The sequence below is a fragment of the Halobacillus sp. ABA4_118 genome, from assembly GCF_056160205.1.
Window position 1 is genome coordinate 2,734,182 of the sequence record NZ_JBSWWS010000001.1, and the last position, 114,312, is coordinate 2,848,493.

Below are 114,312 nucleotides of genomic sequence, written 5' to 3' on the forward strand. Positions count from 1 at the left end.
CGTTCCTTCATCCCTTTGATGATTATGAAGTGATGGCTGGTCAGGCTACGGTGGCTGTGGAAATGCTTCAGCAGCAGCCGGATCTTGAACGCCTTTTCGTACCAATTGGAGGCGGCGGTTTGATCAGCGGTGTTGCTTTTGCTGCGAAACAACTGAAACCGGATATTACGGTGATCGGCGTTCAGTCAGCCAAAGCACCGTCCACCTACAATGCACTTTATAAGAAAGGACCGGCAAAACTGACGTCTGTTTCCACAATCGCAGATGGCATTGCCGTGAAAGAGCATGGAAGGTTAACGTATACGTGTATCCAGAAATACGTGGACCAGGTCATCACCGTGGAAGAACATGAAATCGCCCAGGCGATGCTTCTGCTGCTTGAACGAGAGAAAACCCTTGTAGAGGGGGCTGGTGCCACAGCACTGGCAGGCCTTCTAAAGACATGTCACTCCTTTGAACAGCAGCAGTGCGGCGTTGTTTTGAGCGGCGGGAACATGGATCTCTCCCGGCTGCCACTGGTCCGAAAGTTGGCCAACCCAAAAAAGGTTGTCATCGCATAAGATGACAGGATTAAACCAGAAGAAAACCGGCAGCGGTTTCTTCTGGTTTTTGTATGTTGAGTAAAGAAGCAGAGGCGGATGGTTCGTGTGAGGGGGGAGGGGATGGTACAATACTCGTGAATCCATTACATAAGAGGTGAAAATGATGAATCAATTTTTACAATATAACCCGACGCGTCTGTACTTCGGGAAGGGGCAGATTGAGCAGATGGCTCAGGAAATCACAAAAGGTTCGAAAGTGCTTGTCGTTTACGGCGGTGGGAGCATTAAGCGGAACGGTGTGTACGATGAAGCTGTCGGCATGCTCAAATCTCTTGATGCGGACATGTATGAACTGTCCGGTGTGGAGCCCAATCCGCGTTTAACGACAGTGAAGAAAGGTGTAGAGATCTGTAAGCAGGAAGGCATCGATTTCCTTCTCGCTGTCGGCGGTGGCAGTGTGATTGACTGTACAAAAGCGATTGCCGCGGGTGCGGAATACGAAGGAGACGCCTGGGATCTCATTACCGGCAGTGCTGCTGTCGAAAAGGCCCTTCCGTTTGGTACCGTCCTTACGCTGGCAGCAACTGGATCGGAGATGAATGCGGTATCTGTCATCACAAACTGGGAGACGAGAGACAAGCTTGGCTGGGGCTCCCCGCACGTGTTCCCGACATTCTCGATCCTTGATCCTTCCTATACGTTTTCTGTACCGGAACACCAGACTGTGTACGGCATCGTCGATAGTATGTCGCATGCGCTGGAGCATTATTTCCACCGCACTCCCAATACACCGATGATCGACGGGTTTATCGAATCGCTGCTCCGAACAGCTGTTGAATATGGACCTAAACTGATGGAAAATCAGCAGTCCTATGAGTACCGCGAAACAATGATGTATATAAGTACGACAGCTTTCAATGGTACGCTGTCCAATGGAACCGACGGCGGCGACTGGGCCACACACCGCATCGAGCACGCGCTCTCTGCGGTATATGATATTCCCCATGGCGGCGGTCTCGCCATCCTGTTCCCGAACTGGCTGGAACACGTCCTCGAAGAAGATCCAAGCCGCGTGAAGCAGCTGGCCGTCAACGTTTTTGGTATTGATCCTGAAGGTAAAGACGATAAGCAGACAGCCCAAGAAGGAGCGGCTGCCTTAAGAGGTTTCTGGAACTCTCTAGGCGCCCCGTCCACCTTGAAAGATTACGATATTGATGGTCAGGATTTCGACTCCATTGTTGAAAAAACGTTCATCAAGCCGGGTGTTGGCACGTATAAGGAATTGGACAAGGAAAGTGTCCGCGACATCTTGAACCGATCCCTGTAAATAGAAAAGCCCTGAGAGGAATGCAAACCTCTCAGGGCTTTTTTTGATAGAGGGAGAAACCGTTGTCAGTTTTTACCTCATATTCATAGATTAGTTAGAAAATTTACATGCCGGTTACATTTCAATTAAATCTACGTATTTTGTCTGGGTATTCAATGATTTCAAGATATAATTGTAAGCAATTGCAGAAAAATGTCGAAATTAATCAACTGAACAAGGAGACATTCGATTGAAAAAGCTTACAATTATACTGACACTTATCCTTCTAGCTGCCATTTTCTCTAGTACCCCCGTGTATGGGGAGGCTAAACCCGATTCTCCTGATATTCTTAGTGAATCAGCCATTGTTATGGAAGCAAACACCGGGAAGGTCATTTACGAGAAGGACGCTGACCGTAAGATGTATCCCGCTAGTCTGACTAAAATCGCCACTGCGATTTATGCGTTGGAAAACGGAGACCCGGAAGATCTGGTGACGGTAAGTGAAGAAGCGGGAAACACAGGCGGATCGAGTGTTTTCCTGATGGAAGGGGAGCAGGTTTCTCTGAAAAAGCTTGTACAAGGACTGCTGATCAACTCAGGGAATGATGCCGGGACGGCTATAGCTGAGCATATGAGCGGCAGTGTAGACAGCTTTTCTGAAGATTTGAGTGTCTTCCTACAAGAAAAAGTCGGAACGGAGAAAACCCATTTCACCAATCCGCACGGTCTTTATGATGGACAGCATATGACAACAGCAAGAGATCTCGCTTTAATCACTCAGTATGCGATGCAGAATGAAACGTTCATGGAGATTTTCGGTACAAAAACCATGGACTGGACGGGAGAATCATGGGAGACCACCTTGTATACCCATCACAAATTGTTCCGGGAAGATCCTTACGAAGGCATCACGGGTGGGAAAACCGGTTTTGTTCCACAGGCCGGATTTACGCTGGCAACCACGGCGGCCCGTGAGGATACGAACCTCATTGCCATAACCATGAAAACGCCGAACCAGGACCAGGTCTATACCGATACTAAAGAACTACTGGACTACGGATTCGAAAACTATGAAACGTCCTTCGTCCAAAAAAAGGATCTCCTTGGCAGCAAGGGAGATGCGTATATTCTACCTGAAGAGATTCCTTATACTCATTTAAAAGAAGAGGAAGCAGAAGTCTCTGTAAATGATAACGGGAAAGTGACGATCAACGGTGAGGATGGGACTCCACTGACTTCCTATCAGCTGGAAGAGAAGGCAGAAGTAACGAACGTTCCGAAACCTGTCGCTGTTGAGGAAGAAGAGGATTCATGGACAGATTACCTGAACTATTTGATTATCCCTCCGAAATTCTGGGCGTTGGAAGTCCTTCATTTCTAAGGCTGATGAATACGAAGGATATCCTATTTCAGGGAAACTAAAAAGAAGGGTGACAGGAACATTCCTGTCACCCTTCTTTTTAGTTTTTATAGCGGTCGATGGTTTCCTGAAGCCGGCGGACGATGGTCTGCGTGGAGCCCGTTAACTCTTCTTTTGTAAGGGTCAGCGAAGCCCGGCTTTCATCCATTTCGAGCGCTTCTGCGAATAATCCCCCAAGTCCGCGGGCGCGGCGGTCCACTTCAAGCATCACCTCGACATGGGTTTCCTGAAGAAAGAAAACGGCCTCCAGTTCATCTAAGTAGGAGCGGTAGTTTCCACCAGGTGCGAATTCGAACTCCTGGACATATCCGTGCCGCTTGGAATACTCCATTTCGACTTTTCTTAAGCGGAAGCCGAGCTGGTTTTCCAATGCATCCAGAATGGTTCCGATGTAAGGGTGTGGAGCGATAGTGACTGGATCACGGTCTTCCGGATCAAGTGCTCTTGGAATATCCAGTCCGGTTTCAAACCATATCGGAAGCCGTCGTCCCAGAGAAGCCGGTACATGAAAAGGGATGGTGATGGAAAAAGGAATTTCCTTTGTCTCTCCCTCTTGAATCGTGATGGGTCCGGATACTGCGTATTTCTGCAGGGACACGTTTTCTTTCACTTTACGGTCATCCACCTCGCGGACAGCCTCCGTCATTAAAAAGATATGAATGGCATCAATGGACTGTTCCACGTCTCCGCCTTGGATAACAACCTTCCCGTGAACGTCTTCACCCGGGATGAATTGATCCTTTTCCAACTGGGTATCCACTTTGGCGGCTCCGACACCGACACTTGCTAAAAACTTCTTGAACATACGATCTCCTCCTTTTTTAATGTATACGGATGAAAAGAAGAAATGGGTTCAAAAAATATGAATCCTTTTTTATAGGTATAAAGGCTCCTTTATGAGGGGAGGATGAACGCTTTACCAGGATAATAGTTTCAGGTTGGTGCCGGGGGGGAATGATGTTCTTTCAGAGGCTTTTATTCTTCATCAGGGTAAAATGTTTTTGTGCAAAAAGGTGAAGAATTTCTATATTTGGCCGATAGTAGAGAATAAGGACCAGGTAGAAAGGGAGAGGTTAGTGTTACATAAAAAAAATCGAACGATGTTGTTGTTTTCAGCAGTAGGCTTGGCTTTGATGTTTTTGATTCATCTCATTCACAGAAACAGGATGCACCATTGGTCAGCTGCGGATTTCAGTGCCTATACGCCGTATTTGTATATGTACATGGTGGTGCCGTTGCTGCTGTTTATATTATCTTCCGTATTCTATTACAAAAATAAAACCCATCAGGCGCTGCCGTGGATAAACGCGCTGCTTTTCACGTTTATCAGCATCGGCATGATCACGAATGGGGAAGGTATGGTCGTCTACCATTTTTCCATTTTTTTAGTTGTTGCTCTTGCTGCTTTTTATGACCGGGTGGAGCTGCTTGGATTGATGACGATCATTTTTGCTTTGTTTCACTTCGGGGCTATGTTTACAGGGACGGAGTTTTTCTATGGAACATCGGATTATACGTGGTTTATGTTTGCGCTGCATGGGGTTTACCTCCTGCTGACAAGCGCAGGGACAAGCTATCAGATTGTGTTGAAAAACCGGCATGTCAAGGAATTGAAAACATTGTCGGATGACAAACAGGAAGAAACCAAACGATTAATGGAACAGCTTCAAACCGTTGGCGCCGCCCTCCAGGAAACCGTTCAGCTGTTAAATCGTTCTTCAGAAAGCTCCACCCATTCGTATCAAGAGTTGGAAGATTTGATGGAACGACGCCATGAGAACACCGATCTTCAGGTCAAAGAAGCAGTGAAGAATGCTGACGACCTTTCGCATATGCATAAGGCGGTAGAAAATATGAACAAGAACCTCCTTATGGTTCTCGACCAGGCAGGACAGACGGCCCGGGTTACCGAAGTAGGTGAACAGTCGCTGGAGCAGATTGTTGGTCAATTGCATCAGACCGAATCAAGCATTCATCAAACGAATGAGACCGTCCAGTTATTAAGCACATCGTCAGAGAATATTTCACAGGTTACGAAAGACATCGCATCCATTACAGAAAATACAAGGATGCTTGCCTTGAATGCTTCCATTGAAGCTGCGCGGGCCGGCGAACATGGGAAGGGCTTCAGTGTAGTGGCAGCCGAGGTACAACGCTTGTCTCAACAGTCGGAAGCATCGACAAGGAAGATCTTTGCAATCGTGGAAACGATCCAGCATTACGTTGATCAGGCTGATCAGCATTCCAGTGAAGGTATGGATCGCATGGCTGCGAGCAGAAAGCATCTGGAAGAGATGGAGACGAACTTCAAAGATATTCTGAATCAGTCGCAGCACGTAAAGAGTGAAGCAGAGGAAATACAAGTTTTTGGTGAAAACCTGACCAAAACCGCGGATGGTTTATCCCATTCGTTTGAAGATCTCTTATCCTTTATAAAAGAAGGGAAAGTTCAGAATGATCATATCAGAGAGGTTTCAAAAGGACAGCTGAAAACCATCCAAACCATGGGACAGGAAGTCCAGCAGCTTTCAGGTATGATCATGGACATTCAGCAGATTACCGAAGAGATGGATGTCAGCCGGTTGGCAGGTTACAAAAAACGTCAGCCTGTGTTGAAAGATGTCAGCTGACTGGTTTGCTCGGACCCGGCACATGGATGCCGGGTTTTTTCGTCGATCGTCATGGGTCAGCGGTTAGTTTACCGTGCTCTGCTTTTGATTTGTAAGCCGGTCGAGAGAAAGAGGGGCAGCAGAAAGCCATGGGTAACCGTATAAGGCAGCAGCCGGATTATGATTTCTTCTTTATCATAGGACCGTCATGAATAACGCGGTGTTTTTTCTGAAAGGTGAGAGAGGATTTCCGGTAGCGGGCGTGGAAATAAAGGAAGCAGAAGAGAGGAGTGAAAATCCATGGGATATGAATTGAAAACAAAGCAGAATGACCGCAGTGTGATTGAATTTATTGAAGAGGTGGAGTCAGAGAAGAAGAAAGAAGATGCCTATCGTCTCCTCGATATCTTCACAGAAACCAGCGGATATGAAGCAAAGATGTGGGGGACAAGCATCATTGGTTTCGGGTCTTACCATTATAAGTACCCCACCGGCCATGAAGGAGATGCGCCGCTCGTCGGTTTTTCTCCCAGAAAAGCGCGGCACAGTCTATATTTCGCTACAGGGGATGAAAAAAGAGCTGAACTGCTTGAACAGTTGGGAAAGCATAAGTCAGGAAAAGCCTGTGTGTACGTCAATAAACTGGATGATATCGACACGGATGTGCTGAAGGAGCTCATCCGGCAATCGATCACGTTCCTGAAACAGACGTATCCGGATGAATAAAAAATGCCTCTCCCATGAAAAGGGAGAGGCATTTTTTTATTGGTGCTTATTATTGAACAGTTCCAAGAAGGCGTGATACATCTCCGTTCCTTGAACCGTTAAGAGTGACACGGCTGTTAAGGAAAACATGCCGATCATAATCATTCTAAACCAGAACATCATTGGTTCCCCCTTTACTTTTTTGAAGTTGGTGCCTCAAAAAGTAAAGGATGATAAGTAGTTGGATTGATAAAAAACCGTGGTCAGCCATGTGGACCTGCTCGTATCCCACGCAGAAACCATAACGGAAGTCGGGTAAATCTTGAGATCCGGCCGGGCAGCTCCGGAGGGAAGGACCCCGTCATTGGCAGCAGGGTCCTCTTCAAACGAAGGGCCTTCCGCCGTTACCGTCTGGCTTTCCTGAATATCTGCTTTTACCGGCATGTGGGACATGTCCGGATGGGAAAGCAGGAGACACAGGCCCGCCATCCATAACAGTGTGAACAACGACTGTTTCTTCATCAAGAAAGCCCTCCTTTCCGTTTCAGGATAATCCTATTATACAAAAGGCGTTTTTATGTGCAACTGTTTTGTTTAATCATAAAGCTGGTCGAGGCTTTCGTTCATATCTTCGGCTTCATTTCGATAATAAAAGTAGAACCCTGTCCAGATGCCGGCATAGATGATGAGGAACACAGCTGTGAATATAAGAAAGCTTCCTAAGTTCAAGGACAGCCAGCCGGCGTAAATCGCCAGTGGGAAATAGCCGATGGTCACTGTGATAAAGTGAAGAATCGTCTGTTGGAGCAGAGTGAGCGGCTCGATTTCAAAGTACAGGGGACTGACAGCAAACAACCATCCGGCAGCCATGGCGGCCAGGGAATTTTTTACGAAGGCAGCGCTGTCGAGCGTCGGGGTGTTACCAAAAAAGATCAGGGTATAAACGATAATCGTGGATAAGAAAGCTCCGAAGAAAATACCACCTGCACTTCTGATAAGAAATGTTTTCATCTGCTGTCCCTCCTGTTCATATTCAGCATCTCCTTGATTCTCCCCACATAGTGCCTGGATGCGTATTCCTTTTCTCCTGATTTGAAATACACGCAGAGGGTGCCGTTAAAAGAAGGCTCAAAGCGGCTCATTTCATAGATATTGGCGAGAACAGACTTGGAGATCCTTACAAACCGCTGGGAAGGGAGGGAGCGTTCCAGTTCATAGAGTTTGTCCTTAACCTTGAAGGAGGCGTCTTTGGTATAAGCGAACACGGCCTCATCCTCAGACCGGAAAAATTGAATATGTTCCGGCTTTAAAATGTGCTGGCTTTCCCCGCTTTTCCCGACAACAAACGCCTGCTTTTTTTCGTGGAGGAAATCAAGGATCTCCTTCACGGTGTCATCAACGTGACTGCAGTGAATCGTAATGCTCGTTTCCGGATGGTTTTCATCGACATCAATGTTCACTTTCATGGCTCACCAATCCCTCCTGACGTTTTGGATCTGTTTCTAGTATACGCGTGGTTTCCCAGTTCTGTAATCATCATACGGTCCAGCCGCTGTTTTGGAAAGGTGAGGGGTGGATAGGAAAAGGTGACATGCAAAAAGGTCCGCTCTCAGGAGCGGACCGGGCTTTGTATGTACTGCCACCCGAGAAGAGCCATTTCCAGGGCGATTCGTTGATCGGATCGAAGGAAGTGGGAACCAAGGATTTCTTCGAGTTTCTGAATTCTGTGGTAGAGCGTCTGCCGCACGATGAAAAGACGTTCAGCGGTATCCTTCTTTGATCCATAGCTTTCCAGATAGGCACGGAGTGTCTCAAGAAGATCGGTATCATGCGCCTCGTCATAGGCAAGCACATCCCCCAGTGTATCTTGAATGAATGATTCAAGGCGGCCTCGTTTATCGTCCTCTATGACCAGCCGCCACGGGTGGAGTTTCTCATAGAAGGGAATCTCAAGCTGAAAAGCGGCCTGGATGTGGGCGGCTTCCTGTGCACAGCGCATGGCAGGAGTGATTTCTGATAGATTTGTAAACAAAGGCCCGCAGCTGATGGTATGATACATACTGCGCACTTTTTCCTTCATTGCCTGCAAGGACTTGAACAGACGTTCCGGAACTTGTTCCTTTCGTTCATCCAGAAGCAGGAGGACGAGTTCATCACGATTCTGCACGGTCAGAGGGTGAAAGCCTTCTTGTTGAAAAAAGGATTGGAAAATGTCCCGCTGGTAGGGGATGCTGTCATCATATCCGGTCAACAAACACGGAATGCCCCAGGCCCCGCGGCTTCCCATGGTTTTCTTAAGATAGGGCAGCGCCTCTTTTTCAGTCATGGAGCCTTCGAGCCAGCGGCTGACCCAGTTTTCCTGGCGGGGCATGAGCCTTGAGGACTGAAGGATCAGCTGGTTGATATCTTTGGAGATATCGATAAACCGGACCTCCTGATTAAACACGAGAACGGGAAGGTCATGGTCGTCTGCCAGCTGCAGGAGTGGGGATGGAAGATGGGTGATGTAATCGCCGAGTTCTATGCAGAGACAGGTCACTTTTTTTTCGATAAGCTGTTCAAGGAAGGAACGGGCATGCTGCAATTCCTTTCCCCATCCGATTCCTGTCGTCATGACACATTCGCTGCCATGCAGCAGGTGTTTCACTTTCGTCAATTCAAGAATGTGCGCCCAGGAAACGGCCTTCTGGAGCCCGCCGCGGCCGGCCAGGATGGACGCATGCTTGAACTGGGGGCGCTTCAGCATATCGTGAACCGTAAACATCATCGTGGACATAGAAAGAATCAGCCTCCTGTATGTTTTTACATCATGTACATGGGTTGATGCTGAGAATTGCCCTGATGTCTAATGTGTTCCTTACTATTCCATGCTAGGATTAATAATAATCTCCCAATTCAAATATATCTGAAAATTATGGATCGGAAAAGGGTTATATGGCGAAATAGGTTGTAGGTAATAGATAAAGGAGGATCTATATGAAACAAAAAAAACCGTTTGAGGATGACCCTCGGTACCGGGTGGCGGACAGGGAAGCGCTGATCGGCGTTGGTCTTGTCATCCTCAACTTTCTCATGTGGTTCGGCTCAGCGTACGGACTGGGATCAAAGCCGGTATCCGAGTACAATTACATTTTCGGTCTTCCGGACTGGTTCTTTTACAGCTGTGTTGTAACCACTGTGGTTATCACTCTTCTCGTTATTCTGGCTGTGAAATATTTTTATAAGGAAGTTCCGCTGGATGAGGAGGATGAATCATGAACTGGGCTGTTGTCGTACCTCTTTTAGTTTTTCTCGTTATTATTTTCTGTATCGGTTTTTACGCTTCGAATCATTTGAAGACGACATCCAATTTCCTGCAGGAATATTTCCTTGGCAGCCGGCAGCTGGGCGGTTTTATCCTTGCGATGACAATGATTGCTACATACGGCAGCGCGAGCAGCTTTATCGGCGGACCTGGAGTTGCCTATACGATGGGACTCGGCTGGGTGCTTCTGTCCATGACACAGCTTGCTACAGGATATTTCGTCTTATCGGTGCTTGGTAAGAAATTCGCCATTATGGCAAGGAAGATCAAAGCTGTCACCCTGATCGATTTCCTGAAGGAACGCTATCAGAATAAGTGGGTCGTCATTTTGTCAGCGATCAGCATCATCCTGTTTCTGTTTTCAGCTATGGCGGCCCAGTGGGTGGGCGGTGCCCGGCTGATTGAATCGCTGACGGGGCTTTCCTATACAGCAGCCTTATTCATTTTTGCGGTATCGGTCCTTGTCTACGTCATTATCGGAGGCTTCCGCGCCGTAGCGATTACCGATACCGTCCAGGGCGTTGTCATGTTTTTCGGGACGCTGGTCATTTTGATAGGGACCATCATTGCAGGAGGCGGAATCGGTCCGATTATATCTGACCTGGCAGCAGAGAATCCGAATCTGATTTCGCCGTATGGTGCTGATCAGTCTCTCACACCGCTCTATGTATCATCCTTCTGGATTTTAGTAGGTGTTGGTGTCGTCGGTCTGCCCCAGGTGGCTGTCCGTGCCATGTCTTATAAAAGTTCAAAAGGGATGCACAGGGCCCTGTTGATCGGAACCGTTGTCGTAGGGTTCATTATGCTCGGCATGCACTTGACGGGGGTATTTGCCCGGTCCGTGCTTCCAGGCATAGAAGTTGGAGATACGGTCATGCCGAGAATTGCGATGGAAGTGCTGCCGGCCTGGCTTGCCGGAATCGTTCTGGCCGCACCGATGGCCGCGATCATGTCAACGGTCGACTCCCTGCTGCTGCTGGTCAGCTCCGCTGTCGTTAAGGATGTGTACTTGAATTATGTGAAGCCGGAGGCAGACGACCGCACGATTAAGAAAATCAGTATCGGTGTCACGACCGTCATCGGTCTGCTCGTATTTGCCATGGCCGTTAACCCGCCCGAACTGCTGATCTGGTTGAATTTATTCTCCTTCGGTGGATTGGAGGCGGCCTTTATCTGGCCGGTGATTATGGGCCTGTATTGGAAAAAAGGCAATGCAGGCGGAGCGATGGCCTCGATTATTACCGGGGTCGGAAGCTATATTATATTCCATTCATTCATGCCGAATGCTTTTGGAATGCATACGGTTGCTATGCCGGTGCTGTTGTCGTTCGCTGCCTATGTCCTTGTCAGTCTCATCACGATGAAACATCATGCCAAGGTTCAGTATGAAGTCATTACCAAACTATGGAGTGCATAGAGGAGTGGATGAAATGATCTTGATTGATGAAAAAGCACGTGTGGAGCGCGATACAAAAGAAGTGGTCGATTTGACGCAGGCGCTTGTAAGGATACCAAGTGTCTACCGTCCGGGGGTAAAGGATGGGAACGAAGAAAAAACCGCTCACTTTGCTGCTGCGTATCTGGAGCGGATGGGACTTGAAGTCCATGTAGAGGAGGCAGCGCCGGGACGTCCGAATGTCATCGGAATTTATGATACCGGAAAGCCGGGGAAAACCTTGTTGTTTGAGGGTCATACCGACGTCGTTACAGAAGGGGATCCTGCTCGCTGGTCATATGATCCGTTCGGGGCTGAAATCGTCGAAGGCCGGATGTATGGCAGAGGCACCAATGACACGAAAGGCAACCTGGCCTGCGCCATCACCGCAGTTCACTCTTTGATTAAGGACAAAGAAGCGCTGACTGGAAAAATCATTCTCTGTATTCCATGTGATGAAGAAGGCATGATGATCGGCATCAAGCATTTTATTGAAAATGGGTGGGCGAGCGGTGTGGATGGCGCTGTCATTTGTGAACCGGAGGAAAACCAGCTTTGTACCGCTCAAAAAGGAGCGATGAGGATCCAGATTGATGCTTACGGCCGGCAGGCGCATGGAGCGATGCCGCTCTCAGGCTTAAACCCGAATACAAGAATGGCACAAATCATTGTCGCTCTGGACCAGCTTGAGCAGAGAGAAAAGGAGAGAACCGGCAGACATGAACTGCTGGGATGGCCGAGCATTACGCCGACGATCCTGCAGGCACCGGTATCCGGGGAGCCTCAGATCAATGTTGTGCCTGAACAGTGCAGAACAACGCTGGATATCCGCACGATTCCAGGACAGGATCATGAGGCGTTAAAGCAGGATATTCAGCAGATTCTCGACCGGACGATGGAAGGGGATGCCGGGTTTCATGCAGAAATGGAAGTACTGGAGGAACGTCCGTGGACGAAGACCGACCGGCAGGATCCTGTCGTGACCGCAGTGGCGGAAGCTTACAAAAAAGTAACAGGAAAAGAGCCGGTGTACAACGGCGTGCCCGGGGCCACCGACGGAACGTTTCTACACCTTGCCGGCATCCCGATTTTGACCACGGGTGGAGGAGACCGGGAAGTTCCACACCAAGTGGATGAATACATTGACATCTGTGACCTTGTTGAAACGACCCAGTTGTACCGTCAGACGGCGCTTGAATTTCTTGAGGAGCCGAAAGAGTCATGAAGCTTGCAGTCATGGCGGGGGACGGCATAGGTCCTGAAGTGATGAATGAAGCGCTTAAAGTGTTGAATACCCTGTCTTCTCTGGATTCGGGGTTTCAACTGGAAATGGAAGAGCTGCCATGGAGCAGTGCCTACTATATGGAAACCGGTCGGATGATGCCTGAAGGGGCCCTTGATTATTTACAGCATTTCGATGCGATCTTATTTGGAGCCATCGGAGACGCCCGGGTACCAGATGAAGTGACCATCTGGGATTTGATCATGCCGATCCGTAAGCAGTTTCAGCAGTACGTCAACGTACGGCCGGTGAAACAATTGAAAGGGGTTGCTTCTCCGCTGTACACGAGAGACCCGATTGATTTCGTCGTCTTCCGCGAGAATGCAGAAGGAGAATACTCCCACATGGGCGGCCGTATGTATGATCGGACGGAACAGGAGATGGCGGTACAGACGACGGTCATGACGAAGGCCGGGATTCGGAGACTGAGCGACTATGGTTTTGCCTACGCGAGAAAGCATGGAAAGAAGACCGTTACAAGCGCCACGAAATCCAATGCCATCATTCATACGATGAAGCTGTGGGACGATGTCGTCCGCGAAGTTGGACAGCAGTACCCGGATATTCAGCTCTCCTCTGTTTATATTGATGCGCTGGCGGCCTACTTTATTAACCGTCCGGAATCTTTTGAAGTCGTTATTGCATCCAATCTATTCGGGGATATATTAACAGATCTCGGGGCAGGACTTGTGGGCGGCCTCGGCTTATCACCTTCAGCAAACTTGAATCCGGAAGGCCGTTTCCCATCCATGTTTGAACCCATCCACGGGTCAGCCCCGGATATATCAGGAAAAGGCATGGCCAACCCAGTTGCCCAGATCTGGTCGGCGGCATTAATGCTGGAACATAACGGACGGCCTGATTTAAGCGACATGGTGATGAATGGGATGGAGTCTGTTCTTGCGGAACAGGACATACGTACACCCGACCTTGGTGGAAAATCAAGTACGGCAGATATGGGGGATGCCATCATTCGTGCCATCCATGCCCAGACCTAAAGGAGGAATGTTGAGGTGAGAGTCAAAGATAGACATTTCATTGTAACCGGTGCTTCCGGAGGAATGGGACAGGCGGTCATTTCCAGATTGATGGACGAAGGGGCGTCTGTAACCGCTGTGGACCTCCGCTGTCGGGACATGGAAGATTTGAAGGATAGGGCCTTTCAGTTTGTTGAGGCGGATTTGACGAAGGAAGAAGACGTGAAGCGTGTGGTGGATTCGGCAGCTGCATATTCTGAGCGGATCGATGGCGTCGTCAACGCTGCCGGGATGGCCCAGGCTGCAGCTCCTCTTGAGGAAGTTACGACGGAATTCTGGGATGCCATTATGAATGTCAATGCCAAAGCGGCCTTTCTCATGTGCCGGGCCGCTGTTCCTTATCTGAAAAAACAGCAAGGCGGAGTTATTGTGAATGTTGCCTCCATTGCCGTTGAACGGGTGAGACCCGGCCTCAGTGCCTACATTGCTTCCAAAGGAGCTGTGACGGCTTTTTCGAAAGCCCTTGCTATTGAGCTTGCTCCTCACAGCATCCGGGTCAACGTCATTCACCCCGGTCCGTCTGATACCGGTATGCTCGGGGAATTTGTCCAGCCCGGAGAGAATATGGATGATACAAAGAGGGAGGTGTTTCAGCAGTCTGTCCCACTCGGGAAGCTGATCGACCCTGATGATATTGCCCATGCCGTCGTATACCTCGTTTCTGATGAAGCACGTATGACGACCGGCGGTGTTTTTTCCATTGATGGCGGCCGCGGATTATAAAGGGGGAAATGAATGTGCGCATACTTAAGAACTTAATCAATGGTGTCTGGTCAGAACCTTCTGCCGGTGCACGGATGGATATACATAATCCTTCGACTGGAGAAGTGATCGCCGATGCTCCCGCAAGCAGCAAAGAGGATATTGATCTGACCGTATCGTCAGCAAGAAATGCTTTTAGTGCAGGAGACTGGCCGTTGGTCAAGCCCTATGAACGTGGACAGATGCTTATGAGAGTGGCTGAAGTAATCAGGGAGAATAAAGAGTCGCTTGCCCGTCTAGAGACGATTGATACGGGAAAGCCGATTTCACAGGGAAGGGCGGATGTGGAGGCAGCGGCCCGTTATTTTGAGTTTTATGGGGGAGCCGCCGACAAAATCCACGGGGAAACGATTCCGATTGAACCGGGGGTGCTTGACTACACCCTTCGTGAGCCTGTGGGCGTTACGGCTCACATCATTCCTTGGAACTATCCGCTTCAAGTGGCCTCGAGAAGCTGCGCAGCCGCTTTAGCTGCAGGCAATACGGTCGTCATGAAGCCGGCGGAACAGACGCCTCTGACTGCTGTAGAGCTTGGGATGATTCTCCAGCAGGCAGGCTTTCCTGAAGGAGTCGTGAATATCGTCCTTGGAGAAGGACACACCGCAGGGGCGTCCCTTGCTTCTCATAATGATATCAACCACGTCACTTTCACAGGATCGGTGCCGACCGGGACGAAGGTGATGAAAGCTGCCGCAGAAAATATCGTCCCTGTGACCCTTGAGCTTGGAGGGAAATCTCCGAACATCGTATTTCCGGATGCCCCGCTGGACGAAGCGGTCGAATGGGTGGTCAAATCGATCATTCAAAATGCCGGCCAGACATGCTCCGCAGGTTCCCGCCTGCTCATTCATGCGGACTGCAGAGCTTCGTTCGTAGAGAAGGTGATCCATCGAATGAACCATTTGAGCTTGGGACCTGGAGAAAGCGACCCGGATATCGGTCCGATTTTATCCGAGCAGCAGTGCCGGCGGATTGAGGATTTTATGAAGAAGGTGGAGGCAGATGGGGGGACGTTTCTGCTTGGTGGTACACGTGCGCACGTCTCAGAGGCACCTGGAGGCTGTTATTTCAAGCCGACGATTATCGACGGTCTGCGGCCTGAAAGTGAGATAGCCCAAGAGGAAGTGTTCGGCCCGGTCCTCTCTGTGTTCACCTTTGAAACGGATGAGGAAGCGGCTGATCTTGCCAACAGCACCGAGTATGGACTTGTCACGGGTATTTGGACGAAGGATGTATCCCGTGCCCATAAGCTGGCGGAAAAAGTGAAGGCTGGGCAGATTTTCATTAATAATTACGGTGCCGGCGGTGGGATACAGATGCCTTTTGGCGGTTACGGCAAGAGTGGTTTTGGCAGAGAGAAGGGGCTGGAAGCTTTAAGAAACTATACACAACTGAAAAACATCGCCTTGAAAATGTAAGGGCTCTGTATAGCCCGCTCTTCAAGCACGCATGCTAACAGAAATGCAGAGGAGGCGTGCCGCATGAAGGATACACCTTATCATTACGATGGAAGTGTTCAATCAAAGGAAAAGTATGAGCAGCCGGAGGAAGTTGTGATTCCAAAGGACGTCAGCCGTCATCTCTCCGGTAATCCATATGTGAATCAAGAGGACGAATCGTTGTAAGAAGAAACTTCATAAAGTTGGCCCCAGCCTGTAGAAAGCTTCTGTTTTCCTACAGGCTGTTTTTTTATGCCTTGGAGTGATCATTCCGCTCTTCTTTCCATAATTTATTGCTTCTCGGTTGTAGTAAGTTTCCTTCTTTGCTGCACACTAATGAGCATCAGAGAATGGAAAGGAACGATGAACCATGGCTGAAGTGCTGTATATCACCGCCCACCCTCATGATGAAACTGCTTCTTACAGCATGAGTGTCGGCAAGGCATTTATCGAGCAGTATAAAACCGCAAACCCAGAAGATACGGTTACGCCGATTGATTTGTACAAGGAGTCCATCCCTCACATCGATGCGGATATTTTCAGTGGCTGGGGGAAGCTGCAGTCCGGAGGTGAACTCACCCCGGATGAGGAGAGAAAAGTGTTCCGCTTGAAGGAATTAAGTGATCAGTTTACGAGCGCTGATAAATATGTCTTTGTAACACCGATGTGGAATTTCTTTTTTCCACCGGTTATGAAAGCTTATATTGATTCCGTAGCAGTGGCAGGGAAAGCTTTCCAATACACAGAGGAAGGTCCTGTTGGTCTGCTGACGGATAAGAAAGCCTTCCATATCCAGGCGTGTGGTGGTATTTATTCTGAAGGCCCGGCTGCAGGAATGGAAATGGGGCATCGGTACCTCAAGACTGTCATGCAGTTTTTCGGTATTCCCTCGATTGAAGGGTTGTTCGTTGAAGGGCATGCGGCTATGCCTGACAAAGCCGGGGAAATAAAGTCGACAGCTGAAGCGAAAGCCAAGGATGCCGCAGAAACGTTCTAAACCTTCAAGATCCGCTTGACAGGCGGGTCTTTTTTTGTGAAAAAATGACAGAATATTGTTTTAATTATGGGTGAAATGGGAAAATAATACATGTTATATCTTTAAATCATGTCACGAAGCTCAGCAGTCGACGCTTAAGGGAGTTTATTATTTTGAGGAGGAACGCAATGGCTACAAACAACCGGGCGGTAGCGTACACAGGAAATGGCGGCGTAACGGTCAAGGAAATCGAATTCCCCGAACTTGTCCTGAAAGATGGACCGGGTGTGAATCCGAAGAATGTCGGGCGCAAGTGTGAACATGGAGTCATTTTAAAAGTCGTCTCCACCAACATCTGTGGAAGTGACCAGCATATGGTCCGCGGACGGACGACGGCACCGGAAGGACTCGTGCTCGGCCACGAGATTACAGGTGAAGTCATTGAAACAGGAAGAGATGTCGAGTTTGTCAAAAAAGGGGATTTGGTATCTGTACCTTTTAACATTGCGTGCGGAAGGTGCCGCAATTGTATTGAAGGGAAAACCCACATCTGCCTGCATGTGAATCCCGACCGACCTGGTTCGGCGTACGGTTATGTCGACATGGGGGGATGGGTAGGCGGCCAGGCGGAATATGTGATGGTGCCTTACGCAGATTTTCAGGTTCTCAAGTTTCCGGATAAAGACGAAGCGATGGAGAAAATCCTTGATTTAACGATGCTCTCGGACATTTTTCCGACGGGATTTCACGGCGCCTATAAAGCGGGTGTGAAAATGGGTTCCACTGTATATATCGCCGGCGCGGGTCCTGTCGGCCTGGCTGCTGCTCACTCCGCCCAGCTTCTCGGTGCGTCCGTTGTCATCGTCGGTGACTTGATTGACGAACGGCTGGCGCAGGCGGAGAGCTTCGGCTGTGAAACGATCAACGTTGGTAATCATGACAATATCTCTGAACAAATCGAACAGATCCTCGGTGTCCCTGAAGTGGATGCGGCTGTAGACTGTGTCGGTTTTGAAGCTCACGGCCACAACCATCAGGAAGCACCGGCAGCGGTCTTGAACTCCATTATGGACGCAACAAAAGCAGGGGGCGGACTCGGGATTCCCGGTCTTTATGTAACAGAGGATCCCGGGGCCTCTGAGGAAGATGCACGGCGTGGACTGCTTAAGCTCGATTTCGGGCTAGGCTGGGCCAAAGCGCAGTCGTTTGCGACCGGACAGACGCCTGTCATGCAGTATCATCACGGATTGATGATGTCGATATTGAAAGGAAAAGCCGACATTGCGAAAGCGGTTAATGCCACCGTCATTGGTCTGGATGAAGCCCCGCGCGGCTATGAGGAGTTTGATGGGGGAGCTGCTAAGAAATTCGTACTGGATCCCCATAATCTGATCCGTACGTAAAAATGAAAACGCATCCCTCAGTGGAGAGGGATGCGTTTTTTATGAGAGAAAAAAGCTGGACATCTGTTCTGCAGCTGTCAGGATCCGACTTTGCGGTACTCTTCCGCCATCGGAAGCTCCTTTCCTTGTGTGAATCCGCTGATGATGACGACAAGACCGATGTTGCAGATCAGGCCGAGGATGCCTGGGTTAATATCCAGCGGTGTAGTCGGTGCGACGAGCTGGAAATAATAGTTCACGACTGTACCGGTGATCAACCCTGTAATGACCGCGGGTTCTGTGACTTTTTTCGAATAGAGCGCTCCGTATACGCCCGGGGCGAACTGGACGATCGATCCGTATGCACCGAGCAGGAGGGCAATCAATCCCTGGCCTCCAAAAACAGTAATCACATAGGCGAGTCCACCAATGACAAACACACCGATCCGCATGATTAAAAGGGTGGTTTTGGAGGAAAGATCACGCTTGATATTCTTTACAAACCCGTCGGTAAATTCGAGGGAAGCGCTGTGAGTGATGGCATCGGCTGTACTCATGGCTGCTGCCAGGGCACCGGCTCCGACAAGGCCGTACACCCAGCCTGGCAGGGTAAGGACCGTCGTGATCAAATAAGGGAGAATTTCGTCGGGTGATCCGATTTGGGACGGATCAATGACATTGACAGCTGAAAATCCGACAAACAACAAAGGAATCAAGAACAGGGCGAATACAGGATAGACGAGTACCGTCTTCTTTATCGTCCGCGCTTTTGTGGCATAGGATTTAGAAAATAAATGCGGCCACATAAGAAAGCCGATGGTGGAAACGAGAATCGTCGTCGTATAAGCCATCGCACTCATCGTCGATCCTTCGGCACCGATCTGAAGGAAGCCCGGAGCGGTCTCTGTTAAATTCCTGAACATATCAGGAACACTGCTGTGCAGCTGATTCACAATCGTCAATCCGACCGTCCAGGAAATGACGATCATGAGCATGCCCTGGAAAACATCTGACCAGGCGGCAGCCCGCAGACCGCCGGTCGCCACATAGACGACGACAATGCCGTAGGACAGCAAGGCACCGAGCCAGAAAGGAATACGGCCCTCAGTCATAATGCTGAAGATATAGGCCATGCCTTTCATCTGAGTCGCCAGATACTGGATCGAAGCGAGCAGAGCGATGATTCCGATCATCATGGCCAGCACACGGCTGGAATAACGCAGCTGCATGAAGCCGGCGACGGTATAAATGTTATGTTTCCGTCCGATCCGGCCGATTTTCGGACCGATAATATACCACGGTAAAATAGCAAAAGCGGTGTAGGTGATGATATAAAGCGCTGGAGCCCCCCGGGAGAAAGCCCACCCTGGAGCCCCGAGAAAGGAGAAGGCACTGAAGACGGCTCCTCCCATTAAGAACCACATGACGAAAAGACCGAGATTTCCTTTAGCTGTCGTGAATTCTTCCAGAGACTGCTTATCCTGATTGCGGCCGGCAAGCACACCGATCAATAAAGCGATCACGAGATAAGCAATCATCATAATCATTGCAATCTGCCACTGAGCCATTTACTGGACCCCCTTTTCGTCTTTGTCCGGATCCAGACGGTAAAGGAATAGTACAATGACAAAGGTGATCAAGATCCAGAAAATCACCCAGAATACCGAGAAGGGGAGGCCCATAATGAAGGGGGTCTCCCGGTTCCCGATGGTGAAAAGCGGGAAAACCATCAACAGGAAAGGAATGCTTAATGAAAGGCAGTAAATTTTTATAAAACGTTGTTTACTCAATAGACGTCCTCCTTTTGCAATGTATATACGGTTTTTCCATTCAGGGTGGTGTTTTCCACCTGTATGCCGGGAAGCTCGTAAACAGGACAATTCATAATGGAACGATCGAGGATAATAAGGTCGGCCGCTTTGCCTGGTTCCAACGTTCCTTTCCTGTGTTCTTCATGCGAGGCGTAAGCGCCGCCCCACGTATAAGCCCGGATCACTTCCTCAAGTGGAGAGGCCTGGTTTTCTCCTATGATCCGGCCGCTTTTACTGCGCCTGGTAACCGCTGCATACAGACCGTAAAAAGGATTTGGAGTGGTAATCGGACTGTCGGAACCAACGGCGTATGGAATGTGCTGATCCGTATAGCTTTTTAATGGGAACATATGGTTGATGCGTTCTCCGTAATCATGCTCATAGCCGTCGCCGAATTCATAGAGGAACGAAGGATTCGGAATTGGAACCGCTCTGGTATTTCGAATCCGTCCGACAAGGTCGGAAGGTGCAATTCCTGCATGCTCAATCCGGTGGCGCGGGGAGGATGCTGGTGCATGATCGAGCGCTCGCTCAATGGTGTGCAGCATCATATCCACGGCTTCATCGCCCATCGCATGAGCGGTGATCTGCCAGCCACGATGGTGGGCCTCCAGAAGTGGTCCGTCCAGTTGATCCTGGGAGAGGTATAACATTCCTCTGTCTTCGGGGTCGCTGTTATAGGGGTCTCTTGTTCGGCAGGTAGGACCGCTGCTGCTCCCATCGATAAACAGTTTCGCGGGTCCAATTTTGAACCATTCATCCCCAAGGCCTGTTGAAATGCCGCTTTCCAGTCCTGCGCGGACCATTTCCGGAGCGTTGGACAGGGAACCGTACAGTGCATAGATGCGCTGCTTCACGATGCCTTTCTGGACAGCCTGCTGTAAATAGCGGATATGCTTCGTCCCATAACCGCCGGCGTCATGAACACTTGTAATGCCGTAGGATAAAAAGTCCTGAGAAGCAAGCGCCAGTCCGTGAAGTACCTCTTCTTCGCTGTAATCGGCGTGCTGAAAGACAGTCATATGAGCGGCTTCCAGCAGCAGGCCGCTCAACTGTCCGTCGATTTTGTGGTAAGACCCGCCCGCCGGATCTGGAGTGGAATCCTCGATTCCTGCCATCTCCAGGGCTTTGCTGTTTACGCAGGAGATATGCCCGCACGTCCGCACGACTATGATCGGATGGGAGGTGGACACTTTGTCCAAGTCCCACCTCGTTAGATGCCGGTTCTCAGCCAGTTCGTTTTGATTGTAGCCCCATCCCCGCACCCAGTGACCATCCGGGGTGTTTCCAGCCCTTTCTTTCAGTGCCTTCAGAACGTCAGGAATCGTCGGGGGTTTTTTACAATTGACACCGAGGGCATTTGTTCCGTAAAGCTCGAGGTGGGCATGAGCGTCAATGAATCCGGGCATGAGCGTTCTGCCCTTGAGGTCGACAACCTCTGTATGGGCGCCGGCGGTTTTCATGATTTCGTCGTTCGTTCCCGTTGTGAGGATGCTATCCCCCTGGACGGCCAGGGCCTCATACACATGGAAATGTTCGTCCGCTGTGACAATTTCTCCGTTCATAAAAATTTTGTCTGCCTGCATACGTGCCACCTTTCTAAGCTCCGGAAATTTCCACCGCTGTATGATAAAGCAGCTCCACACCTTTTTGTAAATCTTCCATTTCTGCGTATTCCAGCGGGTTGTGGCTGATCCCTTTTTCACAGCGGACGAAGATCATGCCGTAATCACTGATATAGGACATAAACAAGGCGTCGTGAAACGGACCGCTCATGAGGGTTGGAGATTGATAACCAAGCTCATCATCGTGTTTTTTCATAATCTCTTTAATCCAGTCCGCGCAGTAACGGGGATCACTCTTGGTATCTTCTGTAATGGAGTACTCGAGGTTGTGTTCTTTACTCGTTTTCTCAATTAATTGATAGAGTTTTTCTTCCAGGCGGTTTCTCGCGTCCAGGTCGATGTCCCTCAAATCAATGGTGAACTCGACCTTTTCGGCAATGATGTTTCTTGAATTCGGGAAATTCTGGATGCTTCCGACCGTTCCTACGGTATTTGGTGTTCCTTCCCTGCGGACAAGTTCATTGAATTCTTTTGTAATGATGGCAGCCCCGAGCATGGCATCCTGTCGTAAATGCATCGGTACAGATCCGGCATGGCCGGCGAAGCCTTCCAGAGTCACCGTAAGCCAGATCGGCCCGGAGATGGCTGACACGATGCCTACAGGCTTATCCTTTGATTCAAGGACAGGCCCCTGTTCAATATGAAGCTCTAAAAAGGCTTCAATATCGCCCGGCTTGTAGACGGGACTTTCCGATACATCCGGTTCGACACCAAATTCCCTTAAAGCTTCGAGCCGGGTCATCCCGGTTTTATCTTTCCGGAGTATCTCCCCTTCCTCGAGCTGGCCGATGAGGCCGCGTACACCAAATACACCTTTGTTGAATCGGGAACCTTCTTCATCAGCAAAGCAGATCACTTCTATCGTGCGAATCGGCTTTATGTTTTGCTCTTTCATTGTATGTACAACTTCAATGGCCCCAAGAGCTCCGGCGGTCCCGTCAAAACGGCCCCCGTACGGCTGGGAATCAATGTGGGACCCCATCATGAGAATAGGCTGATCAGGCTCGGTGCCCTCCATACGACCGATCAGATTGCCGAAACCATCAATCCTTGTCGTCAGCCCGGCTTCTTCCATCCATCCTTGTACGACATCAACCGCTTTCCGGTCATCCTTGGAATGGGCGAGCCGGTTGACGCCCGTTTCTCCAATTTTTCCGATCTCCGCAAGTGTCATGAGATGGTCTTTATACCTGTCCTGATTGATCTGCAACAATCATCGCCTCCTTTGTTTTTATCACTATATCAACATCTGAATTGTCTGACAATTAACATAACGTAAAACGATGTTGGATAATGGTGGAAGTTGTGGCTGTTCTTTTTGTCAGGCATAAAAAAACCCTCCGGCAGGTCCGGAGGGGAAAGGATCAAAAGGTGAGCGTCTCGCCATCCTCAGGGATGTGAATAGACGGATAACCGCTCGTATAAGACTTCAACTCTTCTCTCGTTAACAGGCAGTGGTTCAGGGATTCCATGTGCACAGCGAGAATCTCAGACTCCGGTGCCGCCTGGGCGGCAGCTGTGACATCTTCTTTCGTCATCGTTATCGGCCCGCCCTCTAAAAATTGAGCGGCACCCGCGTTCACGACGATCACATCAGGACGGCGGGAGGACAGCGTCTGTTCGACTTCTTCATACCAGACCGTGTCCCCGGCAATATAAAGACTTTTTTCACCTTCTGCTTCAAAAAGGAGACCGGACACCTTTCCTGTCATAGCTGTCATTTCTTCCGACCCGTGCCGTCCCGGGGTACGGGTAATGCGGATCCCTTCCATATCCACGCCATTTTGGAAGGAGTGGACGTGGGTGAATCCGGCGTCCTGCACCGCACTCACATCTTCTTCATTTTGAGCGAACAGGGGCGTTTGCTTGGGGAGAACGTCCTTTGCTTCCTCATCAAAATGATCAGGATGAAGATGAGTGATGAAGACAGCGTCCACATCGGTCAGACTTTGGGCATCGACAGGCAGGGGGGCGGTCGGGTTCCTTAAATCCTGATGGGGCGTATCCGGGAAAGCCGGCATGGCTCCCTGTGAGGAAAGGAATGGATCGATTAAAAAGGTTTTTCCTCCATAGCTCACCAGTAATGTTGCATTTCGAATCAGCTTGATTTTCATAAAGGCTTCCTCCTTTTATCTCTGTTGACAATAGCGTACTATGAAGGGAAATAGGAGTACACCATATTAATCAAGTGTTTGGCTGAAAAGAGTTGAAATATGAAAGGAAGGCAGAAGTCATGGACAAAACGGATGAGAAAATTATAGAAGAGCTGAAGAAAGATGGCCGGATGACGATGAAGGAGCTGGGCGCACATGTCCATCTCACAGGACAGGCCGCAGCATCAAGAGTCTTGAAATTAGAAGACGAAGGGCTGATTGAATCCTATACCGTCCGCGTGAACGAAAAGAAGATGGGCTATCCTGTCCACTGCTTTTTGAATATCTACACAGACAGCCTGAATCATCAGCCTTATTTTACATTTCTCGAGAACCATCCATCATTCGTAAGGAATAATTATAAAATCAGCGGGGAGGGGTGCTATTTATTGGAATGCCGTTTTCCTTCCAATGAGGTCCTGGATGAATGGCTGGTAGAACTCAATCAACGGGTGAGCTATAAATTATCCATTGTCATCCGTAGCTAGAGGAGCATTCAATGGAGAATCCCCTGTCTTTCAACTCCCTGCAGATAAGGGAAAGGAAGTCTTGATCCAGTCCCATCTCAGCAGCCTGACGGTAGGTCAGAAGGAGAAGGGGGTCCGACAAGGTCTTGATCGACGAAGCGTTCAGGTGAACGAAGTGGTTTTTGTTATCGTCGCTGCTTTCCATAGGACGCGGGGGTGTTTTACTCATGGTTATGCCTCCTGAGCGGAGCCGGTTGCACTACTCACTCCCTGTGATTCAAGTGCCCACATTAGAAATCACAGTTCATCGTGTCTCGTTTATTTTATTTTGATACGTATACCCTTCCTTTCACAAAAGGAAACGACCTGAACCGCAGAATCTGTTTCTTATAATCGTCGTTGTTTATACTCTATTATTACCACAAAATGACTGATTTTGTAATAGGAAGAAAGACCATAATGTACAGGTTTGTACATGTTTTGTACATCTTCTTTTACATAGGGGTGACAATTTTCATAGACAAATCTGTTAGGAAATGTCGATAATAGAACAAAGGGATGCAAAAAGGAAAAGAGGGATAAGAGTGTTTGTGATCATTCAGGAATTTTTTATTAATATCTGCATCGTCATTGCCCTCGTTTTTATGTATCTGCAGTTTCGATGGACGAAGCTGCTGCCTGCGGTTTCAAAACAGAACAGTCAGTGGATCGACGGGGTGGCAGGCGGATTGCTTGGCATGCTGCTGATGTACTTTTCCATACAAGTGACTGAGCAGACGATTATCGATCTTCGTCACCTCCCGGTCATCCTTCTGATTTTATACATAGGCATCCGCCCGGCTTTGTTGAGTGCTGTCATTATTGCTTCCGGACGTTTGTTATACGGGGTCAATCTTTCTTCAATGGCCGCTGTCATCTTAATGATTTTCTTGTTCATCGGTTATATGTGGCTGTACCGGAAGCTTCATCACAGGGAGAGTCCGCTCAAATCCTCCTTTCAAATGCTGCTCTGGTCGAACATCGTCTTTTCGATTGTCATTTCCTTGGTGGTCAGAGACTGGGGCACACTGCAGTTTCTCATTCCCATCTACTGGCTGATTTCATTTATCGGTGGGATGCTGGCTTCCTACCTCGTCCATTACCTGCGGAGGTCTCATTATCTTTTTAAAACGTATGAAGAGCAGTCATCCGTCGATTATTTGACGGGATTATATAATGTAAGGGAGTTTGACCGCCTCTGGAACGATAGTGTGAGGAACGCCGTGGAAAAAGAGGAAGCGTTGACCCTGCTTGCCATCGACATTGATTTCTTTAAGCGCGTGAACGACACCTATGGGCACGCGGCGGGTGATGAAGTGCTGCGCCAGCTCGGGAGCACCTTGAATGAAATAACCCGATCCTTTGATATCGTATCCAGAAACGGTGGAGAAGAGTTCACCGTTATCCTTTTGGACTGCAGCAACGAAGCCGGCAGGGCGAAAGCAGAGAAAATTCGGCGGACGGTGGAACATCAAGCGTTTCTCCTGCCTGATGGAGAAAAGATTTCCATTACGGTCTCTATTGGGGTGAGTACATATCCTGACCATGTGTCGACAGCGAAGGAACTATTGGAAAAAGCGGATGAGTCGTTATATGAGGCGAAACACTCGGGGAGAAATAAAGTCATATCTGCATGAAAAAGGATGCCTGTGAGTCAGGCATCCTTTGGCTGTAGAAAAAGCCTGTGTCAACCTGTTAGAGTTGACCATTTGTCATGTAAAGGGTCACATTCCGCTTATCGGTGGATGAATGCCGCGGGCACGCCCTCAGCTGACTTGGTCAGGAAGGTCGCCTCCCCAAGTGGATCTTCGGCCCGTGCTGTTCCCGCAGGCATCACCACTGAACGCTCCTCGTTCCGACGCTAGAATATAGAGAAGAGAGACTGTGCCCTATGCAGGTTCGCAGATTCAAAAGAACGGCATGGGCTGCGCTATGGCCGCTTGCGTGGAAAACAAAAAGGGAAAGAACAGGCGCCGATGATGGCTGCCTGCTGGAATATGAAAAAGATTGTCCTCCATCCAACAAGGGTGAGCGGGGTAAAGGAGAGTCTTTATCGATGTTAAAGAACTCCCAAGGAGCGGTGCCCCTTCCACTCCTGCGGAAGAACGAGTGGTCCGAGATCGCCGAGCGTGGGTTTTGCGAGGAAGCTCGGGCCCTCGTCCGCGGAAAGGGAAGGGGCTTTCGCTCCTGGCGGTAAGAAAGAAAAAAGCTTGTAAAGAAACAGGAGTTTCTCTACAAGCTGAGGATGCCTGTGAGTCAGGCATCCTTTTTATTTTGTTATTTGTTCTAAACGATTTAACAGGTCATCAAGCTCCTGGGAGATTTTGAGGAGTTCTTCATAGCTGCGTCCATCTTCATAGGCTTCATACATTTCAGCCCGGGCGCCTTCGATCTTTTCATTCAGGTTTGACAAAAACGTTGTATTCAGCATAAGACACCTGCCCAAAGAGACCTTCCACTATAGTGGAAGGTCTGATTCATAGTGATAGATTATACAGAAGGTTACAAACTTCTACAAATTTTATGTCCCTTTGATCGGTTTTTTATCGGCTTTATACATCAGCCAAAGGGCGGCGGTTAGAAGGGCGAATGCTGTGATACGCTCTCCGTCCAGGGGAATTCGAAGCCCGCCGAACCATCCGAAGTGATCGATCAGCATCCCGGTGCCGAGCTGTCCGATGATGGTGGCAATGTTGGTGGCCATGACACCGATCTGTGGAACAGCGAGGACGGTCAGAAACATGTAACCGACACCGAACCACACGGCGCTCAGCTGCCAGGCGGGAGCCTCCAGAATTTTCATAACGTCGCCGCCGCCAAAGAAAAGGACGAGCAGAGCAAGCATGAGAGCCCCTGTTATAAAAGTGAAAAAGGTCGTTTCATACGTGCCGGATTTTCTGCTTAATGCTCCATTGATGGAGCTTTGTGAACTGAGTAGTGTGCCTCCCGCCACGGAGGCTGCGAGAATGAACAGGCCCATAAGAACCCTCCTTTAATAAATGAGAAACAGTGAAATGGTCATCAGGACGACAGCAAAGATTTTTTCTTTAGGAACAGGAGCAGCCCGGCTTCCGAGCCATCCTCTCGATTCAATCAGCAGACTCATAAGCAGCTGTCCGACAATGACGCTGATCATGGCCGCGCCGACACCTACAACGGGGATGGCAAAAATTAAAACCGTCAGATAGATGATACCCAGCAGTCCACCGGTCATCTGCCACCGGGGTGCTTCGGCTGCGGCAGAAAGTCTTCCTTTACCAAAAAAGAGTACAATAAGTCCAAGAATGATGGAGCCGGCGGCGAAATTATAAAAGCTGCTTTCCAGCTTTCCGATGGTTTGTCCCAGTTCTCCATAAACAGCTCCTTCGATACTGAGGAAAATGCCTGCCATCAGAGCAATGAAATAAATCCAGATTTTCATAGGAAAAGTTCCTCCTTTGAACTCATATCTACATATCTAAAATTATCGATATATCGGTGGTAAAAAAAGAGCTTACAGCTCTCTTTTTATAAATTCCGCGACTTCCTCAATTTTTTCCTCACGTCTCCGGTAATAGGTCCATTTGCCATGACGTTCGGATTCCAGCAGGCCGGCATGCTGCATCATCGCCAGGTAGTGGGAGACGGTTGACTGCGAAAGGGCGGCTTTTTCCTGAATATCTCCGACGCAGACGCCGCCTTTTTCATTGATGTTCTTAGATAGATGAGCGGTCGGCTTATCAAAGTGTTTTTCAGGATTTTTCAACCACATAAGCATATCCAATCTTGTCTGGTTGGCTAATACTTTGAAGATATCGATGTAATTTTTCATAGGCCTATATTAATCGAGGATTATCGATATGTCAACGACCGTGCCTTTCAACAGATCTCTTATCATAGAGAAGTGGCATGTTTCTATTTCTTCTACATACCCTACTAGTAACAAGACTAGACGAGGAGTGATCACAAATGGGTTTCACATATGGGAAAACAGAACTGATCCACGAGCTGCAGGAGCTTTTTGCAAGGCATAACGTTCGTTCCGTTGAGGTGAAAGAACCGGGAACCTTATTTTTAGTAGAGGCCGATGGCTCCCTTTCCATCGGTGTGAGGGCCGCCATCACGTCATTTGAAGAGAAACCAGGCGCCAAAGGCAGTCGATTTAAAGTGATCCAGGGGAAGAAAAAAACCTGAACCCAGTTATGAAAGGGGTTCAGGTTTCTTTTTATTTGGCTTTTTTCCAATAGGCTGCTTCCTTACTTGAACGGAGAGGTGGGAATGTATCACCGCTGCTGAGTTCGATATGTTTTTCATCTTCTGTAACGTTATTGTTCTTGCGGCCATCGGCTAAACCATCAAATTCATACGTACCTGATTCCGGAGCTTTTTCGCCTGTCTTATAACGATCTGCCATGTGTATACATCCTTTCCATTTAATGATTTCCTGTGCGCACATTAGCTCTATAGCCGGGTTTTCTTCCTGTTAAACCAACTTGGATAAAAATGGGTATTATGTCGTATGTGCATCATTGAGTGCGTGATGATTGACATATTCAACGAAGACGATTAGTATGATGATTGTTATATAGTATGTATAGCAACATTATGAATTCAAATTAAATAGGCAGAAGGCCTGAATAGATGCTGGAGGGATTTTAATGACAAAAGTATTGTTTGTTAAAGCGAATTCTAGACCAATTGAACAATCCGTGAGTGTGAAGCTTTATCACACGTTCCTGGACCATTATAAAGAGAATCATCCGGATCACGAAATTGAAGAGCTGGATCTGTTTGAAGAAAATCTCGGGTACTACAATACCGATAAAATCAACGGTATGTTCAAACTGTCTCAAGGGATGGAACTGACTCCGAACGAAGAAGCCGCCACGAAGACGGTCAATGGGTATTTAAACCAGTTCCTGGAAGCGGACAAAGTCGTTTTCGCTTTCCCATTGTGGAACTTTACGATACCGGCTGTTCTTCACACGTACTTTGATTATCTGGCTCAGGCAGGTAAAACGTTCCGTTATACAGCGGAAGGACCTGTTGGGCTGCTTCCTGATAAAAAAGTGGCTGTGTTGAACGCCCGCGGCGGTGTTTATTCCGAAGGACCCGCTCAATCCGCTGAGATGGCCGTTAACTACGTGGAAAACATTCTTGGTTTCTGGGGCATTTCAGACATTACGACGCTCGTCATTGAAGGGCATAACCAATTCCCGGACAAGGCGGAAAGCATCATTGAAGAAGGGCTGGAGAAAGCAGAAAAAGTGGCTGTCTCCTTTTAATTCTCCCACGCATCCCATAAATTGGGGTGCGTTTTTTCAAGCATAATGGTTGCTAAAGATGAGGATAACCTCTAATCTTAGCGTAGACTTTTTAAAAGGGAGGGTACACCATGAATATCCAGAAAGGAATTCATATCAGCGGCATTCTTCAGTTGAATGAATTTAAGCAGTGCCACGCTTTTCATTTTAAACGGATGAAGATATGGACGCTGTTCAGCACATTGGTACTGTTTACCGTTTTGTTTTATGGATCCGTAGAAGGAGCCTGGTGGCAGAAGGGACTGGTCTCTATGGGATATGCTTTGATCCCGGCTGCTTTTGTCTTTCTGATCATGATGTTTGTCCTCCATCTCCGCTCTACAGGTGTTTACAAAGCTGATTATTATGCCAAAAATGCATGGACCTATACCATTGATGATAGAGGGATTACCGAAAAGATTAAAAAACAGAGTCACTGCTATTTATGGAAAGAAATTGCGACGTTGAATGAAGTGTCCACAATGTTTGTTCTTTATACAAAGGATAAGCAGACCATCATTCTGCCGAAGCGCTATTTCGCTTCCGAAGAACAGCAGCAGGAATTTAAGGAACTCGCAGCTCATCATCTCAGCAAACAGCCCTATAAACGCTGGATTCCAGCTTCTACGTAAACGCAGAGCCTTTGCTCTGCGTTTTTTTATAGTAATGGATGGCCTGTTTGTTGAAAAACGTGTAGAGGGTGGAACATCTGTATACATTCGAGGGATATTCCGTAAGCTCCTGGTTCCTGTGCTAAACTGGAGAAAGCAGGAAAACAGGGAGGAGTTGAAAGAGATGGAGGAAATCCGCAACATTTATTGTGTAGGGCGCAATTATAAAAAGCATGCAGAAGAGCTTGGCAATCAGGTGCCGTCCGTGCCGCTCATTTTCATGAAGCCGACCCACGCGTTACATACAACGGAGGGAGAAATTCACCTTCCATTTGAGCAGGGGGAGATCCACTTTGAAGGAGAGCTGGTCGTAAAAATGAGAGAGGACTACCATCCGGATAAACCGCTCGATGCTATGCTCGACGGCATCGCCCTCGGTATTGATTTCACAGCGAGGGATGTACAGTCGAAACTGAAGGAAAAAGGGCATCCGTGGACAATGGCGAAAGGCTTTCCTGGATCAGCTGTAGTCAGCCGGTTTCAGCCTTTCCCAGGGGAAGAGGCGTTTCGTAAGGCGGCCTTCTCCCTTTTTAAAAACGGAAGAATCGTTCAGAATGGGGAGCCGGAACGAATGATTTTTTCCCTGCGGGAGCTTATTGACGTGATCGGAGGTCGTCTCGGGCTCGGCAGGGGAGATATCATTTTCACGGGTACACCGGAAGGAGTGGGGCCTGCTGCGCGTGGGGATGTTTTCACATTTGAGATGGAGTCCGGCAGTCAATCGTATGCCTTTGGACCTCTTCATATCCAGTAAAGAACAGAGAAAAGTATAGGTCTTTTCTGGGAGCGACCCCCTTTTATATGAAAAGAATCTCTTGGTCATGTTCTTACATACATGGGAAACAAGAAGAAAAAGAAACGATCAAAAAAGCTGCCGATCAATGACCCGGCAGCTTGGAAAGCGGAGCCATCAGGCTCCGCTTATTTTTATTCATTCTTTGAAGCTGCTTTCCTGTCCAATCCCTCAGTCGCATTGGATTTGGTTTAGTTTTTCCGTCAACTTCATATTTTCACCGTAATCGACAGGACAGTCAATCAGTACAGGCCTGTTTAAAGAAATGGCCTGCTGAAGGGTTACTGTAAGAGCATCACCTTTCTCTACTGTTAGAGACTCAAAACCGAATGCTTCTGCCAGTTTGGAGAAATCCGGGTTTCCGAAACCGATATGGGAAGAGCGGTCGAATTTCTTCTTCTGATGCCATTCAATCAATCCGTAGCCTTCATCACGCCATAACAGAATGATGATAGGGAGCTGGAGTCTTACTGCCGTTTCCATTTCTGCTTCTGTCATCAAAAGAGAGCCATCCCCGCACACGGCCACTACTGTTTTGTCCGGGTGAGCCAGCTTCGCACCGACAGCACCGGGAACAGCTACCCCCATGGAAGCAAGTCCGTTGGAGATGAGACACGTGTTCGGAAGGGCGGCCGGATAGAGGCGGGACATCCACATTTTATGGGCGCCCACGTCGGAAATAACGATGTCCTCATCGTTCAAAGTCCGGCGCAGATCGGAGATGATTTTCTGCGGTTTCAAGGGATAGGAGTCATCATCTTTATGAGCGTTCATATCTTCAAGCATCTGACTGCGCACATGTTCGGCCCATGAAAGGTCCCGTTCCTGACTTGAGAGGGATGTATTCAGCTGAGCCAGGTTTTTACGGATGTCCCCAACGACATTCACCTTGACCGGATAATGGGAATCGATTTCAGCCGTTGCCGTATCGATATGGAGGACGGGAGTACGGCCGGAAGGGTTCCAGCTTTCCGGAGGAGTCTCTGCCATATCAAAGCCGATCGTGATGATTAAATCAGCTTTGCTGAATCCGCACGTAATGTAATCTGTTCCGCTACCTGCTGCAAAGAGGTTGTGTTCATGTTTCCAAGAGAGTGCTCCTTTGCCCATAAAGGAATGGACAACAGGAATGGACGCTTTTTCGGCCAACTCTTGGAGTTCTTCAGATGCTCCTGCCCTGGTCACTCCATTTCCGGCTAAGATGATTGGAAACCGTGCTTCTTTTATGATTTCCGCTGCTTCCTGGATCACGGACGTTTCTGCTACCGGCAGAGTGGAGCGGCTGATTGACAGGGGAGCTCCCTCTACTTCGGTTTCGGCAATATCTTCGGGAAGATCGATGTGGGTCGCGCCCGGTTTTTCCTCCGCTGCCACTTTGTACGCTTTCCGTACGGCCTCCGGAATCATTTCACCTGTTTTGATCTGGGCATTCCATTTGGTCACAGGTTCATAAATATCGACAAGGTCATAGTACTGATGGGACTCTTTATGCTGACGATCAAGGCCCGCCTGACCGGTAATCGCAATCAGTGGGCAGCGGTCCATGTTTGCGTTGGCCACTCCTGTTAATAGATTGGCAGCACCTGGCCCGAGTGTGGCGAGGCAGACACCAGGTTTTCCAGTCAAACGTCCATACGTACTTGCCATAAAAGCGGCACTCGTTTCGTGTCTTGCTGTGACAAATTGGATGGATGAGTCTAAAACAGCATCCATCACATCAATATTTTCTTCCCCCGGGACGCCGAACATGTACTCGACGCCTTCCTTTTCCAAGCATTGAATCAGTAGTTGAGCTGCATTCATCGTCCTATTCCTCCTGTCCTTATTATCTTGTGTAAACGTTCCCTGTGAGCAGAAACTCAAACAAGAACTGGGATCACATTCCAGTTTTGATGAATGTGGAGGGCTGGTAAACCGCGCCATGACAGGTTTTTTAATCCTGTCATGACATCTGTGACAAACATGCGTTTAGATTGTCTTGAGATATGGGTTGTAACCGCTTTATCATAAGGTTACAGAAGAAACACACGAAAGAGACGAGGAGGAAACAAAATGAGTGAAAAGCAGCAAGCTGGTTTCCGTGCCCGGGTACAGAAATTTGGCAGCTTTCTAAGTAGTATGATCATGCCGAACATCGGCGCATTTATTGCATGGGGACTTATTACCGCTTTATTTATACCAGATGGATGGTTTCCAAACGAAGATTTAGCCGAAATGGTCGGCCCGATGATTACGTATCTCCTTCCATTATTGATCGGTTTCACAGGTGGACGTCTTGTCCACGGTCTGCGCGGAGGAGTGGTCGGTGCGACAGCGACGATGGGGGTTATCGTCGGAGCAGACATTCCGATGTTCCTTGGTGCCATGGTGATTGGTCCATTCAGTGGCCTTGTCATCAAATATGTAGACAAACTGTTTGAAGGAAAAGTGAAATCCGGTTTTGAAATGTTGATCAACAACTTTACGGCCGGTATTGCCGCAGGTATTCTTGCTATCATTGGTTATTATGTGGTCGGTCCGGTAATGGCAGGACTGACAAATATTCTCGGAAGTGCGGTAGAGTTCCTGATTGGTGCCGGACTGCTTCCACTGGTCAACGTCTTTATTGAACCAGCGAAGATTTTGTTCCTGAACAACGCCATCAACCACGGCATCCTGAGTCCGATTGCAGTGGATCAAACGCAGGATCTTGGAAAATCGATTCTCTTCCTGCTTGAGTCCAACCCAGGACCTGGACTTGGTGTCTTGTTAGCCTTTACGATCTTTGGAAAAGGGGTTTCCCGCCAGACAGCACCTGGTGCTGCGATCATCCACTTCTTCGGTGGGATCCATGAAATCTACTTCCCGTACATTCTGTCCAAGCCGGCTCTGCTTCTAGCCGTTATTGCTGGTGGTGTATCAGGTACAGCAACCTTTGCCGCTCTTGGTGTCGGACTGACAGCTACACCGTCCCCGGGTAGTATCATCGCCATCGGGACGTTGACAGCACGTGGAGATCTGCTGGGAGTAATCGCTGGTGTGTTGATTGCCGCTCTTGCTTCCTTCCTTGTCGCTTCCTTGATTCTGAAGCTGAGCAAGAAAGAGGAGGAAGACGATTTGAACCAGGCGACTGCGCAGATGGAACAGATGAAAGGGAAGAAGAGTTCCGTTTCCGGTCAGTTGACGAAGGACGAAGAAGCAAAAGAAGCTTCTACAGAGCAGGCTCCTTCTGGAAATACAGAAGAAGTTCCATCTGTACGTGAAGGGGATATTGACCGGATCATCTTTGCCTGTGACGCCGGCATGGGATCCAGTGCAATGGGAGCTTCCCTTCTTAAGAACAAATTCAAAAAAGCAGGGATTAACATTGATGTGACAAACATGGCGATCAATGACCTTCCATCGGATGTGGATATCGTCATCACACACAAAGATTTGACGGAGCGTGCGATGCAGCGTGTACCAGGAGCTCACCACATTTCCGTGGACAACTTCCTGAACAGCCCGCGCTATGATGAGCTTGTCAATGAACTGCAAAATGATGAGAAGCCTGAAGAATCCCAGGGAAAAGCGCAGCCTGCGCCATCTGGAAATACCGGAGAAGTCCCAGCAGTGGATGAAAAGGAAATTGACCGGATCATCTTTGCCTGTGACGCCGGTATGGGTTCCAGTGCAATGGGAGCTTCCCTTCTTAAGAACAAATTCAAAAAAGCAGGGATTAACATTGATGTGACAAACATGGCGATCAATGACCTGCCATCTGATGTGGATATCGTCATCACACACAAAGATTTGACGGAGCGTGCGATGCAGCGTGTACCAGGAGCCCACCACATTTCCGTGGACAACTTCCTGAACAGCCCGCGCTATGATGAATTGGTCAATGAATTGAAAGAAGACGAATAAGCACGAAAAAAAGGAAGCCCGTGAGGCTTCCTTTTTTGTTTGGTCAAAATATATTATATCTCGTGCCTTCACGTGATAAGACCATTTCCGTTCTACCGCAAGCATTCACCGATAAGCGGCACGCGCCTGAACCAACTGTCGGAGTTCTGTTGGAGAATGTTTTCTTTTTTAATTTTGTCACAGCCATCGTGACGAGAGTGGGTTTACTTTCTGTTGAAAACCCTTACGAACCGGGCTAAGATGGAAATATAGCAAATAAACTAATTAAATGTTGTCAATGAGGGAGGTGAGGCAGATGTATGTGACAGCCCGCGAAAGAAAGATTTTAGAGCAGCTTTTTTCAGAGCAAGAGACCGTGACGATCAAACAGGTGGCTGAGGATCTCGGTATAAGCACCAGAACCGTCCACCGTGACTTAAAGGGAATTGAAAGTGTTCTTGAGGAGTACGGGCTCCGTTTATCCAAACAATCTGGAGGATTACTTATTCTTGAAGGCCCATTTGAAAACAGACAGCAGTTTAAACGGGAACTGCATCAGCAGGAAACGGTCGACTATACGCCTGAAGAACGTCAGGTGCTCATTTTATCCAAACTGCTGGAATCAAGAGAGCCTGTAAAATTGTCCGCGCTGGCCACTGACCTTGGAGTGACGGTGGCAACCGCCAGTCATGATTTAGATAAGGTGGAAAGCTATTTAGCGGATTTTGAATTGACGCTCGTCCGCAGGCGGGGCTATGGAGTGGAAGTGAGCGGCCCTGAATCGGGTATCCGTAAAGCCATCAGTTCGCTGCTTATGAAGCATTTGAATGAACTGGATTTGTTTTCGCTCCTTCAGCAGAATATGCAGGCCGATAAAAAGCCGGTATCCTCTATATCCGGTCAGCTGCTGGATTTTGTGCAGCCGGACAAGCTGACTCGAATTGAAACCCATGTGGAACAATTGAGGAGTAACCTGCATTACCCGCTGGCAGACAGCGCCTATATCGCTCTCGTTATCCACCTTGGTCTTGCGATCGAGCGGATTCAATACGGGGAAATGATTCATATGGAAGAAGAACAGCTGGATAAGCTTCGTCATTCCAAAGAGTTCGAATTTGCGAGGGAGCTGACACGGTTGCTGGCGGATGCGTTTCAACTGGACATCCCGGAAGCGGAGACAGGTTTCATTACGATGCACTTGATGGGAGCCAAAGCGCGTTACGACCGTCATTCTGTACTTGAGGAGTCAAGTATGAGTATTGCTGTACAAACGAAACAGCTGATTACAGAAGTAACAAATCGAACCGGCATCCATTTTCACGAGTCCGACCGCCTGCTGCATGACCTTGTAGCTCACTTGAAGCCGAGCTTATACAGGCTGAAGCACCAAATGGGGATTGAGAATACGTTTACCGAACAGATGGTGGAAGATTACCCGGAGCTTTTCGTCCATATCGAAGAAAGTCTTGCTGAAGTTTTTCCTGATCTTTTCTTTCCGAAAGAAGAAGTGGCCTTTGTTGTCATGCATTTCGCCTCCGCTCTCTTAAAGCTGGAAGGCAGAAGGGGACTGGATGTCCTTGTTGTCTGCTCAAGCGGAATCGGGACGGCTAAGATCCTCGCCGCTAAGCTTCAAAAGCGGTTCAATGAAATCGAATCCGTTGAGCATCGCTCGCTTTTTGAATTGAAGGATATGATGAAGGAAGATTATGACCTGATCGTTTCTACGATTGAGCTTCCGGATATAGACGATTATGTAAGGGTAAGTCCTGTTCTGCCGCAGAAGGATGTTCATAAGCTGGAGCACACCATCCGCCGTATCCAGGTGTTTCGTCATTTGAAAGAAGCGAAAAAGGATTCGAAACCTTCGGTGACCCGGGTGGACTTCCGACAGGTGAAAGACAGGCTGAAAAGCTGGAGGAGCTTTGCCGATGTGATTGATCATCTGCTGAACAGGCTCCGCGTCCTGGAGGCAGATGGTTATGATATGCCCCGTGTGTTGACAGCGATGACGGAACGCCTGGCCGCAGACGGTTTCATTCCAAACGGTCCTGCTGTTCTTGAAGCCTTGCTGGATCGGGAGCAGAAAGGCGGGCTCGCCATCCCCGGCACAGCTCTTGCGTTGTACCATACACGCAGTGAGTCGGTGAAAGAGCCTTCCTTTACAGTCCACTTCACTCATGAGCCGGTGAAGGCTGTCGATATGGGTGGGGAACCCGCTGACGTACACACCATTCTGCTTATGCTCGCACCGGCGGATATGAGCAGAGAGGGTCTCGAAACATTGAGTTACTTAAGTTCGCTGATTGTTGAGGAGGAAGAATGTGTGGCTGTTCTGGAATCCAGAGAGGAAGACACCATCGTCAATTACCTCAGCACAAAGCTTTATGAATATTTACAAACTAAACAATAAGAGGAGAATGAATCATGTCTAACAACATTTTGACAAAAGAAAACATTGAACTGAACCAAACACTGGCGACAAAGGAAGAAGCGATCCGTTATGTAGGCGGTATTTTAAATGGCCAGGGGTATGTAGAGGAGTCCTATATTGATGAAATGCTGAAACGTGAAGAGCTGACTTCCACTTACATGGGTAACTTTGTAGCGATCCCCCATGGTACGGAGGATGCGAAGAAAGTGGTACTTGAAACAGGCATCAGTGTGGTGACGGTACCAGAAGGGGTGGATTTCGGAGGCGGAAACATCGTGAAGCTGTTGATCGGTATTGCTGGTAAAGGCGATGAGCACCTTGAAATTCTTTCTCAAATTGCGATTGTATGTTCGGAAGAAGAAAACGTACAAAAGTTAATTGAAGCGGAAAGCAAGGAAGAAGTCATTCAAATGTTCAGCGAGGTGGAATAACATGAAGGCCGTTCATTTTGGAGCAGGAAACATCGGCAGAGGATTTATCGGAGCTCTGCTGGACCAGTCAGGATTTGAAACGATTTTCGTCGATGTCAATGAAACGCTGATCAATCAGTTGAATGAACGCCGGAGTTACACGGTGGAGCTTGCCGGATCAGCTGAATCCCTGGAAGTGCAACACGTTTCCGGTTTGAACAGTATCCAGCAGGAAGCGGCCGTTATTGAAGCGATTGCTGAAGCGGATCTGGTTACGACAGCGGTCGGCCCCCACATTCTCTCTGTCATCGCAGGCCTCTTAGCTAAAGGCTTGAAGCAGCGCAGCCAGAACAACGGTGGTCCCGTAAATGTGATCGCCTGTGAGAACATGATTGGTGGTAGTGAATCATTGAAAGCCTCGGTTCTGGAGCATTTAGAGGGGGATGAAGCGGACGCTGTTCTTGCAGAAACAGGTTTCCCGAACGCAGCGGTCGACCGTATCGTTCCTGATCAGGCCAACGAAGATCCGCTTGCCGTCAAAGTAGAACCCTACTATGAGTGGGTTGTGGAAACGCCGGCAATCAAAGGGGAGCGCCCGGCTGTCGAAGGCATTACGTATGTGAGTGATCTAACGCCGTATATTGAACGGAAATTGTTCACCGTTAACACAGGGCATGCGGTTCCTGCTTATCTCGGCTATTATTATGGTCATAAGACGATTATGGAAGCGATGAATGATCCAAAAGTGAAGGATGTTCTTCGTGGTACGCTCGCTGAAACAGGGGCCGTTCTCATAGAGAAGTACGGTTTTGACAAAGAAACACATCAAGCATATGCCGATAAAATCATCAAGCGCTTCGAAAACCCGGATCTATCTGATGAAGTGACCCGTGTCGGGCGTGCGCCGAAAAGGAAGCTTGGACCGAAAGACCGTTTGATTCGTCCTGCCTTTGAGTATGCTGAACGTATGAACGAAGAGCCGTCCCACCTGGCAGAAGTCATTGCTGCTGCCCTCTTGTATGATTATAAGGAGGATCCGGAAGCAGCTGAAATCCAGGAAGAATTGAAAAACGAAGGACTTCAAGCCACATTGGTCCGCGTTTCAGGTCTGGACGCCGGTCATCCGCTCGTCCAGCTCGTAGAAGAGAAATACAATCAAATGAAAGCATAAAACCAACCCCCGTCCAGTACGTAAGCCTGGCGGGGGTTTTCCTTATATCCGGTCCCTGCGCTCCTCATCAGTAATGAGCGGGCAGGTCGGACAGCATTTGCTTTTATCCGCATCATGGAGCATATATTTCATGCAGCAGTGACGGCGGACATAGGTTTGTTTTCCCTCTTCAGAGGTGTACCAGCGGAATTTGAAGTAGAGCGGATTGCGCTCATTTTCATGGAATAGCTCGTTTGATGTGAACCAACGGAAGACCTTTTCCAACTGGTCCGGATCCACCCCTTCTTTTTCAAGCGCACACATGCGTTGATGCAGGTTGTGGGAAACGATGGAACGCATATGGGCCGCCTTGCACTTGGAAACGTGGGCGGCTGTCTGGAACAACGGCTGCAGATGATGTACGATGAACGTACGAATCTGTGCTTTCACATACGCCTCGGATACATCTGCGACTTTATGGACGCAGTCTTCCGCAAGGATGTAATTCATGACGTTCTTTTCTTTCTGTTGAATCCCATAATGCTCCGGGTGTCCATCAAACAAAATGCCATGACGGACGATGGATTCAAACAGGCCCATCGTAAGAACCGAGTACATTTTTCCAAATAACAGCCCGGCAACAGACAGATTCGGGGCTTCAAGATTGTCCGCCTGAGCGGTCAACAGACGCTCAAGGTTTTCTTTATTTTCAATCAGGTCGGTGACGTTATGTGAGACATGTCCGGCATGCCGGCTCCCGATATAGATGCGATGGTTTTTTTGAATATTTTGGAATGCAGTCTTCATAAATATGACTCCTACATGTGATTTTATAGTGATAATCATTATCAAGTATAAAATATTTTCTGTCTTTGGACAACAGGTAGAGCATAACCAGAGGGGGGAGAAGAGTATTCTAACGTTACAGGCAGTATGGGGAGATTATTCCCTATTGTTTGAGGGAATAGACCCCGGTACATAAAATGAACCCCGGCAAGAGGTGACAGAAATGAAAGAAATGCGTAAACTTCAACATCAAGAAAAAGCGTCGTTGTCTGTGCTCCATCAGCTTCTTCAAGCCATCATACGTGAGCATGTTTTTGCTTATGAATGGAAGAATGGGGACAGAGAAATCGGCTTGAAAGCCAACAGAGGAATGATCCATGTGATCGTGGAAAAAACATACATGCTCGGCCAAATAGACATCAGCCGTGTCTTTCATTTAGACGATAAGGGGGCGGAGTCTGCGGTCACAACGCCGGAACAGCTGCTGGATTTCCTGTATGCCCCTGATGAAAAAGAGTCCGTCCAGCGGTTTTATGATGAAATGGTCAACAGTGCTTCCAACTATGCCCTGGCCCTTGAGGCGGCATCCATCAGGAAAGCGACAGCCGTTAAAGAAGCCCGCAGAAGGGGAGCGGAAACGATGCTTTCCTATGTGGAACATAAAAAACGGGCGGTTGCTTCTTTCAGTCCACTCGTCTACTTTGAACAGTGGGTCATTCAGGGGCATACGATCCATCCCGGATCACGCACACGAATGGGTTTGAGTACGGAGGACATCCGCACGTTTGCGCCGGAATGGGCGGGGAAGCCAGGTGTCATTCCGGCAGCGGTACATAAAGACGTCGTGCGGCAGACGACGATGGGAGGGGAAACAGCTTCATCCATTTTATTCAAAGAATATCAAGGACTGGAGCATGCTTTTGAAGCGGCCTGCAGACAGAAGGAAGTCAACAGGGGGGACTATGAACTTCTTCCTGTCCATCCGTGGCAGTGGGAGCATACGATAGAACCGGACTATAAGGAAGAACTGGACAGCGGTCTGGTGTTTCCGGTCCCGGCGTACACCCTGCCTATGACAGCCTTGATTTCTTTTCGCACCCTTGCTCCCGAAGGAAGCGTCACCCGTCATCATATAAAAACGGCTGTGAACGTACAAATGACGAGTGCAGTCAGGACCGTGTCCGCCGCTTCAACAAAGAACGGTCCTGCCTTATCCCGTCTTTTTGAAACCCTGTTAAGTCAGGACCGCGATTTGGCCGGACGGCTGTCTGCGATGAAGGAATCCGCCGGTCTACACTACGAACCCAAAGGTCCGTTATCTGATGATGTCAGACATGAAAAGCAGAAGAATCTGGCAGCCATTCTACGTGAAAATCCAGAACAGGATCTGAATGAAGACGAAGTCGCTGTCCCGGCGGCTGCTCTTGTAGCTGACTCCCCAATCAGCGGTATGTTAATTGCCCGGGAAATGATGGAGTCGATGGAACATTCAACGGCAGCGTCGTTTATCAAAGCCTATGCAGAGGCTGTCCTCCCTCCCATTCTGACGCTTTTGACGAAATATGGTATTGGAATGGAAGCCCATCTGCAGAATTGTGTGGTCGTCTTCTCAAAAGGACGGCCTGAGCGTATCATTTTGAGAGATTATGGCGGCATCCGGATAATGAGCGGGCGGCTCGGACGCTTCTTTGATCAACTGCCGATTGATCCGGCTACGAACCTGCTGACCGAGCAGCCGGATGATCTCCTGCATGTCTTTTCTCATGCACTGCTTCATAATCACTTCGGCGAAATCATTACGGCTCTCGCAAGATCTCTTGGCTGTGGAGAGGAGGAGATGTGGGAGGAAGTCCGAAGGGTTATTCATGATCAATATGAAGAGTTGAGGAAGCTTCCTTCCATTCAACAAGATGCAGAAGAAGACGAGAGGGCCTTATGTTCCGGCCCGTCTAAGATGAAAGCCCTCGTTCAAATGAGACTCACAGATCAATATACAGACTATCGTTATGTGGATGCTCCCAATCCACTGACAAAGGAGGTGACGAAGAAATGATTCCTACAGAACTTCACACGATGCCCCGACCGATTTTTGAAGAGGAGAAGTGTCTGGAGTTCCTGACCACCTCGTATCCGGAACTCGTACCCTATTTCCATAAACATAGAGACAACGGGAGAAAGGGAATTCTGCATAAACTGGCCGATTCGATTCTTCGCGAGAACATTCAGGGGATGTATCAAACCGCCCGGAAGATTGAAGTGGAGCGTGGGACGCTGCTGGCAGATGGAGTCCCCGTCTCGGAAGAGCCTCTGTATAAGGGGCTGAAAAACCAGCCTCTCGAAGAAGGCAGGGACTATCTTATCATCTGCCGGGGTGACTATGGTGTCTTATTTCCGATCCGCCGGGTTTCGGCCTTCCAAATGATTGAAACAGCAGAGGGGATCCTGTTTGTCTCCAGCGAAGGCTGCCGGCGTGTGGAATCAGCGGCTGACCTTCTTCATCTATTATTTTCCGTGGAGGATTTTCCGAACCTCTTCCCATTTACACGGGAACTGAATAATGGAACGGCGAATTTAACAATGGCTCTTGCTTTTGATGAGGTATGGAAAGATGGAGTGAAGAAGGAAGCCCATAATCTTGCAGCGGATACACTGTTTTCTTATCTGGCCTTTAAAAAAAGAGGGTCCGGATTTTCACCAGGGTTGTTTTTCGAACAACTTGTCGTCGAGGGGCATCATTTACATCCGGGAGCTAAGACGAAACTCGGTCTTTCCTATCAGGATGTGCTCCGGTTTTCACCTGAATTTCATCAGCCGTTTATCATCCGGTTTGCAGCTGTGAAGCGGAGTGCGCTTGTTATGACAGAGACCGGTTTGGAGAAGTATTTTACGGATCAGACATCGGCTGCCCGCCGGGAGCTTTCAGATAAAGGGTATGACGCGGAGGAGTATGAGATGATCCCTGTCCATCCGTGGCAGATGGAAAACGCTCTACCTGTTATTTATGAAGAGGAGATAAAAAGCGGGGTGGTTGTTCTATTAGATCAGCCATACTTGGATGCAGAAGCTACCTCATCCTTTCGAACTGTGGCCCCGAAAGGGAATCAACCGGTCATAAAATTGGCGGTCAACAGTCAGATGACATCCACAATCCGGTCGATTTCAATGCAGACGGCTATGAATTCCACGGTTTTCTCCCGTCTGATCAAGGACATTTACGAAAAAGAATCAGATATGGAGAGCTTCGTTCCTCTGATGGAGCTTTCCGGTGCGGCCTTCCAATCGGACGACCGCCTTAAAAGCAGGAATTTAACAATGCTGCTGCGGGAAGACATCGACCATCATTTGGAGGATGGGGAATGGGCGGTGGCTGGAATGGCCCTCTATGCCGAATCTCCGATCAGCGGCCGGACCGTTTTGAGAGATATAATCGAAGAACTGAGCCGCTGTGAAAACCTTACGATAGAAGAAGCATCGGAAAGCTTTTTCAAGACCTATGTTGAGAAAGTTCTTCCTGGATATTTGAAACTGATGGTGAAATATGGCATCGCCCTGGAGGGGCATTTGCAGAACAGTATTCCCGTCTTTAAAAACGGCCGTCTTTCCCGTTTCTTCTTTCGTGACTGGGGCGGATCGCGTATTTATACAGACCGTCTCCGCAGCCGCGGTCATACCCCGGCGTTTGCCGCTGATTCTGTCAGTGTAACGAACAACTTGTCCGACATGCACCATAAGCTGTATTACACGGTCTTCCAAAATCACCTCGGGGAAATCATCCGCCAGCTGAGTGAGTGGACAAATGCCGGAGAGCCGTGGTTCTGGGACGTTGTGAAACAGCAGTGTGAACAGATATTGGACGATTTGGCAGTTGATGAAGCATCGGAGAAGGCTGTGAAGGAAGATCGTGATTTCCTCTATCAGCCTGTGGTCATGCACAAATCGTTGACAAAAATGCGTCTTACGAACAGTCAAGGGTATGGATACAATGAAGTGCCGAATCCGTTGGGGCGTCAGGTTGTGGAGGAATAAGGAATGGATATCGAGAAGATCATCAATGAAAAGCATCAAGGAAAAGATCCCATCTGTGCGTATGTCTATGACTTACAGCAGCTGAAAAGCCATGCGGAATCACTGAAGTCGAGCCTGCCGGATTTTTGTGACCTGTATTATGCTGTAAAAGCCAACCCGGACCCTCATATTTTAGCAGCGCTTACTCCTATCGTAGACGGTTTTGACACGGCATCAGAGGAGGAGATGAATAAAGCAGGGGGAGAAAGGCCGCTTCTTTTCGGTGCGCCTGCTAAAAAAGACAGGGAAATCGCAGCCGCTGTAGAAAAAGAGGTGCGTTACATCAATGTAGAAAGTCTCTATGATCTATACCGGATCAATGAAGCGGCTGGGAAATCTGGAAAAGTCATGCCTGTCCTGCTGCGTGTCAACCTTCGGAAGGATGTGCCGGAAAGTCATCATATGATGTCTGGAACACCCACCCAGTTCGGTATCGATGAATATCAAATGCCGGATATCCTGAATGCCGCAGCCGGACTGGATCATATTCATGTGAAGGGGTTTCATTTTCATGCTATGTCCAACAACCTCGATGCGGACAAGCACGTCGCTTTTACCGGTCTCTGCATCCAGAAAGCTAAGGACTGGGCCAGTGCGTTCCACCTGGATCTGGAAACTGTCGATGTCGGGGGAGGCATCGGTATCAATTACTGGGACCCGGACACACCTTTTGACTGGATGACGTTCGTTGAAGGTATCCAACAATTGGAGAAAGAAGTCGGGGACATGACAGTGATTTTGGAACTGGGACGCTATATGACAGCCGGATGTGGTTATTATGTAACAGAGGTTCTGGATGTGAAGGAAAACCATGAGCAAGCCTTTGCCCTTGTCCGCGGCGGCTCCCACCACCTTCGTCTGCCGGCGGCCTGGAAAATGAGTCATCCATTCCAGATCATTCCTGTAGATAGGTGGGAGAAAAACTGGCCGCGTCCGGGTGTTTTAAATCAGGATGTAACAATTACTGGAGAACTATGTACGCCGAATGACGTCCTCGTCCGCGGGGAGCAGGTGGATAAGCTTCGTGCCGGAGACCTCGTTGTTTTTGAATATGCCGGAGCTTATGCCTGGACGATTTCACACCATGACTTTTTAAGTCATCCTAAACCTCAGATGATTTATTTGAATGAATAATGTAAGCCGTCCATAATAGGAGGCTTCAAGGCTGTCGAGAAAGCTTTCGACAGCTTTTTTAAGTTTGGATACTATTAAAGCTTGTTGATGATATCCGAAGAATGCGAATGAGCGTTCTATTATATTAACTTTAGATTTTCTACTTTCATGATGTAACCATTGTATCTTGTTCCCTGATTTGGATATATACCTTGAAACTGAGTCTTCAAGAAACGGGCAGGTTTGTGGAAGACTCAGTTTCGAGGTATTAGCCACATTTGAAACGATATCTGTACTCATTCGTATATAAAATTAAAGCGCTTTTTAGGAGTTGTAGTTTTACTATTATCATCATGTTTTTGGAGAGGCAAAACACCTAAAGTAGTAACCTCAGCGTTTTATTAAGATTATGCCCTTTTTGAAGTGCAAAATGCTACTCTTCTAGTTCATAAACATCATATATATAGTAAAATATTCAGTAGATTACAAGTTATTTAGTGTGATTATCTGGGGGTAATATAGTGGAAAAGGCATATAAAGATTCGGTATATCAGTATCACTTAGAAAAGTTCAGAATATATCAAGATCAAAGCGGGGAAGACCTCGAAGGAATTGATGAAGAAGACATTATTAACAAACTGATGCAGGGCGAGTTTGAGGATTTAGGCGGATTAACTGCAATCAGGGGATTTGTGTATCAATATTACGTCGCAATTTATTATATCCTCAAGATGGTACAAGATCCCAAAAATAGTTGGTGGGACAAAGTTGTATTTGAATATTTTGATGACGTCGCACTATTGAGTAACGATAATATTCGCTTTATTCAAGTAAAGACAGTGAGACAGAACAGTTCAAATAAAGTGCAACCTAATGACATCTACTCACGAAGCAAAAAGAAACGCGTAGATAGTGACTATGATTATTTTAATTCATGGATAGAGAAACTATTTAAAAACTATGAAGTCTTTATTGATAAAAGCTCCATATCTCTAATCCAAGAGTACATGGATGATAAATCCTTCGTTGAACCTCAGTTTGAACTTGTAAGTAACACTCCTCAGAACAGTCTGGAAGATTTGGAATTATTCACACTCAATCCTTCATTTAATGCGGATATTTCAAAAGACACTATCCTTAAGTCAAAAATAGAAAGCCCAGTAGAACTAAAGGATAGAAATATACAATTCAGTGAAGTATTTACTAATTCAGTGGAGTTTTATTTAGAGAAACTGTACATTAACAAATTGGGCTCTTTCGATTCATTAAAGAAAACAATCGAAGGTTTAATTACTGATATTATTGGGATTTTACATCCAATCAAGAAAACAATTGTTGAAGGGATTTTTAGTAATTTGTTGTCTGAAGTTGTACAACGTACTTACAGAGACGATCAGGAAATGGATAAGTCTGATTTAGTCTTTAAAAGAGAAGACGTAAATGCACTAATCTACACATGGAGTGAATCTTTAAAAGACGATGCATCGAGTTATTTAGAAGACAATTCCCTGTTAAGAACAATTAAATATCTGCTAGGAGCTCTTCGAAGCGAATTTCAAGAAGAATTTAAATCTAATCAAAAATTACTTTCGGAGTTACTCGATACATTAGATTGGTTTAGAACAGAGTTTGAGCAGCAGTTTAGGAAAGACACCAAATACTGCTTAGTGTTTTTAAACAAACTGTTTAACTTACAAAGCATAATTAAAGTTGAACAGTTCAATAGTGATAAGAACAAGCAACATATTAAGAAGTCTTTATCCTATATCATACGTTGTTTAGTTTTCTATCCTTCTAAAAAAGTAGAATTCCAAAATTCTCAGTTATTGTTTCACACAGGTGAAATAGAAAATGAGAAGCTTTTATTTACTATTCATAATGCTAGAAATAAGTCAAATGCTTTAATGGTGAAAAACACGGTGATTTCTGCATTGCAACAATGTGATTACGGTTCTAACATTAATCAAGAGCTTTTCAGTTTAATAATTGACGAGAAGGAAGAACAGGAAACTACAAGGTCCAAGACTAGTGAGAGGCTAGCAGCAAGATTTACTGTTGCTAAAATTGAAAAAGATGACATATCGATAATTGATCCACCTGAAAATTTAAAGTTCATTAACAAAGACGAAGTGGATGGTTTCTTTGAATTTTTCAGTACCACAAATGAAGAGGCCTTTCCGACATTTCAGAATAAAGAGATGGAGTCTCAGTGGAAAATTAGTCTATCAGAAGAGTAGGTGCTTTCTTTGCAAATTGAAGAGTTGATTATAAAGTTTAAGCAGATGGGTTACGAATTAATGGAGTTTGAGCCTTTTAATGCTGAGTTGTCCGATAATGGAATACAGATGTGGGTGAAGGACTCAAGATTAATCTTTGCCAAAGAATACGAGGCAAAATCATTATTTCTTGACTGGTACATTTCCGAACAACCATTTATAGCGAGCATATATAATTATCTGCCTGTAAAATACAAGAAAAATATTTATTTTTTCATGATTCTAAATTTTGATTTAGATAGTGATGATGATTTAGCACTTTCAATAAATAAGGTTGTTAAAGATGAATACGTGTGTAAGAAATATGTTTTCAGATCAGTAGAAGAAATTACGGATGTTCCTTTTCTAAGCAATCAATTTATTAAAAGATCACAATTTGATTATGACCAGGAGTTCAAATCTGGGATGTTAAATTCTTCCGTTATAAATGAGAATGCTGGTGAAGAAAAGCAAGACCTTAATAGTTTTTACTCATTAGCGAACAACTTGTTAGATTACTATTTCACTTCGTACTCTGCCTCAGAAGAAAATAGTGAACTTGAACAAGATATCTTAAACATAGGAAGGGGGAGTGTAAGTGATGAAAATTAATCGACTTAAATTAGAGAATTTTAGAATATTTAGAGGTGTCCATGAGTTTAACTTGGCTGATAAGAAAGTAATATTGATCGAGGGTTCAAATGGACATGGTAAAAGTACAATCTTTGATGCTATAAGTTGGGTGTTTACTGGCGAATTCAATCGCTTTTCTGGTAGTAGCGAACAAACTAAATTTAATTATCTTGTTAATAATCATGAGTACCAAAAGGAAACTTATAGAGTCAGTGTAGAAGTAGATATAGTTAATAGAGATGGGAATATAAGTACAATCAAAAGAGAAGTTAGAAAGCTATTATCAGGGAATGTAGTCAAAAAGCTTTATGTTGATGGGCAGCCATACTCTATTAGAGAGGGATTAAAAGTAATAATCAATCTAATTACAACAGGGAGTTTCTTAAATCAAGAACAAAAGTTAAACAGCTTTACTTCAATATTTGCTGCTACTCAGATTTTATCTCAAGAAACCTTAGAAGAATTTGTGAAGGTTGATAAACCAACTGATAGATATGCAAAACTGGAAAACATACTTGGGCTCGATAAGTATGGGAAAGAATTAAAAAATTACATTAATAAGAGTAAAACTGCTTTTGAGAATGAATTAAATCGTATAGATACAGAACTCAAGGATGTTGAAAGCGAAATAAAGCGCCTTGACACACGATACAAAGATAATGAATATATTCTAGACTACACTGGCGAAGTCAGTGAATCGAGTTTGATTGATATATTAAATACATATTTTTATTCTTTACCAGAACATCTGGTGAATTATAATACTGTGAAAATCAAAAGCTTGGAAGAGGAAGATATTCAAAGAATTAGAAACCAAAGAAAGGATCTAGAGAATAAAAGTAGAAAGTTAAAAAATTTAATTGCTAGGATACATAGATTCGAGTTATCTAATTCTGAACTTATCGATGAAAAAAGAAAACTTGATTTTTCATATAAAAACTTTGAAGATGCCAATAATGAATTGGAAAGAAGAGAACGCGGAAAGGTATTAGCTGAAAGTAGAAAGAATCAATTGTTATTACGCGGAGAGGATCTTCAGGAAATAAAATTATTACAAGAGGAACTAAATGATCTCAAAGGTAAAGAAAGAGAAATAAAGAATTTTATATCTTATGTGAATAGTAATATAGAGATGAAAAAAATTATTGAACAATACAATAACTACAATGACTTTATACATGTATTTGAAAGTGAAAAAGAGAGAAAAGAGAACACCTTAAAAAGGTTGAAGTTAAAGGATAATAATCAAGAACTAGAGAAAATAAACATGAAGATAGACAGCATAGAGAGCGAAGTTAAAGTCAATAAAGAACAACTTGAGCAAGCATACAGAGATAAGGAGAAAAAAAACCAAGTAATTGAACAGTTGGAATCTAAGAAGAAGGACATTCGTGCAGATAACTTTCAACAGATTACTTTCTCTTTGCAAAGGAGTCTTTTAGATAGAGAGTCTGAAACGGAGTGCCCTGTGTGTGGCAGTGATTTTGAAAATGTAAACACTCTCTTAAGTCATGTTGAATTTAAGCTGAGAGAAGGCCAAGAAAAGTACGATGAAGTCGATATAAAGCTCAGCGAAGAGAATTCAATAATATCCAAAATAGAGAATGATATAAAGTCCCTACAAGAGCACACTAAATCTTTAGAAGAAAAATTCAATGTACTGCTTAAAAATAAAAGTTCTCTTGAAGGTAAGATAATATATCTTGAGTCTATTGTTGGTGATGTGTCAGAATTTGATAGGGTTATCATAGAAAGTTTACTTGATAAAATAGAAAACTTTTTAAATGAACATGAACATCATTATAACTTAGCTAAGGATGTTATTAAAAGGTCAAATGAGTTAAATTCCTTAAACGAGAAAATCAATTTAAAAGAAAAAAAGAATAAGAATTTAAAATTACATTTCAAAGGAAAATTTTTAAATATTTCCAATGAAGATGATATTAATGCAAGAGTAAAGAAATTAGACGAATACTTAGATGAAAATGAAAAATCATGTAAACAGTTGAAGATAAGAAAAGTTGAACTTGAATCTAGTATAGATAGTCTTGAAAACAAGATTGATCAGATCCACTATATCGCAAAGACTTTAGAGTCAGGTTACCCAGTATCCTTCGAAAGGTATAGCATAAATGAGTTTCTCAATTTCATGAATCAACAATTAAAAATGATATCAGGTATAGATGCTGAAATTGCAGCTAGATTAAAGAACGTTTCTGCTTTTAAAGAAAAAGATAAGTTGACGGAAATACAAAAACAAAAGGAAAAAATAGTTAATGTAAAACAAAACATGAATTCTGAGCGTTCTTTAGCAAAAGAAAATATAAATAATATTGAAATTCTTAAAAAAATACACACAAACGTTCAGAGTGATTTGATAAACAAGTATCTTAGGGACAATAGCAGTATTATTGATCAATTCTTTAGACAAATCTCGCCTCATGCATATTATAAACATGTCAAACTCGTAACGAGAGCGAATGACTTGTATGTTTTACTCTCTGAAGAAGGAGATTGGGGGCAGCTAGATGATTTAACTAGAGAACAGCTAAAACAAGAAGTAAATGCAAATTTAAATTTCAGCGCAGCACAGTCCACAATCCTTGCACTAAGTATCTTCTTAGCTTTAAACATTACGCAAAATTGGAGCAAGCTTAACATAGTTGGAATTGATGACCCTTTCCAACATTTAGACGATGTTAACACATACTCCTTCATTGATGTGCTGACATCACTTATTAATAACGAAGAAAAACAAATTATTATTAGTACACACAATAAGAACTTCTCTGATCTACTCATGTCAAAATTGTCTTTACCTGATGAAAATGTGCAAAAAATATCAATTAATTCTTACAGTAAGAAACATATCGATATTACAGCAGCAAATTACAAATTACACCAATAGTACCGGCAACTATCGGTCCTTTTAATCTGGAACAATGCTTATTAATCTATTAAATGACCTCGGATTTGATTCCAAATAAGGGAAGTGGACAAAGGAAGCGATGGAGGGTTCTAACGCTTCCGACAAAGCATTAAAATCACCCCTGGCTTCGATTATCTTGAAGTCGAGTCTTATAAAAACGGGGGCGTTTCTTCAATTGAAGGATCGCCTTTTTTACATTGGTATAGTTTGGAAATGTACTCCGTTGGTAATAGAGGTCAGTAAGGACAGTAAGGACAGAGATTAAATATAGGTAGTAGGAGAAGAATTGCAATATGAATAAAAGAATTAAAGATCGCATTATCTCTGCACTCGCTTATGCAGTCGCTGCTATTCTCTTCGGATACTTCATATTCGGTGAAATGAACTGGTCACTTGTATTAGGATTAACGCTAGGCGGTTTCACTTTTCCTATAACAGGCAAGTTTTGGCGTAGTAACACATCGTAAAAACCTCTCGAATTCAAGTCTTAAAGACATGGGGGCAATTGTTCAATAAAAGTAATCGCTTTTATGCTAACGAGCAGATTGATACAAGGTATTATTGGAGGAGATAACAATTAAAGATAAATTAAAATATATTTCCTACTACATAGTTAGTCTTTACATTATCCAATTTGTCTTAAGTTTATGGACGGAGAAAGAGATAGATTGGGCAACTTTTACTGGATTGAGCATTGGCGGGGTAATTGGGATAGTAATTATAGATAAAATCAAGAAAGTCTTTGGAAAAGACAAAAATTAACATCATACCATTATTAAACTAACTGGGTGTTAGTTTAAGGTCTGCTTAAACATACCTCGATATCAAGTCTTCCTTTATAGGGGGCGGTTGCTCAATAGAGTACTTGCCCTAATGTAAATAAAGTATAGACAAACGTAAATATTGGAGGAATATAATGAAAAGAAAGTCACCAATGGTAATTGCTATTGCTGCGGTTTCAGGCGGAGGATAAACGACAATTGCTTCTTGCTTAAAAGGGAAGTTACCAAATAGTAAAACGATATATTTTGACGATTATGATTTTGATGGTCCTAAAGACATAATTAAATGGATTGATAATGGCTGTAATCCTGATGATTGGGACTTATCACCGCTTATTAGAGATATAAAACAGTTACTTGCTGAACCTCAGGATTACATAATATTAGATTTTCCATTTGCATATTTACATAGTAAAACAAGTAATCTTATTGATTTTGCAGTGTTTATTGATACTCCATTGGATATTGCAATGGCACGTAGAATAAATAGAGATTTTAAAAGTGGATCTGCTAAAGATATAATACTGGATTTAGATAACTACTTAGCTAGAGGGAGGCGTGGTTATCTTAATATGTTAGATACGACAAAACCAAATTCTGACCTAATTGTAGACGGTGCACTACCTAAATTTGAGGTTGCTGGTATTATCACTCAAAAGGTGATGAACATAGGATGAGATGAAATCAATCATAGAGTCAATTAAGGATAATTATAAAAAACTGTTAAAATAATAGCTATTTATTTCGTTGTAGCAGATAAGCTTAAGTAGATTATCTTGAAATCGAGTCTTCCGCAATAGGGGCAATTCTTTAACAGAAGAATTGCCCTCTTCTTATTGTTTTGGGCAGGTTTGTGGGAGACTCAGTTTCGAAGTAATTGATTCAATTCATAATTGGAAAAGGTTGGATTGTTAATGGTATGGTTGTAATATCTACAAAGTTAAAGGAGGTAGGTTAGGTGTTTTCATGACTTTATTTTATGAAGTCATTCTAAGTTACTGAAATGATATTAGTGTGGTGATTTTGACGAATAGGAGGATTGATGGTGAGGTCATTTTTCTTAGGGATAGCATTATTAGTTAATCTGTTTTATATTGCAATCACTCTTTTTGGTCTAGACAATTATTTAGGTATTAGGGTAGGTAATTATAATGCTGCATTGGGAGTTTTGCTATCTATCAGTTTAATTTTTTCTTTGTTTATCTTTTTTTATGAAAAACGAAATCACAAAGATTCTTTTAAAACCTTCTCTTTGATAGCGGTTTTTCTTAGTATTGGAACGTTTAGTTGGTTTATCTTTCTTAATATTTTAGGTTTATTTATAGGTACGGCTTAGAAAATAATTACTTTCTTTCTTATTTATTGAATTATATGTTGTGTTAGTTGATCATTAACTTCAATATCTTGAAATTGAGTCTTACTGAAACGGGGCAATTCTTTAATAGAAGAATCGCCCTATTCTTGTTTTGGGCAGGTTAGTTAAAGGCTTGATTTCGAGATTTCAGGCGATTTGAAACTCAATTGGGATGGTACCGTATATGTATTAAGAACGTCCTTTTGTTAAATTCATCGGCAGCACCTAACCTAGCTTGTAGTGTCATAGCTTAGCTTGTTATACGGGATCCAGGTCCCAACCAGCCTCAAACGTGTTTCTACAAGTAGGGGGTGGACAGTATTCTGGACGGAATCAGAGTCCCACGGGGGCGAACGTCCTACCCGGCTACTTAAAGAATAACCTATAAAAATAGGTCAACCAGATAAACTGTTTAACCTTATAATACGAACGGGGGCGACTGTTTAAAAAGGGGGGAAAGGAAGATTGAAGAACTTCATGAAATATCTGATTATATTTGTATGGTCTGTTAGTTTTTATTTTAATCCAAAACTGCCCTCGAATATTTAATGTATAATACAACGTCAACGTTATTTAATCCTTTTATCTAATGGATGACTTAGTTAGAAATCTGCTTCAAGATATCCGGAATCACATCTTAACGTAAAAAGGATTTAGTTGAATAAGTCAAATACAAAAAGGACCTTTCATTAAATTGGAAGTTCCTTTTTGTAATAAAATCAACAGTGAACGTTAACAGTTCCTTCGTTTAAAAGTTAGAGAACATTCTGTTGGTCTGTATGGCTGTATAGGGGAGTAGAACAGGACTTTTGGAATACTTTATAAGCTCTTCAGTGTACGGTTTCATGAGCATTTATTCTATCAATCTCTTCATCCTATTGTATGATAAAGAGAGAAGAAAAGGAGGAAAGGCAATGGCATCCAGTAAACGTAACGCATCCGGCCCGTGGAGACCTTTTCTTTTTCTCCTTTTAGCGGCCGGTCTTGTTTATCTCATCGTACAGGAAGCTGGTGGTGGTGGAGTGATGAGCAGTATCGTCGAAGAGGAGACGGACCCGCTCTCAGACAGTGTCCGGCAGTATGAAGAGGAAGTGGAGAACTACGCAGCGGAAGAGGGGATTGCAGACCAGTCGGATGTGCTGCTTGCCCTTATGATGCAGGAATCCGGCGGCCGAGGAGATGATCCGATGCAGGCGTCTGAGTCCTACTGCGGGGAAGTCGGGTGTATTGAGGATCCGGAAGTATCGATCCGGCAGGGCGTTTCCTACTTTGCCACAACGTTGGAAAAGGCAGATGGCGATGTCAAGCTTGCCCTGCAGGCCTACAACTTCGGGGCTGGCTTCATCGATTATGTCATGAACCGTGGCGGTGAATATACACAGGAACTGGCCATTTCTTTTTCAGCGGAAAAATATGAAGAGTTGAAGGATACGGGGGAATACAGCTGTATCCGGGAAGAAGCGGAGCAGTATGATGCCTGTTATGGGGATATCTATTATGTAGATGCTGTTCTCGATTATTATGAAGAAGAAGGTGGCGTATCATGAGTGCTTTTACAGCGATCACCTATGATGTCTGTCCGCACGAATCATTATTTGAAGCTATGAACCGTTATGAAATTGAAAAGGAAGAGGATATAGAGGCTGCTACAGCCAGAGCGGCCGCGCAGGATGTGGCTCCTCTTGTCGAAGTCTATCAGACGCCGGCGGAAAAGGGAGCCGTTCCGCTGCTTTATCAGACATATACCTTCGAAGCCTACACATGCCGCTGTGGAGAACCCCGGGAATGAGAACGCATCCCGGGGTTTTTTGTGTGGAATATGATTGAAAATATTCAATTATTTTGAAATAATAAACGAAGTTTCATAGAAAGGGTGACGGTGGATGAAGGCAGCCGGATTGAACCATCTTCTTTATTCAGTCTCCGACCTGGAGCGCTCCATCCATTTTTATCAGGACATTTTCGGAGCGCGTCTTCTTGCGAAGGGGAGAACGACCGCTTACTTTGATCTTGCAGGGATATGGGTGGCCCTTAACGAAGAAAAGGATATACCGAGGCCTGAGCAGGCGTTCTACACGCATACCGCTTTTTCCATAGAGGAAAACGAACTCCCATCAATGGTCTTGAAGCTGGAGGACCGGGGTGTAAACATTTTGAGCGGAAGGGAAAGGGAAGCCGGCGATCGGTCATCGGTCTATTTTACAGATCCTGATGGGCATAAATTCGAGTTTCATACCGGGACATTGGCGGACAGGATGGATCATTACAAAAAGACGAAGCCGCATATGGAATTTTATGATGACTGATCAGGAGGGGCAGGATGGGATACAACGGTTCATCTATTTATGACGAAAATGAATTTTTTGATGCTTTTTTACACCGTCGCAACCGCCATGATAGTCCGAATAATGCGATGGAAAAGCCGGCTTTTCTAAACATGGTGGGAGAGGTTCATGACCAGCGGGTGCTGGACCTCGGCTGTGGGGATGGCTCCTTTGGATTGGACCTTTGCAGGGCCGGCTGCCGGATCTATGAGGGAGTAGAAGGATCAGCAAACATGTTTAAGGCCGCACAGGAAAACTTGAAAGCCGCCCGTGCCCGTCTTCACCATACAATGGTGGAAGACTTTAGAATGGGACCGGAAGCCTATGATCTGATTACTTCAAGGATGGTGCTCCATTATATAGAAGAGGTGTCCGTTGTCTTCCGAAGCGTCTATCAAGGCCTGAAGCCCGGCGGCCGCTTTGTATTCAGTGTGCAGCATCCGCTTCTAACATCGACTACAGCGCCGTCTGATCAGCCTGGGGGGCGTACGAACTGGGTGGTGGATGATTATTTTCATAGAGGAGAGCGGAAGGAACATTGGATCGATCATGAGGTCATCAAATATCACCGTCCTGTAGAAGCATACGTTCAGGAACTTCTGCAGGCGGGGTTCCGGATAACAGGACTGAAAGAAGGCTGCCCGGAGCCGGACGCTTTTCTTGAGAAAAAGGAATATGAACGGCGCATGAGGATTCCTCTGTTTCTTATTTTAGGTGGTGAAAAAGGGTGGATGTGACCTTTGTCCGACATGCGGAAGCTTGGCATACGGTGAATCCGCCGGAAAGTCTGCACCGCCGGCATCCCGCTTTAACTGGAGAAGGAAAGCAGCAGGCAGCAGAACTGCATAAGACACTTCCCCTCAGGAGCGGGGACTTTGTCTACATCAGTCCGACGGTCCGTACACTTGAGACGTTTCATTACTGGAATCACTCAGGAGAGGCAGAGGGAATGGTCACTCCTTGGGCAGGGCCACGGATTTTTCCGCAGAGACCGGGATGTAAAACGCTCCCTTGTGACGAAATAATATCTATCGAAGAAGTATCCGCTTCCTGTCTCCATGTGGATGAGATATGTGAGCCTGAATTATGGGACCACGGCATCAATCATATGAATGATGAGGTATTCTTCGATCATGGTCGGCGGTTTCTCCATCGGTGCCGAAAATGGAAAAAAGGGAGAGTGTTTTTATTGTCCCATGATGGAACTATCACCTCATACAGGGAGATCCTGGAATCCCGTTCCCTTACAAGGAAAGATTTTTTGTTGGATGCTGGCTGGGTACATGTGCATGGATAAGGAGAATCTGCATGCTGATCAAATTAATCAAATGTAAAGTGAGTCCTGAAAAGAAACAGGCCTTTTCCGAAGCGCAGGCTTCATGGAGCCGGCTCAGGGATATACCCGGATTTTTAGGGCAGGCCGGCGGCTGGAGCAAAAAGCATCCCTGCCGTGCTTTTATTCTTGCTTTCTGGGAGGACCGTCACTTTTACGACACCTTTATGAAGAACAACCATGATGAGATATTTCATCAGTCAGGGCAGGATCAGATGTACGAGAAGCTGGACGTACAATTGTATGAACCGCTGTTTAACATCAAGGGCTCTGAGCCTGCCGGAATTTTTGGAGAGGGAGCCTTTCTGCGTCTGGCATTCACTCATGTGAAAAAGGAAAGAGTTCAAAGTTTCCTTGAGGTGCAGGAAAATGTTTGGAATCCTGGAATGGCTTCATCTCCGGGAATGACCGGCGGATTTTTCGCCGGGCATACAGAGAGTGAGAGCTGTTACCTTATTTTATCGAGCTGGGCAGATGAATCGTTTCATAGACGTTATCAATCGGATGTGTTTCCGAAACTTCTGACAAACGCTAAACCTGGAGATCTTGTGTCTACACTGACAGGAGACGGATGTGTCATCGAGGAAAGCTGGCGGGTGATGCCGGCTTTAATGGGGCGGCATTCTTGAATGGAGGAGAATGAGGATGATTGATAGAAAAGGAAAAGTCGTAGGGTTTGAACTAAGCAGTCAACAGCCGGAAAAAGCGGCAGCCTTTTATAAGGGAGTGTTCGGCTGGGACGTCGGAGAGCCTTCCTGGGGGTATGCCCCGGTGTCAACCGGTCAGGAAAACGGGCTCTATGGCGGCATTTCAAAAGGAGGCGCTGATTTCCCGCACGGCGCCCGCATCCAGGTCGAAGTGGCCTCCATTGATGAAACGATGGCCGAGGCGGAGCAGAGAGGCGCTCTCGTCGTAAAGGAGAAAATGGAATACGAGGATTTTTACCTCGCCTATCTCGTCGATCCGACTGGTATCGGCTTCGGACTTATTGAACAAAAGGTGCGCTCATCATGAGCGTGCATGCCCATCTATATCAGCAGGAAACAGAGCTGTTGACGGCCGGGGTGAGGTCTTCGAGAGAAGAACTCGACCGGCGGCTCGCCGATGACTTCCAGGAAATCTCCAGCACCGGTGCTGTCTTTGGAAAAGACCATGTGCTCGAACGTCTGCCTCTGGAAGAGGACCGCGGTCTGTCATGTGAGCAGTTTCAAGTACAGCAGCTCGCCGAAGATGCTGCACTGACCACTTTCCTGCTTCATATCAAAGAGACAGGGAAAACGTCATGGCGGAGCTCCATTTGGAAAAAGTACGGAGACTCGTGGAAGATGGTTCATCACCAAGGGACCCCGACTCCGAAATGAACGCACGCACAGGACTTGTTCCTGTGCTTTTTTTGTGCGTTTTTCCATGAACATATGGTTTGATCAATGATTTTCTGGAGGCAGCCAATCGTTTAGGAGTATCTCAACGAAATGGCAGATCTATCAACGAACAGGCTGATCCAGACATTTTCAGTTGTTTGCGCAGGGTGTGGGGAGGGGTAAGAGAAGAGTAGTTGAACTTGGGTGAAAGGAGATCATCATTATGCTATTCCGTGGTATTCATCCTTCCGAGCCCTCCAAAGCCTCTGTCGTTACAGTCATCATCGGCTTCTTTTTGATGGGTGCGGCGTTTTACGGCTTTATTGAGCTGGCGGAAGATGTGATGGAAGACGAAAAATTTGCGGTCGATCAGGCCGTGTCGAATATAACAGCATCGCTGTCCACCCCTGGACTTGATCAGTTCATGGGAACGGTGACGGAGCTTGGATCTGTCTGGTGGATCACGGCTGCTTCTGCTGTGACGCTGATTTATCTGGCTTTCTTTTCTAAAACGAGCCGGTGGCTGTGGGTGTTCTTCCTCGTCAATATGATCGGCATCAGTGCGTTAACAAAGGGCCTCAAACTGCTGTTTGAACGGCAGCGTCCGGAAGTGCTGGAGCAGTATGACGGTGTGGGCTACAGTTTTCCGAGTGGTCATTCGTCAGGAGCGATGGCTTTTTATGGGTTTTTGATTTATCTGGTCGTCATCAGCCCCCTTCATAAAAAATGGAAATGGACGATCAATGTTTTTTTATCAGCGGTCATCGTTCTTATCGCTGTAAGCCGGACGTTTATCGGGGTGCACTATTTCACTGATATCGCTGCAGGTCTCGCGCTTGGTCTCGGCTGGCTGCTGATCTGTATGGCCGCGCTGGAAATGATGATGTGGCGCCGGCGCAGAAACCATCAAGCCTCTGAAAAACAAACGATGTCGTCCTGATGGAAACGTCCGGCTCTTCAAAAGAAGGGGCGGACGTTTTTTTATTCGCGACCCAAATATTGCCATCCTGGTGTTACAATGGATGGGATAGGAGGGAGAGCGATGGGGAAATATGCCGATCAGCTGAAAGATGAATACTTCCACGAGAGGCTGAATCGATTGCGAAGCGAAGGCTACATCGATGAAGCGACTTATACATATGTGAAAAAACAAGATCAACACTATAAGGAAGCCGTGGCCGCAAGGATCGAGCGTCAGGAAGCTTCCGAACCCGTTAATAAGGAAAGTCCTATGCCGGCTGAACCGGTAAAGAAGGTGAAAAAGCAGAAGTCACCGGAAGAGGTAAGGGAGCGGAACATTACGTGGTCCTTGATCCTCGGAGTAGCCCTGCTGCTTATGACAGGGGTGATTCTTGCAACGAGTCAATGGGATCAGATGGGGCCCGGGGCGAAGCTCACGGCCATCATTGGAGTATCCCTCTTCTTCTTTGCGCTCAGTTACGGGACGAAAAGGGTGCTTGGCATTGAAAAAACGGCTTTCGCCTTTTTGACACTCGGCAGTTTATTGATTCCGGTAGCCATTCTTGCAGCCGGTTATTTTGAACTGTTTGGCAGCTATTTTTCGTTGGACGGAGAAGGGTGCTACATCCTGGGGGTGTCAGGAACGCTGGTCCCACTGCCTTTGTATATCCGCCATGCCATGGTTTACCGCTCGCGGCTGTATGTATGGATATCGCTGGTTTTCATGAGCATGACCACGGCGTTTGCGGCCGGGGCGCTGCCTGTCGGTACAGATGGGTTTTACCTCATCGTTATGGTCTACAACGCTGCTCTGCTTGGAGGGTATATCCGTTTTAGAAAACAAAAGCGCTGGCAGCTGTTTACGAAAGAACTGCCGTTATATACCCAGCTGCATCTCGTCTTATCGACTCTGTTCATGCTCTTCTTTTTTGAAGAGGAGGTCTTTTACAGCTTTAACCTGCTGCTTACAGCGGCCATGTATATGGCGATGGTATTTATCTACGGGACGAAGGAATATCAATTCGTCTTTTCCGCAATGCTCGCCTATGCTGTCTATCAGCTCGTTGAACACTCGCCGCTGCAGCACATTGAAGAGGTGATATTTCCCGCGGCAGGTCTGCTTTATGTAGGTTTTGCCTATGCCGTGAAGCAGCAGAGCTTTGTCAAAAAGATGTTCCACTATACGAGTGGTGTCGTTTCCATTTGTGCTTTTATCTATATTACGTTCCAGAGTCTGCAGCTCCGTGCTGAACAGGATTCCTGGCTGCTTCTGGCTGCGTATCTGATCATCATGATCAACTACCTGCTGCTTGCTGTTGTTTCAGGACGTGCCATTTTCAAGTATATGGCTCCGGTTTTTTATATAATCAGTGCCGCTCAGCTCTGGTCACTGATTGGCAGTGGACCGATGTATCTGTTTGTCTATACTGCCGCTGCGCTTCTCTGCCTGTACCCGGGCGTTTGGGGAGAAGGACGCTGGCTGCAGCCGGTTAAGTTCAGCAGCTTTTACATAAGCCTGCTGGCCATGGCTGCTTGTATTACGCTGACTTGGACGATGGAGGCCTATGGTCATCTATCGCTTCAGTTTCTCGTGAGCTCAGCGCTCGCCGTGGCCGTCTATAAAAAGGGAGCTGAACAGGATTGGCGATGGACGGCCCAGTGGTTTCATCCCGCAGCCCTCTTGACTTCCATGATTCTCATCTACCAGCCGATGACAGACCGGCTTCCGGCGTATGGAGATGGTTTTGGATATTCGTTTCATTTGGCGTGTTCCGGGCTGCTTCTGTTAGCCGGAGCAGGCGGTTGGCGGCTCTTGAAGGAAAAACCATTGGAGATCAAGATGTTTTACATCGGGCAGGGCACCTATATCGCAGCTATGGCTCTGCTGCTTGTCGATCCGCTCGTGGATCAGATATTTGTCCGCCCGCTGTTATTGTTTATCGGTTTATTCGTCACGTACGGTTTGACAGTTTATGGATCGAAGGCGTCCCTTTGGATTTTTCCGGCCTTAACAACAGCGGGTTTTTACTTGTCGCTCATCAAACCCCTGCCGCTTCCCGGATTTGAAGGAGCGCTCGTATATAGTCTGTTTGCACCGGTATGGCTGCTTGTCCTAGCAGAAAAAGGGAAAGCGCTCGGGCTCCGTCCGTCCTTTTACGTGCTGGCTCATGGTATGCTTCCGGTCATCATCGGGTTGATGTGGCTGACGACGCTTGGAACAGAGGGCGTTCATCCCCTGTTTTTCCTTGTCCCTCTTGGTGTGTACAGCTGGAGCTCCTGGCGGGAAGAACGAGAGATTGGCCGGCGGTTGATGCTTTATGCCGCTGCCTTCCTTGTCTATGTTTTGATTTACACGCTTTCAGAGGAGTGGGGTCTTTGGACGCTGATTCCGGGCGAATATGCGTTTATGATGACTACGGTTATTCTCGGGTTCGTCTGGACCTTTTTGTCTCATCCATGGAAAAAACGCCTGGACTGGTTTTTGATCCCATTTTCCATTCTTGGTCTTGCGCTGATCATGAGCCGCAGCGGCCTTATAGCTTCCTGGGAAATTGCACCTATGTGTGCATACGTCATCATCACGCTTGTGTTGATTCATCTCCGCCGCTGGTGGTATGTCCTGTTCCTGCCGCTGCTTCTCACGCTGTTGATGTGGGAGAACATCGGACAGATTTGGGGCAGGGACGTATGGATTCCGGTTCTTGCATCTGCGGCTGTGCTCGTGTACGGGGCAGGTTGGTACCTGTTCCGTTCTCTCATCGCTTCCAGACAGAAAGTCGATGCCTATGCGTTCACCGCCCTGCTTTATATCGGTTTTCTTACGATCTATACGGCAGCCTACGGGAACGCATGGGTGGAAGTCCTGCCGCTGCTTCTCACAGGCTCGTGGATGATGGTATCCGCTTCAAGATGGAACCGTCCCTTGTTTGATAAGGTGTCCTACACGATCGGGAGCGTCTGTTTTTACATGGCGTATCTTTGGATCCTTGTTGACTATGATGCCTACGTTCCTGATCTATTGGAAGCTGAACTGTATACCCTGCCGCTGCTGTTCGTCCTTTATCTGTTACGAAAACGAACGTGGCACGAGTACAGGGTGGCCATGAGTCACGTGCAGTCCGCGCTCCTTCTTTTCATTGCGGCCTATCTTGTGAGCGATGCGATCATCAGTCATACGCTCTGGGATGCGTGGATCATTGGCGGTTTATCCGTCGTGTCCATGTTGGCGGGGATGCAGCTGAAGATTAAATCGTACTTTTTTACAGGAATGGGTGTGCTCATTTTCAATGTCATCTACCAGACGAAGCCCTACTGGGGCCGGGCGCCGTGGTGGGTGTACCTGTTGACGGCAGGGTTGTTATTGATCGCGACGGCCAGTTACAACGAATGGCAGAAGCAGCAGTCCGGTAAAGGAAAGCCTGTGGAACGGAAACTGAAGAAATTGTGGCTCTCGCTTAAACAATGGGATTAGCACGCTTTTAGGCTTCTGTCATACGATGGGGAGAAAAAGGAGGGTCTCGATGATGCATCATCCGTCTCATAGGTCTCCCCGAACCGGAGGACAGAAGCAGGGAGCGAAGGATTTCTTCCATCAGCACCTTTATCAAATGATCCAGATCGAAAATCATGATGGTTCCGTTCATGCCGGCATCCTGCACAGCTTCGACGACGAACAGCTGTATTTGCTCAAGCCTGCCGGTCAGCATCAGGTGCCGCAGAGCCAGGGCAGTGCTGACAGCCGTTTGTTCTTTCCGTTTTTCGGTCCTTTCGGTTTATTCGGCTTTCCGTTCTGGGGCATCCGCCGTTTCGGTCCCTTTTACCCTTACTACTGGTATTGAACGGGCCGCCTTGTTTACGTATATCATTTAACCCGTCCCAGGATAAGAGGAGAGGACGGGTTTTTGTGTGAGTGCTTCTGGATGCACATCCATCATCCGGCCATCCTGTCTGGTTCATCCATGGAATAGATGGTCAGGCGGTTTGTCTGAATGAATCCGCCGATGATCAGGAGGATTCCAAGCGTGGAAAACAACCATCCTCCACCGAAAAAGGAAAGCATGAGGCCGCCTGTGAATGGACCAGCGGACCGGGAGAAATCCCAGTGCAGGCCGAACAAGGCGAAATATCTTCCTTTATGAGCCTGCGGGGCGATTGTGCTGATGAACGTCTGCATCGGATTGAGCACCAGAACAGCCCCAATACACAACAACAGCTGTGATACAATAAGTCCAACGAAATGAGTGGAAAACGCAAAACCAAAAGCAGCGGCTGTATAAAACAGCCATCCGGTCTGGATGACCCGTATCCGCGGCCATTTTTCCGCCCAATGGACAAGCAGGACTTCAAAGCAGATAAAGAAGAGCGTGCCGGACATCTGCAGGACTGAAAACGTCCAGAGGTAATGTTCCATATTCTCTTTCAAGTAAATCGGCCAGTTCGTTTCCATCTGGGCATGAAACAGACTGATCGGCAGCATGCTGCAGGCAAGGAAGGCTGGTTTTTTATAGGGGACAGGCTTCCGCTCTGAAACTTCTGTAAGGACGCCGGTCCATGACTCCGGCAGCCACAGCCAGACGATCAAGGCATAGATGGAGGTGAGCACGGCCAGCAGAGCGAACAATAACGGTGGATGCCAGCTGAAAAGCACCGCTCCAACCGCAGGTCCGGCCAGGGCGCCGATATTTGAACCTGTCTCCAGCAGCGCAAACGTCCGTGTTTGTTTCTCCAAAGGAACCGTTTCTGATATCTGCGCCCTGGCCGCAGGGATGTAGACAAACCGCCCAAGGCCATTCAAAAAAGCACAGACGGCAAACGTCCATACATCTTGAGCCACGATAAATCCAACCATCGCCGCTAGTTGAAACACCAGAGAACCTAAAAGCACTGGTCTTCGGCCGAAGCGGTCGATCCACCTGCTGAAAAGCAGTGTGAAAAGAATTTCCGTGAAGGGCTGGATGCCAATGACCAAAGCAGTCAGACTGAGGTTTTCGTCGAATCGGTCATACATATACAGAGTTAAAAACGGAAGTAAAAGGATGGAGATAAAGGATAGGAGCGCATGCCCGCCGGTCTGAATCATTATCGTCCGTGTTTCCATTACTAAGACCCCTTTCCTTAGGAAGTAAACCTATTGTATTGGAAAGAAGGAAGGGCGGACGTGGCGGTTCTTGCGGTTATATCAGCAAATCTTGCTCAATAAAGGAAGATGCAGCATGGAAATGAGGCTCGATCTCGAGCATACCGGAGTGTTACTATTCGATTTACAGCAGGGGGAGGCGGATGAAGCGCACCCTCACGACCATTACCAGATCAGTATTCCCATGTCCCGGAGCATCGCCGTCCGCCATAACGGTACGCATCTGCATCTGGATGCGGAAAAAGCACTGATTGTGCCTCCTGGTGATGTCCATCAGCATGAAGCTTCAGGGGGAGGGATGATTATGCTGATCAGCTTTAACGAGACTGTTGTCCGGAAGGTCCTGGAGGGGCGGCTTGGACAAAGTGTCTCCCCCGTAGATTTTTCAGCACTCCAGACCGTTCCCGCTGCAGTCGTGAAGGAAGCAGAAAAACAGATGCAGACAGCGGCTTTTCAAGGAATCGATCAGGTACTGTCCAACGAGGAAGCTTTTACAGAAACCATCCTCACCCATATAGAGGGCTCTCACACAAACTTATGGCAGCAGGCAGCAGCCGATCATCTTCACAGTCCAGAAGGGATTGCTGCCCAGGTACAGGCCTTTGTATAAGAACATTTCAGGGAGGATCTGACGCTGGATGTGGTCGCCTTTCAAATGAATTTGAGCAAATACCATCTGCACCGGGTGTTCGTGAAACAGATGGGACGGACGCCAAGAGCGTACATTCATGAGATCCGGCTGGAGGAAGCGGCAAGACAGCTGATGAATCCAGGACGTGATATTACGACAACGGCCTTTGATGTGGGGTATCAGTCCCTCAGTACGTTTTCCAGGGCCTTTAAAGCCCGTTTTGGTGTAACGGCAAAGGTGTATGCCGATCAACATCGATGAGAGAAAGCTGTCTCGATTTTTCAATCACGAACGAACGTTTTCCGTCCAAAGTTGTAGAAAAAGTTCCGTCATTTCCCGGAGTCCGGTTTTTCCTTTCAGAGATAGGATAAGAGCAAGGAGGAATCGAAATGAACATAACAGTGATTAGTGGAACACCAAGAAAGCAGGGACGGACAAGGCAGGCAGCCACAAAGGTGGCGGAGAAGCTTCAGGCTTCGCTGATTGATTTGAGTGAAGAGCAGCTGCCTTTATTTGATGGTACAAAACAGCAGGAGCATCACCCGGCTGTCATGAAATTCAAAAAAACCGCAGCGGAAACGGACGCGTTTGTCTGGGTATCTCCGGAATATCATAACGGGATGAGCGGAGCCTTGAAAAATGCGCTCGAATTTCTGGATGGGTCCTATTTCAAAGGGAAACCAACCCTTCTGTTTTCTGTCTGTGGCGGAGGAAAAGGCGGTATAAATGCGGTCAACCAGATGAGGACGGTCGGCCGGGGCCTGTATGCCATGATACTTCCGCAGCAGATGGTCTTCGACCCGGAGGATTTCGATGCGGAGGGCGGATTAAAGAAAGGAACGGAGGACCGGCTGGACAGCGTCCTTGCTGAGTTTCACCAATACCTTCCCGTAACAAACTGATGGAAACGGAGGAAAAGGATGCGTACGTTTGACCGTGTGGAAGAATTAACAATCATGAAAGGGATCGCGGAAACTTTGAATCTTTGTAACGACATGCATGAAATGCTCCAGGCTGTCCTTGAGAAGCTGTTGGAGCTGACCCATTTGGAAGCGGGCTGGATCTTTCTCGTTGATGAGGAGCCGCATTATACGCTGATCGCCGATTACGGTCTGCCGCCGGCGCTTTCCAGAGAGGAAAAAGCGCCGATGTGTTCGGGTGACTGCCACTGCCTGCACCGCTATTGGAACAACAAACTGACAGAGCCGGTCAATATCATTGAATGCAAGCGGATTACAGAAGCTGTGAAAAACAAACGTGGAGACACGGAGGGAATCTCCCACCATGCAACGATTCCCCTTGGCGACGGGACGGAATTCTTCGGGATATTGAATATCGCAGCCCCTTATAAGGAACATTTTTCAGAGGAAGAACTGACCTTGATGCAGTCCGTCGCCTATCAGATCGGAACCGCCATCAAGCGGACGAGGCTGTATCATGAGGAACAGAAAAGAGCAGAGCTTTATGAAAAGCTGAATAAGGTGGTTCGTTCCATCAACAAGGAAGAAGACATCCCTGGCATATGTCAGACCACAGTCACGAAAGGAATGGCTCATTTTGGCTGGCAGGCGGCAGCCATGTACGTGAAGAACAACCATGTGTACATAAAACAAGCGTCAAGCGGCGGGGAATTTTCGGAAGAGATTAAGCAGGTTCCAGAAAAAAACGGAGAATCAGAGGCCATCCATCCCATCACCATAAAGGACGAGACCGTTGGGCTGCTTCATACGGTCTCAGGCAGCAGACAGCCTTTTCAGCGCAGAGATACTGAAGTCCAACAGGCCCTCGTCCGGAACATGGCTCTTGCAGCTGAGAGTCTGAACCTTCAGAAAGAACGCCGGGAGCTTTTGCTGCATGAAGAAAGGAAGCGCCTTGCCAGAGATCTGCACGATTCAGTCAATCAAAAGCTTTTTTCCCTTTCTTTAACTGCCCGTGGAGTAAAAGAAATGATTCCAGATGACCGGCAGGACCTCCGGGAGATGCTGGAGGACATGCTGCTGCTTTCTCAGGAGTCCCAGAAGGAAATGCGGTCGCTGATCTGGCAGCTCCGTCCGGTCGGGATTGAAGAAGGGTTGAGTGCAGCTTTGAAAAAATATGCCGTCCATCTCGGCATCACGCTGGATATCGATATGGAGCAGGTCCCGGACTGGTCGGGGAATGCGGAGGAGACATTATGGCGGATCGGCCAGGAAGCCCTTAATAATATCAAGAAACACACCAACGAGACGAGCGCTGCCGTCCACTTTTATGAAACAAAAACAGGGGCAGGTATGGTGCTATCCGATTGTGGTCCTGGAATCGATGATCATGAAGATGCTGAGGCCCGCACCCTTGGATTGACAAGTATGAAAGAGCGGGCCGAACTGGCCGGCGGTTCGTTTTCCATTCAAAGTGTGAAGGGACGGGGGACAGAAGTACGAGTATTTCTCCCTCATAAGGGAAACCGAAAGGAGCGGATGGAATGAGTATACGGGTGATGCTCGTCGATGATCATTTAATCGTTCTGCGCGGACTGAAGTTCTTTTTGAATACCCAGCAGGATATCGAAGTGGTGGGAGAAGCGGAAAATGGCCGGACGGCATTGGAAAAAATGGAGGAGTGTTCTCCTGATGTCATCCTGATGGATTTGATGATGCCGGTGATGGATGGGGTAGAGGCGTCTAAGGAGATTCTTCAACGGTATCCAGAATCGAAAATCGTCGTTCTGACCAGTTATTCCGATCAGGACCACGTTATCCCCGCCCTTCAGGCAGGTGCGTCCGGATATCAGCTGAAGGACGTAGACCCGGATGAGCTCGTCCGGACCATCCGCGCCGCTCACCGAGGTGAAAAACTGCTCCACCCGAAAGCGACCCAGTTGCTTTTAACGGAAATGAACCAGAATCAAACAGGACGGGCTCCTGATGCTCCGTTCAAGCTGACGAAACGGGAAAAAGATGTACTCTATCAAATTACCCTTGGAAAGAGCAATAAGGAAATAGCTGCTGCTTTGTTCATCACAGAGAAAACGGTGAAAACGCATGTGAGTCATCTATTAAGCAAGCTCGACGTCCATGACCGCACCCAGGCGGCCATCTATGCGATGAAGGAAAAAATGTTCGAAGAATCCAGCAGCTGATTCAACGGTTCTCCTTGGAAAGGAGGAATCTTCTTTTTGGAGTCGAATGTAAATAAATAGCATATCCAAAAGGAGGAGAAGCCTTTGAGCCGTCTGGTACATTTTGAAATTCATGTGGATGATATGGAGAGGGCGAAGGAATTTTACAGCCGTGTCTTTGGCTGGACGTACGAGGATTACAGTGAATATGCAGGGATGCCTTATTTCGGAGCTGTGACCGGGGATGCTTCTACTCCGGGCATCAACGGGGCACTTATGCAGCGTCAGGGACCGGCCCCGGAAAAAGGACAGGCAGTCAACAGCTTTGTCTGTACGATGAGTGTCGAGAATTTCGACCGCACCGAAGCTTTGATCAAAGAGCAGGGGGGCACCGTCGCTATGCCGAAATATGCACTGCCTGGTATGGCCTGGCAGGGATATTTCCATGACACGGAGGGCAACCTTATCGGCATTCACGAACCGGACGAACAAGCGCAGTGAAAAAAGCCCGCCCTTATGTACCAATAAGGGCGGGCTTTCTTCCTGCATTATTTCCGCCGTTTTAGGATTAAAACGAAGGCGGTAAGGATGGGGATCCCGAATTGGAAGGGAATATGAAGGGCATAAGGGACGACCTTCAGTCCGATCTGCAAGTGCTGGATCAGGTTTTCAGAAGCAATCATCGACATGACGCCAATCAGGAAGATGAGAACAAAGCTGTGCCAGAGCTTTGTTTTTTTCATAGGAAACGATTCCTTGAAAAGGCTGAAGGCTGCATAGGCAAAGATAAATACTTTGATAAATACGCCGCTCAGAAGTAAAAGAGTGGTGAAAATCTCAAGGTGTTCAATAAAGGAAAAATAAGTGACAAGCTCCATCGCCTTAGCAAAAGGAAAGAAATACTGTTCTGCCATCGGTGCATGCAGGATGCCGATGACAAGCTCCATCGTGATGATAATGATAAAGCCTGCTGCTGAAATAGGGACCCAGGCGTAGCGTTTCACTGTTTCTTTATTTTTTACCAAGGAAAACAGAACTGTGAATACGATCAACTCTCCATAGGGAAAGCTGATACCCGTAGGGAAAATCATGGAGAGCAGGACAGACCAATCCTGATCGAATAATGGAAGCAGGTAGATGGGATCGAATTCTTCGGATAAGAACCCAAGGCCCCATAACATAACCAAAAGCATTATCGTAAAGAAAACAAGAATTTCTGCACTACGGGCGACAGCTTCGATCCCTAAGACCGTCGAGTAACCGATGACCATCAGAAACGGGATCATAATGACCCACGGGGGAGTGTCCTGAAAAATAATGTGCGTCACGAAAAAGGAAAAGTCTGTGGTTACGCGGCCGGCAATATAGAGAAAGTACAAGCTGTAGAACAGAATGATTACTTTGGCTGTTGTTTTTCCGTACGCTTGGGTTAAGATTCCACTGAGATTCTGCCACCCTCTTTTTTCAGAGAGGTACATATAAAAATAGAACATGAAAGTACCGGCGGCCATCTCGAAGAGTACAGCAAATCCACTATCCTGCAGCGCTGTGAAGTTCAAGCCTACAATAATGGTGGTTCCTGTCAGGAATAAAAGCATGAGTGAGAAAAACTGAGTGGGGGTAATGATTGTCCGTTCCATGTTATCGTCCTCATCATAAAGGTAATTTAGAGGTTTTCCCTATTTTAGTAAGCGAAACCTGAACATCGATCGTTACAGGGACCTTTGAAAGGTCTTCGTTTTTCTCCTTCTTCATCTTTTTCCAATAGGCAGGTGAATGGCGGTACAAGTGATCTTTTAAACCGAGAAAGTCTGCCCCCTCTTCCTCTTGTTTTTGAACCATGACTGTCAGTTCTTTTTTTATCGTTTCTTCCAGCCATTCCTCAAGCTTTTGAATACCCCGCTGCCCATTCATTTCCTCTTTACACCCGTATTCCTCTACATAAGCTTTCACGTGAACCTGTATGTTGAAGGACAATGGATCTACAGATGCTTTCGTTGAAGCATTGGTGTTTGTAGTTCTGATGGTCATATAATGATTGTCTTCCCTGCACGGGAAGGTGAGGCTTTCTTTTTGATTCACCCCCCTCAGTAAGGCCAGCAGGCGGCTCTCTTCAGAGGTGAAGTAGGTTTTCAGCCTCCCGTTCGATAATAAGGCCAGCCCGGTCAGCGAAAAGTAGGCCGCCGGCGCGAATCTCTCCGTGCTGGCTTTGGAGAGCCCTTCCATTCTATCGCCTTTCAGTTCCAGGTAGGGGATAACGATGTCACTTGTTTTGTCCTCCAAGAGGCTTTTGATACGTTCAGCAGATATGTCTTGAAACGTACCCCACCGCTGTTCTGAATGACTCAGCAATTTTCTTATATGGCTGCTGGTTACTTTATCGTCCGCCGGGAACATTTGAAACACGAATTCGGGCGATGATTCCCTGGCAATCACCATTTGGATGTTTCCCGGAATTTCAGGAGCGCGGACCAAATAGTCAAGAACAGGATCCACCCCTTCCTCTTTGACCATCTGCTCTCCCAGGACAACGATTTGAAGCGTTTCCGTGAAGATGCGTTTGGAAATATCGTTTCTTAAGGCTGCTATGGCATCAGCAATGGTCACACCAGTGGCTGTATAGGTTTTCCCGCCAATTTCACCGGAGGATTCTTTAGCATTGGCTTCCGGGTTATATAATTGGAGGGTAACTGAATAAATGCCTTGTTCTTTTTCGATGCCCATTCCAGTGACAAGCGAAAGCGTGTGCAGCCGTGTGGTTTGAATAGAACTGATGAAAAGGGCTCCCATGAAAATAAGAAGGATCAGTAGAAGCCTCAAACGGATTTCTTTCATGCGTACGTCCCTCCACCATCAACGTTTTGAGGATGGATCCTCTTCTTTCGTAAAATTCACTTCTGTCGGGTTAAGTTCAGGCATGGCTTCCCTGATGATGGTATCTTTTTGATCTTTCCACGTAAAAGGGGCGATCGGTGAAAGATAAGGAACTTGGAAACTTTTCAGGGAACATAAATGGATAAGCAGCATTAAAGTAGCCAGAGCCAATCCATACAGCCCGAGAAGGGCGCTGATTAAGATTAGGCTGAGACGTAAAAAACGTGTCGCATAGTTCAGTGCGGCTACCGGGACGATACTCGATAATATAAACGATCCACTTAGAACGACGAGGGTGATCGGCTGAATCAATTGGGCTTCAACGGCCGACTGTCCGAATACAATCGCTCCAAATATTGAAATCGTAAGGACAACACTCTGCGGCAGCCGGTTGGAGCCTTCATAAATGGCATCTATCAGCCAGTTGACAATCACCACTTCCAAAAACGTAGGCAGAGGGACCACCTGCCTCTGAGCCACGAATCCGACAAGGAGGTTATCCGGCAGTATTCCTGCATGAAATGTAGTAAAGGCAACATAAAGAGCAGGAATATAAAGCGACAGCCAAAAAAACAAGATACGGAGCGGCCGGAGGAGGGGATTGAAGCGGCTTTGAATATAATAATCCTCGGCTGTATGAAAAAACTGCACCAATTCTGCAGGGGCAATCAGTGCATAGGGAGAACCATCCACGAGGATGCACACTCTTCCCCCAATGATCTGCGCTGCGGCTGCGTCAGGTCTTTCGGTGTTGATGATTAATGGGAAAATTGATTTGGATTCTTTTGTCAGGTACTCTGATATGAAGTTCGAGTCCAAGATATAATCCATGGATACGTGGGAGAGTTTTTCCCTGACGTCCTTCAGAATCGCTTCATCCACCTTGGATTCAATGTACACAAGGGAAACAGACGTTTGAGTGATGCTTCCATACGTTTCAGTTTCGACACGCAGCATCGGATTTTTCACAATGCTTCTCACCAGTGCCACATTACTTTTTCTACTCTCGTTAAATCCGATATCCGGCCCCTCGACCGCCCGCTGCCCTTTAGGAGTAGTAAGAGCGCGTTCTTTCCACTTAGCAGTATCTGCCGCAATCACCTGGTCACGATCCTTAAGCAGAATAAGGGTCCATCCATTGATCAGCTTGTCCTTATAGGAGGAAAAGGGGACAACTTCCACACCTGCCGTTTCCAATGCTTTTTCTATATCCAAATCCCCTGTTTTCCTGTTTCGATTTCGTTCATCCAACAGAGGGTGCAGGATATGTTTTTCAATCACCGACGTATCTACAATCCCGTCTATGTATACCAGCACTCCACTGATCGAAAAACGTGGATGTTGAAAAGGTCGGATATTAATATCTGAGCTGTTCCCAAACGACTGTTGTATTTCAGATAGGCGTCCATCTTCTATATAATCTTTCATAAGCATCCCCTTCATCCGTAACCTGCCCATAAGTGGAAAATTCATGAATGGAAAAACTGTAATAGTGAATATAAGAGGAGGGGTTTCATGTGATGTACAAAGCGTATTCAATTTCGATCCTATAGAAAAGAGGATTTCTCTTTCCTGTTTGGAATGCTGTCAGATTCTGAAATGATGACTTATATCGGTGATGGGGGAGTGAAAACAAAACAGGAAGCCCGTGAATTCCTGCATTGGATTCATACACATGAGGAATCAGATCCTGATCTCGGTCTAAAGGTTCTGATCGAAAAGGAGAGTGGGGAACGTATCGGGCATGCCGGCTTGGTACCCCAACAGGTTGACGGAAAAGAAGAGGTGGAAATCGGTTATTGGATCATCAACGATTTCCAAGGACGGGGATATGCAAAGGAAGCGGCTGGATTATTGCTGAGCTATGGCAGGAAGCACAGGAGTGAGAAAAGGTATATCTCCCTTATCCAGCCGGGCAATACAGCATCCGCACATATCGCCCGTTCGATCGGCATGCATAAGTCTAAAGAGATGTTTTTGAAGGGGGTAAAGGTGGACCTGTATACAATATCCAGGGGGTAAATGTGTATCTTCAATTCTTTTAGTTTACGGATAAGAGGTTGTTCAAGGCGATTCCCGTCAGATATATCAAGGATTGATCACGGTGACTATGCTGGATTTTATCCGCTGATCTATCAGTGAAAATAACAGCAATAAGAGGAAAGAGCCCACATTGGTTTAGTAATTCAAATACATAGGTTTGACTCAAAGGGGGGGCGTTTCGTGAAGGGAATCGTTAGAGCAATAGATGGGAATATCGAGCAAGTGGATAAAAGAATGGACAACCTCTTAACTTTTATCGGGATCTTTGTAGTATTTATCGTATCTAAAGTGTTTGATACGTCACTGATTTTCTTCATGTTCCTTATTATGGGTTTACTCTTCCTAAGGCTGGTCTGGGATATCATTCACTTAAATTCAAGAGAACAAAAGCGTTACAGGCAGACGTTGAGTATCGCTGTGATGTTCCTGTTTTTGGCCGTTATTATATGGTTTGTTGTAAGGATACTACTGCCTTACCCATTGGGAATTCTTTATTCATGAACAAAAAAGGGTATCAGCTTGGTCCGTGTTTAACGATTCTCATCATAACGATGACGCTTATTCAATAATTGATGTGATAGAAGAGAGTTGTTGTTCCAAATGTTATTATATCCTTCCCTTTAGATGAAAACGACAAAGAAGGGCGCCTGGTTAAGGCTGCCCTTCTTTGTCGTTGAATAGTCCAGCTGCGTTCGATTTAATATGTAAATCGCGCTGGGGAAATGGAATTTCAATATCTTCACGGCTGAACGCTGCGTAAATGCTGAAGTTCAGCTCACTTTTGATCGGGATCAAATCCTCCGGTTTAGATATCCAGACGAACAGCTCAAAGTCGAGCGAGGAATCGCCAAAGCCTTTAAAGTTTACGAAAGGCTTCGGATCCTCGAGGACGTAGGTATTCGCCTCATGCGCGGCCGCGGCTACCTGAAGAAGAGCGGCCTTCACTTTTTCTACATCTGAACCATAGGCGACACCAACTGGAATGGTTAACCGAAGGCGTGGGTCGGAAAAGGAACGGTTGACTACTTTTTCTTCTAGAAAATACGAGTTCGGAATGATGATGTGCTCATTTTCTAACGTACGTACGATCGTCGCCCGCATGCTGATCCGCTGAACATCACCAACCACATCATCAATGAGGACCCGGTCGCCTACTTTGATCGGCCGTTCGAAAAGAAGAATCAGTCCGGAAATAAAGTTGGAGGCAATGTTCTGCATCCCGAAACCAATCCCGACGCCGAGCACTCCGGCAAAAACGGCAAGGGCGCTGAGATCAATACCGACCGTTGTCAAACTGATATAAAACGCGATCACCATGATGACATAATGGATGACACGTTCCATAGTGAAACGGGTGCCTTTATCCAGTTGATGCCGGTCATAAAAGAACGGAAAGATGTACCTGTTCAAAATCCGGGAAATCCGGAAGGCGAACGTCAGAATCAGAAGCGCTACGATAATGAGAAAAAGGGTGACATCCACACTTTCTATAGGGATGAGCTCGTAGAACAGCCATTTGGAATCGGCAAAATAAAAAATGATAAAGACGAGAATCCCGTTGTAGGAAAACCAGTTGATTAAAGATAGAAAAGCTTTTTTTGCCCGTGGACGGCTTGAAAACAGACGTTTCACAAGTCCTGTTAATATCCATCGAAGCAGGATAACGGCGGTCAGGAAAAGGATGACGGCTAAAATATCCTCCCACGACCAACTTCTCCAAGAGTCCAAAAAACCACCTCACTTGTCACGTGTGTTTGTTCATCCTACTATGTCTTTTACCCTCCGTCAAAAAAGCTAAGCTCAGGCGTGATTCTTTTCCAGAATTCTCTCTAATTTGACATCCGGCCGCCGATATAAGAAAGAGATAAAAAGAAGAGAGGGAAAAGACGAGTGGAAATGACAGGTTCCTATCATACATGGTTTGTAATTTTATCGATTGTTGCAGCTGTGGCGGCATCATTTGCTTCGTTGACGATGGTGGAACGGTTGAAGAAAGCTTCCGGCCTGACGAAGTGGAAATGGATAGCAGCTGGAGCGCTTACGCTGGGCGGCGGCATCTGGTCGATGCACTTTGTAGCGATGCTCGCCTATGACATGGGCATGCCGGTCCGGTATGATTCATGGCTTTTGACGTTGAGTATCCTTTCCTCAGCGGGAGCCAGTTTTCTAGCTTTTTATTTAATGAGCCGGGGATTGAAAAAGCGGATCGACGCAGCGGTCGGTTCGATTGTAATCGGCCTCGGCATCATTTCAATGCATTATATCGGCATGGAAGCGATGATCATGGAAGCCGCGATCCGGTATGATGCGCAGCTTGTTGCCGCTTCGGCAGCCATTGCTTTTGCGGCTTCTTTTACCGCTTTGATTGTATTGAAGAGTTTTATGAATTATCCAAGAAGGTTGAAGCGTTTTAAAATAGGAGCCTCCTTGGTGCTCGGGGCCGGGATCAGCGGAATGCATTATACCGGAATGGCATCAGCAAGCTTTTATCATGTGGAAACGTCCGCTCATACCGATCCTTTTATAGACCCGACGCCGCTCGGATACATCGTGACGTTCGGAGTGTTTGTGTTAATCGGACTGTTTATTTTAGTGAACCGGTACGATACGAAAATGGAAGAGCACAGCGATCATATCCTTTTCATGGATACCCTGTACCAGACCATTGTGGAATCGGCGAATGATGCCGTAATCACCATGAACCAGGAAGGAAAGATTCTCGCCTGGAACCAGGCAGCTGTCGATACCTTCGGGTTCAGCCAGAAGGAAGCGGTCGGTCAGCTGATCAATATCGTCGTTCCGCCTTCGTTTTATGAAGCACACCCTGAAGGGGCAGCTCTGTTTTTGAAAAAAGGAGCAGCGCGTGTGATTGGACAGACGGTGGAACTCGAGGGAATGCATGCCACAGGAAGGGTATTCCCCTTGGAGTTATCCTTATCCTCGACCTCCAACGACGAGCAGACGTATTATACCGGAATCATCCGTGATATATCGGAGCGGGTTCAGCAGCAGGAGCGGATCAATGAGCTCGTGTATAAAGATGAACTGACCCATCTTCCGAACCGGAGAATGCTGAACGATCACTTGGAGACCGTGCTCATGCAGGCGCACAAAAACAACGAGGAAGCCGGCGTCTTGTTCTTGGATCTGGATCGATTTAAACAAATCAATGATGTGTATGGACACAAGACAGGGGATGCCTTGCTGAAGCAGGTAACAGAGAGGCTGCAGGCTGGATTGGGGGACAACGATTTTGCTGCCCGGCAGAGCGGGGATGAGTTCATCCTGGTGTTGAGAGAAACAAGTTCCTATAAAGCCGGCATGGCTGCCAGTCAGCTGCTTGATGCTCTGCGTGAGCCTTTTTTCATTGATGAGGTGGAACTGTTCGTGACGCCGTCGATCGGAATCAGTCTTTATCCGCAGGACGGCCTGGAAGCGGATGATCTTATTAAATTTGCCGATACGGCGATGTATCAGGCAAAACAGGAGGGCGGCAACCAGTATCAATTCTTTACGATGGAGATTAATGAAGTGATTTCCAGGAAGATGATGCTGGAAACCGGTCTGAGAAAAGCGGCCGGACACGGGGAGATCGAGATTTACTATCAACCTCAGGTCGTTATTGGTACGGGGGATGTGAAGAGCTTCGAAGCGCTCGTTCGTTGGAATCACCGTGAACTGGGACTTGTTTCTCCTCTGGATTTCATTCCACTTGCCGAGGAGACGAAGCTGATCATTCCACTGGGGAAATGGATTTTAAAAAAAGCCTGTACTCAGTTCAAAACATGGCTTGACGAAGGGCATGAGCTTTGCCATATCTCTGTCAACATTTCAGCCGTCCAGTTCAACGATCCAGGATTTGTGGATTCCGTTAAAGAGATCCTGGACGAAACCGGTCTGGATCCGAAGTACCTGGATCTCGAGTTGACGGAGAGTGTCGTACAAAATCCGCAAACAGCGATTCCTTTTATGCATGAGCTGAAAGCGATGGGGATCAAAATTTCCCTCGATGATTTCGGGACCGGATATTCCTCCTTGAATTATTTGAAGGACTTCCCGCTTGATACCCTTAAAATTGATAAATCGTTCATTCAGACGATCCACAAAAGTTCTAAAGACAGGGCTGTTGTAGATACGATTATTCATATGGCTCTCAATTTGAACTTGAACGTCATCGCAGAAGGTGTAGAAACGCCGTCCCAGCTGGATTACTTGATTTCAAGGAAATGCCACCAGTACCAGGGATACCTGTGCAGTGCTCCGGTGCCGCATGACCAGATTTCCACCCGGTTTTTTCAGCCGATGAAAGGAGCACCCCTGACATAAAATAAGGCTGTCGAGAACGATCCCGACAGCCTGGAACTCTCTTTCCTTTTGGAAGGGGAGTTTTTAGTTTTCTTTTAAAGCTTCAACCATTTTCTCTGCAGCTTTTTCACTGGACATCGGGTTCTGGCCGGTTACCAGATTACCATCGCGGACCGCGTAGGCGCTCCAGTCATCCCCTTTGGAAAATTCGCCGCCTTTGTTACGCAGTTCTGTTTCCAGCATGAATGGCATATGCACATCCAGCCCCATGCCGATTTCTTCGGAGTCCGTGAATCCGGTCACTTTTTTGCCGCTGACAATCGGAGTGCCGTTTTCATACGTCGCATGGACGAGACCACTTGGTCCGTGACAGACCGAACCGATGACGTTGTTCTGCTCCGCGTGCTGCTGCAGGACATACTGAAGCGTTTCGTTTTCCGGGAAGTCGAACATTGTGCCGTGTCCGCCTGGAAGGAAAATACCGTCAAATCCATTGGCATCTTCTTTGGAAAGCTTGGCTGTATCCTTCAGCTGTGCTTGAGCTTCCGCCCATTCTTTCACTTCTTCTTCAGGAATACTGTTGGGGTCGAGGGGAACTTCGCCACCCTGGATGCTTGTTACTTTTACCTCATAGCCCTGCTCTTTGAAGGCATTATAAGGAACAGCATACTCCTCAAGCCACAGGCCTGTTTTATGATCATCTGTAATTTTAGTGTGATTGGTTACGACCATTAGAACTTTTTTGCTCATGATGGTACCTCCTAAATAAGTGATGTTACACGATAAGTTATACACGATGAAGGACAGGAACGAAAATAGTTTGCTCAAACGGGACACATTTACTCATCTGCTATACTTGAATGTGGATAATGAGGAAAATAAAGGGGGGGTTGGATGAGGAAGGTGGAGGTTGTCCCTTATGACACGGGCTGGTCATTATTATTTCAACAGGAAAAGCGGATACTGGAAAAGATCTTTGGATCAGCGCTCGTCGATGTTCATCACATCGGCAGTACAGCAGTTCCCGGACTTGCGGCCAAGCCGGTGATTGATATACTTCCTGTCGTCAGTGATTTGAAAGCGGTCGATGAAGCGGTCGCTGCAATGGAGGAGGCAGGATATGAAGCGAAAGGTGAGAACGGATTGCCCGGCCGTCGTTTTTTTCAAAAAGGAGGACAGGATAGAACCCACCATGTGCACGTATTTGAAGTGGAAAGTCCTGAAATAGAGTGTCATCTCGTGTTCCGTGATTATCTTCGGACGCATGACGCGGAGCGGAACGCTTATGCGCGGTTGAAAAAGCAGCTGGCTCAGGCCCACCGTTTTAATATCGACGCGTACATCGAGGGAAAGGGCGGGTTAGTCCAACAACTCCAACAAGACGCATGGGACTGGTCACGCAGCTGAGAGGATAGATAGGTTGATACTCTATCCAAAGAACTGCTTCCTTGGGGCTGTTTTGTGGAAAATTTCTGTTAATTATTATAATATTCTGTAATTTTTGGTAAGGTGTAGAAGACCCCATATTGGAGGAGGAAGACGTATACATATGCGGAAATTATCCAATGCTGCAGTCCTGACGTTGACGAGTCTTGTTTTGTTTTTTCCTTTTCAGCCTGTCCAGACAGAAGTAACGGCTTCTTTGGAACATGAAGAATTGGTGGATCAACTCAACCTTCTATTAAGTGATGGGAAGCTGGACGGAGCGTTGAGCGGTGTGAGTGTCCGCTCAGCCGACACGGGGGAGGTCTTATATGAACATGATGCCCATGACCGGTTGAAGCCGGCCTCCAACATGAAACTGCTGACGGGAGCGGCTGCGATGGATACGCTTGGCCCCCGCTACACGTTTGATACGGAAGTGTATTCAGAAGGGAAAATAAGAGGAGGTCAGCTTCACGGGGACCTTTACCTAAAGGGCAAAGGAGATCCGACCCTTCTCTATGAGGATTTTCAGGAGCTTGCCCAACAAGTGAAGGACCAAGGGATCAGGGCAGTCAAAGGAAGCCTGGTTGCGGATGACACATGGTACGATGATATCCGTTTGTCTGAGGACATTTCCTGGAATGATGAATCCCGTTATTATGCTTCTCAGATTTCTGCCCTTACAGCTGCGCCTAATGAAGATTACGATGCAGGAACGGTGATCGTCGCTGCCTATCCAGCGGCGGAGGAAGGGGAAGAGGCCGTTGTCGAAGTGACACCGGAAACAGACCACGTAAAAATCATCAATCAAACGAAGACGGTTGCTGAAGATGGAGAGAAAGATGTCACGATTGAACGGAAACACGGAACAAACGAGATTATTGTGGAAGGGACTCTTCCACTTGAAGGCAGCCGGTCCCGCTCCTGGGTGGCGGTCGATGAGCCGTCTGGACTTGCGCTCGACCTTTTCCAAAGGGCGTTGGAGGAAGCCGGCATAAAGGTGAAAGGAAAGATGACGTACGCGGAAACGCCGGAGAAATCCGACCTTGTTGCATCTCATACATCGATGCCGCTTGAAGACTTGTTCATCCCATTCATGAAGCTGAGTAATAACGGACACGCTGAGGTGTTAATCAAGGAAATGGGGCGGACCGTTTACGATGAGGGCAGCTGGGATAAAGGGTTGGATGTCGTAGAAGAGTATGTGCAGACGATTGATGTGGATGCAGATACGATGCGCCTGCGGGACGGGTCAGGCATGTCGCATGTCAATATGGTTCCGGCCGATGAAATCTCAGAACTCTTATATAAAGTTCGCCAGGAACCGTGGTATGACGCGTTCTACACATCCCTTCCCGTGGCAGGAAAGGAAGAACGTTTTGTTGGGGGTACATTGAGGAATCGGATGCAGGACACAGCGGCTGAAGGGAATGTCCATGCCAAGACAGGTTCCTTGACTGGTGTGACCTCGCTTTCCGGCTATGTTACGACGAAAGACGGGGAGGAGTTGATTTTCTCCATCCTTTTGAATAACTATTTAGGTTCCGTTCAGGAGATTGAGGATGAGCTCGCAGTAACTCTTGCTGAATATGAGGGATAAGATACCAAAAAGGCGGCCGGGAAAGTTTCCGGCCGCCTTTTTGATTGTTGTGGCAGACAGAAAATGATTGCAGCGGGTCTTGATCTCCATCGAAAGACGTAGAAAACATCGGTCTGTCCCCTGATGTGATTCCTTTCCCCTCTCTTTACCATGAAGGTACCGCTGTGAAGGAGGAATGAGAAATGTTTATTGAAAAAGTCATGCTGGATACACGGCCGCTCAAGGATATGAAACATTTTTACGAAGAGGTCCTCGGTTTTAAGGAGAGAGAATCGGGAGAAAATCAGCTGACCATTGAAGCTGGGAGAAGCACCATCACTTTTCTAAAAGTAGAGGAAGGACATCCTTTTTATCTTTTCGCCTTTGATATCCCGGCAGACCAGTTTCAGGAGGCGAAAGAGTGGGTGAAGGCCCGTACCCCGCTCCTAAAAGAAGAGGATCAGGATGAGGCGGCCTTCCAGCATCTTCAGGCCCGTGCCTTTTCCTTTCAGGATCCCGCCGGTAATATTGTCGAGTGTATCGCAAGGCGTACGGCTCCAAAGAGTGATGGACAGCCGTTCTCCATAGAGAGCCTGCAGAAGGTCAATGAAATGAGCTTTGTGGCGGTGGACGCCGGGCAGGGGGCTGAAGTTCTTGAACGGTTGAATCTCATCGAAAGAGAAAAGCGCCCAATCCGGCCGCACCTCCTGAATTTTATAGGGGAAAAGGAAGACGAAAGCTTTCTTTTGCTCCTCGAACCGGGTAGAAAGTGGCTGTTTTCTGATCAGATGGCGGAGATTTATCCTGTAACGGCTCTCCTAAAGGGGAGAGGGACCGCGTACGTGGGTGAGGACGGCCTCGTTTCTGTCGAGGAGTGGGAGGGGGGTGTGTAAATGGAGAAGATGCTGGGCTTGTGGCTGGATGAAAAGGGCAGGTACGGGATTGCTAAAATGACTCATCCGGTCTTCGGTGTTTCCTACCATCCGCTTCGCTTTGCAGGTCATGGAACGTATACCATCATCAATCAGTTGTGGTATACGACGTATAACGGAGCGAGGCAGTATTTCCGTCAATTCACAAACAATGATTTTGCATCCGGACGGATGAGGAAAGCAGGTCATGGGAATGTGCAGGTGAAAAATGGAAGCATCCGATTTCCTGCCTGATTTTTGAAACGTTTCTCCTTGTTGACCGTACTAGAGGTGAACGGCTCAGCAGAGAGAAGGAGGAATGACTTGTTTACAGGGGAACGCATACGTCTGCGGAAAGTAGAGGAAAAAGCCCCACCCATCTACCATCAATGGAGAAATGATATGGAAGTAATGAAGACGACCTAGCCCCGCCTCGATGTCCACACCTATGAAAGCACCGAACAATTCATCAAGAGGATCACCACCTCAGACACATCGAATAGTTACAGGATTGAAGAACTAGAAACATCAGAGGAAAGTCTGTGCGTTTAATGAACGCGCCGTCCGATTGTATGAGCATACAGGTTTTACAACAGAGGGGCGTCTGAAGGAGGAGCTTTTCCGAAACGGATCGTGGCACGACCTGCTTGTCATGGCCCCTTTTCAAACCGATCACCTAAAAAGGAGTGGAACCCAGTGCCCAAAACATGGATTCATCTGGAAGGATTACTCGTCCTCATTATGTCGTCTTATTTTTACACAACGACCGGCTATTCGCTCTGGCTGTTTCTTCTTCTCCTTCTTGCACCTGATGTATTCATGCTCGGCTATATCATAAATGCCAAGGCGGGAGCCGTCCTATACAATATCGGCCACACCTATGTAGTGCCGGGACTTGTTCTTCTCACCGGTCTATATTACCAGTGGGGACTTGTAACCGCGCTGGCGCTGATCTGGACGGCTCATATCGGGATGGATCGGACCATCGGCTACGGTTTAAAGTATGGCACAGATTTCAAACATACCCACCAACAGAGAATATAGGAGGGAATCGATGATTATAGTCAGAAATGCTGTTATGAGTGATGCTCCCGGCATCCGGGAGGTCTGTATCAAAGGGAATCAGGACACGTACGCAGCGATTTACAGCAAAGAATACTTACAAAACGTCATCGATGAATTTTATAACCTGGACCGCATCCAAAAAGAGATTGTTCCTGCAGGGAGAGACTGGAGCGGCTACCTAACCGCTCTTGAACAGGATAGGATTGTTGGTGCAATTGGCGGCGGAATGATCGATCAGAAGGCCAATGAAATCTATGTCCGCTATCTCGATCCGGATTACAGAGGCCGGGGAATCGGTACGAAGCTGCTGGAAGCCTTGACGAAGCAGCAGAAGGAGCTTTATGGAGCGGATGAACAATGGGCTTCGGTTCAGAAAGGCAATGATAAGGGCATTCCTTTTTACGAAGCCAGAGGTTTTGTTTTTCAAAAGGAACAGCCGGGTTATGGGGAGAGTAAGGAAGCATCATCCTACACTTCTCTCCGTTACAGGCGGAGACTGCTGCCTTGAATAAAAGGCTTCGTTTAAGTTTGGTGTTGATATTTATCTCGAAACTGAGTCTTTCGCTAAAGGGCAGGTTAGTTGAAGACTCAGTTTCGAGATAATTGGCAGTTTTGAAACTAAAATCGTTTTATCTCGTACATAAGTTATATCGGATTTATACATACATTTGAAGGGGGCGGTATCATTAGATTTTTTGTACTATTTATTCTAGTTTCATTATTATTTTCTGGCTGTTCTGGTGAGAAAAGAGACGAGACGCAAATAATACGAGGTGAATCCTCATCTTGGGATGCGAATGTTGAAGTAGTTTTTTCAAATTCAGAAGAACAAGATACATACCATATTGGAGGAAACCTAAAATTCAAGAAAGACTATACTCCAAAAGAGATTGAATATAATATATCCTATCCATCTGGAGAAAGTCAGGGTACTTTGGAAGCTTTGGAAGGAAAAAGTATTACGATACCTAATGGTGGTGGTACTCGTCTTAGTTCAATAGGTGATATTGAGGAATTTGCTAGTGCCATTACATTAAATGTAAGATGGAAAAATAATGACGGAGCGATGTTGAAGGAAAACATACAATTAAATTAAATCATCAGTTAGGTGATGATTTGATTTATTAGAATATCTTGAATTCAATTCTTCCCGTAAAGGGGGCAATTCCTTAATAAAAGAATTGTCTCCCATATTACGTGAAAGCTCAATTTCTAAAAGTATTGAGTTACATACAATATTTTGGAATAATTTACATAATGGGGAGGGGAAAGTGTGAGAAGGAAGTTAGGAATAATTTCTACTGTGCTATTTTTAGTAAGCCTAGCTGCATACATAACGATGCTTTCGGGGAATGATGCTTTTCTTTTTGCTGGTGTAGTGATTGCTGTATTAGGATTGGTATTCGCCATGCTTTCAGAAAAAGGAACATACAGAAAGATCGGATTCATTGGCAATGGATTGATTCTTTTAGTGTCCATAATTATACCTTTTATAGTTACTACATTTTTTTGGAACACACCCTAAATACGGAGGGGAAGAAGATACTATCTTGACTTCAAGTGTTCCGTAAACGGGGGCTTTAATGTAAATAAGACCTATAATGCCCATAGACATTTAGAACCTATTCTGTAAGAGGTGAATTTATGAAGAAAATATTTTGGATCTTCGCTCTAATTTTCCTTGTATATATTATGGTCACTCAAATAAAAGAGGGTTTTAATGATAATGACGTAGCTTACAGTTCCTTAACTGATAAAGAAATAACAGAATTCTTATCCAAAAAAAAGTTTGAACCATCACTTATAGAAAGTATTAATAATGAGACAGTCATTATCTTTGAAAAGGTAGATTCCTGGGGTTTCTATTCTTTAATGAAGCAAGACAACGAGGAGATTTTATCCAATAAAAATGTGTTAGATTCCTCTGGTAGTCCAATACAAACAGCGGGCAAAAAACAGCCAAATAGTTACCTTATAATTAAGATTAGTGAAAACTTATCTAAAAATGGTGACAGTATTGTAGCAATAGGTGAAAATGGATCTAAACAGAGGCAAGTAATTACGAAGAATCAAATTTTCTATTTTTCTAATTGGGAAGACAATGAGGAGTTAAAAAACATTAAAATCTTAGATGAACAAAATGACACAATCAGCAATATGAGAGACATATAGAACTTCCCAGAATATTTCTTAATTTAACTTGAATTCAAGTCTTCCGCTATTGGGGGCATTAATTGAATAAGATAATACAAAAAGAACTTCCATTTTTAATGGGGGTTCTTTTTTTGCAAGCAGTATAAAGAAGAAATCTTCTCAGAAAAAAAATTTGATGTGGCTTCTTTAAGTAAGGTGATTTTCAAGAGCTAATACCTTGAATTTTCATAATGTCTAATAATGGTGAAAGCTATTATAGTAGTTCTCTTCTAAGTTCTAAGATTAAACAGTCAAACCATCGTTTTGTAAAATACTCTTGTCAATATGTTAAAAATTATATTCAATTTGACAAAAATATGTTACATTGAACTTGAGGAGGAAAAAAATGAAAAAAACGGGTAATTTATCAAATTCTGTTTATTTATTGCGAGCAGAAAGGAGGTTGTCGCAAAGTGAATTAGCTAAATTAATTGGTGTAAGCCGTCAGACAATAGCATCTTTAGAATCAAATAAGTATAATCCCTCTTTGGTTCTTGCGTTTAAAATTGCACGTACTTTTGATAAGAACGTCGAAGATATATTTACATATGAGGAGGAATAACATGTTAACCATTATTACTTACATCTTGTTTATCCCACTAATTTTAAGTTTTTTGCATTGGGCTACTTTCATGAATACTGAAGGGAAAGATGAAAGAGGTCAAATTATTTTGGGGAGAGTTAGCCAAGTTACATGGGGGCTAATTATTTTCGGAGGTGCTATCCTTCTTATAATTGATGTTTTGATCAATCTTTCTAAAACATCATTTCAACAAGGATTACTTATCCTCCTTTCCATTGTAATGATACTAAATTCTACCTTCATATTTAGAATTAAAAAGACAATGTAAGGAATATGATGTTCACCTATGATGGAGTGAAATCTGTCAATTATTTTGAGTTCGAGTCTTATAAAAAAGAGGGCGATTCTGAAACATCACCTAGCATTCGGAATTTGTAGCTTCTTAATAGAATAATTTATGAAGATAACTCAGATAAAGGATTTACGCACAAAAGGAGATTTAACTATGGCAAATAACGAATTACTAAGAATGAACAATCTCGGAATCGTTGAAGAATCCCTTGAAAACGCAATCGCTTTCTTCGAAGAGATTGACTTGTAACTCGAAGGACGAGCCATTATCGAAAGGAAAGGGGCTGGTTGCGTAACCGGATTGGGTGCTCAGTGCATAGAGATTGCAATAATGGTTACACCAGATGGACACAGCCGAATTGAACTTTCGCGATTTCTTATCCCATCTACTATATCAGATCACCGGACTGCTCCTGTAAACGCCCTCGGTTACCAACGCGTTATGTTCACCGTTGAGGACATGGACGAAATGGTATACAGGCTCACAAAGTATGGTGCTCAATTCGTTGGCGAAGTGGTTCAGTTCGAGGACTCGTATCGGCTCTGCTACATTCGTGGAACTGAAGGACTTCTGATCGGTTTGGCGGAACAACTCGGTGACAAATAAGAAAGTGAGGTTTTATAAGAACCTTTTACTGAAATAAAAATTGATTCTGACAAGAGTGTGAAAGTACTTGTTGAAGGTGAGTACGTTGTATAACTGCTCATGGTCACCATGAGAAGATGAAGGGAAATGGGGAGTAGTTTCTGGCTAGAATCTAAATTTGTTAATCAACTTTCAACTTCCTATTTGTTAATAGAACTCTCAATAAGGAGGTCATTAATTGAAGAAGCAAGTATTATTTATTCACAGTGCAGGTCCACAGGAAGGAAAGCAAGGAAGTAGTAATCTAATCACATATTTACAAAGTTCATTAAGTGAGGATTACCATTTAACCTGTCCGGCCATGCCTAATCCCGAAAACCCGAGTTATGCTGCGTGGAAGGCTTTACTAAAAGAGAAACTTTCTGAGTTGAAGGGCAACGTTGTTCTGATTGGTCATTCACTGGGAGGCTCAGTCCTTTTAAAGTATCTCTCGGAAGAAGCTTGTAACGTATCAATCTCTGGCTTATTTGTGATGGGATCGCCCTACTGGGGCCTGGATAAAGATTGGTTAAACCGAGAGTTTGAACTCTCGAATGATTTTGCTTCAAAAGTTCCTCAAATCTCACAAATCTATCTTTATCAAAGCCGTAATGATGAAGTTGTTCCCTTTAGTCATTTCGAGCATTACGCTTATAAGCTTCCACACGCGAAGACAAGGGTCTTTAAGAATTATGGACATTTATTTCAGGATGATCTACCTGAACTTGTTCACGATATTGAGTCTACTCGGTGAGGGTTTTCCTTAGAAATAATTTTACATTAAGAGAAGGGGAGAAAAGGTTCATTTAAGTTTGAAAAATCTCAGTATCGAGTCCTCTGTTAACGGGGGCGATTGTTCAATATAGGCAATCGCTTTTTCTAACTACGAAAGACGATCGAGTAATGTAGAGAGTCTTAATAAGGGGAGAGATATTCAATGTCAAATTCTGAGGAAGAAGAAAAGCTAGCTGGTGGGAATGTCTCAAATGTATATCGATTTGATGATACTGTTCGACGAGAAATAAAACCTGGCAGTTTGAAAATACATAGATTATTACAACATTTAGAGAGTAAAGGTTTTAATTATGCCCCAAAGATTTTAGGAATTGATGAAAAAAATAGGGAGATATTATCCTTCATTGAAGGAGAAGCTGGAAATTACCCTCTGAAAAGATATATGTGGTCAAATGATGTATTAAAAGAAATAGCACAAATTCTTCGTCTTTATCATGACGCAGTTAGTGACTTTCCGTTGATAAATGAGTGGAGTCCAATTGACAATACTCCTAGTAATAGAGAAGTTCTATGCCATAATGATTTTGCTGTGTACAATATTATTTTTAATCATGAACAGCCAGTAGGCATTATTGACTTTGATGTTGCAGCTCCTGGTCCAAGACTTTGGGACATAGCCTACACCCTTTATACATGCGTTCCTTTAAGCAGACTTTACCATAATGAAGCAGGTGAAGCTGTCTATTATAATGCTTCACATGATGCAGAACGGATCAAAGCTAGAATTAAGTTATTTTTTGATTCTTACGGTATTGAAGGTATGGAGGAAGGTTATTTAGAAATGGTATTGTTGCGGTTAAAAGGGCTATGTAAATATATTAAGAGAAAAGCCAATGAAGGAGACACTGCATTTCAAAAAATGATAAACGAAGGACACCTGGAGCATTATGAAAAAGATATTGAATTCATTCGTGAACATGGAAGAGAGTGGATTTGATCAGGATAATTAAGTGAATTATGAGTGGCTAGATTATCTGATATCTTGAAACCAAGTCTTACAGTAACGGGGGCTTTTCTGAAAAAGACACAACTCAATGATAAAGACTAATCTTGCCTTAAATTATTCATGGAAATTCAAGTCTATAATAAGTCCCAGTGCTATAAATAGATTGTAATATTCCGAGGACGGGTCTTTCATGTCTAATTTAAATACATCTAAAGAATCAAAAAAGTTTTTAAGGCTTGATGGGATCGTTGTTTTTTTGACTCTCATTAATAATTTTTCATTATTATCCAAAAAATCAAAACTGTAACCACTAAAGTTTCCTGTGCCTTTAATAATTTCTTCATGATCTTTATAGATAGTGATGGATGTTTTTGGGTTCTTTAACCCTGCTTTCGCTTCAATAGAGTAGATTTCTTCATTAAAAGATTTATACGTATATGTATTTGAAAAACCTCTAGTTTTTATTAATTCTCCAATAAGTTTGTTTTTCTTTGTCATTAGATTTAAATTGACCCCAGTGAAAGCATAGAGACTTAAGCTTTTTAGTAGCATATTAATTTTGTCTCTTGAACTAGATAGGTCTTCTTCAATTATACCGACAATCTTCTCGTTACTTGCAAGCCTATAATGTTTGCTTTGGCTTCTAAATCTATTTTCTTGTTTTAAATAAAGTACACTGTAGTTTTCCACCAAGGAGTCTCCTTTATATGAATGAAATTCTAGAGAATTAAATGAACTAACTTCGCATTTTACAAAGTGGTTAGGCGCGTATCAAAAACTCTTTTCTAATATTTACATAAGTGATTATTAAATTCAATATGCCGGGTTTAGAGAAATAAAACAGATTTAGAGCTTTTGCATATGAAAAAAAAGAGCATCTAAAAAACACGTCATTCCGTAATTTATTAGTGGTTAATCGCTATTTTTCTTGATCACACCCATATTGGAGTCGTAGTACTAAACAGGAGCATTCCACCACCGGGATTCAAAATTATCTCGGTTCCGAGTCTTCCTGTATCGGGGGCAATTCTTTAACCGAAGAATTGCCTCCTTCTTAATGTTTTGGGCAGGTTTCTGGAAGACTCAGTTTCGAAACAATTGTCACAATGTACCACATGTTTTTGCTGAAAAAAGCAGAAAAATTTTGAATTGAGACTAATCAATGTGTAAAAAGTATTTGACACGTTGATTGGTCTTTATTACCATGATAGGTGTAAAAAGTATTTGACATAAATAATGGAAGAGGTGATATAAATTTGAAAAATAGTATAAAGAGTTTGAGAGAAGGTTTAGGAATTTCTCAAGGTAAATTGGCTCAGCTATGCGGGGTAAGTAGACAAACAATAAACGCCATAGAAAACAATAAATATGATCCTAGTTTAGAATTAGCTTTTGCTATTGCATTATCTTTAGATAGTACAGTAGACTGCCTTTTTAATTACCAAAAAACATTAAAGAAATGAGGAATAATAAAATGTACATATTAGTAATAATTCTAGCTGGACTTATAGTCTCTGCTGTCATAGTGGCGTCGAAAAGAATATCTGGTGATGAAACGGGATTTTCAAGAGAAGACGAACGCCAAAAAATCATACTTAAAAATGCGGCACTATCAAGCTGGCAAATGATTTTGTTATATGCTTGTATTCGATTAATGAACCTGGTTCCTTTTGTTAATGGTTTTATAGATCCTACCACTATACAGACTATTCAGTTTTTCTCTAATGGTGGTGATATTCTTTTAATAGCTGCATTAGGTTATGGTATGGGGGCAGTTAGCTCATATTTCCGTTATTCTTAAATGTAGCACGCTTTAGCTTCCATGGTTGAAGTTATAAATGCATTTGATTACATTTATGATTGATTATTATTGGATATAGAGTATATATCTCGAAATCAAGTCTTCCGTTATAGAGGGCTTTACTTTAATAGGGAATATCATTAGTTAATATTTCTTGTTCACTTGTTTTGGCATAACCCTGATTAAAATAAAGAAAGAGGTGTGACATTGAGAAACGCTTTAGGGTATGGTTTCTTATTATTAATTATATTGTCAATTACAATATTCTTTAGCCTGAAAATGTTCATTAGTTTAGTTAATATTATCGGTTTTGGGTCAGCTTTAATTTCTGCTTTCCTTATGAAAACGTTTATTAGAAGGTCTGAATTAAATGTGGCTTCAACAGATAAAGGAGCTAGAGAAGAAAGAAGGTTAGGAATGATGATTGGCATATTCGGTTCACCATTTCTGATTACTTCGATTATCTTTTTGATAACGTAAATAAAAGCAGTTTTAAGTTTTATAAGTAATGGCGAATTATCTCGAAATCAAGTCTTCAAGTAACGGGGGCAATTCTACAACAAAAGAATTGCCCTCTTCTTAATGTTTTGGGCAGGTTAGGTGAAGACTTGGGTTCTAGATAATAGCCAGTTTTGAAACTAAACTGGATTAGTATCGTATGTTTATTAAGAGAAATGATTTTGGAGGAATTAGATGGGAAATGAAACTCCTGAAAAAAGAAGAGAAAAACTAAGACAAAAAGAGTTAAGCAATCCTTCAAGTAGTGGACACGGAAGCAATCTTGCAGATTTAGTTGGTGGCTTAGGCTGGAAGGGAACTGGTATATTTATTCTCCTAATAATAGCTGGGTTTATAATTTATTCCTTGTTTTTTCGATAAGAGACATATTGTAAAACAATAAGATATATCTCTAATTCAAGTCTTACGTAAACGGGGGCGATTGTTCAATATAGACGATCGTCCTTTTAACTAACAGAGCAGTGTACTTTAATAAATGGAGGGGGGGAACAATATGAGATGTGAATGTAAACAACAAAAAACAAATGAATTAAAAGTTGAGGGAGATGTAGGTGCAGACCCTATTTGGTGTAATCACTGTAATTGCAACCTTGACATAGAAGAGATTCCAATTGAACTCGATTTGAAGTTGGAGTTAATGAAATGGATTGGGAAGTATGGTGAATGGATTGATTGGGATAAAGATGAAATAGTTCCTAATGGTGTAGAACTTGAAGCAGAACATAATAAAGAGGGATTGAAAATAACAGAAAAAGTACAGAAAGAACTTGAAGGTAAATACAAAGTTTCCTTTTCACCATCGACATTTGCAAAGGCATATAAATAGAATACATTCATCCTTCTGGTCTCAAGGCGTACTTTAGTTAAAGATATGCTTCAATATCTTGAATACAAGTCTTACGCTAGCGGGGGCTATTGTTCAATATAATGCTTGCTTTCAACATTAATGATGTTTAATAAAATCGAAGCTAAGATAAAGGGGGAATTGTTTTGGAAAGGAAAACTATGAACTTCGTAAAACTTTTATTAGGAGTAGTAGTAGGAATTGCTATTTATGAAGTGGTAAAAGGATTATTTTTTTAAGTGATATCTATGGTGTGTAGTTAAATAATAGGTGTGTTACTTAAAGTGTGTTTCAATTTACCTCGAATTCAAGTCTTGCGCTAACGGGGGCGATTGTTTAATAAGAGCAATCGCTTTTTTTATCTCAGGATAGTTGAAGTCTCAGTTTCGGAATGAAATTGCATGAAGGGTGTGGGGGAACTACCATCTCCCTCTACATTCACGGATAAAATTATACTTAAATTAAATTACAAAAAATTGAAACTTTGCCCCTTAGTTATCGTATGGAATATCAAGACAGAAATGGGGGATCCGTTTGAATGTCGCTAAATTTTGCATGAAATATCTTTTTGGTGTCATCGGTATAATTTTAATAAGTTGTATATCAGTTATATTCTTTAATGGATTTAAATGGAATCTACCGCTCTATTTTCAAAGCGTTGCACATGTAATAAATCAGATATTAACTCCCTCAGAATGGGTCTTCCAACATCGTCTTAATTATCAATACTTAGAAAAGCCTCTCTTATCTTATATATCAGATAACTACCTTTATTCTATGACCATTTTATTTTCCGCGCTAGCCATTGCCATTGTAATGGGACTTGTATTAGCTATATCGACCTTTGGGTTACCTAGAAAGATAAGTCGGGCCATACATACTGTTTTAAATAGTTTAGAAGCATTGCCAGATATTCTGTTTATATTCTTATTACAAATGTTCGTGGTTTGGTTTTTTAAGTCGTTTGATCTTTTACTTTTTCGATTTGTCTATTTAGGTGAAGAAAAAATATACCTATCTCCTATTTTGTCATTATGTATTTTACCAACTGTGCTATTTTACAGGACTTGTCTTTTACTACTGGAAGAAGAATGGAGAAGAGACTATGTTACATTAGCAAAAAGTAAAGGGCTAGGAAACACAACTATTCTTGTAAAGCATTGTTTAAGTAATATTAAAAGAAACCTAATCATACAATCAAAGCCGATTCTGTGGCTTACACTGTCGAGTTTATTAGTCATCGAGTATTTACATAACTTCTATGGAATTGTGCGGTTAATCTTTTTTGATACAAGACCTTTTATCATGGCGGTATCATTGATTCTAATCTTCACTCCATTCTATATCATTTATTCTTTGTTGGATGGGCTGGTTGGGGAAGAAACGAAAAAGGGCACCTTATCTCCGCCTTCTATGCTAAAAAATGCTGAAGTTCTTCATCTCCAAAAATTTTCGCTTAAAGGGTTCATGGGAAGAATGATTTCCGTGTGGAGTGCACTTGTTAAACAATTTTTGCTATTACTTAAAAGCCCGAAGTTTCTTGTAGGTCTAGGGTATATTATTTTGATGCTGGGTATCAGCATATTGTATAACACGCCAGTTGAAAATGTAGGGTTAGTGGAGGACGCAAAAGGAAACATTCAAGCTCCTCCTCATTCCTGGGGCGAAGGGAAGTTAATTTTCGGCTCCAATTTAAATGGATATTCTGTTTTACAAATGTTGATTGTCGGAGCGAAGTACACGATCTTGTTAACCCTCTTGGTTGCTCTTGCCAGAGTAGTTATCGGTTATATACTCAGCATCCCTTATACTTTCTGGTTAGGATCCCGGTCAAAGAAAGTCATTAATGGATTAGCTGATGGAATGCAGTTTTTGCCTATGACATTAATTGCCTACGTCTTACTTGTGGATGTCGTGATTTTTGAAAAACATCAAAAACAACTTGCTGAATCGCTAATGGTTCCAAATTTAGTATTAGAATTGACTATTTTGATTGTTTTCGCTCTCCCAGTCTTGTTGAATGTTATAGGACAGGAATCCGATGAAACCTTGAAAAAAGAGTACATTCAAGCTGCTATGCTTCTCGGAGCAAGTAAGGTAAGGATTATCTTTAAACACATGACTCCCCATTTGGTTCCAAGGTTATTTTTATTGCTTGGACAACAAATGATTCAAGTTCTACAGGTTCTCCTGCACCTTGGAGTGCTTTCCATATTCTTAGGTGGGACGATTCGAGGAAATAAAGAGGGGGCTTCTCAATCTTTGATCTATGAATGGACATCGCTCTTTGAAACGATGAAAATTGGAATAATGACAGAGAGGTATTGGTTAATCATCCCTGTTTTAGTGTTGTACGTCCTTCTCATCTTGTCTATTCAAGCTGTAGTGAAAAGTCTTATTGAAAATCAGCAACGTAAGATAGGGATTCATTCAAAACCAAAAGTGAAGAAATCGATGGAATTTAATGAAGAGGGTAAATCATATAAAGATAAGGAAGTGTTCTCCTTTGTTAAAGATTATATATAAGGAATTTATCTCGGATTCGAGTCTTCCTGTAACGGGGGCGATTCTATAAGAGAGAATTGCCCCTTTGTTTGGTTTGGGTATGATACTAGAAGATTTAGATTCGCGGTAATAATATTTGAAACTTTAATAATTCTAAATCGTATGTGAAATATGAGACCTTTTGCATGTATTTGCTGTAGACTACACTTTTAACATGCAATCAACAACATGTTCTTAGAAGGGGAGATAGTATGAAAAAATTATTACTAATAATAACTTTACCATTGATTTTAGTGGCATGTAGTTCGACAAGTGGATTACATAAATTCAATAATGATGAGCTGAGCAAAAAAACGGAAGATTTGGTTTTTAACCCTCAACTTCCCACAGAACTTCCATTTGAAGTAGAACGAGCTGACTTTAGTCATCCTCCTAAGGTGCAGCAACCATATAAAACTTTAACTTTTGATTTCTATGGAGAAAATAAGGAGCACCTTAGTTTATTAACTGTAAACGGAGGTGACGTTTCTTCTACTTCTCAAGAAGAATATCATGATGTACAAGTAGGGGGTGAATCTGGAAAATATTTTGTCGATAGTTCAGGAACTAAGACTTTGAGATGGGCAGAAGGAAAGATTCATTATGTTTTAAAATATTTTGCTAAACAGTCGGAAACTAAAGTTGAAAAAAATGATTTAATTGAGGCAGCAGAGTCTTTTCAATAATATCAAGAAGGAAATTATTTTACCTGGGCCTGAAATTATATCTTAAAAAAATAATTCTTGAAGAATTGGGGGCGATTGCTTAATAAGAGCAATCGCTTTTCTACTAGTGGGTAGGATTTTGTAAGACTCAGTTTCAAAATACTCACTGCCTTGAAACTAAAGAGACCTAATTTCGTATGTAATAGACAAGGCGACATTATTGAGGCATTATTGGGTGCTATATTAACGTTAACTATTATTTAAAGAAAGTTGTGTTTTTGAATGAAGTTTTTACAAAAACAGACTTTAATTCGATCCTTGATTTGGAGATCAAACAGTGGATTTATTCGTCTTGAAATCAAGTCTTCCACAATAGGGGGCTTTAATTAAATAATGTCTATCTCAAATTATGTCTTGAATGGTAGTGAAAGGAGGATTTTATGAGCTTTTGGACTTGGGGCTATTGCTATCGCCTTGATTAGTGGAATACTTTTTTCTAACTCTTCTAAGAGAAAGGCTGAAAGAAAACATATAGTTGCACTTACTTGGTTTATCATCGCAGTAATCTTATTTTTTGTTTGGTGGTTTACACGTTGACTTAATACAGTTAGTACATAGCTCTATTTGAAGACATCTCGATACTGAGTCTTAAAGAAATGGGGGCGTTTCTATAAAATATTTTATTGATTTATTCTCAAGCTTTTCATTCGTAATAGGCTGGTTCATAGTAGTTGTTGCTACATGCTACTTCATCCCCTCTATATTTCTTGGAGGGATATTTTTATTAGTCTCTTTTTTAGCTATTTTATTTGGAGTGATGCTCATTTGGGTGTCAAAACAAATATAGTTAATATCTACAATTACATGATGATTAAACACTTTGAAACCGAGTCTTCCTCAATAGAGGCGATTGCTCGATAGAGCGCTATAAGTGATGGCTCTCCCTCCTTAAAGAGTTTCGGGTAAGTTTAATCTTATAGGTTGTGGTATTAAAGTGAATTTGAAATAATTGTAATTAACGAAGGATAATGCTACATACATTTTCTTATGCTTGGAGTTTTGGCAATGAAAGAACGTGTTAGTACTGGAATATTAATAGCCTTATTGTTCTTAATTGTGTTTTACATAGGTCAACAATGGTTTATATATTCAATGTTGTTACTAGCCTTAGTTGGATATTATGAATTTACTACGATCATAAAGATTAAGAAATGGGGAAGGAAATGGTTCATAGGGGCCTTAGGAGTTTTCCTATTATTCATTCCTTTGTTTAACCCCTCCTATGAAGATATACATATAAAAGTAATACTTGCTCTGATTGTTTCTTTTCTTACAGCTACGATTCTAAGTGAAGAAAGAGCTACAGAACAATTTTCTATCGAAAAGGCTGGAACCCTTTTAATTGGGGTGTTATATATTGGATTCGGATTCCAGTTGTTAGTTCAAGCAAGATTAGAGGAAGGAATCATATGGACATTCACTGTTTTAATTATTATATGGTCCACAGATACGGGCGCTTATTTTGTTGGTAAAACGCTGGGTAAAACAAAGCTTGCCCCCAATACTAGTCCAAATAAAACGGTTGAAGGTTCAGTGGGAGGAATAGTAGTTGCTTTTTTAGTAGGACTATTAATGCAATGGCAATGGGAGGTTTTCTCCAGCTATTTTATTTCCATTATGGTTATTATTTTCATTTCCATCTTAGGACAAATAGGCGACTTAGCAGAGTCAGCATTAAAACGTTACTTCCAGGTTAAAGATTCAGGAAAAATATTCCCGGGGCATGGAGGCGTTTTAGATCGCTTGGATAGCTGGATATTTGTATTTATAGGATTGAAAATTATAGGTATCATTTAGAAACGTTAGATGGCGGTTGCTCAATAGAGCAATCGCCACAATTGCTTTTTGTAATTTAGTCTTTTCTGGAGACATCTTGAAATCAAGTTTTACATTAACGGGGGCTTATGTGGAATATTAGTCGTAACGAAAGGGTTTTTTGATTGTTAAAAAAAGTGATATCTTTGGTTTGTTTAACAATTGTTGTGTTGGTTCTTGGAATGGTGGTAACTACACCATCCGAAGCAGCTTTTAACAAATGGGTTTCCGAAAAACACAATATCAATTGTGAAGCAGATGGGAATTGTTTGAATGGAAAAAGTCAGATAAGGTTTAGTTCCTCTCATTTTAAGAACGCAGGAGTATTTGCTTCGCAGGAACAAAAATATGAAGATCCGGATGGAGGGGAAATAATAGTAAGAACTTTAGGTGTGTTCGGTCAGTTGATTGAGATGGAGAACAGCAAACTATGGGAGGTATTCAATTAAGTTTTATCTGAGGTGGAAATTATCTCGGAATCGAGTCTTAATGTATCGGGGGGGGGGGCGAATGTTTAAGAGAGCACTAGCCCTTCGTTACATAAGCACAAGTAACATCATTGGTTTAACCTATTAAACTGACGGATTAGTATAGTTGAAAAAATAAATAGGTTATTGGGTTAAAGTTAAAGAAGAACAAAAGGGGGGATAGTAGTGGAGAAAGAGAAATCGAATAAAAAATGGACTATATTATCTGGTATATGTTTTTTAGTGGGAGTGGCATTATGGTTACCTAATTTTATACTTCAATATGGTTATGGTTTTTGGATATTAACATTTATTATTAACCCTGTAGGTGCAGTATTTGGCTATTTAGGGAAAAGTAAGTTTGGCATTATATCAAATATAATTATGACTTTTAGTTTTTTTATAATTATGTTTGTAGGATATCTTCTTGCAGCTCTTTTTGCTTAAAGACTATTGTAGTAAAGGGCGCTAAAGTAAATAACAGTAAGAGATATTATCTCGAATTTGAGTCTTAAATTAACGGGGGGGTTTCTTCAGAAGGTCATTTTTTATATTGGCATAGTTTGGGAATGTACTTCATTGGTAATAGAGTTCAGTAAGAGAGCGAATGGAGTGATTCTTATGAATGACAGTAATAATTATTTTACTAGTTGTCGCAGGTTGGGGAGCTATAATGCTCAGGGATTTTGACGTTGCAAAGGGTAAAATTAAGGGGAGCTGGATCCATACTGGAGCTGTTATTATATTTGCCTTATTGCTGATTTGGGTTGCAACTAGTGTTTAATACCTTTAATAATCATTAATTCAAAAATTAAATATAGTTGGGAAAATTTGATTTAAGTCTCCCGCTAAATGGTACGAATATCTAATAAAGATAATCGTCTTTTTATCGGCTTGAAATTGGAATTACATGTTACATTTATACCAAAGGAGGAGATCAAAATAGAGAAAATATATATGTTGCACGGTTTCATGGGAACTTCTAAATCACACTTCAGTAGTCAAATAGATTATTTTAAGGAAAAGTATGAACTAGTAACTTTAGATTTACCCGGCCACGGGGATAGTCCATTGGAATCTACTGAAGACTATTTTGAACAAACGCTTGAATATGTGATCTCTCGACTCAAAGCGGGAGGAGAGGGGTGTTTAATGGGGTTATCCTTAGGAGCGTCGATTGCTGTACATATTTCCTTAAGAAAACCCGAGTTAGTTAAAGGAATTATACTGACTGGATATACCCCCTACATACCCGAAGAGTTAAAGGAAGTAATGGAAAAACAATATGATTACTTTTTAAATATTGAGGAGAACAATACACAGATAGCTCGGAGCTTTGAGGATCTGCACGGGGATAAATGGAGAAAAACGCTTGAACACGTACTTCATAATATGACATTTAAGTATCCCAGTATTTCTAAAGCGGATTTCGAAAAACTTAGTACCCCAGTTCTATTGCTTAATGGTAGCAGTGACAAGCACGAAGTAGAAGCTGTAGCTTACGTGAGAGAAAATAAAGAAGATGCTCTTATTGGATTAATTCCAGGTGCAGGGCATACCGCGAATTTGGACCAACCAGATATTTTCAATAAGATAGTAGAAAACTTTTTAGAGCCTTGAAGTAGATAAATTATCTCAATATCAAGTCTTCAAGTATTGGGGGCAATGGTTCAATAGAAACATTGGCTTTTTCACTAATTAGAGAGGGGGCCATTTTGGGTTATAAATTAAGTAGGGGTATTGGATTGTTGTGTTTAGGTTATTTCTTCATAGTTTTATTCTTTGAATTAAATATCCAGGGCTGGATTACTACATTGGTTGGACTGTTATTATGGTCATTGTATTTTTTTGTTACATACATAGATAAAAGCAGAACAAAAAACCATCAGTAACATCTATTATATTAATAGTTATAAGAGGAAGGGGGGGCCTGAAATGGTGAATTTAGGGGAGAATGGCGAATCTCAAAAAAAAGGGTTAACTGAAAAAAGAATGTACTATTTTTTTATTTTTGGTGCACTCTTATTAATCATGAATCTTTATCGACATAGTAAAGATCCATATAACCCAGAAACCTCTCCTCCCGTGTATATCTGGTATGCTGATATTTTAATCTGTGCTACCTTTATGATAGCCCCAATAATTGGTATATTGGTTTTAAGATTAAAAAGAAACAAAAAGTGACGAACATATTAAATTAAGAAATAAGCGAGGCATAAATGCCTTGTCTATTTGTCAGGTTGTCGAGAAAGTATCGATAACCTGATTTCTTTTGCCATTTTACGATGAACATCAAAAATTAAACCAGAGGATCCAGACATACTATCCCCTCTTTTGCTTAAGCAAACGCTATTAGAACGGCTTTTTATCTCGAAATCGAGTCTTCCACAAACGGGGGCGATTATCTAATATAAGGTAGTCGCCTTTTCTTTATTTTCGAACGGTAGAAAGCCTTGGTATGGCAGAATCAAAAGTTACTATAATTCCTTAATCTAATCTTGAGTATATCGAGGGGTTTTGAAATAATAAGCTTAAGTCTATGGATAATTTATAGACTTGAAAGGAGGAACAAATGAATCAAAAGAAGATAGGATTTAGATATATAAAACTATGGCCGATCATACCTTTAGTATTAGTATGGGAAATATCTTATGCGGTATTTTCAATTGGTTTTGATCCCAGTGAATCAACTACTGAGATAGCAGATATTACTTTATACATATTTGCTTTTTTATGGATTTGCCTTGAGCTATCCAAAGAAGGGATGAGGCTTTCAAAATTAAGCATTAAAAATGATGTTCAGATTCCTTGGATTAGAATGCTGTCCTTTGTTCCACTAGTAAAAATAACCGCAGCAGCTTTATTTATGACTCTTGGCGTTTCCATTCTTTTTGTATTTCCTGACATAGGTGATGTCCCTTTAGCAGATCAAAGAGTGCAGAACCAAGCATTGCCTTCTAATATTCTGTTGAAAATTATTGTAGCTGTTGTATTAGCTCCAGTTATAGAAGAGCTATTTTTCAGAGGAATGATGCTTAACAAGTTTGTTATAAAATACGGCCGTATCAAGGGTGTGATATTTACTGCAATCTTATTTACAACTGGTCACCCCTTTAGTTTCTTTAGTGCTTTCTTGATGTCCATATTGTTCTCAATAGCTTATCTGAACACCGGTAAAATATATGTTCCGATTATCTTACACTCTTTTGGTAATCTCTTAGCATTAATGAATGAACTTTACCTTTCACCTATTATAATAGGGAGTGAGGAAACTCAATCACTACCTACACAAATGGATTTAATTGTAATAATCATCATTGCTGCTATATTACTTTTTGCGACGGTGATTGGATTAGTCAAACTTTATCCAAGGGAAAAAAGATATCATCTTCGACTCTAGGAGAGCTTTTTCTAGATAACTGAATAATAAAGTTTAAAACATTTCTAAATTCAAACTATCTTGAAATCGAGTCTTAAAGTAAAGGGGGCGTTGACCTAAGAAGGATTAATGCTCCTATTTGTATAATTTCTAACGGATGGGCAGGACTGAGGAATATACTTTAATGAAAAAAACAATAGAAATGAGGGCATTATGAATTTATCCATTAAGAAAATGAACATAAATTCAGCTAGAACGATACTGAGTTGGAAATATGAAGAGCCATATGATTTTTATAATAATGAAGTGAATGAAGAAGAGTTAAGAGAACGACTCGATGGTTCTTATCAAGCTATAACTGACGAAAATGATAAATTGATTGGTTTCTTATGTACAGGTAAGACAGCTCAAATACCGGTTGGCCATAATTATGGTGTTTACAATGATAATGCTGTAGATATGGGTCTTGGTATGGACCCTGATTATACGGGAAATGGATACGGGCATGATTTTTGTTCATTTATCATTAAATACATAAAAGAAGACTATGCCGGCATTCCAATAAGACTATCAGTCGCAACATTTAACAAAAGAGCAATTAATTTATACCAAAAACTAGGATTTACAAAAAAGGATAAGTTCACTACTAACTCTGCAGAGTTTATTACTATGGTTAAAGATAATTAATGAATGTTATTCAATAATAGGGAGCTATCCTAAAATACTTATTATCAAATGTAGGTAGGAGAAGGAGGATTGCAAAATGAACAAAAGAACTAAAGATGGTATTGTCGCTACACTTGTTTTTGCAATCGTTGCTATTCTCTTCGGATACTTTATATACGGGGAAATAGAGTGGTCAACCGTAATAGGATTAACAATAGGTGGTTTTATTTCCTGGTATTTTATTTTTCCTAAAATGGAAAAGCTGGGGCGTAGAGACAAATCGTAAAAACTTCTTGAATTCGAGTCTTCAAGTAACGGGGGGCTTTAGTTATATAAGCTCATTAATGAAAAAAGAACTTCCTTTTTATGGGAGTTCTTTTTTGTGATTATTATTAACAAAAAAACTTTACAGAGCCTAATATTCATATGACCTTTAAAGTTTATAAAGGATTGTTGGATCAGTTCATGTATTAGGCAGGACTGGTTACATTAGATCGATGAACGTTGAAGTTGGTCAAAAAAGTGTGCTGTTCGTCTCATCATTTCTGAAGGAAGCTGTTTAGAGTGGCTCCACTGTTTTGGAGATAGCCCATACATACGTTTAAATTCCCGGCTGAATTGAGAGGAACTTACATAGCCTACTTCCATGGCAGCCTCGTTCACATTCATTCCACCAGCCATCTTCATAGCGGCATTGTTTAGTCGCATCGATTTCACAAACTGAATAGGTGACATCGTTGTAGCCTGCTTAAATTTGCGGTGGAATACGGCCCGGCTCATCCCAACTTGTGCGGCCATATCTTCAACGGTTACCGTTTTGTCTATCTGGGAAGATAAATACGCAATAGATCGGGAGATTTCATTACCGATTCCAAATGCTCGCATAGCGGATTCCCCTGCATCTCCTTTTAAGACTGTATAGTATAACTCTCGAAGCCTATTATCCCCAAGCACTGCTGTATCTCTAGGACTATTTCCTAATTGTAGCAAGCGTAGTAGTGCATCAGAGAATTCATCATCCCAATGAGCAAGTGCCAAACCCTGTGGGAGAGGACCACTATTGGGCTTTCCAATTACACCGGAAGCGCTCTCCATCTCTATGGCTAGTTCAGTCATCACTTTTGTATCCAGGGAGATATAGACACCTAGAAGTGGATTATCAGGAGAAGCTGTTGGAGTCCCAGCTTCCACAGGCATTGACATTGTACAACACATATATTGACTGCTGTCGTATACATGGGACTTACCATCCAATATAGCTTCCTTAGCCCCGCTTACGATAGCTACCACGGTTGGTTTATAAACCGCAGGGGCACAACGGAGAGGACTGCTGACGCGGAAAAGCTGCACACCCTTGATCCCAGTTTCCATCATGCCATCTTCAGTCATTCTTTTTTCAATAAGTTGTTTAATTCGTTGTTTATTCATAAAACAAGTGTAGCATGTTTTAATACCGATGTAACACTCTTAATACAAATGGGCATGTTTTAGCGACTATTGCGCCTGGTTAGATACATAGATGAGACTTATAATTGCTTTAGACAGGAGCATTTAATGATAAACCCCATGGGTTGTTAGTGAATAAATAGAAAAAGGAGCTAGAATAATGGCAAATAACAAAAGAGTGAATAAAAAGAAATTTGGAACAAAAGGTTGGACACCCGAGCGACTCGCCTCATTAGAAGGTAAAACGTACGTGATCACCGGCGCCACAAGTGGTGCGGGATTAGAAGCAGCACGGGTGTTTCTATCCAAAGGTGCAAAAGTGGTGATGTTGAATCGAAATGTTGAAAAGTCAAAGGATACACTGACATCTTTAAAACAAGAATTTGGAAGAAATGCTGAGGTGTCTTTTGTCCGTATGGACTTAGCCGTGCAAAGTTCTGTGCGTGAAGCAGCTGCGGAGGTAATAGAAAATGTCCCTCATATCGATGCTCTTATCTGTAATGCCGCGATTGCTCAGGTGGCAAAACAAGAGATTACAGTGGATGGCCATGAAAGCCAGCTAGGTGTGAACCATTTTGGTCATTTTCTACTGTGTGGACTACTTTTTGACCGTATTGATGAATCTAAAGGACGCATCGTCGTCGTGGGTAGTAATGGATATAAAATGGGAGAGAAGAGGATTAGGTTCGAAGATATTAACTTTGATAATAATTATACCCCATGGGCTTCCTATGCTCAGAGCAAGTTAGCACAGATGATGTTTGCCTACGAGTTACAACGCCGGATAAAGGCTTCGAGTAAAAGTGTTCAGGTACAGGTTTGTCATCCAGGAGCCTCTCGAACGAATTTGATACAGGAAACAGCTGGTCCTTTCCAAAAGAGACTATGGTCTGTACTTTCCGTCTTTGCGCAATCTGCGGAGAGGGGATCTTGGCCCGAAGTTATGTGTGCAACAGAAAAAGGGTTGGAAGATGAGAAGTATTATGGTCCTACTAGATTTGAGATGGTCGGCCCGGTTGGTGAATGTTCGTTAGAGTCATTTGCCTTGAACAAAGAAATGTCAGCCAAATTATGGGTACTATCTGAACAGGAGACATCTCTGAGCTGGCAGATCTAGCTTGACAGATTCTTCAACGATATACCAAGGATGATAAAAAGGGTATTATGGGATCATTGATTTGGTGAGGGGATTAATAATAACTATATCTCGATTTTGAATCTTAAACAAAAGAGGGCGAGTATTCACTATGAATAGTCGCTCTTTATTTTATAGGATAAGTTAACTGGAGAGTATGGGCGACTATTTACTTTAGCTGGAGGAAATGGTTATTCATCATTATATTCAATAAGAACATGTGATGAAAGAAAAGGAGAAGTATTAGGTAACCCTGACGCTAAGTACTATAATACGTTTGATACTTATCATGAAGATTTTTTAAAGATGATAGTTTCATCGATGATAAAGAATAATAATAAACGTTGAGTCAGAGTGTGTGAAGCTTATCTCGATATCGAGTCTCCAAGTAACAAGGGCAATTCTTTAACAGAAGAATTGCCCCCTTAACGTTTTGGGCAGGTTGGTGGAAGACTCAGTCCGGTTTTTAAGACTTTATTTCTAGGAAATCATAATTATGCTACGCTAGTTATTGCCACTATATTGAGTAATAAGGCAATCTAAATATGGATAATTTGAAATGGGGTGGAGATATTGAAACTTGAAACACTACTATACATATTTTTATCTAGCTCATTACTATTGCTAACGGCTTGTAATGATGTTGAAACAAGCAATGATAGGACCTCAGAAGAAGAGAATGAAACTGAGGAGATAGAGAAAACGGGTGATAATAATTCTGAGGAAGATAATATTTTTTCTTTAGGAGATTTTGAAGTTGTAAACTCAAAAACAGAATTAGGAACTGTTATATCTGGTCCTATAACTATAGAAATGCTTGGGGTTTCGGTACAGGAAGGAGAAATGAAGAATATACTTACTGATGAACTTCCAGATGGTGAAGTTACGTTTATCAGGTTGGATTTTATAGTTACTTCAGAAGAGGATAATTTAACCTTTGATGGGAAACATCTCCCGATAAAAATAAATTCTGAAGAAGAATGGATTGAACCAAACCTATTGAAGAGTGGTAACTTATCTTTTGGTTATAGGGGTGCTGGGGAATACCGGGCTTTCGCCTCTTATTTATTAGACGATTTGAATGCTGAGGAAGTAAAAAACATAACTTTCCAAATGGAAGCACCAAGAGATGAAAATAACGAGCGATTAGGTGAGGATAAAAGCATCAAGATAGATTTAAGTAAGTAAGAGTATTGGTTCGATTTATATATTGTTATGACCAAACACCTTGAAATCAAGTCTTATAAAAAAGGGTCAATTATTCAATAAGAATATTGTTCTGTATAAGGTTTAGGTAGTACGAGGAGAAGAATGTAAAGAAGAGGTGATTTTCAATATTTATAAGCATTTTATTCTTATTAATGGGTGTTTGGGGGATATCTTCACCATATTCCTGGTGGTTAATCGGAGAAAGTTGGAAATCTAAGCGTGCAGATGGACCTTCTACATTTTTTACATGGTCTACAAGAATCATCGGGATAGTCTTTGTTTTAATAGGAATTAGCGGAATTTTTGGTACCCTAATTTAACCTAGCTGATAAATTAAGTAAAAGAACTTCAATGGTTTATCTCAATTTCGAGTCTTACGTAAAGTGGGGGGGCGATTGTTTAATAAAAGCAGTCGCTTTTTAACTGACGCAATAGAATAATTCAGCAAGATAAAGAACAAATAGTACGAAAAGGAAGGGTTTACAATGCGAAGAATTTTTGATGTCACACAACTAGTTCTTCTCCGTTTTTTAACGAGGCTCATGTTAAAAAGGAAGATGTACAAAGAACCAATTAAAGTAATAAGGAAATTCCAAGAACGTTTTGTTAGTAAAGGGTACTTGAATGCTGACTTGTCAAAAGGGCCAGAAACACCCAAATATTCAATTATTGATGGTTTGGTTTCTGCATTTGAGTTCCTACGTCATCATCGTAATGAAGATGATTTTTATCTTCAGGTCGCTAAAAAGTGGGTTGGTGATTTATATAGCAGCAATCACAGAATATCTTTATTATTCGTTATATTCTATGGGGTGATTTTATTACATGTTTTCATAGACCAATCTTTCATTACAATACCAGGGGAGCTAATGTTCGTAGGGCTCTTTGTATTACCTTTATTAGGATTCATTAGCGCCATAGGAGGGAGAGGGTGGAAAAGGTTAATGTTAATGTTAATCAACATTTTTGTTTTTACATATTCCATAATAATTGTAGCTTAGTGATATAAAAGGAAATAATACAATCACATGTTCAGCTATCCGTGCGCGTTACATGAAAATCTGCTTCAATATCATGAAATCAAGTCTTATAGAAACGGGGCGATTGTTCAATTAACGATCGCTTATTTATTTTAACTAATCGAGTTACATGGATCAAAGCCTAGCTTTAAACAATTAAATTTACTCATAAGGAGGTTTCTTTTGAAAAAAAAGACATTAGCGCAAATATTAATATTCATTATAGCTGGATTACTTTTTATTTTTTCAATTGACTTACCAGTGTTAGGTTTTAAAAAATTAGAGTATATAAAGGAATCCTCCACTTATCGAATTATTAGTTATAACTGGTATGGTAAGGAAATCAATGAACAACCTTTTAAAGGTGCCCCTTCAGAAATGCTTGACATTGTTCAGAAGCAGGATAGATTACAAAAAATACAGGGTACCATAGTTGTTTTTGCACTTTTAACCTTAGCTGCTTGGATATTCAAGGAAAAAAAGGTTTATCTATATGGGAGCGCTCTAACCTTCTTAATATTAATTCTTATCGATGTAACCCTGGTCCATATGTATAATTAGGCATCGAACTTAAATATGTGGTTAATAAAATATCTAAATATGTCTCAATATCGAGTCTTCCTGAAAATGGGGCAGTTATTTATGAAGAATCATCGTTTGTCTGAGCATTCAGGTATTATTTAATAAACACTAGTGTATGATAATGGAATTTTATAAATCTGCACTTTTTACTAGATTAGTAGTCCAATCTATTTCTCTACTTCATCATAAATTATAATAATGCACTATATCTTTTATGAGAGGAAGAGTTATTTTGGCTGAATGTCTTTCAAGTAATATCCCGCGTACGGTTAAAGTTAACAAACAGCAAGCATTCAATGTTTGTGCTTTAACTACAGGCGATCCCGAATTAGAATCGAGAGTTATTGTTACTTTAGGGAACCCGTCGCAAAAAGAAGATTTTGATTTAGTTATTTTTATTGGGGGCGCCTTTTTACCAGTAGAGTTTAATGAATATGGAGTTTTTATTTTCGAAGAACCTATGTTAAACAGCTGTGCCTTGTTATTCATCACGTTTAAAGAAAAAGGAGAGTATCTTTTTGAACTAGATTTAGTTCAAGACGAAGGGAATTTACCTCTTGCTAATCTATCTCTGGAAGTTACAGCTGTTAAGGGAGAGTAATATTCTTAGATAAATTCAATGATTTATTTCCAAGCTTTTCAATATCGTGATAAGCAATAGGCATCTTGAATGCGAGTTTAAACGGGAGCGATTATTCATCATGAATAATCGCTCTTTTTCAGTTGCTGTGTTATTTTATTTTGAGGCAAACGTCCTTATCAAAGAAGAGGATTTGAATACTCCTTCGATCAATCGACAGTACCACCCAAGCTAATGAATACACCAAGTGGGGAGCACAGAGACCTCCGAAAAGATGATGCCATCACAGATTACCGTTGGGAATAATGGAATACCTGGTTTCTCTAACAATCTAATGACCGTATGATGACTCATTTGAATTAAATCCTGTACAGTTGACGGACATCATTGGTATCGAAGTTTTCAAAAGCTGAATTTGACTTCTAAACATTATCAATCATTTAACCATAGTCACTGGACATGAAGCTACATGTAAGACGTTAAAACTTACACTTCCCAGTATTTTACTCTTTATAGCACCTAAACCTCGTGAACCCATTACGATACTATATACTTTCGATTCTTTTGCTTCTTTCGCAATTTCATAGTCTGGTGAACCAATTCTTATTTTTGTGTGTACAGTTACCTCTTGATTCTCAATGACATTTAGTGCTTCATCCATTACTTCTTTCGCATTTTCTTGCTGGTACCTACGCACTTGTTCTTTGCTTACAAAGCGGTTAATGTTAGGAGAATTGTAATTATATTGAACATTTAAAAGAAGAAGTTCAGCATCAATTGCTTTAGCTATCTCAATTGCATGTTTCAAAGCTCTTAACGAAAAATCTGAACCATCAATTGGAACTAAAATTTTTTTTGACATTAACATTCGCTCCTTTAGAGGAATTTATTAACAATATCATTTACCAACCCGGAGAAAGCGCTTTCAGTTATTCTAATGAAATAGCTTCATCCATACGGCTATTCATTGAACCTTTGACTAATTCGATTTGCTAATGTATCCCTTAAGTTTATTTTATCAGATTTTTTCTTACATAATAACTTTTATATTGGAGGGAGCAGGAAACAAAACTAAGCTAAAAGGTGCGATAATAGAAGGTCTACTGAGCTGCCGAATTAGGCTGATCCAATTCATGATTTTCACAGCTTTCTCTTCAATATCTCGATTGTAAGTCTACGGAAATGGGGACAACTCCTTAACAAAAGAATTGTCCCTTTATTACGTGAAAGATTCTTTCCTAAAAGCATAGAGCTACATGCAATATTTTCAAATCATTCACGTCATGAGGAGGGGGAAGTGTGAGAAGGAAGTTAGGAATAATTTCTCCTGTTTTATTTTTGGTAAGCCTAGCTGCATACATAACGACGCTGTCAGGGAATGACGCTTTTCTTTTTGCTGGTGTAGTGATTGCTGTATTAGGGTTGGTATTTGCCATGTTCTCTGAAAAAGGAACATACAGAAAGATCGGAATCTTTGGCAATGGATTAATTATCTTAGCGACAATAATTATCCCCTTTATAGTTACTACATTTTTTTGGAACACGCCCTGAATCTGAATGGAGAAGGAAACTATCTTGAAATCAAGTCTACCATAATGGGGGGGGCATTTCTTTAATAGAAGAATTGCCTCTTTCTTAATGTTTTGGGCAGGTTTGTGTAAGGGTCAGTTTCTAAATAGTTTCGTTGTGTTTGATTGAAACTTCTAATAAAAAGAATCGTATAGATATGTAAATGAGCACTGTTTAGTAGTTTTATTATTAGGAGGACAAAGAATGAAGCAATTTGTGTATAGAGTGGAAGATATCAAAGTGCAGTTAAAAGCAAATAAGGAATTCAGTGAAGTGATGGAAGAAAAGTTGAATTCCCTGGGGGAGGATGGTTGGGAACTAGCTGGAGTCAATGGAACAGTTTTTTATTTTAAGAAAGAAAAGTGAGTGTATAAACATTTTATGGCGATTGTTGTATGATAACTAGCGGTTTTTAAATGAAAAATTTTCAGGAGGAATATTTAATGGATGTACTTATGCCAACATTATTGCTGTTTTTCCCTATTATAGTACTGGCGTTCTTAATTAGGTGGGTACGTTTAATAAAGGAAAATAGTGATATGCTGGTTGAACAAAATAAAAGGATCATATCACTCTTAGATAAAGCAGAAAATGAAAAGTGATTGTGGCTTCACGAATGAATGAGGAAGGATTTGCATTTAGTGAGATCTTAAGAATTGAAGGTACGCCAAATTTTTTAATCTGCATCCATCCCAATGTTAGGAATAGGATTATTGATGTTAATCATATCAAATTCCTTTATTGAGGAACGTTTAGATATATATAAATTCAGGATAGCAAAAGACGGCAGATCTCGAAAATGAGTGTTCAAGTATGAGGGAGTTGCTGAGTAACGTGCCCTCCTTATTACATAATGCGTAATTTATTGAGTTCATGTTTCTCGTTAATGGGGGCAATTTTGAAAGAAAGGAGTTATTCGGAATGTCTTTTATAGTGCCTGGAGCTATATCCGCTCATTATTGCAGTCTTATCTTCTCGGTATAAAAATAAAGACAAACAAGACAAAGGATTTAAACTGAATTATTTTGCACTTTCTTACAGAAGGAAATTGATAAGAACCGTCATTATTACTTCAGTGGTCATTTTCTCAGCCTTTATTCTTTATTACTCTTCAACATTTACGACAATGGCGAAAATACTGTTTATCCTAATATTGCTTATGGTTTTGGTCCTTCAACTGATCTATAACTTTTATATGTGGAAGAAAAAAGAAGCGTGAAGATTTATAATTGATCAATAGGCTCTGGAAAAGCTTATTCGTAGTATTTGGGTATTTAACTGGCATTTGGAGGTGAATGATGGACTTTTTTGGTTGGAAGATAGAGGTGAAAGAAAGTTTTAAAACCGTAGACCTTGAGAACAAAAAGAATTGCTATTCTTACAGCTGAAGATGATGACATTCATATGGCTTTGGAATTTGATGATAATGATCATTTAGTTTTGAACCCAAGGTGGAATATCAGCATTACTATCTTAGGGGAAAAGCATTTAAAAATAACTACAAATTCATAATGAAATATTTCATGTATCGGGTGTGTTCATTGCAAGATGCCAGATTTCTCCCGAACTTGAGTCTTAAACAAGTCATAAAGAAAGCACGCCCCGTGAATTCCGGGCGTGCTTTCTTTTATAAGAACATGGACACAAATACAGCTGTGATGAAGCTGGCAAGCGTCCCGCCTATGATCGCTTTCAAGCCTAGACGGGCAACCTGAGACTGCTTCTCCGGAGCCAGCGACCCGAGCCCGACAATCAGCTGGCCGATCGAGGATAAGTTGGCAAAGTTACAGAGAGCCACAGACATGACGGCCATCGTCATCGGAGAAAGATCCCCGGACATCTGCTTCAGGTTGGAGTAGGCGAGAAACTCATTGGCCGCAAGCTTCGTTCCAATCAGGGAAGCCGCCTGGAAGGCATCGGAAAAAGGGATGCCGATAACGACTGCGAATGGATAAAAGAGATAGCCGAAAATGGTGGATAAATCTGTTCCGATCAATCCCAACCCACCATTGACCAACGCAATGACACTGATAAAAGCGATCATCAATCCTCCGATGCTGGCTGCAAGCTTTACTCCGTTGACCGCACCGTCTGAGATCGCTTCAAAGACGTTCGCCTGTCCGGACTTTTCGAGCGACACAGTTTCGTTCAGCTCAGAGGTTTCTGTTTCCGGCTCCAACAGCTTGGCCATGACAAGAGAAACGAAGGGAACGCTGAAAATGGCAATCAATAGATACGTTAAATCAATGCCCATTTCTACATAGCCGACGAGGATCGCCCCGCTGGCAGAGGCTGTTCCGCCGACCATAATCGCAAAGGTTTCAGACTTTGTCATACGGCTCAAGTATGGCTTCACCAGGAGAGGTGCCTCTGCTACTCCTAAAAAAGTATTCCCAACCGCGCTGAATGATTCGACTTTTGAGGTTTTCAACAGCTTTCCAACGATCGTGCCGAGGAACTTCACTATAACCGGCAGGATGCGGAGGTAGTATAAACCGGAAATCAAGGCGGAAATAAAGATCAGCGCCCCTAAGACATGGATGGCAAACACGAAGGTAACGCCTGTTTCCACAAGCAGTGGTCCAAAGACGAAATCAATGCCGGCCGAGCTGTAATCAATGATGTGCTGGATGAAAAGAGCGGCCTTTTTCAAAGCGGTTTGACCGAAAGAAATGTTCAGCATCGTGTAAACGAACAGCCCTTCGATTAATAAGCCGGTCAGGATAGTGCGCCACTTAATGTTTTTTCTGCTGCTGCTCAACAGCCACCCGAGTCCAATAAGGGCAGCGAGCGAGAGTAGTCCGGTGATGATCTGCATGATGAAATCCTCCCTGAAAATGACGGATCCCTTAAGGAGATTAGACGTCAGACAACAAAAAAGGCCTCTTTCCTATATAAAGAAGGAAAGAGGCCTGGGAATCCAGCTGTGCATAGATGATCCCCGTCTGTTCTTTCCTTATAGTCCGGCTCTTTACGGCAGCCGGGTAGAAACTTGCGGACCATATTTCCGCATGTATATAAGGAATCCGTTTGAAATGATATGTCTCGCATTCTAGCAGAATCAGAGAATACGAACAATGGATATCCGGGAAGTTGTAAAATTGAAAACTTTCAATCCGTCGTCCTAAAACAAGAGTGCAGTTACAGGTACAGCCGCGGCTGCGAGGACAGGGATGACGGATGTCAAAGAAAAGCTCGGGCGGGCCGGGGCGAGAAAATCAACCGGGTTATCCGCTGGTGAAGCGAGGTAGTGGACGAGCCGGCTCCAGCGGCTCTTTTTTCGTGGGATATTTGGAACATCGACGTCGTATTCGGCCAGCTTTCGGGCAAGTTCTGTGTGATCATGCGTGTTATTTTTCACAGGTCTTCCACCTCCAGATGCGTTTTTAGAGTTTGAATGGCTTGGTGAAGTCTTGATTTTACCGTCCCTAAGGGGATGTGAAGGATGGCGGCGATCTCTTTTTGAGGAAGGTCATGGTAGTAGTAAAGGAGAATCACAGCCCTCTGCAGATCTGGAAGTTCGCTGACTGCCTGCTGGACCGTAAGCTTTTCGGCAGGGTGCAGTGAACTTTCCTGTGAGGGAACTAAAAAGGGCAGCAGGCTCCGCCACTTTTTTCTCCGGTTCAATTTATTAACCATCAAACGGTAGGCGATCTGAAACAAGTAGGACTTCAAGGCTCCCTTGGAAGAATCATACTGGTGCTTATGTGTCTGCAGGCGGAGAAATGTATCCTGGACGATATCGACGCTGAATGGTTCATCTCTCGTATAACGGTAAATAAACGAATACAATGGCCCGTGAAAGGCGGTATAAATCTGTTCGAAGGCTTCTTCATTCCCACGCTGCCAGGCTTCCATGACGGCTTCCGCCTGGTTCACGAAGCTTCACCCATCCGGGCACGGACAGACTTCAACGTCCGGCTGAGGCGGCTGAATAAATAAAGGAAAACGACAATCGTCCACGCCTGTGCCTGATTCGTAAAAAACTGCACATAAGGATTTTCAACGGTCGCGCCTGAACTGATCATCACGTTGAGAACCTGTACACAGATGATCGTATAAACCGCCAAAACGACAGTTAAGGTATCAAAAACATTCCAGCGTAAAAAGAGCTCCGTTTTTTTGTAATCAATTTTCCCGTTGCTGCGGACGATGTACTTCTTTTCCATCGGAATCGTGACAGACAGTATGACCACCAACCAGACAAACATGATACCCATCGAAATGATAAAACCGATGCCCATTCCAAATCCTCCTTTGATCTCTTCTAACAACTATACCAATGAGGAAGGAGAAAAGTTCGCGCGAAAAGGAAAAAATTGTTTTATTTTTCGCCTTCTGAAATAATTGAAGAAATATCGAGAGGGGGAAGGAAATGAGAGAATGCAGACAGGCTTTTTTTAAGCAGGACTTTGTGATGTCCTATGAAACAACCAAATCCATGGAGTTCGAACAACGCGGCACAGGTGAAGTCATCTATTTATTGATGAATAAGGAGATTACGATTGTGAGGGACCCGGACAGGGTGGAGGAAAGGGCCGAGTGGCTGCCCGTCCATAATACATCGCTCCGCCGGTTCCGTAAAAAAACGAACCTGGGACAGACGCCTACCTCCTATGGATACCCGGTCACATTCAGCAGTGCAGAGGATTTGAGTACATACTTGGAAACAGAGATTCATCACCCGGTGCGGTAAAAATCCTGCGATTTAATACTTCCGTAAACCACAAAGGGCCTTCATCCATGTATAATAGAGGAAGAGAGAAAACGGGAACAGTGCCTTTGTTTCCGGTCGTTCTTGGACAATACTGGAGAAGAAAAGGAGGCCCTGCATGCGACACGATATACAACCGAATGAGCGCGCTTTTTCAACGAAGGAAGTGGCTGAAGAAGTAGGGATCGCAACTACTACTGTTCGTCGTTATGGGCAGATTCTTGAACGGAACGGATACGAGTTCTTTAAAGATGGTGACAGGCGGATCTTCGTCGCCTCGGATATAGAAGCCTTAAAGGAAATCCGCGATACGGACCTGCCACAGGATGAACAGGCAAGAATCGTCGTGGAGGAACAGAAGGAGAAATTGAAGGGATACACAGAAACGGCGCTGACTGTATCGGATACATATTCCTCTGCTCTTGGAAATCCCGGTCAAACTGAGGAGCTCCTCAAACTGCTGGCTGGAGAGCTTGCCGCCTCAAGGGAAATGAACGTCCAGCTCAAGCAGGATATGGCCGAGCTGAAAAACACCGTCTCCCGTCTGCAGCAGGATCACCACGTCATCAGTTCAGGTGTCGGCAACTTTTCACAGAAAACCCATACGAAGCTTGACCGGATGATGGAGGATCAGAAGCAGCAGTATGAAGAGATGCTGGAGAGAGAAAAGGAAAAAAGCGATCTGTTGAAAAAAGAGCTTCAGACGATGCGTGCGGAACAAAAGCAGGAGTGGCAGGCGCAGAATGATTTCAACCGTCGTCTGGAAGTCACCGTAAAAAATACCAAAGGTCCTTGGGAAAAGCTGTTTTCCCTGTTTCGAAAATAAATCGAGCGGGAACGCTCTTTAACGTAAAGAAGGCGCAGCAGTTTTTTGTGAAGGATAGCAATGCCGAGCTGCACGTAACAGGTTTTGGACAATAAAAGGGGGATCTCATTGATTGAAAATCTTCTTTGGGGCGGTACGCTGCTCCTCGTCGTGATGTTGATGGTGTTTGTGGACATTAAAAGGGAAGGGCACCACAGAAGCCATCCCAGCCGCCTGCAGATTCCCGAAGACCCGCCGGAACAGAGTCCGATTAGAAAAGGAAGGACCCGGAACTGACAAGAAAACCTGTTGAAAAAAGATGCATCTCCAGCTGAGATGTTTCTTTTTTTATGGTCAAGCCCGTTCGAAAGGTTCGCATGTCAACAAAAAGGATGGTTGTCGAATGGAAGTGTTCACGGAGAAAGTGCTCTACATAGCTTTGTTCATTTTAGTCATCCATACCATTGAAACGCTGGCCTACGCAGTGCGGATGTCAGGGGCAAGAGTGGGGCGGATCGCCTCGGCTCTTGCCTTGTTTAATTTGATGGTCATCGTTTCCAGGATGGCCAATATGATGCAGCAGCCGTTTACCGGCAGTTTGATTGATGCTGCGCCGGTTGAGAATACGCTGGCTTTTGTTGAAGATCAATATCGAATCATCATCGGAGCGTCGACGGTGGGGACACTGGCCGGCATTGTGCTGTTACCTACGTTTATTGCTTTATTTTCACGAGCCATCGTCCATTTATCCAACAATGGCGGATCTGTTCCGGTGCTGTTAAAGACGTTTACAACGAAGGATTATTTCAAGCGGGGCCTGCATCTTTTCGCGCTTCCAAAGCGGAGTTACTTAAAGGGCTTTTCGTTATCCAACATTCCGAAGCGCTTGTTTTTCGTCAATATGCTGGTGACCTCCATTTATACGATTGGAGTCCTTTCTGCACTTTATGCCGCGCTTCTGGCTCCGGACAGAGCTTCAACAGCAATCATGGCATCCGGTTTGATCAACGGTGTGGCGACCATTCTGCTTGTCGTGTTTGTGGATCCGAAAATTTCAGTGATGGCGGATGATGTCATCCAAAAGCGCGGAAGCTACAGCCAGCTGAAGAACGTATCCCTGCTTATGATTACATCCCGGCTGCTTGGAACACTGCTTGCCCAGCTGCTGTTTATTCCGGGAGCTCATTACATTGCCTGGTT

The 114,312-nt window shown here is 44.2% G+C and carries 124 protein-coding genes, 2 pseudogenes and 2 riboswitches (2 of these 128 running past the window's edge); of the genes and pseudogenes, 94 read left to right on the forward strand and 32 right to left on the reverse strand.

Features of this window, described 5'->3' with window-relative positions; all coding sequences use genetic code 11:
* From ilvA to ACXAGL_RS13760, 3 genes are all read left to right on the forward strand, one after another.
* Positions 1-560 carry the 3' portion of a threonine ammonia-lyase gene (ilvA, locus tag ACXAGL_RS13750; protein WP_474967933.1) on the forward strand. Its footprint begins 400 nt before the window's first position, so the window shows 560 of its 960 coding nt (coding positions 401-960); its start codon lies beyond the left edge, outside the window; the stop codon is at positions 558-560.
* Between the two features lie 145 nt (positions 561-705).
* Complete coding sequence (locus ACXAGL_RS13755) at positions 706-1,869, forward strand: iron-containing alcohol dehydrogenase (protein ID WP_474991385.1); 1,164 nt, start codon at positions 706-708, stop codon at positions 1,867-1,869.
* 229 nt (positions 1,870-2,098) lie between these two features.
* Complete coding sequence (locus tag ACXAGL_RS13760) at positions 2,099-3,232, forward strand: D-alanyl-D-alanine carboxypeptidase family protein (RefSeq protein WP_474991386.1); 1,134 nt, start codon at positions 2,099-2,101, stop codon at positions 3,230-3,232.
* A 79-nt stretch (positions 3,233-3,311) separates the two neighbouring features.
* Here ACXAGL_RS13760 and ACXAGL_RS13765 read toward each other — a convergent pair whose 3' ends face one another.
* Positions 3,312-4,076, reverse strand: coding sequence for a sporulation protein (locus ACXAGL_RS13765; protein WP_474991387.1), 765 nt, complete (start codon positions 4,074-4,076; stop codon positions 3,312-3,314).
* A 271-nt stretch (positions 4,077-4,347) separates the two neighbouring features.
* On the opposite strand from ACXAGL_RS13765, the gene ACXAGL_RS13770 reads away from it, so the two are divergent.
* Positions 4,348-5,901, forward strand: coding sequence for a methyl-accepting chemotaxis protein (locus tag ACXAGL_RS13770; RefSeq protein WP_474991388.1), 1,554 nt, complete (start codon positions 4,348-4,350; stop codon positions 5,899-5,901).
* Positions 5,902-6,180: 279 nt separating this feature from the next.
* A complete protein-coding gene (locus ACXAGL_RS13775; RefSeq protein WP_474991389.1) occupies positions 6,181-6,606 on the forward strand; it encodes a DUF1801 domain-containing protein in 426 nt (141 codons plus the stop codon).
* A 36-nt stretch (positions 6,607-6,642) separates the two neighbouring features.
* Here the strand turns inward: ACXAGL_RS13775 and ACXAGL_RS13780 are convergent, their stop codons facing one another.
* From ACXAGL_RS13780 to ACXAGL_RS13800, 5 genes are all read right to left on the reverse strand, one after another.
* Positions 6,643-6,765: a hypothetical protein gene (locus ACXAGL_RS13780; RefSeq protein WP_474970475.1), complete on the reverse strand. Its 123-nt coding sequence runs from the start codon at positions 6,763-6,765 to the stop codon at positions 6,643-6,645.
* 36 nt (positions 6,766-6,801) lie between these two features.
* The gene (locus tag ACXAGL_RS13785) at positions 6,802-7,107 is read right to left on the reverse strand and encodes a hypothetical protein (protein WP_474991390.1); all 306 of its coding nucleotides are present in this window, start codon (positions 7,105-7,107) and stop codon (positions 6,802-6,804) included.
* A gap of 72 nt (positions 7,108-7,179) precedes the next feature.
* Positions 7,180-7,596, reverse strand: coding sequence for a DUF3021 domain-containing protein (locus tag ACXAGL_RS13790; RefSeq protein ID WP_474967940.1), 417 nt, complete (start codon positions 7,594-7,596; stop codon positions 7,180-7,182).
* Entirely contained in the window at positions 7,593-8,051 is a 459-nt protein-coding gene (locus ACXAGL_RS13795; protein WP_474967941.1) for a LytTR family DNA-binding domain-containing protein, read from the reverse strand. The genes ACXAGL_RS13790 and ACXAGL_RS13795 overlap by 4 nt, the downstream gene beginning before the upstream one ends.
* 143 nt (positions 8,052-8,194) lie before the next feature.
* Complete coding sequence (locus tag ACXAGL_RS13800) at positions 8,195-9,361, reverse strand: PucR family transcriptional regulator (protein ID WP_474991391.1); 1,167 nt, start codon at positions 9,359-9,361, stop codon at positions 8,195-8,197.
* Positions 9,362-9,561: 200 nt separating this feature from the next.
* Here ACXAGL_RS13800 and ACXAGL_RS13805 point away from each other — a divergent pair, with 200 nt between their 5' ends.
* The 9 genes from ACXAGL_RS13805 to fdhA all read left to right on the forward strand — a co-directional run bounded on the left by ACXAGL_RS13805 (position 9,562) and on the right by fdhA (position 18,223).
* Positions 9,562-9,843 carry a YhdT family protein gene (locus ACXAGL_RS13805; RefSeq protein ID WP_474991392.1) on the forward strand — a complete coding sequence of 94 codons (282 nt, stop codon included), beginning with the start codon at positions 9,562-9,564 and terminating at the stop codon, positions 9,841-9,843.
* The gene (gene panF / locus ACXAGL_RS13810) at positions 9,840-11,306 is read left to right on the forward strand and encodes a sodium/pantothenate symporter (protein ID WP_474991393.1); all 1,467 of its coding nucleotides are present in this window, start codon (positions 9,840-9,842) and stop codon (positions 11,304-11,306) included. Before ACXAGL_RS13805 ends, panF begins: the two co-directional genes overlap by 4 nt.
* Before the next feature lie 13 nt (positions 11,307-11,319).
* Entirely contained in the window at positions 11,320-12,549 is a 1,230-nt protein-coding gene (locus ACXAGL_RS13815) for a M20 family metallopeptidase (RefSeq protein WP_474971803.1), read from the forward strand.
* The gene (locus tag ACXAGL_RS13820; protein ID WP_474991394.1) at positions 12,546-13,604 is read left to right on the forward strand and encodes a tartrate dehydrogenase; all 1,059 of its coding nucleotides are present in this window, start codon (positions 12,546-12,548) and stop codon (positions 13,602-13,604) included. Before ACXAGL_RS13815 ends, ACXAGL_RS13820 begins: the two co-directional genes overlap by 4 nt.
* A 15-nt stretch (positions 13,605-13,619) precedes the next feature.
* The gene (locus ACXAGL_RS13825) at positions 13,620-14,366 is read left to right on the forward strand and encodes an SDR family NAD(P)-dependent oxidoreductase (RefSeq protein ID WP_474991395.1); all 747 of its coding nucleotides are present in this window, start codon (positions 13,620-13,622) and stop codon (positions 14,364-14,366) included.
* Between the two features lie 8 nt (positions 14,367-14,374).
* On the forward strand, positions 14,375-15,823 hold the full coding sequence (locus ACXAGL_RS13830) for an aldehyde dehydrogenase family protein (RefSeq protein WP_474991396.1): 1,449 nt from the start codon (positions 14,375-14,377) through the stop codon (positions 15,821-15,823).
* A gap of 63 nt (positions 15,824-15,886) precedes the next feature.
* Positions 15,887-16,030, forward strand: coding sequence for a hypothetical protein (locus tag ACXAGL_RS13835; protein WP_474971800.1), 144 nt, complete (start codon positions 15,887-15,889; stop codon positions 16,028-16,030).
* Positions 16,031-16,214: 184 nt separating this feature from the next.
* Positions 16,215-16,841, forward strand: coding sequence for an FMN-dependent NADH-azoreductase (locus ACXAGL_RS13840; protein ID WP_474991397.1), 627 nt, complete (start codon positions 16,215-16,217; stop codon positions 16,839-16,841).
* A 167-nt stretch (positions 16,842-17,008) separates the two neighbouring features.
* Positions 17,009-18,223 carry a formaldehyde dehydrogenase, glutathione-independent gene (fdhA, locus tag ACXAGL_RS13845; protein WP_474991398.1) on the forward strand — a complete coding sequence of 405 codons (1,215 nt, stop codon included), beginning with the start codon at positions 17,009-17,011 and terminating at the stop codon, positions 18,221-18,223.
* A 77-nt stretch (positions 18,224-18,300) separates the two neighbouring features.
* Here fdhA and ACXAGL_RS13850 read toward each other — a convergent pair whose 3' ends face one another.
* The 5 genes from ACXAGL_RS13850 to ACXAGL_RS13870 form a co-directional block, all read right to left on the reverse strand.
* Positions 18,301-19,770, reverse strand: coding sequence for a sodium:solute symporter family protein (locus ACXAGL_RS13850; protein ID WP_474991399.1), 1,470 nt, complete (start codon positions 19,768-19,770; stop codon positions 18,301-18,303).
* On the reverse strand, positions 19,771-19,992 hold the full coding sequence (locus ACXAGL_RS13855) for a DUF3311 domain-containing protein (RefSeq protein WP_474967952.1): 222 nt from the start codon (positions 19,990-19,992) through the stop codon (positions 19,771-19,773).
* Entirely contained in the window at positions 19,989-21,599 is a 1,611-nt protein-coding gene (locus tag ACXAGL_RS13860; RefSeq protein ID WP_474967953.1) for an amidohydrolase, read from the reverse strand. Before ACXAGL_RS13860 ends, ACXAGL_RS13855 begins: the two co-directional genes overlap by 4 nt.
* A gap of 13 nt (positions 21,600-21,612) precedes the next feature.
* Entirely contained in the window at positions 21,613-22,848 is a 1,236-nt protein-coding gene (locus ACXAGL_RS13865) for a hydantoinase/carbamoylase family amidase (RefSeq protein WP_474991400.1), read from the reverse strand.
* Between the two features lie 154 nt (positions 22,849-23,002).
* Positions 23,003-23,752 (reverse strand): MBL fold metallo-hydrolase, encoded by a 750-nt coding sequence (locus ACXAGL_RS13870; protein ID WP_474991401.1) that lies wholly within the window; start codon positions 23,750-23,752, stop codon positions 23,003-23,005.
* 119 nt (positions 23,753-23,871) lie between these two features.
* On the opposite strand from ACXAGL_RS13870, the gene ACXAGL_RS13875 reads away from it, so the two are divergent.
* On the forward strand, positions 23,872-24,279 hold the full coding sequence (locus ACXAGL_RS13875) for an Lrp/AsnC family transcriptional regulator (protein WP_474967956.1): 408 nt from the start codon (positions 23,872-23,874) through the stop codon (positions 24,277-24,279).
* Here ACXAGL_RS13875 and sda read toward each other — a convergent pair.
* Complete coding sequence (sda, locus tag ACXAGL_RS13880) at positions 24,266-24,487, reverse strand: sporulation histidine kinase inhibitor Sda (protein WP_474967957.1); 222 nt, start codon at positions 24,485-24,487, stop codon at positions 24,266-24,268. The two genes, ACXAGL_RS13875 and sda, sit on opposite strands and share 14 nt — an antisense overlap.
* 10 nt (positions 24,488-24,497) lie before the next feature.
* Positions 24,498-24,581, reverse strand: a riboswitch (cyclic di-GMP riboswitch).
* A gap of 261 nt (positions 24,582-24,842) precedes the next feature.
* On the opposite strand from sda, the gene ACXAGL_RS13885 reads away from it, so the two are divergent.
* Both ACXAGL_RS13885 and ACXAGL_RS13890 read left to right on the forward strand, forming a co-directional pair.
* The gene (locus ACXAGL_RS13885) at positions 24,843-25,934 is read left to right on the forward strand and encodes a GGDEF domain-containing protein (protein WP_474967958.1); all 1,092 of its coding nucleotides are present in this window, start codon (positions 24,843-24,845) and stop codon (positions 25,932-25,934) included.
* A 261-nt stretch (positions 25,935-26,195) separates the two neighbouring features.
* Positions 26,196-26,360: pseudogene (locus ACXAGL_RS13890) on the forward strand (IS5/IS1182 family transposase); the annotation flags it as partial.
* Positions 26,361-26,566: 206 nt separating this feature from the next.
* Here the strand turns inward: ACXAGL_RS13890 and ACXAGL_RS13895 are convergent.
* The 4 genes from ACXAGL_RS13895 to ACXAGL_RS13910 all read right to left on the reverse strand — a co-directional run bounded on the left by ACXAGL_RS13895 (position 26,567) and on the right by ACXAGL_RS13910 (position 28,108).
* On the reverse strand, positions 26,567-26,728 hold the full coding sequence (locus ACXAGL_RS13895; RefSeq protein WP_474991402.1) for a Spo0E family sporulation regulatory protein-aspartic acid phosphatase: 162 nt from the start codon (positions 26,726-26,728) through the stop codon (positions 26,567-26,569).
* Positions 26,729-26,818: 90 nt separating this feature from the next.
* Positions 26,819-27,277: a DMT family transporter gene (locus ACXAGL_RS13900; protein ID WP_474991403.1), complete on the reverse strand. Its 459-nt coding sequence runs from the start codon at positions 27,275-27,277 to the stop codon at positions 26,819-26,821.
* Positions 27,278-27,289: 12 nt separating this feature from the next.
* Positions 27,290-27,718, reverse strand: a complete 429-nt coding sequence (locus ACXAGL_RS13905) for a DMT family transporter (protein WP_474971794.1) — start codon at positions 27,716-27,718, stop codon at positions 27,290-27,292.
* Between the two features lie 72 nt (positions 27,719-27,790).
* Positions 27,791-28,108: an ArsR/SmtB family transcription factor gene (locus tag ACXAGL_RS13910; RefSeq protein ID WP_474967962.1), complete on the reverse strand. Its 318-nt coding sequence runs from the start codon at positions 28,106-28,108 to the stop codon at positions 27,791-27,793.
* A 137-nt stretch (positions 28,109-28,245) separates the two neighbouring features.
* On the opposite strand from ACXAGL_RS13910, the gene ACXAGL_RS13915 reads away from it, so the two are divergent.
* On the forward strand, positions 28,246-28,470 hold the full coding sequence (locus ACXAGL_RS13915; protein WP_474967963.1) for a hypothetical protein: 225 nt from the start codon (positions 28,246-28,248) through the stop codon (positions 28,468-28,470).
* A 31-nt stretch (positions 28,471-28,501) separates the two neighbouring features.
* Here ACXAGL_RS13915 and ACXAGL_RS13920 read toward each other — a convergent pair whose 3' ends face one another.
* On the reverse strand, positions 28,502-28,690 hold the full coding sequence (locus ACXAGL_RS13920; RefSeq protein ID WP_027953645.1) for a YjzC family protein: 189 nt from the start codon (positions 28,688-28,690) through the stop codon (positions 28,502-28,504).
* A gap of 244 nt (positions 28,691-28,934) precedes the next feature.
* On the opposite strand from ACXAGL_RS13920, the gene ACXAGL_RS13925 reads away from it, so the two are divergent.
* The 3 genes from ACXAGL_RS13925 to ACXAGL_RS13935 all read left to right on the forward strand — a co-directional run bounded on the left by ACXAGL_RS13925 (position 28,935) and on the right by ACXAGL_RS13935 (position 31,004).
* The gene (locus ACXAGL_RS13925) at positions 28,935-29,561 is read left to right on the forward strand and encodes an FMN-dependent NADH-azoreductase (RefSeq protein ID WP_474967965.1); all 627 of its coding nucleotides are present in this window, start codon (positions 28,935-28,937) and stop codon (positions 29,559-29,561) included.
* A gap of 110 nt (positions 29,562-29,671) precedes the next feature.
* Positions 29,672-30,211: a YcxB family protein gene (locus ACXAGL_RS13930; protein ID WP_474967966.1), complete on the forward strand. Its 540-nt coding sequence runs from the start codon at positions 29,672-29,674 to the stop codon at positions 30,209-30,211.
* Between the two features lie 163 nt (positions 30,212-30,374).
* Complete coding sequence (locus ACXAGL_RS13935) at positions 30,375-31,004, forward strand: fumarylacetoacetate hydrolase family protein (protein ID WP_474991404.1); 630 nt, start codon at positions 30,375-30,377, stop codon at positions 31,002-31,004.
* 210 nt (positions 31,005-31,214) lie between these two features.
* Here the strand turns inward: ACXAGL_RS13935 and ACXAGL_RS13940 are convergent, their stop codons facing one another.
* On the reverse strand, positions 31,215-32,846 hold the full coding sequence (locus ACXAGL_RS13940) for an acetolactate synthase large subunit (protein WP_474991405.1): 1,632 nt from the start codon (positions 32,844-32,846) through the stop codon (positions 31,215-31,217).
* A gap of 249 nt (positions 32,847-33,095) precedes the next feature.
* Between ACXAGL_RS13940 and ACXAGL_RS13945 the strand changes: the two genes are divergently transcribed.
* The 4 genes from ACXAGL_RS13945 (at position 33,096) to ACXAGL_RS13960 (ending at position 38,919) form a co-directional block, all read left to right on the forward strand.
* Entirely contained in the window at positions 33,096-34,928 is a 1,833-nt protein-coding gene (locus ACXAGL_RS13945; protein WP_474991406.1) for a PTS mannitol transporter subunit IIBC, read from the forward strand.
* A gap of 277 nt (positions 34,929-35,205) precedes the next feature.
* The gene (locus ACXAGL_RS13950; RefSeq protein WP_474992377.1) at positions 35,206-37,317 is read left to right on the forward strand and encodes a BglG family transcription antiterminator; all 2,112 of its coding nucleotides are present in this window, start codon (positions 35,206-35,208) and stop codon (positions 37,315-37,317) included.
* 14 nt (positions 37,318-37,331) lie between these two features.
* Positions 37,332-37,769, forward strand: a complete 438-nt coding sequence (locus tag ACXAGL_RS13955) for a PTS mannitol transporter subunit IIA (RefSeq protein ID WP_474991407.1) — start codon at positions 37,332-37,334, stop codon at positions 37,767-37,769.
* Between the two features lies 1 nt (position 37,770).
* Positions 37,771-38,919, forward strand: coding sequence for a mannitol-1-phosphate 5-dehydrogenase (locus ACXAGL_RS13960; protein WP_474991408.1), 1,149 nt, complete (start codon positions 37,771-37,773; stop codon positions 38,917-38,919).
* Positions 38,920-38,961: 42 nt separating this feature from the next.
* Here the strand turns inward: ACXAGL_RS13960 and ACXAGL_RS13965 are convergent, their stop codons facing one another.
* Positions 38,962-39,705 (reverse strand): hypothetical protein, encoded by a 744-nt coding sequence (locus ACXAGL_RS13965; RefSeq protein WP_474991409.1) that lies wholly within the window; start codon positions 39,703-39,705, stop codon positions 38,962-38,964.
* Positions 39,706-39,907: 202 nt separating this feature from the next.
* Between ACXAGL_RS13965 and ACXAGL_RS13970 the strand changes: the two genes are divergently transcribed.
* The 19 genes from ACXAGL_RS13970 (at position 39,908) to ACXAGL_RS14060 (ending at position 62,632) form a co-directional block, all read left to right on the forward strand.
* Positions 39,908-41,737, forward strand: a complete 1,830-nt coding sequence (locus ACXAGL_RS13970; protein ID WP_474991410.1) for an IucA/IucC family protein — start codon at positions 39,908-39,910, stop codon at positions 41,735-41,737.
* A complete protein-coding gene (locus tag ACXAGL_RS13975; protein ID WP_474991411.1) occupies positions 41,734-43,710 on the forward strand; it encodes an IucA/IucC family protein in 1,977 nt (658 codons plus the stop codon). Before ACXAGL_RS13970 ends, ACXAGL_RS13975 begins: the two co-directional genes overlap by 4 nt.
* Before the next feature lie 3 nt (positions 43,711-43,713).
* Positions 43,714-44,883, forward strand: a complete 1,170-nt coding sequence (locus tag ACXAGL_RS13980) for a type III PLP-dependent enzyme (RefSeq protein ID WP_474991412.1) — start codon at positions 43,714-43,716, stop codon at positions 44,881-44,883.
* 500 nt (positions 44,884-45,383) lie between these two features.
* A complete protein-coding gene (locus tag ACXAGL_RS13985) occupies positions 45,384-47,099 on the forward strand; it encodes a dsDNA nuclease domain-containing protein (protein WP_474991413.1) in 1,716 nt (571 codons plus the stop codon).
* 9 nt (positions 47,100-47,108) lie between these two features.
* Positions 47,109-47,729 (forward strand): ABC-three component system middle component 1, encoded by a 621-nt coding sequence (locus ACXAGL_RS13990; RefSeq protein WP_474991414.1) that lies wholly within the window; start codon positions 47,109-47,111, stop codon positions 47,727-47,729.
* On the forward strand, positions 47,719-50,658 hold the full coding sequence (locus ACXAGL_RS13995) for an AAA family ATPase (protein ID WP_474992378.1): 2,940 nt from the start codon (positions 47,719-47,721) through the stop codon (positions 50,656-50,658). The genes ACXAGL_RS13990 and ACXAGL_RS13995 overlap by 11 nt, the downstream gene beginning before the upstream one ends.
* Positions 50,659-51,658: 1,000 nt before the next feature.
* Complete coding sequence (locus tag ACXAGL_RS14000) at positions 51,659-52,138, forward strand: nucleoside/nucleotide kinase family protein (protein ID WP_474992380.1); 480 nt, start codon at positions 51,659-51,661, stop codon at positions 52,136-52,138.
* Positions 52,139-52,506: 368 nt separating this feature from the next.
* Positions 52,507-52,797, forward strand: coding sequence for a hypothetical protein (locus tag ACXAGL_RS14005; protein ID WP_474991415.1), 291 nt, complete (start codon positions 52,507-52,509; stop codon positions 52,795-52,797).
* Between the two features lie 932 nt (positions 52,798-53,729).
* Complete coding sequence (locus ACXAGL_RS14010) at positions 53,730-54,362, forward strand: lysozyme family protein (RefSeq protein ID WP_474971782.1); 633 nt, start codon at positions 53,730-53,732, stop codon at positions 54,360-54,362.
* A complete protein-coding gene (locus ACXAGL_RS14015) occupies positions 54,359-54,604 on the forward strand; it encodes a hypothetical protein (RefSeq protein ID WP_474991416.1) in 246 nt (81 codons plus the stop codon). The genes ACXAGL_RS14010 and ACXAGL_RS14015 overlap by 4 nt, the downstream gene beginning before the upstream one ends.
* A 94-nt stretch (positions 54,605-54,698) precedes the next feature.
* Positions 54,699-55,121, forward strand: a complete 423-nt coding sequence (gene fosB / locus ACXAGL_RS14020) for a metallothiol transferase FosB (protein ID WP_474991417.1) — start codon at positions 54,699-54,701, stop codon at positions 55,119-55,121.
* Positions 55,122-55,135: 14 nt separating this feature from the next.
* Entirely contained in the window at positions 55,136-55,876 is a 741-nt protein-coding gene (locus tag ACXAGL_RS14025; protein WP_474991418.1) for a class I SAM-dependent DNA methyltransferase, read from the forward strand.
* Entirely contained in the window at positions 55,867-56,436 is a 570-nt protein-coding gene (locus ACXAGL_RS14030; RefSeq protein ID WP_474991419.1) for a histidine phosphatase family protein, read from the forward strand. The genes ACXAGL_RS14025 and ACXAGL_RS14030 overlap by 10 nt, the downstream gene beginning before the upstream one ends.
* Positions 56,437-56,447: 11 nt before the next feature.
* The gene (locus ACXAGL_RS14035; RefSeq protein ID WP_474991420.1) at positions 56,448-57,101 is read left to right on the forward strand and encodes a YdbC family protein; all 654 of its coding nucleotides are present in this window, start codon (positions 56,448-56,450) and stop codon (positions 57,099-57,101) included.
* Between the two features lie 16 nt (positions 57,102-57,117).
* Positions 57,118-57,486 carry a VOC family protein gene (locus ACXAGL_RS14040; RefSeq protein WP_474991421.1) on the forward strand — a complete coding sequence of 123 codons (369 nt, stop codon included), beginning with the start codon at positions 57,118-57,120 and terminating at the stop codon, positions 57,484-57,486.
* A complete protein-coding gene (locus tag ACXAGL_RS14045) occupies positions 57,483-57,833 on the forward strand; it encodes a nuclear transport factor 2 family protein (protein WP_474991422.1) in 351 nt (116 codons plus the stop codon). The genes ACXAGL_RS14040 and ACXAGL_RS14045 overlap by 4 nt, the downstream gene beginning before the upstream one ends.
* A gap of 223 nt (positions 57,834-58,056) precedes the next feature.
* Positions 58,057-58,773: a phosphatase PAP2 family protein gene (locus ACXAGL_RS14050; RefSeq protein WP_474967991.1), complete on the forward strand. Its 717-nt coding sequence runs from the start codon at positions 58,057-58,059 to the stop codon at positions 58,771-58,773.
* A gap of 102 nt (positions 58,774-58,875) precedes the next feature.
* A complete protein-coding gene (locus ACXAGL_RS14055) occupies positions 58,876-62,265 on the forward strand; it encodes an SCO7613 C-terminal domain-containing membrane protein (RefSeq protein ID WP_474991423.1) in 3,390 nt (1,129 codons plus the stop codon).
* Between the two features lie 49 nt (positions 62,266-62,314).
* Positions 62,315-62,632: a hypothetical protein gene (locus tag ACXAGL_RS14060; RefSeq protein WP_474991424.1), complete on the forward strand. Its 318-nt coding sequence runs from the start codon at positions 62,315-62,317 to the stop codon at positions 62,630-62,632.
* Between the two features lie 92 nt (positions 62,633-62,724).
* On the opposite strand, the gene ACXAGL_RS14065 is transcribed toward ACXAGL_RS14060, so the two are convergent.
* On the reverse strand, positions 62,725-63,891 hold the full coding sequence (locus ACXAGL_RS14065; RefSeq protein ID WP_474991426.1) for an MDR family MFS transporter: 1,167 nt from the start codon (positions 63,889-63,891) through the stop codon (positions 62,725-62,727).
* Between the two features lie 115 nt (positions 63,892-64,006).
* Here ACXAGL_RS14065 and ACXAGL_RS14070 point away from each other — a divergent pair, with 115 nt between their 5' ends.
* The 6 genes from ACXAGL_RS14070 to ACXAGL_RS14095 all read left to right on the forward strand — a co-directional run bounded on the left by ACXAGL_RS14070 (position 64,007) and on the right by ACXAGL_RS14095 (position 68,159).
* Positions 64,007-64,540, forward strand: coding sequence for an AraC family ligand binding domain-containing protein (locus ACXAGL_RS14070; protein ID WP_474991427.1), 534 nt, complete (start codon positions 64,007-64,009; stop codon positions 64,538-64,540).
* Between the two features lie 45 nt (positions 64,541-64,585).
* Positions 64,586-64,822: a helix-turn-helix transcriptional regulator gene (locus tag ACXAGL_RS14075; RefSeq protein WP_474991429.1), complete on the forward strand. Its 237-nt coding sequence runs from the start codon at positions 64,586-64,588 to the stop codon at positions 64,820-64,822.
* 128 nt (positions 64,823-64,950) lie between these two features.
* A complete protein-coding gene (locus ACXAGL_RS14080) occupies positions 64,951-65,463 on the forward strand; it encodes an NADPH-dependent FMN reductase (RefSeq protein ID WP_474991431.1) in 513 nt (170 codons plus the stop codon).
* Positions 65,464-65,481: 18 nt separating this feature from the next.
* The gene (locus ACXAGL_RS14085) at positions 65,482-67,026 is read left to right on the forward strand and encodes a GAF domain-containing sensor histidine kinase (RefSeq protein WP_474991432.1); all 1,545 of its coding nucleotides are present in this window, start codon (positions 65,482-65,484) and stop codon (positions 67,024-67,026) included.
* Complete coding sequence (locus ACXAGL_RS14090) at positions 67,023-67,679, forward strand: response regulator (protein ID WP_474971769.1); 657 nt, start codon at positions 67,023-67,025, stop codon at positions 67,677-67,679. Before ACXAGL_RS14085 ends, ACXAGL_RS14090 begins: the two co-directional genes overlap by 4 nt.
* Positions 67,680-67,763: 84 nt before the next feature.
* Positions 67,764-68,159 carry a VOC family protein gene (locus tag ACXAGL_RS14095; protein ID WP_474991433.1) on the forward strand — a complete coding sequence of 132 codons (396 nt, stop codon included), beginning with the start codon at positions 67,764-67,766 and terminating at the stop codon, positions 68,157-68,159.
* Between the two features lie 47 nt (positions 68,160-68,206).
* On the opposite strand, the gene ACXAGL_RS14100 is transcribed toward ACXAGL_RS14095, so the two are convergent.
* The 3 genes from ACXAGL_RS14100 to ACXAGL_RS14110 are packed head-to-tail and all read right to left on the reverse strand — an operon-like array spanning position 68,207 to position 71,960.
* Positions 68,207-69,298 (reverse strand): GerAB/ArcD/ProY family transporter, encoded by a 1,092-nt coding sequence (locus ACXAGL_RS14100; protein ID WP_474991434.1) that lies wholly within the window; start codon positions 69,296-69,298, stop codon positions 68,207-68,209.
* 13 nt (positions 69,299-69,311) lie between these two features.
* Positions 69,312-70,493, reverse strand: coding sequence for a Ger(x)C family spore germination protein (locus ACXAGL_RS14105; RefSeq protein ID WP_474991436.1), 1,182 nt, complete (start codon positions 70,491-70,493; stop codon positions 69,312-69,314).
* 18 nt (positions 70,494-70,511) lie between these two features.
* The gene (locus ACXAGL_RS14110) at positions 70,512-71,960 is read right to left on the reverse strand and encodes a spore germination protein (RefSeq protein WP_474991437.1); all 1,449 of its coding nucleotides are present in this window, start codon (positions 71,958-71,960) and stop codon (positions 70,512-70,514) included.
* A 105-nt stretch (positions 71,961-72,065) separates the two neighbouring features.
* Here ACXAGL_RS14110 and ACXAGL_RS14115 point away from each other — a divergent pair, with 105 nt between their 5' ends.
* Together ACXAGL_RS14115 and ACXAGL_RS14120 are read left to right on the forward strand one after the other, a co-directional pair.
* On the forward strand, positions 72,066-72,554 hold the full coding sequence (locus ACXAGL_RS14115; protein WP_474992381.1) for a GNAT family N-acetyltransferase: 489 nt from the start codon (positions 72,066-72,068) through the stop codon (positions 72,552-72,554).
* A gap of 201 nt (positions 72,555-72,755) precedes the next feature.
* Positions 72,756-73,076 (forward strand): hypothetical protein, encoded by a 321-nt coding sequence (locus ACXAGL_RS14120; RefSeq protein ID WP_474991438.1) that lies wholly within the window; start codon positions 72,756-72,758, stop codon positions 73,074-73,076.
* A 150-nt stretch (positions 73,077-73,226) separates the two neighbouring features.
* Here ACXAGL_RS14120 and ACXAGL_RS14125 read toward each other — a convergent pair whose 3' ends face one another.
* Positions 73,227-74,303, reverse strand: a complete 1,077-nt coding sequence (locus ACXAGL_RS14125) for a mechanosensitive ion channel family protein (protein WP_474991440.1) — start codon at positions 74,301-74,303, stop codon at positions 73,227-73,229.
* A 168-nt stretch (positions 74,304-74,471) separates the two neighbouring features.
* Between ACXAGL_RS14125 and ACXAGL_RS14130 the strand changes: the two genes are divergently transcribed.
* Positions 74,472-76,901 (forward strand): EAL domain-containing protein, encoded by a 2,430-nt coding sequence (locus tag ACXAGL_RS14130; RefSeq protein WP_474992383.1) that lies wholly within the window; start codon positions 74,472-74,474, stop codon positions 76,899-76,901.
* 63 nt (positions 76,902-76,964) lie between these two features.
* On the opposite strand, the gene ACXAGL_RS14135 is transcribed toward ACXAGL_RS14130, so the two are convergent.
* Positions 76,965-77,630: a type 1 glutamine amidotransferase domain-containing protein gene (locus tag ACXAGL_RS14135; protein ID WP_027953684.1), complete on the reverse strand. Its 666-nt coding sequence runs from the start codon at positions 77,628-77,630 to the stop codon at positions 76,965-76,967.
* 144 nt (positions 77,631-77,774) lie between these two features.
* On the opposite strand from ACXAGL_RS14135, the gene ACXAGL_RS14140 reads away from it, so the two are divergent.
* From ACXAGL_RS14140 to ACXAGL_RS14200, 13 genes and pseudogenes are all read left to right on the forward strand, one after another.
* The gene (locus ACXAGL_RS14140; RefSeq protein WP_474991442.1) at positions 77,775-78,287 is read left to right on the forward strand and encodes a GrpB family protein; all 513 of its coding nucleotides are present in this window, start codon (positions 77,775-77,777) and stop codon (positions 78,285-78,287) included.
* A 142-nt stretch (positions 78,288-78,429) separates the two neighbouring features.
* A complete protein-coding gene (gene dacB / locus ACXAGL_RS14145; protein ID WP_474991443.1) occupies positions 78,430-79,905 on the forward strand; it encodes a D-alanyl-D-alanine carboxypeptidase/D-alanyl-D-alanine endopeptidase in 1,476 nt (491 codons plus the stop codon).
* A gap of 182 nt (positions 79,906-80,087) precedes the next feature.
* On the forward strand, positions 80,088-80,777 hold the full coding sequence (locus tag ACXAGL_RS14150) for a VOC family protein (RefSeq protein ID WP_474991444.1): 690 nt from the start codon (positions 80,088-80,090) through the stop codon (positions 80,775-80,777).
* The gene (locus ACXAGL_RS14155) at positions 80,778-81,050 is read left to right on the forward strand and encodes a hypothetical protein (RefSeq protein WP_474991446.1); all 273 of its coding nucleotides are present in this window, start codon (positions 80,778-80,780) and stop codon (positions 81,048-81,050) included.
* Positions 81,051-81,491: 441 nt separating this feature from the next.
* A complete protein-coding gene (locus ACXAGL_RS14160) occupies positions 81,492-81,839 on the forward strand; it encodes a DUF4260 domain-containing protein (RefSeq protein WP_474968009.1) in 348 nt (115 codons plus the stop codon).
* 10 nt (positions 81,840-81,849) lie between these two features.
* Complete coding sequence (locus tag ACXAGL_RS14165) at positions 81,850-82,368, forward strand: GNAT family N-acetyltransferase (RefSeq protein WP_474991447.1); 519 nt, start codon at positions 81,850-81,852, stop codon at positions 82,366-82,368.
* Positions 82,369-83,133: 765 nt separating this feature from the next.
* Complete coding sequence (locus ACXAGL_RS14170) at positions 83,134-83,385, forward strand: hypothetical protein (protein WP_474991448.1); 252 nt, start codon at positions 83,134-83,136, stop codon at positions 83,383-83,385.
* A gap of 119 nt (positions 83,386-83,504) precedes the next feature.
* Positions 83,505-84,032: a hypothetical protein gene (locus tag ACXAGL_RS14175; protein WP_160842065.1), complete on the forward strand. Its 528-nt coding sequence runs from the start codon at positions 83,505-83,507 to the stop codon at positions 84,030-84,032.
* Positions 84,033-84,399: 367 nt separating this feature from the next.
* Complete coding sequence (locus ACXAGL_RS14180; RefSeq protein WP_160842064.1) at positions 84,400-84,615, forward strand: helix-turn-helix transcriptional regulator; 216 nt, start codon at positions 84,400-84,402, stop codon at positions 84,613-84,615.
* Between the two features lies 1 nt (position 84,616).
* Positions 84,617-84,904, forward strand: coding sequence for a hypothetical protein (locus ACXAGL_RS14185; protein ID WP_160890397.1), 288 nt, complete (start codon positions 84,617-84,619; stop codon positions 84,902-84,904).
* A gap of 177 nt (positions 84,905-85,081) precedes the next feature.
* Positions 85,082-85,534, forward strand: a pseudogene (locus ACXAGL_RS14190) (VOC family protein).
* Positions 85,535-85,751: 217 nt separating this feature from the next.
* The gene (locus ACXAGL_RS14195) at positions 85,752-86,306 is read left to right on the forward strand and encodes an alpha/beta fold hydrolase (protein ID WP_474991450.1); all 555 of its coding nucleotides are present in this window, start codon (positions 85,752-85,754) and stop codon (positions 86,304-86,306) included.
* A 183-nt stretch (positions 86,307-86,489) separates the two neighbouring features.
* Positions 86,490-87,284 carry a phosphotransferase gene (locus tag ACXAGL_RS14200; RefSeq protein WP_474991452.1) on the forward strand — a complete coding sequence of 265 codons (795 nt, stop codon included), beginning with the start codon at positions 86,490-86,492 and terminating at the stop codon, positions 87,282-87,284.
* 123 nt (positions 87,285-87,407) lie between these two features.
* On the opposite strand, the gene ACXAGL_RS14205 is transcribed toward ACXAGL_RS14200, so the two are convergent.
* The gene (locus ACXAGL_RS14205; RefSeq protein WP_474991454.1) at positions 87,408-87,983 is read right to left on the reverse strand and encodes a hypothetical protein; all 576 of its coding nucleotides are present in this window, start codon (positions 87,981-87,983) and stop codon (positions 87,408-87,410) included.
* A 566-nt stretch (positions 87,984-88,549) separates the two neighbouring features.
* On the opposite strand from ACXAGL_RS14205, the gene ACXAGL_RS14210 reads away from it, so the two are divergent.
* The 15 genes from ACXAGL_RS14210 to ACXAGL_RS14280 all read left to right on the forward strand — a co-directional run bounded on the left by ACXAGL_RS14210 (position 88,550) and on the right by ACXAGL_RS14280 (position 100,339).
* Positions 88,550-88,756 (forward strand): helix-turn-helix transcriptional regulator, encoded by a 207-nt coding sequence (locus ACXAGL_RS14210; protein WP_160841534.1) that lies wholly within the window; start codon positions 88,550-88,552, stop codon positions 88,754-88,756.
* Between the two features lie 11 nt (positions 88,757-88,767).
* On the forward strand, positions 88,768-89,094 hold the full coding sequence (locus ACXAGL_RS14215) for a hypothetical protein (protein WP_160841533.1): 327 nt from the start codon (positions 88,768-88,770) through the stop codon (positions 89,092-89,094).
* A gap of 207 nt (positions 89,095-89,301) precedes the next feature.
* Positions 89,302-89,574 carry a hypothetical protein gene (locus ACXAGL_RS14220; protein WP_474991456.1) on the forward strand — a complete coding sequence of 91 codons (273 nt, stop codon included), beginning with the start codon at positions 89,302-89,304 and terminating at the stop codon, positions 89,572-89,574.
* A gap of 213 nt (positions 89,575-89,787) precedes the next feature.
* Positions 89,788-89,973: a DUF6366 family protein gene (locus ACXAGL_RS14225; protein WP_474984652.1), complete on the forward strand. Its 186-nt coding sequence runs from the start codon at positions 89,788-89,790 to the stop codon at positions 89,971-89,973.
* A 133-nt stretch (positions 89,974-90,106) separates the two neighbouring features.
* Complete coding sequence (locus tag ACXAGL_RS14230) at positions 90,107-90,439, forward strand: hypothetical protein (protein ID WP_160890287.1); 333 nt, start codon at positions 90,107-90,109, stop codon at positions 90,437-90,439.
* 552 nt (positions 90,440-90,991) lie between these two features.
* Entirely contained in the window at positions 90,992-92,983 is a 1,992-nt protein-coding gene (locus tag ACXAGL_RS14235; RefSeq protein WP_474991458.1) for an ABC transporter permease subunit, read from the forward strand.
* A 230-nt stretch (positions 92,984-93,213) separates the two neighbouring features.
* A complete protein-coding gene (locus tag ACXAGL_RS14240; RefSeq protein WP_474991460.1) occupies positions 93,214-93,687 on the forward strand; it encodes a hypothetical protein in 474 nt (157 codons plus the stop codon).
* 1,044 nt (positions 93,688-94,731) lie between these two features.
* Entirely contained in the window at positions 94,732-95,523 is a 792-nt protein-coding gene (locus ACXAGL_RS14245; RefSeq protein ID WP_474991462.1) for a phosphatidate cytidylyltransferase, read from the forward strand.
* A 143-nt stretch (positions 95,524-95,666) separates the two neighbouring features.
* Positions 95,667-95,990 (forward strand): hypothetical protein, encoded by a 324-nt coding sequence (locus tag ACXAGL_RS14250; RefSeq protein WP_474991464.1) that lies wholly within the window; start codon positions 95,667-95,669, stop codon positions 95,988-95,990.
* A gap of 204 nt (positions 95,991-96,194) precedes the next feature.
* The gene (locus tag ACXAGL_RS14255; RefSeq protein ID WP_306462670.1) at positions 96,195-96,455 is read left to right on the forward strand and encodes a hypothetical protein; all 261 of its coding nucleotides are present in this window, start codon (positions 96,195-96,197) and stop codon (positions 96,453-96,455) included.
* A gap of 405 nt (positions 96,456-96,860) precedes the next feature.
* A complete protein-coding gene (locus ACXAGL_RS14260) occupies positions 96,861-97,628 on the forward strand; it encodes an alpha/beta fold hydrolase (protein WP_474991466.1) in 768 nt (255 codons plus the stop codon).
* Between the two features lie 315 nt (positions 97,629-97,943).
* The gene (locus ACXAGL_RS14265) at positions 97,944-98,192 is read left to right on the forward strand and encodes a hypothetical protein (RefSeq protein ID WP_474991467.1); all 249 of its coding nucleotides are present in this window, start codon (positions 97,944-97,946) and stop codon (positions 98,190-98,192) included.
* Between the two features lie 388 nt (positions 98,193-98,580).
* On the forward strand, positions 98,581-99,408 hold the full coding sequence (locus ACXAGL_RS14270; protein ID WP_474991468.1) for a lysostaphin resistance A-like protein: 828 nt from the start codon (positions 98,581-98,583) through the stop codon (positions 99,406-99,408).
* 192 nt (positions 99,409-99,600) lie between these two features.
* Positions 99,601-100,074, forward strand: coding sequence for a GNAT family N-acetyltransferase (locus ACXAGL_RS14275; RefSeq protein ID WP_474991470.1), 474 nt, complete (start codon positions 99,601-99,603; stop codon positions 100,072-100,074).
* Between the two features lie 76 nt (positions 100,075-100,150).
* Positions 100,151-100,339, forward strand: coding sequence for a hypothetical protein (locus tag ACXAGL_RS14280; protein WP_474991472.1), 189 nt, complete (start codon positions 100,151-100,153; stop codon positions 100,337-100,339).
* Positions 100,340-100,542: 203 nt separating this feature from the next.
* On the opposite strand, the gene ACXAGL_RS14285 is transcribed toward ACXAGL_RS14280, so the two are convergent.
* Positions 100,543-101,481 (reverse strand): AraC family transcriptional regulator, encoded by a 939-nt coding sequence (locus ACXAGL_RS14285; RefSeq protein WP_474991473.1) that lies wholly within the window; start codon positions 101,479-101,481, stop codon positions 100,543-100,545.
* A 178-nt stretch (positions 101,482-101,659) separates the two neighbouring features.
* Here ACXAGL_RS14285 and ACXAGL_RS14290 point away from each other — a divergent pair, with 178 nt between their 5' ends.
* From ACXAGL_RS14290 to ACXAGL_RS14315, 6 genes are all read left to right on the forward strand, one after another.
* Positions 101,660-102,616 (forward strand): SDR family oxidoreductase, encoded by a 957-nt coding sequence (locus tag ACXAGL_RS14290; RefSeq protein WP_474991475.1) that lies wholly within the window; start codon positions 101,660-101,662, stop codon positions 102,614-102,616.
* A 591-nt stretch (positions 102,617-103,207) separates the two neighbouring features.
* Positions 103,208-103,822, forward strand: a complete 615-nt coding sequence (locus tag ACXAGL_RS14295; protein WP_474991477.1) for a hypothetical protein — start codon at positions 103,208-103,210, stop codon at positions 103,820-103,822.
* A 158-nt stretch (positions 103,823-103,980) separates the two neighbouring features.
* The gene (locus ACXAGL_RS14300; RefSeq protein ID WP_474992384.1) at positions 103,981-104,163 is read left to right on the forward strand and encodes a DUF6199 family natural product biosynthesis protein; all 183 of its coding nucleotides are present in this window, start codon (positions 103,981-103,983) and stop codon (positions 104,161-104,163) included.
* Between the two features lie 237 nt (positions 104,164-104,400).
* Complete coding sequence (locus ACXAGL_RS14305) at positions 104,401-104,844, forward strand: hypothetical protein (RefSeq protein WP_474991478.1); 444 nt, start codon at positions 104,401-104,403, stop codon at positions 104,842-104,844.
* A gap of 201 nt (positions 104,845-105,045) precedes the next feature.
* Positions 105,046-105,423: a hypothetical protein gene (locus ACXAGL_RS14310; protein WP_474991480.1), complete on the forward strand. Its 378-nt coding sequence runs from the start codon at positions 105,046-105,048 to the stop codon at positions 105,421-105,423.
* Between the two features lie 253 nt (positions 105,424-105,676).
* Positions 105,677-106,045, forward strand: a complete 369-nt coding sequence (locus ACXAGL_RS14315) for a hypothetical protein (protein ID WP_474991482.1) — start codon at positions 105,677-105,679, stop codon at positions 106,043-106,045.
* Between the two features lie 415 nt (positions 106,046-106,460).
* Here the strand turns inward: ACXAGL_RS14315 and ACXAGL_RS14320 are convergent, their stop codons facing one another.
* Positions 106,461-106,886, reverse strand: a complete 426-nt coding sequence (locus tag ACXAGL_RS14320; protein ID WP_474991484.1) for a universal stress protein — start codon at positions 106,884-106,886, stop codon at positions 106,461-106,463.
* A gap of 437 nt (positions 106,887-107,323) precedes the next feature.
* Between ACXAGL_RS14320 and ACXAGL_RS14325 the strand changes: the two genes are divergently transcribed.
* The 3 genes from ACXAGL_RS14325 (at position 107,324) to ACXAGL_RS14335 (ending at position 108,195) form a co-directional block, all read left to right on the forward strand.
* On the forward strand, positions 107,324-107,575 hold the full coding sequence (locus ACXAGL_RS14325; RefSeq protein ID WP_474971753.1) for a hypothetical protein: 252 nt from the start codon (positions 107,324-107,326) through the stop codon (positions 107,573-107,575).
* 222 nt (positions 107,576-107,797) lie between these two features.
* Positions 107,798-107,959 (forward strand): hypothetical protein, encoded by a 162-nt coding sequence (locus ACXAGL_RS14330; RefSeq protein WP_474971752.1) that lies wholly within the window; start codon positions 107,798-107,800, stop codon positions 107,957-107,959.
* 77 nt (positions 107,960-108,036) lie between these two features.
* Positions 108,037-108,195: a hypothetical protein gene (locus ACXAGL_RS14335; protein ID WP_474971751.1), complete on the forward strand. Its 159-nt coding sequence runs from the start codon at positions 108,037-108,039 to the stop codon at positions 108,193-108,195.
* Positions 108,196-109,220: 1,025 nt separating this feature from the next.
* Here ACXAGL_RS14335 and ACXAGL_RS14340 read toward each other — a convergent pair.
* From ACXAGL_RS14340 to ACXAGL_RS14355, 4 genes are all read right to left on the reverse strand, one after another.
* Positions 109,221-110,411: a NupC/NupG family nucleoside CNT transporter gene (locus ACXAGL_RS14340; protein ID WP_474991486.1), complete on the reverse strand. Its 1,191-nt coding sequence runs from the start codon at positions 110,409-110,411 to the stop codon at positions 109,221-109,223.
* A gap of 121 nt (positions 110,412-110,532) precedes the next feature.
* Positions 110,533-110,634: riboswitch (purine riboswitch) on the reverse strand.
* Positions 110,635-110,717: 83 nt separating this feature from the next.
* Positions 110,718-110,954: a hypothetical protein gene (locus ACXAGL_RS14345; protein WP_474991488.1), complete on the reverse strand. Its 237-nt coding sequence runs from the start codon at positions 110,952-110,954 to the stop codon at positions 110,718-110,720.
* Complete coding sequence (locus tag ACXAGL_RS14350) at positions 110,951-111,451, reverse strand: RNA polymerase sigma factor (RefSeq protein WP_474992386.1); 501 nt, start codon at positions 111,449-111,451, stop codon at positions 110,951-110,953. The genes ACXAGL_RS14345 and ACXAGL_RS14350 overlap by 4 nt, the downstream gene beginning before the upstream one ends.
* A 17-nt stretch (positions 111,452-111,468) precedes the next feature.
* On the reverse strand, positions 111,469-111,837 hold the full coding sequence (locus tag ACXAGL_RS14355; RefSeq protein ID WP_206931945.1) for a group-specific protein: 369 nt from the start codon (positions 111,835-111,837) through the stop codon (positions 111,469-111,471).
* A gap of 131 nt (positions 111,838-111,968) precedes the next feature.
* Here ACXAGL_RS14355 and ACXAGL_RS14360 point away from each other — a divergent pair, with 131 nt between their 5' ends.
* The 4 genes from ACXAGL_RS14360 to ACXAGL_RS14375 form a co-directional block, all read left to right on the forward strand.
* Entirely contained in the window at positions 111,969-112,289 is a 321-nt protein-coding gene (locus ACXAGL_RS14360; protein ID WP_474991489.1) for a hypothetical protein, read from the forward strand.
* Between the two features lie 136 nt (positions 112,290-112,425).
* Positions 112,426-113,133, forward strand: a complete 708-nt coding sequence (locus ACXAGL_RS14365) for a MerR family transcriptional regulator (RefSeq protein WP_474991491.1) — start codon at positions 112,426-112,428, stop codon at positions 113,131-113,133.
* A gap of 108 nt (positions 113,134-113,241) precedes the next feature.
* The gene (locus ACXAGL_RS14370; protein ID WP_474968028.1) at positions 113,242-113,409 is read left to right on the forward strand and encodes a hypothetical protein; all 168 of its coding nucleotides are present in this window, start codon (positions 113,242-113,244) and stop codon (positions 113,407-113,409) included.
* Between the two features lie 106 nt (positions 113,410-113,515).
* Positions 113,516-114,312 carry the 5' portion of a lipid II flippase Amj family protein gene (locus ACXAGL_RS14375; protein ID WP_027953702.1) on the forward strand. It continues 19 nt past the right edge of the window, so only the first 797 of its 816 coding nucleotides appear in the window; it begins with the start codon at positions 113,516-113,518; its stop codon lies off the right edge, out of view.

What these genes read in the sequence shown, in the direction of transcription:
- ACXAGL_RS13755 (WP_474991385.1), top strand. Translation starts at nt 706, where the DNA reads ATGAATCAATTTTTACAATATAACCCGACGCGTCTGTACTTCGGGAAG.
- ACXAGL_RS13765 (WP_474991387.1), bottom strand. Translation starts at nt 4,076, where the DNA reads ATGTTCAAGAAGTTTTTAGCAAGTGTCGGTGTCGGAGCCGCCAAAGTG.
- ACXAGL_RS13775 (WP_474991389.1), top strand. Translation starts at nt 6,181, where the DNA reads ATGGGATATGAATTGAAAACAAAGCAGAATGACCGCAGTGTGATTGAA.
- ACXAGL_RS13780 (WP_474970475.1), bottom strand. Translation starts at nt 6,765, where the DNA reads ATGTTCTGGTTTAGAATGATTATGATCGGCATGTTTTCCTTAACAGCC.
- ACXAGL_RS13785 (WP_474991390.1), bottom strand. Translation starts at nt 7,107, where the DNA reads ATGAAGAAACAGTCGTTGTTCACACTGTTATGGATGGCGGGCCTGTGT.
- ACXAGL_RS13790 (WP_474967940.1), bottom strand. Translation starts at nt 7,596, where the DNA reads ATGAAAACATTTCTTATCAGAAGTGCAGGTGGTATTTTCTTCGGAGCT.
- ACXAGL_RS13795 (WP_474967941.1), bottom strand. Translation starts at nt 8,051, where the DNA reads ATGAAAGTGAACATTGATGTCGATGAAAACCATCCGGAAACGAGCATT.
- ACXAGL_RS13800 (WP_474991391.1), bottom strand. Translation starts at nt 9,361, where the DNA reads ATGTCCACGATGATGTTTACGGTTCACGATATGCTGAAGCGCCCCCAG.
- ACXAGL_RS13805 (WP_474991392.1), top strand. Translation starts at nt 9,562, where the DNA reads ATGAAACAAAAAAAACCGTTTGAGGATGACCCTCGGTACCGGGTGGCG.
- panF (WP_474991393.1), top strand. Translation starts at nt 9,840, where the DNA reads ATGAACTGGGCTGTTGTCGTACCTCTTTTAGTTTTTCTCGTTATTATT.
- ACXAGL_RS13815 (WP_474971803.1), top strand. Translation starts at nt 11,320, where the DNA reads ATGATCTTGATTGATGAAAAAGCACGTGTGGAGCGCGATACAAAAGAA.
- ACXAGL_RS13820 (WP_474991394.1), top strand. Translation starts at nt 12,546, where the DNA reads ATGAAGCTTGCAGTCATGGCGGGGGACGGCATAGGTCCTGAAGTGATG.
- ACXAGL_RS13830 (WP_474991396.1), top strand. Translation starts at nt 14,375, where the DNA reads ATGAATGTGCGCATACTTAAGAACTTAATCAATGGTGTCTGGTCAGAA.
- ACXAGL_RS13835 (WP_474971800.1), top strand. Translation starts at nt 15,887, where the DNA reads ATGAAGGATACACCTTATCATTACGATGGAAGTGTTCAATCAAAGGAA.
- ACXAGL_RS13840 (WP_474991397.1), top strand. Translation starts at nt 16,215, where the DNA reads ATGGCTGAAGTGCTGTATATCACCGCCCACCCTCATGATGAAACTGCT.
- fdhA (WP_474991398.1), top strand. Translation starts at nt 17,009, where the DNA reads ATGGCTACAAACAACCGGGCGGTAGCGTACACAGGAAATGGCGGCGTA.
- ACXAGL_RS13850 (WP_474991399.1), bottom strand. Translation starts at nt 19,770, where the DNA reads ATGGCTCAGTGGCAGATTGCAATGATTATGATGATTGCTTATCTCGTG.
- ACXAGL_RS13860 (WP_474967953.1), bottom strand. Translation starts at nt 21,599, where the DNA reads ATGCAGGCAGACAAAATTTTTATGAACGGAGAAATTGTCACAGCGGAC.
- ACXAGL_RS13870 (WP_474991401.1), bottom strand. Translation starts at nt 23,752, where the DNA reads ATGAAAATCAAGCTGATTCGAAATGCAACATTACTGGTGAGCTATGGA.
- ACXAGL_RS13875 (WP_474967956.1), top strand. Translation starts at nt 23,872, where the DNA reads ATGGACAAAACGGATGAGAAAATTATAGAAGAGCTGAAGAAAGATGGC.
- sda (WP_474967957.1), bottom strand. Translation starts at nt 24,487, where the DNA reads ATGAGTAAAACACCCCCGCGTCCTATGGAAAGCAGCGACGATAACAAA.
- ACXAGL_RS13895 (WP_474991402.1), bottom strand. Translation starts at nt 26,728, where the DNA reads ATGCTGAATACAACGTTTTTGTCAAACCTGAATGAAAAGATCGAAGGC.
- ACXAGL_RS13900 (WP_474991403.1), bottom strand. Translation starts at nt 27,277, where the DNA reads ATGGGCCTGTTCATTCTCGCAGCCTCCGTGGCGGGAGGCACACTACTC.
- ACXAGL_RS13905 (WP_474971794.1), bottom strand. Translation starts at nt 27,718, where the DNA reads ATGAAAATCTGGATTTATTTCATTGCTCTGATGGCAGGCATTTTCCTC.
- ACXAGL_RS13910 (WP_474967962.1), bottom strand. Translation starts at nt 28,108, where the DNA reads ATGAAAAATTACATCGATATCTTCAAAGTATTAGCCAACCAGACAAGA.
- ACXAGL_RS13915 (WP_474967963.1), top strand. Translation starts at nt 28,246, where the DNA reads ATGGGTTTCACATATGGGAAAACAGAACTGATCCACGAGCTGCAGGAG.
- ACXAGL_RS13920 (WP_027953645.1), bottom strand. Translation starts at nt 28,690, where the DNA reads ATGGCAGATCGTTATAAGACAGGCGAAAAAGCTCCGGAATCAGGTACG.
- ACXAGL_RS13925 (WP_474967965.1), top strand. Translation starts at nt 28,935, where the DNA reads ATGACAAAAGTATTGTTTGTTAAAGCGAATTCTAGACCAATTGAACAA.
- ACXAGL_RS13930 (WP_474967966.1), top strand. Translation starts at nt 29,672, where the DNA reads ATGAATATCCAGAAAGGAATTCATATCAGCGGCATTCTTCAGTTGAAT.
- ACXAGL_RS13935 (WP_474991404.1), top strand. Translation starts at nt 30,375, where the DNA reads ATGGAGGAAATCCGCAACATTTATTGTGTAGGGCGCAATTATAAAAAG.
- ACXAGL_RS13940 (WP_474991405.1), bottom strand. Translation starts at nt 32,846, where the DNA reads ATGAATGCAGCTCAACTACTGATTCAATGCTTGGAAAAGGAAGGCGTC.
- ACXAGL_RS13945 (WP_474991406.1), top strand. Translation starts at nt 33,096, where the DNA reads ATGAGTGAAAAGCAGCAAGCTGGTTTCCGTGCCCGGGTACAGAAATTT.
- ACXAGL_RS13950 (WP_474992377.1), top strand. Translation starts at nt 35,206, where the DNA reads ATGAGGGAGGTGAGGCAGATGTATGTGACAGCCCGCGAAAGAAAGATT.
- ACXAGL_RS13955 (WP_474991407.1), top strand. Translation starts at nt 37,332, where the DNA reads ATGTCTAACAACATTTTGACAAAAGAAAACATTGAACTGAACCAAACA.
- ACXAGL_RS13960 (WP_474991408.1), top strand. Translation starts at nt 37,771, where the DNA reads ATGAAGGCCGTTCATTTTGGAGCAGGAAACATCGGCAGAGGATTTATC.
- ACXAGL_RS13965 (WP_474991409.1), bottom strand. Translation starts at nt 39,705, where the DNA reads ATGAAGACTGCATTCCAAAATATTCAAAAAAACCATCGCATCTATATC.
- ACXAGL_RS13970 (WP_474991410.1), top strand. Translation starts at nt 39,908, where the DNA reads ATGAAAGAAATGCGTAAACTTCAACATCAAGAAAAAGCGTCGTTGTCT.
- ACXAGL_RS13975 (WP_474991411.1), top strand. Translation starts at nt 41,734, where the DNA reads ATGATTCCTACAGAACTTCACACGATGCCCCGACCGATTTTTGAAGAG.
- ACXAGL_RS13980 (WP_474991412.1), top strand. Translation starts at nt 43,714, where the DNA reads ATGGATATCGAGAAGATCATCAATGAAAAGCATCAAGGAAAAGATCCC.
- ACXAGL_RS13995 (WP_474992378.1), top strand. Translation starts at nt 47,719, where the DNA reads ATGAAAATTAATCGACTTAAATTAGAGAATTTTAGAATATTTAGAGGT.
- ACXAGL_RS14010 (WP_474971782.1), top strand. Translation starts at nt 53,730, where the DNA reads ATGGCATCCAGTAAACGTAACGCATCCGGCCCGTGGAGACCTTTTCTT.
- ACXAGL_RS14015 (WP_474991416.1), top strand. Translation starts at nt 54,359, where the DNA reads ATGAGTGCTTTTACAGCGATCACCTATGATGTCTGTCCGCACGAATCA.
- fosB (WP_474991417.1), top strand. Translation starts at nt 54,699, where the DNA reads ATGAAGGCAGCCGGATTGAACCATCTTCTTTATTCAGTCTCCGACCTG.
- ACXAGL_RS14025 (WP_474991418.1), top strand. Translation starts at nt 55,136, where the DNA reads ATGGGATACAACGGTTCATCTATTTATGACGAAAATGAATTTTTTGAT.
- ACXAGL_RS14035 (WP_474991420.1), top strand. Translation starts at nt 56,448, where the DNA reads ATGCTGATCAAATTAATCAAATGTAAAGTGAGTCCTGAAAAGAAACAG.
- ACXAGL_RS14040 (WP_474991421.1), top strand. Translation starts at nt 57,118, where the DNA reads ATGATTGATAGAAAAGGAAAAGTCGTAGGGTTTGAACTAAGCAGTCAA.
- ACXAGL_RS14045 (WP_474991422.1), top strand. Translation starts at nt 57,483, where the DNA reads ATGAGCGTGCATGCCCATCTATATCAGCAGGAAACAGAGCTGTTGACG.
- ACXAGL_RS14050 (WP_474967991.1), top strand. Translation starts at nt 58,057, where the DNA reads ATGCTATTCCGTGGTATTCATCCTTCCGAGCCCTCCAAAGCCTCTGTC.
- ACXAGL_RS14055 (WP_474991423.1), top strand. Translation starts at nt 58,876, where the DNA reads ATGGGGAAATATGCCGATCAGCTGAAAGATGAATACTTCCACGAGAGG.
- ACXAGL_RS14060 (WP_474991424.1), top strand. Translation starts at nt 62,315, where the DNA reads ATGATGCATCATCCGTCTCATAGGTCTCCCCGAACCGGAGGACAGAAG.
- ACXAGL_RS14065 (WP_474991426.1), bottom strand. Translation starts at nt 63,891, where the DNA reads ATGGAAACACGGACGATAATGATTCAGACCGGCGGGCATGCGCTCCTA.
- ACXAGL_RS14070 (WP_474991427.1), top strand. Translation starts at nt 64,007, where the DNA reads ATGGAAATGAGGCTCGATCTCGAGCATACCGGAGTGTTACTATTCGAT.
- ACXAGL_RS14075 (WP_474991429.1), top strand. Translation starts at nt 64,586, where the DNA reads ATGAATTTGAGCAAATACCATCTGCACCGGGTGTTCGTGAAACAGATG.
- ACXAGL_RS14080 (WP_474991431.1), top strand. Translation starts at nt 64,951, where the DNA reads ATGAACATAACAGTGATTAGTGGAACACCAAGAAAGCAGGGACGGACA.
- ACXAGL_RS14085 (WP_474991432.1), top strand. Translation starts at nt 65,482, where the DNA reads ATGCGTACGTTTGACCGTGTGGAAGAATTAACAATCATGAAAGGGATC.
- ACXAGL_RS14090 (WP_474971769.1), top strand. Translation starts at nt 67,023, where the DNA reads ATGAGTATACGGGTGATGCTCGTCGATGATCATTTAATCGTTCTGCGC.
- ACXAGL_RS14100 (WP_474991434.1), bottom strand. Translation starts at nt 69,298, where the DNA reads ATGGAACGGACAATCATTACCCCCACTCAGTTTTTCTCACTCATGCTT.
- ACXAGL_RS14105 (WP_474991436.1), bottom strand. Translation starts at nt 70,493, where the DNA reads ATGAAAGAAATCCGTTTGAGGCTTCTACTGATCCTTCTTATTTTCATG.
- ACXAGL_RS14110 (WP_474991437.1), bottom strand. Translation starts at nt 71,960, where the DNA reads ATGAAAGATTATATAGAAGATGGACGCCTATCTGAAATACAACAGTCG.
- ACXAGL_RS14130 (WP_474992383.1), top strand. Translation starts at nt 74,472, where the DNA reads ATGACAGGTTCCTATCATACATGGTTTGTAATTTTATCGATTGTTGCA.
- ACXAGL_RS14135 (WP_027953684.1), bottom strand. Translation starts at nt 77,630, where the DNA reads ATGAGCAAAAAAGTTCTAATGGTCGTAACCAATCACACTAAAATTACA.
- ACXAGL_RS14140 (WP_474991442.1), top strand. Translation starts at nt 77,775, where the DNA reads ATGAGGAAGGTGGAGGTTGTCCCTTATGACACGGGCTGGTCATTATTA.
- dacB (WP_474991443.1), top strand. Translation starts at nt 78,430, where the DNA reads ATGCGGAAATTATCCAATGCTGCAGTCCTGACGTTGACGAGTCTTGTT.
- ACXAGL_RS14150 (WP_474991444.1), top strand. Translation starts at nt 80,088, where the DNA reads ATGTTTATTGAAAAAGTCATGCTGGATACACGGCCGCTCAAGGATATG.
- ACXAGL_RS14155 (WP_474991446.1), top strand. Translation starts at nt 80,778, where the DNA reads ATGGAGAAGATGCTGGGCTTGTGGCTGGATGAAAAGGGCAGGTACGGG.
- ACXAGL_RS14165 (WP_474991447.1), top strand. Translation starts at nt 81,850, where the DNA reads ATGATTATAGTCAGAAATGCTGTTATGAGTGATGCTCCCGGCATCCGG.
- ACXAGL_RS14175 (WP_160842065.1), top strand. Translation starts at nt 83,505, where the DNA reads ATGAAGAAAATATTTTGGATCTTCGCTCTAATTTTCCTTGTATATATT.
- ACXAGL_RS14180 (WP_160842064.1), top strand. Translation starts at nt 84,400, where the DNA reads ATGAAAAAAACGGGTAATTTATCAAATTCTGTTTATTTATTGCGAGCA.
- ACXAGL_RS14185 (WP_160890397.1), top strand. Translation starts at nt 84,617, where the DNA reads ATGTTAACCATTATTACTTACATCTTGTTTATCCCACTAATTTTAAGT.
- ACXAGL_RS14200 (WP_474991452.1), top strand. Translation starts at nt 86,490, where the DNA reads ATGTCAAATTCTGAGGAAGAAGAAAAGCTAGCTGGTGGGAATGTCTCA.
- ACXAGL_RS14215 (WP_160841533.1), top strand. Translation starts at nt 88,768, where the DNA reads ATGTACATATTAGTAATAATTCTAGCTGGACTTATAGTCTCTGCTGTC.
- ACXAGL_RS14225 (WP_474984652.1), top strand. Translation starts at nt 89,788, where the DNA reads ATGGGAAATGAAACTCCTGAAAAAAGAAGAGAAAAACTAAGACAAAAA.
- ACXAGL_RS14230 (WP_160890287.1), top strand. Translation starts at nt 90,107, where the DNA reads ATGAGATGTGAATGTAAACAACAAAAAACAAATGAATTAAAAGTTGAG.
- ACXAGL_RS14240 (WP_474991460.1), top strand. Translation starts at nt 93,214, where the DNA reads ATGAAAAAATTATTACTAATAATAACTTTACCATTGATTTTAGTGGCA.
- ACXAGL_RS14245 (WP_474991462.1), top strand. Translation starts at nt 94,732, where the DNA reads ATGAAAGAACGTGTTAGTACTGGAATATTAATAGCCTTATTGTTCTTA.
- ACXAGL_RS14260 (WP_474991466.1), top strand. Translation starts at nt 96,861, where the DNA reads ATGGTACGAATATCTAATAAAGATAATCGTCTTTTTATCGGCTTGAAA.
- ACXAGL_RS14265 (WP_474991467.1), top strand. Translation starts at nt 97,944, where the DNA reads ATGGTGAATTTAGGGGAGAATGGCGAATCTCAAAAAAAAGGGTTAACT.
- ACXAGL_RS14270 (WP_474991468.1), top strand. Translation starts at nt 98,581, where the DNA reads ATGAATCAAAAGAAGATAGGATTTAGATATATAAAACTATGGCCGATC.
- ACXAGL_RS14275 (WP_474991470.1), top strand. Translation starts at nt 99,601, where the DNA reads ATGAATTTATCCATTAAGAAAATGAACATAAATTCAGCTAGAACGATA.
- ACXAGL_RS14280 (WP_474991472.1), top strand. Translation starts at nt 100,151, where the DNA reads ATGAACAAAAGAACTAAAGATGGTATTGTCGCTACACTTGTTTTTGCA.
- ACXAGL_RS14285 (WP_474991473.1), bottom strand. Translation starts at nt 101,481, where the DNA reads ATGAATAAACAACGAATTAAACAACTTATTGAAAAAAGAATGACTGAA.
- ACXAGL_RS14290 (WP_474991475.1), top strand. Translation starts at nt 101,660, where the DNA reads ATGGCAAATAACAAAAGAGTGAATAAAAAGAAATTTGGAACAAAAGGT.
- ACXAGL_RS14305 (WP_474991478.1), top strand. Translation starts at nt 104,401, where the DNA reads ATGTACAAAGAACCAATTAAAGTAATAAGGAAATTCCAAGAACGTTTT.
- ACXAGL_RS14320 (WP_474991484.1), bottom strand. Translation starts at nt 106,886, where the DNA reads ATGTCAAAAAAAATTTTAGTTCCAATTGATGGTTCAGATTTTTCGTTA.
- ACXAGL_RS14330 (WP_474971752.1), top strand. Translation starts at nt 107,798, where the DNA reads ATGAAGCAATTTGTGTATAGAGTGGAAGATATCAAAGTGCAGTTAAAA.
- ACXAGL_RS14335 (WP_474971751.1), top strand. Translation starts at nt 108,037, where the DNA reads ATGGATGTACTTATGCCAACATTATTGCTGTTTTTCCCTATTATAGTA.
- ACXAGL_RS14340 (WP_474991486.1), bottom strand. Translation starts at nt 110,411, where the DNA reads ATGCAGATCATCACCGGACTACTCTCGCTCGCTGCCCTTATTGGACTC.
- ACXAGL_RS14350 (WP_474992386.1), bottom strand. Translation starts at nt 111,451, where the DNA reads ATGGAAGCCTGGCAGCGTGGGAATGAAGAAGCCTTCGAACAGATTTAT.
- ACXAGL_RS14355 (WP_206931945.1), bottom strand. Translation starts at nt 111,837, where the DNA reads ATGGGCATCGGTTTTATCATTTCGATGGGTATCATGTTTGTCTGGTTG.
- ACXAGL_RS14360 (WP_474991489.1), top strand. Translation starts at nt 111,969, where the DNA reads ATGAGAGAATGCAGACAGGCTTTTTTTAAGCAGGACTTTGTGATGTCC.
- ACXAGL_RS14365 (WP_474991491.1), top strand. Translation starts at nt 112,426, where the DNA reads ATGCGACACGATATACAACCGAATGAGCGCGCTTTTTCAACGAAGGAA.